The following is a 115,343-nucleotide window of genomic DNA, read 5'->3' on the forward strand; positions in this document are numbered from 1 at the left end:
GATTCTCAGGGTCGCGTGATTGGCACCTGGGCCGATGTCATCAACCGGGCGAACCTGGGTATGGAAGTGATGCACGAGCGCAATGCTCACAACTTCCCCCTCGACCTCGCTACCGCTGAGGCGCCTGAAATCATCGGCTAGTCCTCGACGACTACCCCACTGATTGATTAGAACAACAGCGCTCCCGAAAGGGGGCGCTTTTTGTATGCTTCCAGTGGAGCTACCTTTATTGCAGTAGACGGAATATAGCAATCCGTGGATGATCGGCTAACCCTTTCGAAAAGTCGTTGACCAAGCCTTCGTTGACGACCAGATCTATCCACGGATTGCTATATGACCTCACGTCTGGGCACGGCAAGGGTTAATAAACATGATTGCTGGGTATCGAGGGCAATTAACTGATTACGCCGTTGATGGTAAGCGGAGCGCGCAACCAAAGTGTCTTTGAAACGTTGCTGGAGACCTGCTTAATGTCCGAGTTACGACTAGGAGCCTGGGTGATCTTGACAATGCCACGTTTCACCACGGCGGACGGATTGCTCAGTCAATTGAGGCCGCAGGAGGCAGACTCCTTTGCCTACCACCCTGTTCTCCTGACCTAAAACGGATTGAGAGGTGCTGGGGTTGGTTGAAAAACAGAATTCGCAAGCTTCTACCCTATGTTTAGGGTTTACGGGCTGCTATGGAAGAGGTGCTTAACCTTGCAACGTCGCAACCTTTATGGCTATAGCTATAGCTAACAGAAGAATTCTAGGAGCATAAACTAATTCATTCTCCTAATGTCGATAGGGCTTTAAAGTATCGCAATCGTGTGAGAACTGACTATGCTGGCCCTGTTGGCTAATCAGTGATTTTGCCTGTGGCTGGGTAGATAAGCGCACTTTGAACCTTACTGGCATGCGATCGCGCGGAAAGATAGTCAAGTTCTAATCAAACTGTTCTAGCGATGTAGAACCATTAACCAACTCCCAGTCAAAGTAGTGCAGCAAAGCCGCAAGCATGATCGTAGCTTCCAAAAGCGCTAAGGGAGCCCCGAGACAGTAATGTGGCCCTAAAGAAAAGCCAAGGTGTAGGGGCTGTTTCCCAGGCATGCCCTCTGCTTCATCTGCTTGAAGCCAGCGCTCTGGGTGAAACTCATCCGGGTTGGGATACATCTCGGGGTCTCTACCCGCGCCTAGGAAAAAGGGTTCTATACCTGTTTTTTGGGGAATCTGTATGCCGTTAATTTCAGTGTCTTGAGTGGCTACTAAAGGAATGCCAGGCGCTACGGGATAAAGTCGCATTGTCTCCTTAACGATTGCCTCAATATAAGTCAATTTCTTAATGACCGAGGTGTTAAGGCAGCCTTCCTGCTGCCAAATTCCGTCAACAATAGCTTGGGATTTCTGGCGTACCGTAGGGGTCAACTCCAGGGCTCCGACAGCAAACGATAAGGTATGAGCCGTGGTATCGTGACCAGCAAAAAGGAAGGCTTTCGCTTCAGCAACTAGAGTTTCTAGATTGTGTTGGGGATTCTTTGCGAATTGAATCAGCATCAAGGTTCGAAACTGCTGACTGACCCCAGCTATAGACTGAGCGTTGGGCTCTCTAGCCAACCGTAGCGCCATAGCCACGCGAGGTGCAAGGAAATTTTCTATGTATTGTTGAGCATTTTTGTATGTGCGCCCTTCCTTAGTCGGCAAATACTTTAGCCATTTGCTTTTGCCCGCAGACTGAAGCAACACCTGCTTTTCCAGTACGGCTAAGGCTTTGTATAATTTCTGCGGCTCAAAGGGGGGCTCTCCCTCAAAGTTTGGTTTACCATCCAGCGACACCCCCAAGAGGAAATGGGCAATTACTCCCATAGTTAAGTTAACAAAGAGTGAGTCGACACAAACAATCTCTTGCTTTGAAGCGAGCTGCTGAATGTCATCCACCACACCCATACAGCTATCAACAATCACGTCTAGCTTTTGCGAAAATTGATTGGGCTTGAATGACGGGGCAGCAGCCTGCCGCCGCCACTTCCATTCTTGACCCTTTTGATTGCCGATGTGAACTCCAAAGACATCTTGATAGGCCCCATAAAAATTAGGACTCCTGGCGAAGATGCCGTCACTCTGACCCTGGACAAGAATTTGCTCGATCAGTTTGGGTTTTGATACTATCAAAATTGGATTATTAAAGAGCCAAACTACGAACAGCGGGCCATATTGCTGGGTCCATTCCAAAAACTTCTGTGAAAACCTACCGTTTTTAGCTAAAGCAATTAATTCTAAGGCATTGCCACTGGGCCAATGACCTGGTGGTGTGGGCAGCGCTCTCAATGACTGAAGCCGCTGTGCTTGCTGTCGCCAGCGCCATCCTAACCCACCGGCCACTGTAGAAGCTAAAACCAAGACTGAGGCTAGACCTTGCGTTTTAATCATGCCGACTACTCCTTAAAATCACTGTATACAGTCATTCAGTGCTGAGTCGTCACTGCCTTGCTAATATCGTACAACCTGCCTTTTATTTGTTGCCAGGCTTAGGGCCATCAATGACATACTTGCGTAACATGGTTATTCCACTGGCTTGATGGTAGATGAAATTACGATGCTGAGTTTATTTCCAGCACCGTAGAAAGCAGCTTGTTCACCGCACTGAAGGAATTAGGTTTTCCTGAGGCACAGATCACGCCATTCTACTGAGTCTGCTGTTAGTTCAAACCTTATCGGGCATTAGGCCACGCCTGTGTAAAGCCAAACGGCATCATGGCTAAATCTAGCGGTATCTCACTAGCCACTACAGTTCCTGAAGAATTTACAAAAATTGAAGTTTATTGTAGTGGCTATAACGTTTTAGCCAATGTCAAAAACAAAACATTCGAACGCTTTATTAAGAAAACTATAAGGAATTCTCGAGCGAGACTGAAATGCGATGCTCTTTCAGGCGGCTTTGCCAACACTGGCTACGACCAACTAAATACCTAAGTCCTGTAAGGCGAAGCGAATCTGCTCCAATCGCCGTCTATTTACGCCTAAATCAGATTCTCCTAAGCGGGCTGCTGCTCGAACATGGATAACTGGCTCATCCTCGGGCAAGTAGAATTCAGTATCGTCTACAAACCCCATGATGCGGCTGGTGGACTTAGCTCGGATGTAGTTTTCCTGCTGGGTCACAATCTCAGTACGGGGCACAACACCCAGCACTTTAGTTAGTAGCTCACGAGCTTTTTCCCGGCTGGTTGTGTAGGCAATTGGCGCAATCGCGTGGTCTTTGTCAGCACCCTGGCTAACGACACAGTTAGACGTTGATGGGCAGAGTAACAGCTTGCCATCCGTGATCCCGAGTTTAGGTGTCTCTCCCGCAAATATCTCCGATAAGCCAGGAATGGCACCCAGAGACTGGGGGGCAGGAGTTGCGATCGCAAAAGCTGACCAAGTCGGGAAGGCCCACAACGCAATCGCCAAAAGACCCGCAAGGATTAAAGCCATAGGAGTTCATCAAAGTACAACCTCACCATAGCCCAAGATAAAAATGCGAAGCACCACTAGAACAGCTCAACGCAGCTTGAAACCCCCTTGCGCTGGTAAAAGCGTCCCCTGCATTGGTTGCCCATAGAGGTTCTGTCTACACCGAGCCAGCGACAAAACCAAGACTGCATTGCTTGAGCAGGCTTACCTAGCATCTCAAGTGCGATCGCACCCCCAACCCGCTACGACTAAACCTTTTGGCGCTAGCACTCACTAAACGACCTGAACATCGGCCTAGCGGCAATAGACATACGCCGCACAGATGCTTACGATCTGCAGTAGCGACTCTAAAATCATGCCCAATGCCCCCAACCCTGAATGAACCCCTTTCCCTCGAAATCTTTGAACAAATCAAAAGCAAAGCAGGCGCTCCCTTTGAAAACACTCATCGAGCTGTGCTAACACTGACTGGAGCGACCTACGTCCAAGGGTTTGTGGTTTTGAATAACGGGCAGTATGAGCCTATCGAACACGCCTGGATTGAATTGGGTGAAGATATTATCGACCCGACGCTACCGCATATAAATAAGGCCCAGCAAGAAATCTACTACTTTCCCGCCCAAAGCCTCAGCATCAAGGCATTGAAAGCCTCTGTTGAAGAGGCCCGGGAAGATTACCCAGATGATCCTCCGCTGCCGATTTACGGTGCTCCGCCCTACGAGTATTACGGTGACGTGATGCTAGGGGGAAAAGACTACGTGAATGCTTATCAAGCAGCCGAATTAAAGAGCAGAGAACTCAAGGCAGCTAGAGCAGAACGCAAGCAAAAAACCTGACGTTGCACTGAGTCTAGAATTAGCTCATTGTTGTAGTAGCTGGTTGCCATTCCTCCCATACCCAGCTAACGAGTCATCAGGAACAGTGATCGCTCTAGTGGCCAGCCTGGAGTTAGAACAGTGATTATTACCCCCAACACCAGCAAGTGAGGAGGCGCTGGGGAAAATAATTGAATGGAGATGCCTTAGCCCCAGTCCGGTCCCGATCGCAGTCTCACATGCCCTCACTCGCTGGGCTTCTGAGAAAGCCAACCGTAGTTGCAGCTGGGTTAAGAATTTAGAAAGAGATCTGTCGTAGCCTCAGTCACCTGCGGATTCCTAAGACAGTACTGAAGGCTGTTGTGATTTACTGCCGCCAGTCGTCGTTGAGCCAGGTGCGGGGAATACCTGGGAAGCCAGCAAGTACCCAACCTAACCCCAGGGAAAGCACCATAGCTACTGCAATACTGTCCCACTCACCGTAGTAATTAGGGGCCATAGCCCAAAGGTCGAAGGCGTCCATGCTTCTAATCCAAAGGTAACCGGCCTAGGGTGCCCAAAATAAGACCCCCACGGGCTAGCAGTGCTGATGAAGGGGTGAGGCTTCTACTTCTACAAGTGGGGCGATCGCCCCTGTGAGCCTAGGGTGTTTAGAGCGGTGTGGCATTCTCTGTGCTCGGTGAGCGCTGAACTGGCAGTGAGTGCGATCGCCATGGTTTAGGGTTTAAAGGGCAGCTTTGTTCACCCTGGAGCACCCTAGCTATGCCCGATGATCTTGGCCCATTTCTTTTAGGCGTTGCCCTGCTGGTGCTGTACCTAGGTTGGTCAGCGGCTACAGAAATGGGCACTCGCTGGCCCTGGCGAAAGTAATCATGGCTCGCTCAAAGCCTCCCAGCGTCCAACTTTAGGAATTGAGCTAGGGAAGATAACTGCATAGAAAAAAGCAGAGATTGTAGCTCTGATAGCAGATCCACAGGGGTTAGATGTCGTGGACTAAAGCTGAGTCTATGGGCCTTGTGGGTCTATATGGCCAACTGCCTATCCACCTATCAGGAGGTCTACCGTGAGCCAGCCTACTGAACAACTGCCGCAGGCGCCACCGAATTCGGGGCCGGGAAACAGAATTGCTGAGTTTTTTGATTTTGCGGGCCATCGCACCAACTTTCGCACTGAATCGCTAGCAGGGCTGACCACCTTCGTCACGATGGCCTACATCTTGATTGTGAACCCAGCTATTTTGTCAAACGCGATCTTTCTCAACGAGTCAGGAGATTTGTTTGGGGAACTAGTGATGGCCACGGGCCTGTCGTCAGCGCTGGCCACCTTGGTCATGGCGCTCTATGCCAGGCTGCCCTTTGCCCTGGCTCCTGGGATGGGCATCAACGCTTACTTTGCCTTTACGGTGGTGCTGGGTCTGGGAATTGACTGGCGGGTGGCCCTGGCGGCGGTGCTGATTGAGGGAGTCATTTTCATTCTCATGACCGTTTCTAACTTGCGCAGCCACATTGTGGAGGCCATTCCCGATGCGGTGAAGCACGCCACCACAGCGGGAATTGGTCTGTTTATTGCTTACATTGCTCTAAAGGGCGCGGGCATTATTGTGCCGTCGGAGGCCACGCTGACGGCCCTGGGCAACCTGCGATCGCCCCAAACGGCCATGGCCCTGCTTGGTCTGGCGATCACCGCAGCGCTATTCGCTCGGCGGGTGACGGGGGCGCTGCTGTGGGGGATCTTGGGAACTTCGGTGTTGGCCTGGGTTTTGGGGGTGTCGCCCTGGCCGACGGGGTTGATGGCAGTGCCTCCGGCCCCGATCGATCTGTTTGGTCAGGCCTTTGTCGGACTGGGGGAACTGTTCCGCATCAATTTCTGGCAAATGGTCAGCATTGTCTTTGTGTTTCTGTTTGTGGATTTGTTTGACACCATTGGCACCCTGACTGGGCTGGGCTCTAAGGCGGGCTACATCAACAGCGAGGGCCATTTCCCCGGGGTGGAAAAGGCGTTTATGGCCGACGCCGTGGGTACTACTGCTGGGGCCGTGTTGGGCACCTCAACGGTGACAACCTACATTGAGTCAGCCTCGGGCATTGCCGAAGGGGGACGCAGCGGCTTTACAGCCCTGGTGGTCGCGGTGCTGTTTTTGGCGTCGTTGCTATTTATTCCTCTGTTGCAGGGCATTCCGGCCTTTGCCACCGCCCCGGCGCTGATTATTGTGGGGGTGCTGATGATGTCGGCAGCTAAGAATATCGATTGGGATGAGCCCGCCGATGCGATCGCCGCCTTTTTGACCATCATCATGATGCCCTTGGCTTTCTCTATTGCTGAAGGTCTAGCCATGGGGCTGATTGCCTATCCTCTCATGAAAGCCTTCCAGGGCAAAACCTCGCAGACCACCATCGGTATGTGGATTTTGGCCGCTATTTTCTTGCTGCGGTACATCTTTGTGGCAGGCGGCTAGGGGTAAACCCTAACAACTTCTGGGAGTAGGGGCGCAGTAGGAACGCCCCTACTTCAGCGCATCGAAGGTGTCGCCCAGAGCAGCGGTCAGGGTTTGGCGAGTTTGAGCGTGGGCTGCTTGCTCAGCCTGCAATTTTTGGGTGAGGTCTTGGCACTGTTGCACCAGTCCATCGAGCCGCTGCTGTAGCTCCTGCAGGGAGTTGACGGTGGACAAATCTAAATCTTTCTCCAGCACAGCGCTGGGGTCGGCATCGAGGCGCTGCTGCAGAGTCTCGATCCGGGCTTGAAACTCTGCGGCCTCTTCTCGCCGTTGACGGGCTTCAGTTTCGTAGAGACGACGCCAGTTGGCGGCGCTGTTGTAGGCTTGATCGCGCTCTTTTTGGGTGTCGGCTAGCTGCCGCTGGAGGGTGCGCACCTCCGTAATCCACTGGGTCAGGTCTTGGGACATGGCGGTTACCAGAACAACAGGCAGCCCTGGGGCTAATACAGCAGCCGGGTAAGAATGCCCGGTGCTGGCAGCACAATCATAACCAGCAGTGTCAAGGCCACCAGTCCCAGCATGTCGCGGCGGTCGTCTAGCTCGCTGACATCGTTGAGGGCAGGCTGATCTGCCGCCGGAATAAAGAACAGCAGAATCGCCCAGATCATTAATTCAGGGTGCACCAGGGCGAGGCCAAACACCAACAGCCGGGCCACCTGGCCCACAATGCCGCCAATCCGCTGGCCGTACATAGCATGGACAATGTGGCCACCGTCGAGCTGGCCCACAGGCATGAGGTTGAGGGCAGTGACCACCAGACCCAGGCAGCCCGCGATCGCGATTGGGTGTAGGTGAATCGCCTCATCGGCCGACACCGCTGACCCCAGCACCAGCTTAGAAAGTAGGGTCAGCATCAGGGACGCCTTAGGGTCTAGGGCCTCAAAATTCAGCAGGCTAGCGCCGGTTTCGGGAATGGGCACGATGGTGGATTGGCTGAGCCCCCACAGCAGCAGCGGCACCGCGACCACCAGGCCCGACAAAGGCCCAGCAATGCCCACGTCAAACAGGGCACGGCGGTTGGGCACTGGCGACTTCATTTGAATGAACGCCCCTAAAGTGCCCAAGAAAAACGGCACCGGAATGAAGTAGGGCAGCGTGACCCGCATCTTGTAGCGACGGGCGGCCAGGTAGTGACCCATCTCGTGACAGCCGAGAATGACCAGCAGCCCTAAGGCGTAAGGCAAGCCCTGCAGAATGAGCGCGGGCATGGCCTGGAGCTGTTCTTCGGTAACGCCCGCCAGGTAGGTGCCCACGGCGGTGGTAGTAAACAGGGTGACGAGCAACAGGCCAAGGGCCAGCCCAGGACGAGTCAGGGTTTGGTTGCTGCGATCGCCCTTCTCCACCTGAGGGTTGGGCACCAGGGCAAACACCGGCTTGCCTTGAAGACCTTCCTGAAAGAGGACTAAGAAGCGATCGCCGAAGTGGCGACGAATATTCTCTCGCACCGTGTCGTAGGCCACGGTGGGCGTAGAGCGCAGCTGGCCCCGACAGATCATGGCCTGAGGGCGATATTCAATGTTTTGCAGATAGTACACCGACCAGGGGAAACAGCCCTGCAGCATCGCCTCTTCGTCTTTGTCGATGGGACGTGGGACGGGCTTGGGCGGTGGTGTCAGTAGCTTGGCGTCTGCGATCGCGCCCTCGACGTTAGCCGCTTTGGGTGGGTCAATGCGCCCCTTCTGAATCAGCGCCCAGTAGAGAATCGGGCAGGCAATAAATAGACCTAGCAGCAGCCCGGTGGGGGCAGGCTTTTCGCTGCCGTTGACCATTACCCAGGCGGTGAGAATAAATGCTGGCAGCATCATCACCAGCCACAGCAGCCACACGGGGGTACGGGTGATGCGGCTAACGCTGCGCTGAAGCAGCACATAGGTCAGCAGACCAAGAACTATAAGCCAGAAAAACACCATCGAGTAGCCAGTGGAGTGCAACGATCGAAGCCAGAATCACCGTTTTGAGGCGGCTGATCCAACGAAATTAGCGCGGGCGACGGGGGCGCGATTCAGCTAGTATAGGCGTTTCAACGGTTTTTCTCACCCCTTACCCGCCTCCATGACAGCAGCTTCAGCGCCGGTTTCATCCCCCAGCCCCAAGGCTCCGCGCCCGGTGTTTGACACCGTCTATGCCTTTGCTCCCAACCGCGACACCCAGGGAGCTACGGCTTACTTCATTGTAAACAACACTGCCGAGGGCCTGCCTGCCAATCTACTCATTGATGCTCCGGCCTGGGATGAGGACAACCGCGCCTGGCTGGCGGCCCAGGGTGGGGTGCAACAGCTGTTCATTACCCATCGGGGCGGCATGGGTCGGGCGGCAGCTATTCAAAAAGCCTTGGACTGCGAAGTGGTGATGCAAGAGCAGGAGGCCTACCTGTTGCCAGACACCCCTACCACCACGTTTCACCACAGCTTCACATTTAGCCCCGAGCTAGAAGCTTTTTGGACTCCGGGCCACTCGCCGGGGTCGGCCTGCCTCTACTACCGCGCCTATGGCGGCGTACTATTTACCGGACGGCACCTGCTGCCCAGCCGAACGGGTGAGCCAGAACCGCTACGCCTCTCCAAAACCTTCCACTGGCCCCGCCAGCTCCATCAGGTGGAGCTGCTAAAAACCCGCTTTTCAAGCGGTACTCTAGCCCACATCTGTCCGGGGGCGAGCACGGGCTTTTTGCGGGGGCAGCGTACTATCGATCGCGCCTACGAACGGCTTCAGCAGATTAATATCGACACCTATCAAGGGGTGCAGCCATTGCTTTGAGGGCAATGCATCTAGCAGCACATTTAGCTACAATTTGGGGCCAGTATTTGCGGCTCTAGCATCCTCTAGCGGCCATTCTGTGGCACTCTGGGAGGTGGATGTGTGAGGGTCAGCACCGGCCCAAGCTCCCCAAAATCTAAGCACCGGCAACCATTGAGCCCAGGCTATGCAAACGCTTCCCAATCCCGTTTCCCAAGCTTCTGTATCTAACGCCTTCGATCCCTTCGACACCACCATTCACCGCCGCAAAACTCGCCCGGTGCCCGTGGGCAGTATCACCATCGGCGGCGGAAACCCGGTGGTGGTGCAGTCGATGATCAACGAAGACACCCTGGATATTAAGGGCTCTGCCGCCGCCATTCGCCGCCTGCACGAGATCGGCTGCGAAATTGTGCGCGTCACGGTGCCCAGCATGGCCCACGCCAAGGCCCTCGCCGACATTCGCAAAATTTTAGAAGACACCTACCAGCCCGTGCCCTTGGTGGCAGATGTGCACCACAACGGCATGAAGATTGCCTTAGAGGTAGCCAAACATGTGGACAAGGTACGCATTAACCCCGGCCTCTACGTGTTTGAAAAGCCCCAGGCAGGCCGCACCAGCTATTCCCAGAGCGAGTTTGAAGACATCGGCACCAAAATTCGCGAAACCCTAGAGCCCCTGGTGGTCTCTCTACGCGATCAGGGTAAGTCAATGCGCATTGGCGTCAACCACGGGTCGTTGGCCGAGCGCATGCTGTTTACCTACGGCGACACCCCCGAGGGCATGGTGGAGAGCGCCCTAGAGTTTATTCGCATCTGCGAATCCCTCGACTTCCGCAACCTGGTAATTTCGCTCAAGGCCTCGCGCGTGCCGGTGATGGTAGCCGCCTACCGGCTGATGTGCCACCGCATGGATGAGCTGGGCATGGACTACCCCCTGCACTTAGGTGTGACCGAAGCGGGCGATGGCGAGTATGGCCGGATCAAATCTACTGCGGGCATCGGCACCCTGCTGGCCCAGGGCATTGGCGACACCATTCGCGTCTCGCTGACGGAAGCGCCGGAAAAAGAGATTCCGGTATGCTACAGCATTTTGCAGGCGCTAGGCCTTCGCAAAACTATGGTGGAATACGTGGCTTGCCCCTCCTGCGGTCGCACCCTATTCAACCTCGAAGACGTGCTCCATGAGGTGCGCGAGGCCACCAAGCACCTCACTGGGCTGGATATTGCGGTGATGGGCTGCATCGTCAATGGGCCAGGTGAAATGGCCGATGCCGACTACGGTTATGTGGGCAAAACCCCCGGCTACATTTCGCTGTACCGGGGCCGCGACGAGATTAAGAAGGTGCCGGAGGATCAGGGCGTGGCGGAGCTGATCAACCTGATCAAGGCCGATGGGCGCTGGGTAGAGCCAGATGCCAAGGTTTAGGGGATAAGGGCTTAGGTGCAGGGGTGCAGGTGAGACCTTGAGCTTTGGCCTTTGCCCCTGGAACTGCTGCTAACTCCGGAACAGACGTGTGTAAAGAACTTCGTGCTGCATGGTGGCCAGCGATGTGCCCCAGCTGCTGAGGGAGAGTTCATCTAGGGCCTGGGTGGCGATCGCGCGATCGCCCGTCGCCTCCAACACTGGGTATAGCTCCAGCAGCATCTCCTGCCCCATAGTCTGTCCCAGGGGAATCAGCTTGACCGCACTGGTCACCAGGTTAGCGGCCCAGCTATGCAAGTAGCCCAGCACCGCCGATGGGGCATCAATCTCCCATCGAGCTGCCACCAGAGCAAAGGCCACAGCAAAGTTGCAGGGGCTGCCCGCTGCACTAAACCAGGGTTTGAGATCGGGGTGTAGATGGGTGCCCATACGCACCAGGGCGCGGCCCATATCCCAGCTCTGCTGGCGGGTTTCTTCGCTGTCGCGCAGGGCCGAGAGCTGGTGGTTGAGCTGAGCGATCGCCTCGGTAGTGGCCTCTCCCGGTTGAGCCCTCAAACCAGCCTGAGCGGCAGCACTATGAACTAACCCCACGGCGGCACCGTCAAGAACGACCAAGCCGTAGGTCAGCTCTTGGGTAAGCCAATGCAGCATGTCGTTCGAGGTCGCAATCACCCCTTGCTCAACTAGGGTCTCTAGCCCTTCAGAATAGCTGTAGGCCCCCACCGGCAAGGCTGGGCTGGTGAGCTGTAGCAGCCGCAGCAGGGCTTGAGCTTTAGTTGTGGTCATGGCTGTGGCCGTAGGGGCTAGGGGCAGCAGTGCGATAGGCCCCAGCCTCGGGCTCAAAGGGCAGAGTGGCGGTGGTGAGTTCTAAGTTACCCAGCTGTTGCAGCATGGCTTCGAGCACGGGGTCGGGCTCTAGCTTAAGGCTGTCTGGGGCTAGCTCTAACGAAACGTGGCGGTTGCCCAAATGATAGGCGGCCCGCATCAGGTCAAAGCCAGAGTCGGCCTTGACGACCACTACTGGCTCTGGCTTAGCCACAACGCGAATGACTGTCTCAGCATCGCCTCCAAGCAAATCGCCCCCGCGCAGTACGGTGCCGCGCGGCAGGTTGAGGTAGACGGCGGTGCCATCGTCTGCGGTGAAGCGGTGGCGAGATTTAGCGCGATCGCTCGCCGTCAGTGACAGGGTGGCTACTACAGGGGCGGCCCTATCGGGGGACAGTATACGATTGACAGTCAGCAAAACAGCTCAGGGAATAGGATAGGGAGCCAGCAACTAAATCGTTTTACCACAGCAGGCGGATATGCCGTTCAATACAGAGTAGTAAACCTGTTATAGATGTCATACGGTTTTGTGGTTTAGGCTAGCTCACTGTTATCTTCCTTTTTCATCGTTAACCTCCCCCTATGTCCGATATTGCCCTCAAAAGTGTGTTCATTTTTCTGCTGATCGTGGCCAATGGGGTGTTTTCAGGGTCAGAAATCGCCCTGGTGTCGGCTCGCAAGGCTCGCCTAGAACACCAGGCTCGGCGAGGTAACGCCAAGGCACGGCTGGCCCTCAGGTTGGCCAACAACCCCAACGATTTTCTATCGACTGCACAGATTGGCATTACGCTGATTGGCATTCTCAGCGGTGCCCTGGGGGGAGCCACGGTGGCCGCCAACCTAAGCCAGATCCTTAATCAGGTGCCCGTTCTCGCTCCCTATAGCGATGTGCTCGGTTTGGCGATCGTGGTAGGGCTAATTACTTATCTATCGCTGGTGGTGGGCGAACTGGTGCCAAAGCGCATTGCCCTCAGCTATCCCGAGGCCATTGCCTGCCAGGTGGCTGGCCCCATGAAGAGTCTGTCTCGACTGGCAACTCCTTTTGTGGTGCTGCTGGGTATGTCAACTAGCTTTCTCGTCAATCTCATGGGGCTCAAGGAACGCCCTGACGCTGCTATCACTGAAGAAGAATTGCGCTTGCTGATCGACCAGGGCACCGAAGCTGGCACCTTTGAGGTAGCCGAGCAAGAAATGATGGGACGGGTGCTGCAACTGGGCGATCGCCCAATTCGCTCGATTATGACCCCCCGCACCGACATTGAATGGCTGGATGTAGACGCCTCATTTACCGAACACAGCGAGCTGGTAATGCAGAGCGCCCACTCCCACTTTCCGGTGTGCAAGAACAGCATCGATGACTGCGTGGGGGTAGTGTCGCTCAAGGCTCTGCTGCCCAACTACCGCAGTCAAAACGCCGAACCGACGACGTTGCTTAGCCTGGTGCAACCGCCCCTGTTTGTGGCTGAGAGCACCTATGTGCTCAAGGTGCTAGAGCTGTTTAAAGCCTCGGGTACCCACTTTGCCATGGTGCTCGACGAGTACGGTGGCGTCGAGGGGCTAGTCACCCTCAACGACGTGGTAGAGGCGATCGTGGGCGATCTGCCTTCCCTAGAAGATGCCGAAGACCCGATGATGACCCAGCGGGATGACGGTTCCTGGCTGCTCGACGGCCTACTGCCGGTAGATGACCTGAAAGACCTGCTCAACCGCGAAGAACTGAGCGAAGACGAAGACAACTACCACACCCTGGCGGGCTTCGTCATTCGGCACATGGGTCGCATTCCCAATGCTGGTGACTTTTTTGAATGGGAAGGGCTGCGGTTTGAGGTCGTCGATATGGATGGCCGCCGAGTGGACAAGGTGCTGCTGCAAAACTTGCCGCCGCGATCGGAGTCGGACTGGGGGGAGGAGGACGAAGAGATGGGAAGTAGGGGAGTGAGGGAGTAAGAGTATAGGGGAGTGATGGGGTATGGGGGAGAGAGTTTTGTTCGCGTAGCGTCTCCGGAGGAGAAACGTTTAGTTTTGAACTTTGAAGTTTTGGTTTAGGGTGTGGCCTCAAAACTCAAAATCCTCCCACTCCAATCTCCCTATTTACCTCACCCCCTACTTCCTACTCCGTCACGTCCTTGTCCAACTGCCGCTGCTCCTTCACCAGGACCATTTCGGTAGCCATTTCTCGGCCTAAAAAGTAGTTTAAGAAGGTGCGGATGACGGCAATCAAGGCCAGTTTGATCAGGTCTTGGGTGGTGGGGGCCACGGTGGTAGAGAGAATGTCGGCCCCTAGCTGAAACTCTAGGGCAAGGGCCAGCCATAGCCCAAACCTCAGCCGCACCTGATTGAAAGGAAACTCGTCACCCCGGTACCGCTGGATCAGACGGGCGGCTAGGAGTGCCGTTTTAAACAGCCCGACCACGACGCACAGCACCGAAATTGCCTCTAAACAAAACGTGGTGAGGAGGACAATCTCTTCTAGCAGCTGCTCTAAAGGCTCAACCACGGCAACCACCCCATGTCAAACCTCAAGGTTATCAGGATGGCGGCTGGTGTCGGTATTGGGCGATCGCTAGGAAATATTCACCACGGGAGCTAGGTCATCCAAGAAGGCGAGGGGGTTAGCCATGGTGGCGGCAAAGCCAAGAATGCCGCGATCGCGATGCTCGTACAGCAAATTTCCCTGTCCATCAAACAAGAAGGTGCCACCTCGCTGGGTGAGGTAGGCAGCGTTGGGCACGTAGGTGCTCCAGTTACTCAGCACCTCAGTCATGTTGCGCAGGCGCAGAGTAGCCAGTTCTATGGGTCGCTGAAAGCCGCTGCCTCCAACAACGGCGAAGGCTTTGCCGGTCAGCGGCGGCAGTGGTCCGGCTTTGACCACTTCGTCGTCACCGATGAGCTGGGGGGCGCGGCGATCGCCCGTATAGCCCCGCAGCACCTCTCTCAATGTCCCTGGACTGGCAATACCCGCACACATCAGCATCAAATTCAGCCAGGCGGCTGGCCCAGGCTGCAAGCCCGGCAGGTTGAGGGTAAGCCCCTGGTATAGGCCCAGCTCGCGGTGCAGAGCAGCAGTTTGATCGACAAACAGAGATGCAGCAGGAAAGCCGGTATAGTCACAGAATTTTTGGCCGGAGGCGCGATCGCCGATGCCCACCGCCCGCACGGCAATGCCCCGCTGGCGCAGAGTATCGGTCTCGCGCTGCAACCACCAGGCATACTCCAAGCTGTCGAAGTCACCTAGCTGAGGCCATACCAGCACCAAAGTTTGGGCCGATCCCTCACAGCCCCTCATCAAAGGCACTGTTTCTCCATCGCTCACCCGCTGCCGCTGGGTCTGAGCCAAGATTTCGTAACTGCTGGAATTGTTCATGGGGCGATCGTTTGAAAATGCTGTTTTAGATAGTGAGCAGTGCACACGCTATCACCCCTTACCCATCCACTCATTCACCTATCCGATCTACTCAAAGCCGCGATCGCGCCAGGGGGTTGGATCTACACACACCCCATGGACATACAGTCCCCAGTGCAGGTGCGGTCCGGTAGCTGCGCCAGTGTTGCCCACGGCTCCAACGACCTGCCCTGGCTGCACCATGGCCCCTTCGCTAACGTCAATGCGGCTAAGGTGAATCATGATGCTGAGCACCCCCTGACCGTGGTCGATGCCCACGGTGTTGCCGTGCAGCTCAAACCCGTCCGCTAACCGTCCCACCAGGGCAATCCGTCCGGCAGCGGGAGCCACCACAGGCGAGCCAGTCGGAGAGGCGTAGTCGAGGCCCCGGTGGTAGTAGTCTTGGGCAAAGACGCCGTTGTAGTAGCGGCGCACCCCGTACTGGGTGCTGGTGCGGCCCTCGTTGGGTCGTACCAGTGGCCCATTCCAGTAGCGCTCGGGGCTGACGATATTCTTAAATGCCGCGACCCGATCAAACTCGTGCTGAGTGCCCAGGTCGCTCTGACTCGGCGACAGAGTAATGCGCTGGGTAGGGAAGTTGCGATTTTTGAGCCCCACTGCCAGGTTGCGGGTTTCTTCTGTGCCGATCACCCGAATTACCATGCGACCAGGAGGATTCAGCGGGCTGGTGGGCACCAGCGCCCGAAACCGATTGCCGCTGATGGGGAAGGTGGGGTACTCAAGGCTATCGTTGACCGTCACCTTAGGGGGCGTCGTGGCGGTCGGATCTCTGGGAATGACGATTACTGAGATGGTGTCACCCAGCTCTGGAGCTGTGGGGTTGAGCACCACGTCGTAGGCCTGGGCCGGACGACTCAGCAGCACGGCCAGTGAGCCAGCGGCGGTGGAGGCCAACAGCGATCGCCGGGTCAGCAAAGGAGTATCTTGGTTCGGCTCCATGGCTCCGTCCTCTATGAATGGTTTCTATAGTAGACGCTGCTCGGAGGGGAAGGATGCCAAAAATTGCCAAGACTTCCAAGGCAGGCGGCTAGAACCATGGACTTACTCTTGGTTAGCCTTAGCGTCTTTGACCGCCGCGTAAAACAATACGCCCACCAATGGCACGCAGAGACCAAGGATGACGGTGGTCGGCACCGTGCCCCAGTCAGGGCTACCGGAGGATAGCTCAAAGATCGAGCCCACTGCGGCGATCGCAGCAACGCAGGAACCAGCCAACAACAGGCCACTCTTGGGGGTCACAGGGTTTCTCCTAAACGGCTAAGGGGGCCAATTTCCCGGCCCTAACGAGGCAGCATACCACGGCCCTAAAGCGATTAACGGGCTGTGATCGGCTGCACATCTTTGGCGTAAAAGCCGTTCTTTTTCAGCTCCTGGTTGAGGGCCAAGGCGTTTTCTACCCGATCAACAAACAGCACCCCGGCAAGGTGATCCATTTCGTGGAGAATGCAGCGGGCCAGCAACTCGTTGGCCTGGAGCTTTTTGGGGCGACCATTCTCGTCTTTGTAAGCAACTTCTAGCGCCGCAGGGCGAACTACGTCAAGGTAAACGCCGGGAATGCTGAGGCAGCCCTCCTGGCCGGTGGCAATGTCCTTAGAAACTTTGACGATTTGGGGATTGATCAGCACTAAGGGCTGGTTCGCGGCGTTCTCAGGGTCGATATCGACGACCAGCAGCTGCTTGTTGACCGCCACCTGGGGAGCCGCCAGACCAATGCCGTCGGCGCTGTACATGGTTTGCAGCATTTCCTTCACTAGGGCGCGAATTTCATCATCGACCTTGGCCACCCGCTTGGCGGGCTGGCGCAGCACGCGATCGCCCATGGTATGAATTTCCAAAGGCGGCTGCTTAAGCTTGTTTTTTTCGACTTGAATGGCGGCGGGCATAGGGATGGGGTCCAGGGTTATAGCGTTATGGTCTCTATCCTAACAACACAGACTCACTTCGACATAGCGGTTAACCGTAGCCGGGCTAGGAGCCTGCCAAAACGAGGTGATGAGTTGGTGGGGAGTAAGGTCCAGAGTGCAAGGTCTTAGGTGCGTGGCTTGCCTTAAACCCGAACCCCAAACGGTTAAAGCCTGTCCCATCACCCTAGTTAAGTATTAATCTCCCTCAGGCAGGATAGGTTTTGCCTCAACAGTGACATCTACCGCCGTAATATCAATGGTGCCTTCTTCTGCCACTCGCGAGAACCCGTCAATCTCGGCGTGCAGCGGGGTGCCGCAGTTGAGGCAGCGAGTCTCGGCCCCCTTGATTCCCGTTAGGTTGGTGGAGCACACCGGACAGGCAGCCTGCACCAGGTTGCGCCGCAGCCAAAATCGCAGCCCGATGAATCCCAGCACTGGGGCCACCAGCAACAGCACCACCAGCACCGCTAGCGACTTCACCAGCCAGCCCAGACCAACGGCCCCCAGCAGCCAGACCACCCCAATCAGGGTGAGCCAGCAGCCCAGGCCCGAAAAGTTAACTTGAACTTGTTTAGAGCTATTTGGGTTCACAGGGGCATTCTCCGCACGGCACGGGCAGGGGCTTAAACCGCATTGGCCAAGCCCTGGCCTTAACTCTGTATTCTAGCGCTGCGGTTACTCCGCTACTAAAGAGCGGGCGATCGCACGGTCCAAATGACCGGTTAGAGCCGAGGTGCCAAAGGCCGCCAGTGCCTCCTGCCGCAGCCACGCTTTCTGACAGCGCGGGTCGTGACCAGCCAGCATCTCGATACAGGCGGCAGCTACCGCGTCGGGGTTGCGGTGGGGCACTCGCCAGCCGAGCCGTCCGTCTTGCAAAGGGTCAGCTGAGCCATCCTGGTCGCCAGAGAGCACCGGCAAACCGCAGGCCATCGCCTCTAGGTAGACAATGCCAAAGCCCTCCTGGGAGGGCATGACGTAGGCGTCGGCTAGGCGGTAGTGGGCAACCAGGGCTTCGGTGGGCACAAACCCGGCAAACACGACACGATCGCTCACTCCCAACTCCTCAGCCAAAGCTGCCAGCCGCGGCTGATCATCACCCCGGCCAATCACCAAATATTTCACCGTAGGCTCAGCGGCGGCGATGGCGGGCAACGCCCGGATCGTGACATCCACACCCTTGTAGATATCCCCCGACCACAGGCGGGCGACAGTCATCAGCACTCGGCAGTCGGCCAGGCCATAGGCTTCCACTAAAGCCGGGTCAGCGGGGCCAGGGCTAAAGCGATCGCCATCTACCGCACAGGGAACCATGAACACCTTGTCCGGGTCTAGACCATTGGCAATGCAGGCGCGATCGCGGCTGTAGCGGCTGATCGCCCAAATCCAGTTGGCTTGGCGTAGTGCCTTCTGCTCGCGCTCGGGCAGCGGCTCCCACACCTCCTTGCCGTAGATCATCACCGTGTAGGGAAGTCTAAGCCAGCGGCAAAGGGTCGAGACTAGCGGTAGCAGCAGCACGTGGCCACAGACCACCTGGCTCGGTCGCTGGAGCATCAAATGCTTTAGCAGTGCCGCAATCAGCCTGGCTCGCCCTACCGCTGGCGACGCCGATGCCAAATAGTGAAATCGCAGAGGGGAGCGATCGTAGGGATTTAGACAGTCTGGCCCATCCCGCAGCAAAAAAACATCGGCGGGAGCAGGATGAGGCTGCTCTAGGTAAGCCGCCAACACATCCTTGACGTAGGACTGAATGCCCCCCTCCCAGGAAAAAATTTCGAGGAAGACAAAGACCAACGATCCCTGTTTCCCTGAGCGAGAAACCGTTGAGGTTCCAGTAAACCTGTCTTTAGTGCCCCCCTGAACAATGGGCTGATTAGTAGCGGAAGAACCCATAGCAGACAGCACAAAGACAGCCAAGTCTCCCTAGGCTACCCAAAACGCTGCCCTTGGCAGCGGCAAACAACTTCCAATGCGGCCTAATAGGTAGGAAAAGTGCCGTACTTGACGATGGACAGGCAGTTGCGCCCATCCTTAGAGCGATGGTAAGTGACCTTGTCGGCCAGGCGGCGCAGCAAAAACCAGCCGTAGCCGCTCTCCAGCAGTTCGCCGGGCTGGGGTTCGGGCAGTAGCTCTGGATTGAAGGGGTCGCCGTGATCCCAAATGCGAATTTCAACGCAGTCGGCGGCTAGGGAGAGGTCGATGTCAATGTCAGTATCGGCGGGCAGGTGGGCATGAGCGTGGCGCACCGCGTTGGTAAAGCCTTCAGTAAGGGCCAGGGCAAGGCGATCGCAGTGGTTGCTCACCCAAGCTGACTCTCCCTCTAGCGATCGACAGGTATCGTGAAACCAGCGCTGCACCTGGGCGACTACATCCAGCTTGCTAGCCACCTGCAAATGCTCTTTTCTGGTGCTCACCCGTGCCATAGCCACTCCTGTATCAACGCCTACCAGAGTTCCCTAAACGTAGCTTAGCGAAAGAGTACACCTCCAGCAAAAAGACCTGCGTAAAACGATACAGTTCTACGCAGGTCTTGCATGTTGGCTAGAGTTAGCCGCCTAGAACAGGCCCAGGGTCAGCGATTCCTGAATGGGGAAAGTCGCCCCAATGCCCAACCATAGGGTTGCCGCAGTTCCCAGCAGAAACAGCGTGGTGGCCAGAGGACGGCGGAAGGGGTTTTGGAACTTATTGACGTTCTCGATAAAGGGAACCAGCATCAGCCCCAAAGGAATAGCCGTCATCGCGCCAATACCCAGCAGCTTGCTCGGCACAATCCGCAGAATCTGGAAGGTGGGGTACAGATACCACTCAGGCAGAATTTCTAGGGGGGTGGCAAAGGGGTCAGCGGGCTCACCCACCAGTGCAGGGTCTAGCACAGCCAGCCCAACACAGCAGGCAATGGTGCCCAAAATCACCACGGGGAAAATGTAGAGCAGGTCGTTGGGCCAGGCGGGTTCGCCGTAGTAGTTGTGGCCCATGCCCTGCTTGAGCAAGTCTCTTAACTTAGGATCGCTTAGATCCGGCTTTTTAATGGTCGCCATTGAAAAAACTTCTCCTGTTACAGCCAGTTGGGCCAGGCCCAAAGTCTAAACCATTCATCCAGTGCAATCGGTACAGCCGAAACTAAACGTCATGCCCTCAAACACTTGCGCACTCAGGAGCCTGCCTTAGCAACGGCTCCCATCGGCTCTGGAACCCTAGAGAGGGCCAGAGATACCCTGCTTGCGAATCATCAGGAAGTGCAGCAGCATGAACACCGCGATCGCCCAAGGCAGAACAAAGGTGTGCAGGCTGTAAAAGCGGGTCAGCGTCGATTGCCCAACGGCCTCACCGCCGCGCATCAGCTCAACCACAGTAGAGCCCACCACAGGAATGGCACCGGGCACCCCAGACACAATCTTCACCGCCCAGTAACCTACCTGATCCCAGGGAAGGGAGTAGCCAGTAACGCCAAAGGTCACCGTGATGACGGCCAGCACCACGCCGGTTACCCAGGTCAGCTCGCGAGGCTTCTTGAAGCCGCCAGTGAGATACACCCGAAACACGTGGAGAAGCATCATCAGCACCATCATGCTGGCGGACCAGCGGTGGATAGACCGGATCAGCCAACCGAAGTTGACGTCGGTCATCAGGTACTGCACAGAACTGAAGGCTTCAGTGACCGTGGGTTTGTAGTAGAAGGTCATCGCAAACCCAGTGGCAAACTGGATCAGGAAGCAGGTCAGGGTTATGCCACCCAGGCAATAGAAAATATTGACGTGGGGCGGCACATACTTGCTAGAGACGTCATCGGCCAGGGCCTGAATCTCTAGCCGCTCGTTAAACCATTGGAAGGCCTTAGAGTCGGTAACTTGCTTAGTAAACATGAAGCGGGTAACTCTATATATTCAATAATTGCCGTCAATGAAAAATGTAACATAGCCGTAATGGCAACGCTAAATTCTCTAACTTAAATTCTAAGGCCTGAGACGCATCCTGCCATCCCCGGAATAGGCAACTAAGGCAAAAGGCTCGCCCCAGGCCCACGCCAGCTCAGGGAGATAAATTAGACCCTTGCTATAATTCGCAATACTCCGTTACATTGCCTCCCCGGTTAACGTAAGGATAGCTAGATACCAGCTCACTACAGGGCTTGGTGAACCGGGTAGAGAAGTGTTATCTCTACTGGTTGGGCGCAATCAGTAAAAGAATGATCAGAATAAACTAATGTGAAGCGCTGACCGAATGGCTGGGATATCGTCGATCCTTAACCCAGGCTCCCTATGAGTTAGAAACGCTGGTCAACACCATATTTCGTTCACATTCAATCTACTGCCTGCCTCTGCCCTGCGTTTATGATTAAACCCCTATTGCGTCTTTCTATTCTTAGCCTTTGCCTGATGGGGCTGGTGGTCGGTGGGGTATCAGCAGGCCCTGCCTTTGCCCTCACTGAGGAGCAAAATCTGGTGGCAGAGGTGTGGCGCATCGTGAATCGGGCCTACGTAGACGACACCTTCAACCATCAAAACTGGTGGTTTACTCGCCAGCGAGCCCTCGATCGCGCCCTGGCCAGTCGGGACGATACCTACCAGGCCATTCAGGACATGCTGGCTGGGCTAGAAGACCCCTACACTCGACTGCTGCCCCCCGAGCAGTACCGCAGTTTGCAAACCAGCACTGCTGGCGCGTTGACCGGAGTAGGGCTGCAAATTTCTAAGGATGAGCAACCTGGCTGGCTACGGGTGATTGCCCCAATCGAAGGATCCCCAGCAGAGCAGGCAGGCATTCAACCCCAGGATGTGGTGCTAGAAATCGATGGTGTGGCTACGACAGAATTGACCCTAGATGAGGCCGCTGCTCGGATGCGGGGCCAGCGCGGCACCACCGTTACTCTGCAACTGCGTGGCCCTGACGAGACCACAGCTCGCCAGGTTTCTCTGACCCGCGACGTAATCACCCTCAACCCCGTAGTGGCGGCGCTCAAGACAACGCCAGCGGGCCAGCGGGTAGGCTACCTGCGGCTGAGTCAGTTCAACGGCAATGCGTCTGAGAAGGTAGCCGCCGCAATTCGCACGCTGGCCGACCAAGGGGCAGAGGGCTACTTACTCGATCTGCGCAACAACCCTGGGGGGCTATTGCAGTCTGGCATCGAGATTGCGCGGCTGTGGCTGCCCCAGGGCACGATTGTCTACACGGTTAACCGCCAGGGCATTCTAGATAGCTTTGAGGCGTTTGGTCAGGCGATTACCGACGCGCCCCTGGTAGTGCTGGTCAACGAAGGCACCGCCAGCGCTAGCGAAATTTTGGCCGGGGCATTGCAGGACAATGGCCGGGCTACCCTGGTGGGCAGCACCACCTTTGGCAAGGGGCTAATTCAGTCGCTGTTTGACCTGTCGGACGGGGCAGGGCTGGCGGTGACTGTGGCCAAATATGAAACCCCAGCCCACCACGACATCAATAAATTGGGGATTCGGCCCGATCGCATTGTCGCCAGCGTGCCCCTCAGCCGCGACACCGTGGCTACCGATGACGACCCCCAGTACCAGGCGGCGCTAGAGATGCTGAGTCAAGCCACGGTCCTAGCCAGTGCGTCCTGAATCTTTGCCCGAGGCGGGGCCGCCCAAGGCCAGTCGCTCGTATCACGACCCGCTCCACGGCGCGATTACGCTCCACGCCAGCGACCCCGACGAGGCGCTGCTGACTCAGCTCATCGATACCCCAGCGTTTCAGCGACTGCGGCGGATTCGTCAGCTCGGCCCGGCCAGCCTCACCTTTCACGGGGCCGAAAGCTCACGCTTTACCCATTCTCTCGGGGTAATGGCGATCGCCCGGCGCGCCTTTGACCAGATCCAGCGCCGCTACCCTGAGCTAGCCCCCTACCGGGCTACGGTGCTGGTAGCGGCCCTGCTCCACGACATTGGCCACGGCCCCTTTAGCCACACCGCCGAAGAGGTGTTTGGCCTTCAGCACGAGCACTGGACCCGCCGCATGATTCGCGAACTGCCGGAGATTCACGATGCCCTAGAGACGCGGGCCGAGGGGCTGGCGGCAGCCGTGGACCAGGTCTACACTCACGAGCACCCCATTGCGCTGGTGTGGCAGCTGGTGTCGAGTCAGCTAGACTGCGATCGCCTCGACTACCTGCTGCGCGATAGCTACTTCACTGGGGCTAGCTATGGCCAGCTCGATCTCGATCGCATTCTGATGGCCCTGCGGTTTGAGCCCCAGAGCGGTCGTCTGGTGGTGGCCCACAAGGGCTTGTCTGCGATCGAGCACTATTTGGTGGTGCGCCACTTTATGTATGTGCAGGTATACAACCACCCAAAAAACATCTCCGTCACCTGGCTGCTAGAGCGGGCCTTTGAGCGGGCTAGAGCCGATTTGCTCGTTGGCAAGCTAGAGGCTGATCCTACGGTGACTGCTTGGCTGCTCACTCCCGATCGCCCACTCTCCTTAGATACCTATCTGGCCGGCGACGATATTGTGTTTACCTACCACCTCCAGCGATGGCGACACAGCCCTGACCCGCTGCTAGCTGATCTGTGCCGTCGCTACCTCGATCGCGACCTACTCAAGACCTTGGAAATCACCCGGCTCTCAACGGACCAGCAGGATGACTTTCTCCACGCAGTTCGCACCCATTTAGAGCAGCAGGGTTACAGCGGCGAAAACTACAGCGGTCTGCGCCGCACCTGGAGCCGAGGTTATACCACCTATAACGAAGGCATTTGCCTACACAGCGACAACGCCTTTACTGACATCAAAGATATCTCGCCTCTGGTGCAGGCCCTCAGCCAGTCCTATGAGCGCACCTGGCTACTCTACCCGCGCGAAATTCATCCCTGGCTGCGCCAAACTTGGGCCACCTACAACTCTGGGGTAGTTTCAGAGGCAGAATAAGCTGTAGCAACAGATCGAAAATAGAAGAGCGAAAAAATGTTTGGCATGGTCAAATCCTGACGTTTTGGGATACGCCAATCAGACTTTTGTTCTTTAAAGTTTGTTTTCCTAAAGGTCGTTGCAATCAACTCTTACCAAATTTTGCGGTGGTAAAGGCGGTACTAGTTCAACCAGCGCTAACAGCGTTAAACTCAAAGGCCACAAAAAATACTGTAGAAATAGCACTGAGTTGAAGTAAAGAAACACCATCATTACCACAGCGGAGGAAGCCAAGATAGTGATTCTTTCTTTCCAGAAGCTCAGATAAACCAGCCCCATCAGCAATAGCATCAGCAGCTTAGCCTTTAGACCTACCAACCAAGGCATGTTTTGAGAGAAAATCACGTCAAGGGAAGGCGCCCCTTCAACGTGCAAGCTGCCGGCACGAGTAGCCGAAAAGAGAATGGACTTAAAAAAACTTTCCGTATTCCAGAATAAAAACGGCAGCGAGGTTAAAAATGGAATACTTAGGATTATCAAAAAGCCCCAACCTACCGCTTGAATTCGCCTATCTTTAGTGCCGTTGACCCAGAGGTGAACCAAATAAAGTGGTAGCAGGAAGATCGCAATCTGTTTGATCCCTAGGGAAATGCTAAAGGCCAGCAATGACAGCCTGGGTTTCTCTCTCAAGAAAACTAAAGAAAGCATCAAAAAAAAGACGGCTGCGAATTCAAGATGGTGAACCCTTGTAACATAGACGCTCCAACGACCCAGCAGAAGAACAGCGGAGGCGGCAAAGCCAAGCAGCCACAAGCCTCGCGCACAAAAATATCTCAATGCCAAGGCGACTATGCCCATGTGAAACGAAAACGAAAGCGGTCGCCATAAATAGAGCCAGTCTAAAAATTCTGGAAACCCAAGTTTTTGAACCAGGCCAGAGAGGAGATAGGCCAAAGGAAAGTAGGTGGCGTACTTATCGTTGTCCCTCATGTCGCTAGCCAGAACTCTGGCATAAGGGTTTTCTCCAGCAATAATTCTTTTGCCTTCTAGCCAGATGTAGTAAATGTCTTCACCCATCAAATCTTTGGCGGGTATAAACCAAAAGCTAATGTGCATTAGCAGGCCCGCGACCATGAGTGGTAGGAGCGCTAGCCAATAGCGTTTATCGCATCTGTGTCGCTGTAGCATAGCTAATTGCTCACCTCAAACCTACTGGTATAGCCACCCTACAAGCTGACGACTCTAGCTTTTCCAGAATGGCTCATTGCTGGTATTTGCAATTCGCAGAGATTAATCGTTTTTGGCTGCGGCTGGCGGGTTGAGCGTTGGAAACTGGCGATAGCAGGCTGCAACAATCATATAGACGGCGTAGGCCAAAAAGCCAAATGCGATCGCACCCAGCCAGTATTCGCCCAAAAATTCTTCATCTAGCTCGTCAAACACATTGCCCAACCCACCGGCAGATTTATCGTCAACTAGATAGGCAGCTTTGATCAGGTATGCCCCAATTAAAACGAAGCCAACTCCGCGAGCCGTAATACCAACTTTGCCGATGGCTATTACCCATCGCCTAATAGGGCGAGAGAGGTCGCGATGAAAATCGTTGATGTAGCCACCGGAGGCGGCCCCGTAAATATAGAGGCAACCTACTGCCATAACGCCAAAACCAGCGCCCAAAAGCATCCAGGGGCCTACCTCTCGCTCGAATAGAACGGAGGCCAGGCCTTCTATCGTGTCGTCAAAATCGACAACCAAGTTAAGGGACAGTTTAGCCGCGCTCCGAGCAAGGCCTAGGTAGGTTAGACCACTGACAACATAGCCGCAGCGCTGGAGCACCTGGCGAATGTTCAACGCTTCTGTCTGACCCGGGTCAATACTGGCCTGTATTGAGCGCCACAGAACATAACCAAGCAGGCCAAACGCTAGCAGTCCAAGTATCCCACTGCCCAAGGGCCAACGCTCCAGGTCGGCGAGCACCGCCTCACTACCCGCCACGATGGGCTGGTCGTGAATAATATCGTTGAGGGCGAATAGACCGATCAGGCCATAGAACGCGCCTTTGGTACCATGGCCCAAACGCATATACCATCGCACCCAGGGCCGTTTGAAAAGTTTTAAGAGCTGCCGCTGTGCTAAACGAACTAAGCCCTGTAAAAGCGCCAGTATCAGCTCGACATTACTCATTGAAGCGCTGTGCCAGCCAAGCCAGATCAATCTGTAAGCCGATCAAATTCGTTCCTCGACTCAAATAGTTTTCAGGCTTAAGTCTATCTGCCTGGCCATGGAGTTGAGCGTTTATCGCCAGCTTTATTCGTTCAAGCGGCAAAAGCAGCGATCGCGACCCGGTTTCTGAAGTGAGCTTGAACTGGGTACGGTTGCTTACGGTTTACACCTAATTTAGCCGGCTTTCCTCAGATGTCCCTAGCGACGCCGACGCTACTAGGCGATTAAGCTGCTGCTGCCTGACCTAGGAGCTTGGCCGCGAGGGCAAGATCTAGGGCACGCCATATATGGCGGTTTAAATTTCTATATTTCTTGAGATTCGCTAGATGTAGTTCTATAATCCGCTAACCTGAGGAGCAGCTTGGGTGCCTTCGGGTTGGGAAACCTGACTCCCAAGCCGCTGATGCAGTAAAATTGTACTATTATATCGCGGCGCTATGTCCTTTGTTGGTCTCCACATCCACAGTGCCTACAGCCTGCTTGACGGGGCCAGCCAGCTGCCCCAGCTAGTAGCGCGGGCTAAGGAACTGGACATGCCGGCGATCGCCCTCACCGACCACGGGGTGATGTATGGCGCGATCGAGCTGATCAAGGTCTGCAAAGGGGTGGGCATCAAGCCGATCATCGGCAACGAGATGTACCTAATCAACGGCGACATTTCGCAGCAGCAGCGCCGCCCCCGGTACCACCAGGTGGTGCTGGCCAAAAATACCCAAGGCTACAAAAACCTGGTTAAGCTCACCACTATCTCGCACTTGCAGGGGGTACAGGGTAAGGGCATTTTTTCGCGCCCCTGCATCAACAAAGACCTGTTAGAGCAGTATCACGAAGGGCTGATCGTCACCAGCGCCTGCCTCGGTGGCGAGGTGCCCCAAGCAATTTTGCAGAAGCGGCCCGATGTGGCCCGCAAGGTGGCCCAGTGGTACAAAGACCTGTTTGGCGAAGACTACTACCTCGAAATTCAAGACCACGGCTCTCCTGAAGACCGGGTAGTGAACGTGGAGCTGCTGAAGATCGCCCGCGAGATGGACATAAAAGTCATCTGCACCAACGACTCCCACTACATCTCCTGCAACGATGTGGAGGCCCACGACGCGCTGCTCTGCATCCAGACCGGCAAGCTGCTGACTGAGGACAAGCGCCTGCGCTACAGCGGCACAGAATACCTAAAGTCTGCCGACGAGATGCGGCAGCTGTTCCGCGATCACATTGAGCCAGAGGTGATTGAGGAATCGATCGCCAACACCCTGGAAGTCGCCGACAAGATCGAAGAGTACACCGGCATCCTCGGCCAGTCGCGCATTCCCGACTTCCCCATTCCCGCTGAGTTCAACGAAGATGCTGGGGCCTACATGGGTCATGTGGCGCGGGAGGGGCTGGTCAAACGCATGAAAGTGGCCAGCTACGAGGAGATTGAGCAGGAATACCGCGATCGCCTCGAATACGAAATCGAGATGATGATCCAGATGGGCTTCCCCACCTACTTCTTGGTGGTGTGGGACTACATTCGCTTTGCCCGCGACAACAATATTCCAGTGGGGCCGGGACGGGGGTCGGCGGCGGGTTCTCTAGTGGCCTACGCCATGGAGATTACCAACATCGACCCGATCCACCACGGGCTGCTGTTCGAGCGCTTTTTGAACCCCGAACGCAAGTCGATGCCGGATATTGACACCGACTTCTGCATCGATCGCCGCGACGAGGTGATCAAATACGTCACCCGCCGCTACGGCGAGGAGCGAGTAGCGCAGATCATTACCTTCAACCGCATGACCTCCAAGGCGGTGCTTAAGGATGTGGCGCGGGTGATCGACATTCCCTACGCCGAGTCGGACCGGATGGCGAAGCTGATTCCGGTGGCACGGGGCAAGCCCACCAAACTCAAGGTGATGATCTCCGACGATACTCCCGCCCCCGAGTTCAAAGAAAAGTACGACAACGACCCCCAAACCCGCCGCTGGATCGACATGGCCCTGCGCATTGAGGGCACCAACAAAACCTTCGGCATGCACGCCGCTGGGGTGGTGATCTCCAAAGACCCCCTCGACGAAATTGTGCCCCTGCAGCGCAACAACGACGGCCAGGTGATCACCCAGTACTACATGGAGGATGTAGAAGCCCTGGGCTTGCTGAAGATGGACTTTTTGGGTCTGCGCAACCTGACCATGATCCAAAAAACCCTGGAGCTGATCGAGGCGACCCACGGCACCAAAATCGACCCAGACGACCTACCCATGGACGACCCGGCCACCTACAAGCTGCTGGAGCGTGGCGATCTGGGCGGCGTCTTCCAACTTGAGTCGTCGGGCATGCGCCAGATCGTGAAGGATCTCAAGCCCTCTGGTTTGGAAGACATCTCCTCCGTTCTCGCCCTCTACCGACCGGGGCCGCTGGATGCGGGGCTGATTCCCAAATTCATTAACCGCAAGCACGGACGCGAAAAAATTGACTTTGCCGACGAAATTCTGAAGCCGATTCTGAGTGAGACCTACGGCATCATGGTCTACCAGGAGCAGATCATGAAAATTGCCCAGGATATGGGCGGCTACTCCCTTGGCCAGGCTGACCTGCTGCGGCGGGCCATGGGGAAGAAGAAAATGTCGGAAATGCTCAAGCACCAGGAGAACTTCGTCAACGGCGCGATGCAGAAAGGCGTCGCCAAGAAGGTGGCGACAGAACTCTGGGACCAGATGGTGAAGTTCGCCGAATACTGCTTCAACAAGTCGCACTCCACCGCCTACGGGTTTGTTACCTTTCAGACCGCTTACCTGAAGGCTAACTATCCTGTGGAGTATATGGCGGCGCTGCTAACCTCCAACAGCGGCGACCAGGACAAGGTGCAGATGCACATCGGCAACTGCATTGCCATGGGCATTGAGGTGCTGCCGCCGGATATCAACCGATCGCTAGTCGATTTTACCCCCGAGGGTAAGAGCATTTTGTTTGGCCTCTCAGCGGTGCGCAACGTCGGTCTAGGCGCGATCGAGTGCGTTCTAAAGAATCGCGAGGCGGAGGGGCCATTTAATTCGCTGGCGGAACTGTGCGATCGCGTCGATCTACACTCGGTCAACCGCCGCGCCCTAGAATCGCTGATTCTGGCGGGGGCACTGGATAAGCTTGACCCCAACCGCAACCAGCTCATGCAAGACCTAGAGCTGGTGCTCGACTGGGCCCAGGGCCGCGCCAAGGATCGTGAGATCGGCCAGGGGAACCTGTTTGACATGATGCTGGGCGGTGGCGATACCCAGAGCGCCACCCCTTCGGCGGGTTATGAAACTGCGCCCAAAGCAGCGCTAGTAGCCGACTTTGAAGCCCAGGAAAAACTGCGGCAGGAAAAAGAGCTGCTGGGCTTCTACATCTCTGACCATCCGCTCAAGTCGGTGCAGCGATCGGCGCGGGTGCTGGCCCCGATTAACCTGGCAGAGCTACACGAGCAGCCGGATAACGTAACTTTGAGTGCGATCGTGATTCTCGCCAGCGTCAAGCCGGTGGTGACGAAGAAGGGGGATCGGATGGCGATCGTCCAGCTTGAAGATTTGACTGGGCAGTCAGAGGCCGTTGTCTTTCCCAAATCCTTTGAGCGCATTGGCCAGCACATTGTCGCCGACAAGCGGCTGATGATCTGGGGCAAGGTCGATCGCCGCGACGATCGCGTGCAGTTCATCATTGACGATGCCGAATCAATTGAAGATGTGCGCATGGTGATGGTGGAGCTAGACCCGCGTCTGGCGGGCGACATTGAACAGCAGCACCGCCTGCGCAACGTAATTCGCAATAACCAGGGCGATGACCCCAAGTATGCGCGAGTGCCGGTGATTGCGGTGATTGGCGGCAACCAGCAGCGGCAGTTTGTGCGGCTAGGGGCACAGTTCCGCGTCAAAGACCCTGAGGCAGCAGTAAATGCGCTGGTGAATGCCAACTTTCAGGCGAGGGCAACGCCGCTGATTAGCGCGTGAATTCCTTATCGGGAGAGATCCGGTTCCTTTCGCATGTAGCCGATGAATCGGCATTGCACAAAAGGGATCGGGTCTCTAGCGAGGTCGCTAAGCGCTGGTCAATTCAGTCCAATAGCGATCGAATAGGTCAGACGTAGCTGTATCAAGCGGGGCAATGCCCTCGCAGTTGGCCAGGACCGACTCTGGCGGAAATAGGGTTTCGCTGTCTTGCAGTTCGGCGGGCAGCAGCTCAAACGCCGACTTGCTGGGAGTGGCAAAGCCCAGCTTCTGTACAGCAAAGGCGGCATTCTCAGGTTCCAGCATGAAGTTGAGCCAGGCGTAGGCGGCCTCTGGGTGCGGCGCGGTTTTGGGAATCGCGATCGCATCGGTCCATAGGGAGCTGCCAGAGGTGGGAATGACGTAGCGCAGGTTGGGATTCTCGGCGGGAAGGGCGTTGCCCAAGTGCGAGTAGGTCATGCAGAGGTCGAGGTCGCCTGCGATGAGCGAGTCTTCCCAGCCAAAACTGGAGAACTGGGCGATCGCTGGTTTCAGCTCCTGCAACCGCTTGAACGCAGCCTCGATCTGCCTAGGGTCAGTCGTGTTGTAGGAATAGCCCAGCGACGTCAGAGTCGCCCCCAGAGTTTCGCGGACGTCGTCGAGTAGAGTGAGCCGGCCTGTCAAGGCGTCTTGCCGCTCCCATAGATAAGCCCAGTCAGTGGGGGGCGGGCTGAGTTTGGTGGTGTCGTAGATCAGCCCGGTGGTACCCCAGCTAAGCGGGATGCTGTGGGCGTTATTGGGGTCGTAGGTGAGGTTTTGCCAGGGGTCGCGCAGGTCGTCCAATCCTGTCAGCTGAGCGTGGTCGAGAGTTGCCAACAGCCCCAGCTCAATCATCTGCTGCACCATGTAGTCGGAGGGATACAGAATGCTGAACTGCTGCCCGCCGCCCGCCTGGATTTTCGCCAGCATAGTCTCGTTAGAGTCGTAGGTCTGCACCTCGATGGGGATGCCGGTGGCCTGGGTAAAGCGATCGTAGACCTCATCATCGACGTAGTCAGACCAGGTGTAGATATAGAGCGGTTTGTTATTGCCATCGGCAGGGGCGCTGCCGTCCGCATTAGAAATATTAGTGCCCGGGCGTCGGCAGTTTGCCAGGGCCAAACCAGATGCCGCCGTCGTTGAAAACTGCAGAAATCGCCGCCGGGAGAGATAATGCGGACGCGATCGCCCCACTGGACCGGTCTTTGACCAACGAACGGTCATACTTCCTCAAGGATTCTCAAATATGGGCATTAGTCTACACCACGAGAATCTAGCGGCACAGTTCACCAGTCGTTAACAGCTTGGTAGGTTGACTCCGCAGAAGGTCAGCGACCTTTCTTGTCAGCCTCAGCTCATTTTCGCCTCATCAGGGTTGAGACTGATCTCGACTACAGATTTATACGGCCAATGCAACGCCAAACAGAACTGCACAAAACAGACTCACAATCGCCATCAATCCAGCAGGCATGAATTTGTTGGTCTTGCGGAAGCGCAGGCCGAAGACGATCAGGAGCGCGATCGCAAGGCAGATGGCCAGAGTTATACCTGCGTTGTAGCTGTTGCTCAGGGTGATCCACCAGGCGATGAGCAAGGCTGCGCCGCTAATCAGCCCAGAGATCAGGGAAGGTTTACTGCGGGCTTTCACATAGCCCATCACGCCGCCAGCTATGACCAGCACGGCGTAGAGCAAGAGCACCCAGGGCGCGAGCGCAACGATCAAAAAGAGCATATCCGCACTCCAGCAACGTCTTGCTTCAAGGGTACTGCCTTAGTCGACCTCCTCGCGATCGCGCCAGGGGGCAAACACGGGCAGCAGCAGCAAGCCGGGCAGGGCGGCGAGCAGCGTAATGCCAAAGAATAGGGGCCAGCCCTGCTGAGTAGCCCCTCCTAAAGTGGGTGTCGCAGCAATGTTGGGGTTGCTCTGCACAAACTGCTGCAGGCGCTGGGCAAGTTCGCCGCTGGCGGGGCCAGCGATCAGATCGCGCCCGACCGCCATCAGGCTAGACAGCAAGGCAAACTGGGTGGCCGAAAAGCGGGCATTACACAGACTCATTAGAAAGCCGACAAAGCCCGCCGTCCCCAGCCCGGCGCAAAAGTTTTCGACGTTGATGGCTAGCACCATGACTAGGTAATTTTTGCCAACAATCGCCAGGATCAAATAGCCCAGGTTGCTCAGGGCCTGAAGCCCACCAAAAACCCACAGAGAGCGGTTGATGCCCAGCTGGCTGAGGGCAGCCCCGCCCGCTAGGGTGCCGACGATGGTGGCCACCAGCCCTAGCCCCTGACGAATCGTGCCAATGTCGGTATCCGAAAAGCCCAACCCCTGGTCGCCCAAAAACGGAATGGCCATCTTTGCTGTCAGGTTGTCGCCCAGCTTGTAGAGCAGAATGAACAGCAGCACGGCGATTGTGCGCTGCACCCCCAGGCGGCTAAAAAACTCGCCAAAGGGTTGCACCACCGCCTGCTTCAGCGAGTCCGGCGGGTGCACGGCGCGCACCGGCTCCGGTGCCCACAGCGAGACCAGCACCCCCAGCCCCATCAGCCCGGCCATCACCCCATAGACCCAGGGCCAGGTGATGCGATCGGCCAGAATAAAGGCCATCGCCCCGGTTAGCAAAATGGCGATCCGGTAGCCCAAAACGTAAGTGGCGGCTCCGGCCCCCATTTCACGCTCCTCCAGCACATCGGTACGGTAGGCATCAATGGCGATGTCTTGGGTAGCGCTGAGAAAGGTAATCCCCAAGGCGATCAGGGCGACGAGTTGCAGCACCGAGGCTGGCGTGGGCAAGGGGCCAGCAGCGATCGCGGCCATTTGCAGGGCAAGAATTGCGATCCCCACTACCAGCCCCAGCTGCCCAATCACCATCCAGCCCCGCCGTCGGCCCAGGCGAGGGGGGACGAAGCGATCGAGAAGGGGCGACCACAAAAATTTGAGCGAGTAGGGCAGGCTAATCAAGCTGAACCAGCCGATGGTGCGCAGATCGAGCTGAGCTTTGGTCATCCAGCCCCGGAAGGCATCGTCCATCAGAGCGTAGGGTAGCCCAGAGGCAATGCCTAGCAGCAGAATGGCCGCCATCTTGCGGCTCTGAAAAACCCGAACTAAGGAGTGAGTAGCTTTCACGAGGTTGCAGACCGGATGTTGGCTGGGGATGACATCAGAGCAAGATACCACCAGATTAGGTCGCTTAGCTCGGGATCGCCTTTGCCGATCAATCCACTCAGGCCCTGTAGCAGCAGTCTTGCAGCTTCCTCGCCAAGACTGGTTCAACGTTTAAGCACTAAGAAAAAACAGCAGCTCCACGTAGGCGCGGTAGTGAGCTAGCTGAGCGGGATCTTGCAGCACTTTCATCATCACAAAGCCGCCTCTAAATGTAGCGGCTAGGGAATCTGTGGTTACGGAGCACGAGGAGGATGCTGAGCGATCGCCCCCTCAAACTTAGCCCCCAGCTGCCGCCACAGCAAAAACGACAGCGACGATCAGTGCCGGGAAATCAGACATTTTTCCCAAAGAGCTAGACCTGTCTGGGTTTGACGCTGGCGGGACGATTTGGCGACGGTCTGGCGACGGCCCCCTATCTAATCTGAAAACAAGTTAAACCAACGGCCCTAGGGCAATGACTCAATCGCCGTGGCGAGCCCCCATTCACGTTCAGGAGATCCTATGACCGCAGCAACCGTTCCAAAACACAGTTATTCGGCAATTCTCAAAGATGCCGCGCGGGTGGCCTGGCAGGTAGAAGATCTGATTGGCCCCCATCGGCCCCTCGACTTTACCCGACCCTTTTTGCCCGAGGCGCTGGTACAGGCCAAGGCGATTCCGAGTTTAGATGCCGAGGCCGCCCGGTTGCTCAACCACATTCGCAGCAACAGCTATCTGCACCTGTTTGGGCTGGTGGAAGAGTTCATTTTGCCCCTGGTGGTTGACCATGCCAAAACCTTGGGCTGCGATGACATTGCGGCCACCCAGGCCTACCTGGGCTTTGCCGCCGAAGAAAGCAAGCACATTCGTCTGTTTCGCGAGTTTGCGACCGCCTTTGAGACCGGGTTTGGCCACCGCTGCGAGATGATCGGGCCACCCCAAGCAATCGCAGGTTTCGTGCTCAGCCATAGCCCCCTAGGCGTAGCCCTAGTGACTCTGCACATTGAGTGGATGACCCAGCGGCACTTTCTCGAAAGCGTTCGTCACCAGCAGGATGCTCTCGACCCGCAGTTTTGCAGTTTGCTAAAGCACCACTGGCAGGAGGAGGCCCAGCACGCCCGCCTCGATACCCTGATGGTTGAGTCCATGGCTCAAACCATGGATGCCAAAGGCATCGCCACTGCCATTGACGACTACATCGCCATCATTCGCTACCTCGATCAAGGCTTTAAAGCCCAGGTGCAATTAGATATTGCCAGCCTGGAACGGGTCACAGGGCGCACCTTTTCTGCCTCTGAACGGGATGAGATGCAGCGCATTCAAGAGCGATCGTACCAAAACGCGTTTTTGATCGCGGGCATGACCCATCCCAGCTTTGAGCAGAGCGTGCGGGCCTTGAGCGCATCAGGATATGCCCAAATCGCGGCTCTGACCCACGAGTTTTTGTCGGACGACGACCAATAGCCAAACGAAACGGCTGCGGTCATTACACAGCTTTTAATAGTTCTCTATCCCCAAAATTAAGGAGTTTGACTATGACTACGACTGAGCAGGTTTATACCATCAACGGCTTTGCCCCCAGCGGCGTCACCGAGCTAGTTACCGCCATTCAGCAGGATGCTGCCCAAGCGCAGATGGCCTTCCACGCCACTACGGCTTGGGTAGACGGCACGCGATCGCTCACCCGCATGACCTCCTTCGACTGGGCTGGGCAAGCCTACGCCCGCGACTTCTCGCTCACCATCGACGAGCCTGAGGAACTGGGCGGCACCAACATGGGACCCAACCCCCAGGAGGTGCTGTTGGCAGGCGTCAATTCCTGCATTCTGACTACCTTTGTCGAACATTGCTCTGTAGAAGGCATTCGGCTAGAGAAAGTGGAGATCCACAGCACCGGCACCCTCGACGTGCGAGGCCTGCTCAAGCTGGATGAATCAATCCAGGCCGGGTATCAGGATATGCGCTGGACGCTGACGGTGAAGGGCGACGCCGCTCCCGAGAAATTCCAGCAGATGTATGAGGCGACGATCGCATCCTCGCCGAACTTCTGGAACCTGGCCAACCCGGTCAAGATCGTGCCATCCCTGCGCGTCGAAGCTTAGACCTGGTTAAGGTCGGTCTTCCCTCAGCAGTCGTGCGGGCTCTCGCTCGCACGACTGCGTTTTATCTGTTGTGAATTTTGCTGAGCAAGTCGCGATTGAAAGCATTTGCACAAGCTCGGCGTCGACTGCGACAGTACAGACCTGCCCTACAATCCCTACACTCCGTTCTAGACGCTCTAGCAATTGCCCATTCTCTATGCAGGCTGTTTAGGAGGTGTTGCTGACTTGAAGCACGAATTTGAGTAGGGGCAAACGGCCGTTTGCCCCTACAAGAGCCATTGCAGTTTTGATTCATACCTGTATCCAGCAACCCCGTTTAGGGAACAGCGCGATCGGGGCTGAGCCCTAGCTCGGCGCAGTGATCGTTGTTGATCTCGCCATCGGCCATGCGAGTGTTGCAGAACCGAGCAGCGCTGAGGTCGGTGCGGTTGAGATTGGCATCTCGTAAGTCGGCATCGGTAAAGATAGCCCCGGCTAACTCGGTGTCACGAATTAGTGCCTGGCGCATGTCGGCCCCGGTAAAGTCGGCCCCCGCTAGCTGGGCACCAATCAAGTTGGCCCGAAAAAGCTGGCTGTGGGTTAAGGTCGCGTTGGTCAAATCGGTTGCTGCCAGACTGGCGTGGTTGAACACGGCTCTATCTAGACGGCTGCCGCTGAGGTCGCTGCCGTACCAATCGCTGTTGCGGGCTTCGGCGCGTTCTAGATTGACGTCAGCAGCGTTGACCTCCCGCAGGGTGCTGCCGGTGAGGGTGGCCTGGCGCAGGTTGGCCCCCGACAGGTTGGCTCCGGTCAGGTCAGCGGCGCTGAGCACCACCTGTTGCAGGTTGGTCTGGCTCAGGTCAGCTTGGGTCAACTGAGCGCGGGGCAGGCGGGCCTGGCGCAGGTTGGCTCCCGCCAGATTGGCATTGGTCAGGTCGGCATCTTCGAGATCGGCGCGGGTAAGCACGACGCCGCTGAGGTCGCAGGCGATGCAGATGTGGCTGATCAGCAGCTGCCGCAGGGGGTCGTTGGCAACACCGGGTGTAGCCAAGGCCAGAGCAAGGCCAACCGCGGCGGCTACCCCCGTGGGACGGAGATTTTGGCGTGGTGTAGTGCGGTGTGCCATGGCGTGCAATTCCGATAGGTTTGGCTCAAAGATCTACGATCAAGTTTATAGATTGCCTCTACAATGTGTCAGCATCTTCTGGCTTCCCTGGTTCCCAAAGCCAGTGAGCATGCTAGTTATCAACGCCCAGGCAGTCGAGATGCTGCTGCTCGCTCTCGGTTAGTTTGACGTCATGGCATCGACACCGGCTTCATCGCCCCTGAGATCTCGACACCGGCAGCGCCATGGGCCCAGCCAGGTTAAACCTTGGGAATGGTTTTGGCTAACGACCTGGGTGCTCTTGCTCACCGGGTCAGGGATATTTTGCGGCTGGGCGCTGCTGTGGCTGACGCGGATTCCGCCGCTGCCCGACTGTGAGCAAATTACGCCCTTTCATTCAGCCAGCGATCTGCTCTACTGCGCCAAGGCTCAGGCCCGCACGGGTGAGCCCAACAATCTGGTGCAGTCGGTGTTGCTGACCGCCAATTGGCCCAAAACCCACGCTAACTACGCTGATTCCGAGGAAATCTTGAAGGATGCCTCAGAGCAGATTTTGGTGCTGGCCAACCGCTGGGCTCAGGCGGGCAAGCTCGACGACGCGGTGGCCCTGGCCGACCAAATTCCTTTGAATACGCCGCTGCGTCAGCCAGCCCAATCGGTGATCTTTGAGTGGCGACAAGACTGGGAGCAGGGCCGAGCCATTGAGGCTAAGCTAAGGCCCGCCCTAGCCGCCAGCGATTGGGAGCTGGCCAAGACCCACCTGCAAGAGTTTAAAAACCTCAAGACCGACTACTGGCTGACAACGCGGTATGTGTTTTGGCAGCGGCAGTTTCAGGTAGAGCAGCAGGGGTGGAATCAGCTCTTGCAGGCCCGCGAGCTAGCAAAAACTAACCAGATTGAGAATTTGCGCCAGGCGGTAGTGCTGGCCCGCGCCATCGATCTGCGCGCCCAGGTGTGGCAGGCGGCAGAAAGCGATGTCGATCGCTGGAGCAAGACCGTGCTAGATGTGGCGCTCGAGCGCTGGGACGTGGGCGATCGCGCCGGTGCCCTAGAGCTGGCTAGCGTGGTACCCCCCACCCCCGATCTGGCCCCCGAAGCCCAGGAGCTGCTAGCCCTGAGCCGTGCCCAAACGCTCGCTAGTCAGGCTGAGCCGGTGAGTCAGGGCTTAACCCCGCGCTACAGCCACTTATTTGGGCTAATGGAGGCCATCAGCGCCGTCAATCAGCTCCCAGCGAACAGTGCCTACGCGGAGGCTGACCTATCCTCAGAGGAGCAGTGGGTCGAACAACTCACCGATCTAAGACAGCTGAAGTTTAGCGATATGGTAGCCAAGCTAGGGCAGCGCACCACTTACGAATGGGCCATTCGCCAGGCCCAGCGGGTAGAGACGGGGCGACCCCGGCGCATTCAAGGGCAGACGCTGATTGCCCAATGGCAGTTTAATTTGCAGCGCATTGAAGACCGCCCGATCTTGGTCGAGGCCCGCAGCCTGGCCCGACCCGGCACCGTTGCGGCGCTGCAAGCCGCCATTGCTAAGGCTGGCGAGATTGAGCTAGGGCGCGCCCTGCGGGTGGAAAGCCAATCTCTAGTCGCCGAGTGGCAGAAAGAAATTCAGGTGATTGAAGACCGGCCCGTTCTCGATGCGGCGGTGGCCCTGGCCAATCAGGACAAGCTGCCCGAGGCGATCGCCGAGGCGAATAAAATTAAGCCCGATCGCGCCCTCTACAGCCGTGCCCAGGGGCTGATCCAGGAGTGGACATCCACCATTCAAATCGCCGAGGACAAACCGATTTTGGATGAGGCCAAGGACTTGGCCTACGGCGGCAGCCTGTCGGCAGCGATCAATCTGGCTGGCCAGATTGGGCCGGGGCGAGCGCTCTACGATGAGGCCAGGGCGGCGATCGCCCTCTGGACGGCCGAGCGAGCTTACATCTGGTCAATCTGGGAAGCTGAGGGTCGCCCTGTGCCCGGCGGCGGTGATGACTCAGACGACAGTTCTTCCACCGAGCCCCAATGACGACGGCCCCCCTGCGACTCATGCTGGTAGACGAAGACCCGGTGTTTCGCCTGGGTCTTCGCATCTGGCTGGAGCAAACCGCTGGCTACGCTGTAGTGGCTGAAGCCACCCAGGCCGACGATGCCCTGGCGATCTTGGCCAGTCGAGCTAGCCTGGAGACGCGATCGGACGCCCCTCCCGACTGGACTCCAGAGCCTGCCCCTGACTGGGCCGATGCCTGGGCCACCCAAGACCCCAGCCGTCGTCCCGACATCGACTTGGTAATTCTCGATCTGGGCCTGGGGGCGGGTCGCCCCGATGAGCTGCCGGGGCTGCGCCTCTGCGCCGATATCAAAGCGCGCTATCCAACTCTGCCGGTGCTGGTGCTCAGCGCCCAGACCGAACCGGTGCTAGCTGCGGCAGCCCGGCAGCTGGGGGCCGATGGGTTTGGGGCTCGCAGTATGGCCGTGACCGATCTCGGTCGGCTGATTGAGCAGCTGGTCGCGTCTAGGCCGCCGCTCACCAAGGGCCTGAGCCCAATTGCGAGCCGTCAGCGTCCCTTGATCACCATGCGGGAGGGCGCTGCTGGAAGAAGTTTACCGGTACCCAATGCCCTAGCCGCCCTACGCATCAGCATGCGGCGATCGTCGGTGCAGCAAATTGAGGCCGTGATGGCCCAGATCGAAGCAGAGCAGCGACGCGGGCGCGGCTCGCTGCTGTCGGAGGCGGTGCTGGCGGGGCGCTACCGTGAACTGCGGGCAGCCCGCTGGCTGGTGCGGCGGCTGCTGGCCACCCCTGACTTCTCTGACCAGGGGCAGCCTGTTGAGCGTCCCGTTGTGCGACCCCGAACGGAACCAGGGGAGCTGTCTTCTCCCTGGGAGAACGGGGTGCCGCCAGGGTCACCGGAAGCCAGAGTTAGGCCAACGCAACGACCGCGGGATGCCCTAGCGAATCGCGAAGCGTTCGGGTACCGACTCGAAACAAGTAGCCGTACCGGAATCGCCACCCAAGATCGCCTGGCCCTCAACCAGGGCGACCTGGCTACTCTGGTGTTTGAGCGGGTGTTTCGCAAATTGCAGGGGCTGCTAGACAACACCAGCGATGTGCCGCTAGAGTCTGACATTCTGCGCGACGACAAAAAGCGGGAGCTGCTCTACCTAGTGCTGCGCAAGGTTGAAGACGCCCTTGCCTACCTCCGTGAGGCCCAAGTGCTGCCGGGGCAGCTGCCTGAAAAAAGCTCCCTGGTGCTGCAAGACCTGTGGCAGGCTGCCGTAACCGATTTCTTTGGCCGCTACTACACTCTTCAGGTCAATACCCTAGAGCAGCCCGTGGTGCCGACCCTGCTGACCGAGGCCCCCGTAGTGCAGGCAGCGATTTTAGACCGGCTGCCCCTGGTACCGATGCTGCTGGGGCATCTGCTATTTAACGAGTCGATGGTGGTGGACGGCGGCCTTTACCAGGCCGCGACTCCCGAGGCGATGGCCCGCAGCCAAGAGTTGCTAGAGCACCTGGTGATTCAGCTAGCCAACGCCGTGGTGCAGCCCATGCTCAACCATTTTGCCGACGTGGAGCTGATGAAGAAAAACCTCTACCACCGCCGCATGATGACCAGCCGCGACATTGAGCGCTTTCGCAACGACCTTTCCTGGCGCTACCGTTGGGATGGGCTGATCAATGAACCCCGAGCGATTTTTGAGAGCCAGCACCGGCTGTTTGGCTTTACCGAGCGGGGCATCCAGCACCAGACAATCTATGTGCCCCGGCGGGAGGAATTGGAGCAGCTTTCGGGCCTGCAGCGGGCGGTAACCTTGGCGGTGGAGGCGCGCGATGCGATCGCCCCCCGGTTTCGCTCGGCGGTTTCGCTGGTGGGCAGCGGTATTGTGTACGTGCTGACCGACGTGATTGGCCGGGGCATTGGGCTAATTGGCCGGGGCATTTTGCGCGGGGTCGGCGGTGCCTGGCGCGACCCTCGCTACCGCCGCGATGCCCAAGAAAGTGACCTGCGAGACTAGCTGTGACTTCGAGTACTTCAACTTTGTTCCGATCGCCGAGGGTGCCAGTGCTAGCAATCGCTCCAACGGGTCATCCAAAATTTACTTTTTTTTGGGACAATCAGCAGGTGCAAGCTGCTTACGAGGGATTTACAGGTATCTATGGCACCTATATCAGCTCACCCTGGCTGGGCTGGTACAGTGTTTCATGGTTGTTAGCGGCAAAGATATGTCGTCAGTTTGCTGGCTTTTCCACCTAATCAAGTAAGGAGTTAATCCCCGCCTATGAAGTCGAGCTTGGCGCTGTTTGCTGAGCCTGTTCTGGCCAACGCCAGACGGCTACTGTGGTTGAGCCTCTGGCTGCTGTGCATACCGATGGCGGTATACGTTGCTGCTCTTGACTACGGTCATAGCCTGGGGATACTGCAATGGGCCTTACTGGCCGTTTCACTGATTGGTCTGGTGATCATCAACGCCGAAACCGCCGTTGTGATCTACAGCAGCCGTCGGTCTAACCCCTGGTTTGATCGAGGACTGCTGCAGCGCTGGTGCCGGGTGCGGCAGCAACGGCTGTCGTCTGTAGTGCCAGAGTCGCTGCCGCCCCAGGAAGCCCTACCCGTGGTTTCGGTGCCCCTGGTTTCAACGCCCTTTGTCTCGGTGCCCTTTGTCTCGGTGATTGTGGCGGCCTACCTGCCCAACGAGCAAGACATCATTGAAGACACGTTGCTGCACTGGTTGACCCAGGTGACGCCGCCATCCCAGGGGTGGGAGATTATTTTGGCCTACAACACCCCGACGCGGCTGCCGGTAGAAGACCGCTTGCAGGTGCTGGCGCGGCGCTACCCAGCCCTGGTGCTGCTGCCCGTCCCCCACAGCCACTCTAAGGCCGAAAACCTCAACGCCGCCCTTCAGGTGGCAGCGGGCGAGATGACGGGCATCTTTGACGCCGATCACCATCCGGCGGCAGACTGTCTCAGTCGGGCCTGGGCCTGGCTGTACCAGGGCCGCTACGACGTGGTGCAGGGGCGCAACATCATTCGCAACGCCCAAGATAGCTGGTTGACCCAGCTGATTGCGGTGGAGTTTGAATGCATCTACGGCATTAGCCACTACGGGCGATCGCTGCTGGCTGATACGGCCCTATTTGGTGGTTCCAACGGCTACTGGCGTACCTCGGCCCTGCGCCACCTGGGCTTTCACCACACCCGCCTCACCGAAGACATTGACGTGACGGTGCGGGGCCTGCTGGGGGGGTGTCGCCTGGTGCATGACCCGGCAATTGTCACTACCGAGCTGGCCCCCGATAACCTGCGCGGGCTGTGGTTTCAGCGCCAGCGGTGGAGTCAGGGTTGGCTAGAGGTAGCGGGTTTGCACCTAGGTCGCGTAGCGCGATCGCCCCGGTTAGATGCCGTGCAAAAGCCCTACTGGGTGCTGATGCTGCTCTTTAGCCAGTTTTTTTATCCGCTGGTGTGGCAGGTGGTGCCGATGCTGCTCAGCATTCACCTCAGCGGCCGCGATCGCGACCTCAATTTTGAAAACCTCAACCTGGTGCTGATGGGGTTATTGACTCTGAGCGTGGTGCTGCAGGTGTCGGTCGCCATGCTGCTGCGCCCCAAGGAGTCGGCCTACACCCGTCGCCACGGCCTGCTCTACTGCGTGCTGTCGCCGGTCTACTTTTGGCTTAAAGCGCTGATTGGCATGGTGGCAGTGGTTAACCATCTCAGCGGCAGTCGGGTTTGGCGGGTCACGGCCCGCACCAAGAGCAAGCCCAACCGGTGGATGGTGGCCCTGCGCGGGGCGAAGTAGTGGGGAGCTAACAGGTTGGCCAAGTAGCCAGGGAAAGGTCGGCAGGGTCGGACGTTCAACCTGCCAACCAACCGGTCCATAGGCCAGGCTGACTTTTCTGACCTGTAGGTGGGTTTATGCCCAAAAAAATCCCCTTTCGCCGTTAAGCAAAGGGGGAATCATTCGCGCAAAACAAGTCTGTTGCTGATCGCTCGCTGGCTTCAAAAGCCTAGGCGCGCTTGACGAGATTCATAACCAGCGACACGACAAAGATAGCCAGGAAAATGTAGAACAAAAGTTGGGCGATGCCTGCGGCGGTGCCGGCTACACCACTAAACCCAAAGAACGCGGCAATCAAAGCGACAACTAAAAAAAGCAACGCGTAACGCAGCATGGGGGTTCTCCAAAACTGGGATAGGAACTCAACTGCCTTGCCTGATGCGACCATTATCGAGACCGGTAAGTCACCGCGCATCTCCCCTGCGGCTACTCTTAATCTCTAGTTAACGATGTAGGCAAAAATCATCCATATCTATCTAAAGGAATAGGCTAGCGAGACTGAAAGTTGTTCTGCACCATGCGACCGTCGCTGCGGTTGGCTGCTCGATCTAGCTCTTCAATTTCTCCAGCGTCTAGCCGCCAGCCCAGGGCATCGGTATTCTGCTGCGCTTGAGCTAGGGTTTTGGCCCCTGGAATCGGCATTGTGCCTTTGCAAATGCACCAGTTGAGGGCTACTTGAGCCGAGGTTTTTTGGCGATGGGCAGCGATCGCCCCCAGCACCTCCAGCAGCGGCTGAATTTTGGGCAGCAGTCGGCGAAACAACAGGCCTCGCAGGCCAGAGGGAAACGGCCCCTGAGCCGAGTATTTGCCGGTCAGCAATCCTAGAGCCAGGGGGCTATAGGCGATTAGGCGAATGCCCAGTTCGTCGCAGAGATCTTTGAGGCCTAGCTCGGTCACGGGGTAGGTTGACAGCAGCGAATACTGCACTTGCAGCGTGGCGATCGCCAGCCCCCGATCTTGAAGCCGCTGGTGGGCCAGCTTAAGCCGCTTGGGGCCAAAGTTCGATAACCCAATGGCCCGTGCCTTTCCCTGCACGCACAGCTCTATTAGCCCATCGAGAAACGGTCCTTCTTGCCAGGGAGCGTAGTTGGCGGTAGACCAGTGCATCTGGGCTAGGTCAATGGGGCGACCTAGCCGCTCGACGGAGGCGGCTCCGGCTTTCACTACCGACCCGGCGGTGAGACGCCAGGGGTAGGCGGCTAGCTTCGTCGCCAGGCAGAGGGAATCTTGATTTGGCCCCGTGTAGCTTTGGGCAAACTGCCCCAGCAAGACTTCGCTGCGGCCGTTGAGCCGTCCGGTGCCGTAGGAGTCGCCGCTGTCGAATAAGGTGACGCCGTGGCTGAGGCAGTGGTTAAAGACCTGTTGCAGTTCGCCATCCATAGTGGGGTCGTAGCCCCACAGCAGCCGGTTGCCCCAGGCCCAGGTGCCGCAGCCCATCTCGGGCAGGGTGAGGGGCGATCGCAGATCCGGTGCAGACGTGGTCATGGGTGGTGCCAAAGGAAACGGCTATCTCCCATTATTCCAGGCTGGGTCGCCCCGATAGGTAGCTAAAGCCCGAGCGACAATTCTTGTTGAATCGCACCTCGGTTGGCCAGATTGAAGCCTTCGTGGCCCACCCTGCGGGAAGCAAGCTACACCCTAAATCCCTCTCCCAAGTTGGGAGAGGGACTTTGAGAGGTCCGGCTCCCCTCTCCTCTCTGGGAGAGGGGCTGGGGGAGAGGGGCTGGAACTTTGCGATCTTACTGAACCGACGCAATAGCTAAAGCCCGAGCGCTAGTTCTTGCTGGATTGAGCCTGGGTTGGCCAAATAGACGCCTTCGTGGTGCAGCAGCCATTGTTTGCGCTCTAGGCCACCTGCGTAGCCGGTGAGTTGGCCTTTGGTGCCGACGACGCGATGGCAGGGCAGGGCGATCGCGATGGGGTTGAGTGAGTTGGCCATGCCCACTGCTCGATAGGCTGTGGGTTGGCCCAGTGTTTTCGCCAGTTCGCCGTAGGTGGCCACGGTGCCAGCGGGAATTTGGCGCAGCGCTAGCCACACCTGCTGCTGAAAGGCGGTGCCCCCTGGGCTGACGGGCACGGCGTCGAAACTGTGCAGATCGCCCGCGAGGTAGGCTTTGAGGCGATCGCTAAAGCCCTGGGGGTTGGTGCTGGGTGTTAGCGTTACCGCTGCAAACCGCTTTTTGAGCAAGGTCAGGAGGCGAGTTTCGTAGTCGGCGAAGTCGAGGGCGCAGAGCGACGCACCATCTGACACCAGCAGAATGTCGCCGATCGCAGAGGGCAGGGTGTCGATCCAGAGTTCGGTGGGCACGGGGATTCTGCCGGCTGGGTGGGCGGTGTATGCAGGTATTTTAGAGCCAGGTGTTAGGCAAAATGCTGCACTAAATAGGTTTAATGCGGGGGTGCATGGTAGTGGGCCAGGGCTACAGTGCTGGGTCAGTTTAAGAAACTGCGGTGCGCAATTGGCAATTTGCCCTTTACAAGCATTAAACTGCTGTGCCACTTTGCTTTGCAGCGGCTTGAGTAAGCTAAACAGCTGTGCCACTTCGCTAAACAGCGACCTCAACACGCTAAACTGCTGTGCCACTTCGTTAAACAGCTGTGCCAGTTTGCTTTGCAGCAGCCTCTGCAAGCTAAACTGCTGTGCCACTTCGCTTTACATTGGCCTCAGTAAGCTAAACTGCTGTGCCAGTTTGCTTTGCAGCGATCTTAGTTTGTTAAACGGGCTGCTCAGTATGCCGAGTCGCGGGGGAGTGGCTTGATGTTGGTGGCCATGCCCGACGGCAGAGGGGTGTGCCGTCGGGTATGGCGGTGGGCGTTACTCAATCAGCACGGTTTTGGTGGCGATCGCCATCCAGATGGTGCCTCCTGATGAGGTGACCCCAATGGTGTCGCTGTTGGGCGGCATGGGGATGGGGTCGCTCCAGTCATTGGGGTCGGTGTAGCCGAGGGCGTGGAGGATTTTGATGGTGCGATCGATGCCGGCGAGGCTGCCGTAAAGCATGTGACGCACTTTCTCGGGGTTTAGGGACCGGGTGCCTTTGCTAGCTGCCCCAGATGGCGGCAGCGGCAGGGATTCGGTCTCTTGGTCATCGCTGGCATCGGGTTCGAGATATTCAAACATGGGTTCTGTTTCCTTTGTGGATGGAAAGAAACAGAACGCGAAAACCCCAGCCACCCGCAGCTGAAGTGCAAACTGAGGGGGCTAGGGTACGATGAGCCTAGCCTCGCAATCTGCGTGCAAGATTTGCGGGGTTAGCTGTCTGTTGGTGTTAACGGCACCGACCGGCAGCGCTAAGATTTTCGAGCTCTGCGTGGTCACCGCTCTGGCTGAACGGCTTAATGTAAGAGGATAGTGGTGCGATCGCTCCCCGTCAACCGTGAAGCCGAATTTTTATACATTGCCTCTGTAAACTTATTGCAGCTATTTATTTAGTATCAATGACAAGCATATTATGCATATAGATTTTAGTTTTAGAATACCTTTGAGCAAGAAATAAATAATTCAGGCTCTAATTTATCAAGAACTAAATCAGTGAAACACCGCAGAAGAAAAGAGTAAAAAATGGCAAGTAGTGACAAAAGTATTGGAGCTGAATTTCTATTAGCGGAGTTCAACGCAATTCAACAACGAGCGGTTCAGATCGAGCAGTCAAAAGCAAGTAGCGTGAACTTCTATCTTGTTATAGTAGCGGCAACAATTGCAAGCATTCCGGGAGTACTAAGTCTTATGCCGAAAGAGGCTGCACGCTATATAGTCATAGGGACATTTTCATTTATTCTCATTGTTGGCTTGCTTACCCTAGATCATTCAGTTAATCAAGCCATAAACATTATCAGGCTGTATAGACGTGCAGGAAAAGTTAGGCGATATTTTCTTGATCAAGCAGAAAACATCAAACTCTACTTACCCTTTGAAGCAAACGATTCCCTTCCCCGAATTAACCTGCCTAGCAGTCTTGCTTATAGGGGTGCAGAAGTAACTGTCTTTGCTATTAACGTTGCAAGTGTCGCTATTATTTTTGCTGCACTTTTTTCTTCCATCTCGTGGATCTGGGCCTCTATAGTTGGTACAGCAGTCGGAGGAACTGCCTGGATACTCCAAAAAATGTATTTCCGAAGGAAGTTAGAATATTTTGAGAAGATAGCAAACCTGAAAGTAACTTTTCCTATTAATCTACAGTAGATCTGGTTATGCAAACATGAGTTAACGAACCGGGTTTTATGTTAAGTAATATTCATGGGAAACGCAAAAAATTCTTATACAGGTAGTTTTTAGACGATAGTACGCGCAATAAAAGACTTCAAAACTAGAGGAAAAAATTGAATAAAGTAGAAACTGTACTTCAAACAATCATTGATACTATTCCACAGTGGTATTTAGGTACTGTAGGCTCTCAAGCATATTCACTCTCATACGATTCTACTACGGTTCATTTTTGCTGTCATAGGTCTTTAACGCCTGATCTTCACAAACTCTATGATTTTGCTGAGGCTCAGTTACCTAACTGGCTTTCACTAATGCCAACAACGCCCACCCCGAGTGCACTTGGAAAAATTAGAGAAGACCTGGTTTTGTTTTGGTTATCAAGTCAGGCTCCTAGTGTTGAATGGGACAAGTTACTTGCTTATGCTGAAGGACTTAGGTTTCGCACTTATGAGAACCAGCCTATCTCTCTGAATCTTATAGTTAGTTCTGGAGTTGGTACACTCGATATCACACAAGATTCGATACAAAAAATAATTGATCCGCTAGCATCCAGCCAGAACGCTTTTTTTCGAGTAGACTACTCTAGCCGATACATTAATTATGAACAGGTGGCTTGGCATGAAACTACTGAGCCCTCTGAATATAAATTTAGTCCTGATTTTGTTCAGCCCTTTGTTTCACGCCTCGAGAGGAATGAATTTTCATTTCATTTAACTGCGCGCCATGACATTCTTATTCTAAATCGTTCTGGAATGCTTGCTGCGTATAGAAAAGGCAATTGGTACATCTACTCAGTTTATACTTTCAAGAACTCCATAACAGATATTACTGGAAATTACAGAGTTGGTTGTAACCTGTTCGATCTTGTTTTTGATCTAAGCTATCGTCGACACGGTGCCCTTTTGATATACGACCCTCAACACAAGGTCGTTGACAAAATCATTAATAAGGGATCAATCATTAAGCCAGGAGCGACTTCAGACAGCGCTAGATCAATGTTAAGACCTGCTGTATACCCCATTGAAATGGGTAACATTAGTTATGAGAAGAGAAAGAAGAGGCTCCTTCTAGAAATTGCTGGCATAGACGGAGCCGTAGTGTTTGATGACAAGAATGTGCTTGCCTTCGGTGCAATGATTGCAACTCATGATGACGCAGGTGATCTAGCTGGAGCTAGAACAACTGCGGCACGATCAGCATATCTTTATGAGGGAATTCCAGTGAAAATCAGCTCTGACGGTGATATTTCAATGCTTTTCCTAAGCAAAAATAGGGCAGGTGAAAAGGCTGAGGCAATGTTAAAGTTTATGTGACTTAATTTAGCTGAAGCTATTTTAGGTGGCTTCCGATGATGCTTTCTGATAGCTACTGTAGGTTGAGTGAAGCGCCAGCGGAACCCAACTCCCCTGATAGTTTTCTTGCACAACAATCTACCCTAAGCGCACAAATTCCTTCACCCATCATGCGCGATCGCCCGCACCCAAATCTCAGTGCGATCGCAGCTCTCTTGTAGGTTGAGTTGACGAAGTAAACTCAACAATCCCAGAAAGTTCTATTTTCACCCTACCATTGTGCGGTGAGTCATGGTCCAAGCCCTTAAGTAGAGCTCTTGGGAACTGGTGTAGTGAGAGTCAGTCATTAAGCATAGTTTGTGAATTGGCCGCACCAGGTAGGTTTCGCAAGATGTCGAGAGTACTTAAAGGAACCAGCTGGGCAATCATGCTGCTAGCTCCGCTTAGCGTGATTGCAGTAATTTGGTGTCTTTGGTTAATAGATGATTGGGGACTCACGCCGGAACGAGCCGCCAGGCGAGATGGGTTGTGTAAACATGCCCCCGCTATAAAAGCGCAACAACAGACGCCGACGACCGCAATTGTGGTTTGCCAGGGCTGGCCAACCCCTCCAGAGGGAGCGTATGTTCGCGCTTCGCGTTTGCCTTGGGGTGTTTGGTGGGCCCCTCCGAATGGAGGAACCTTTAGCTATGAATCTTCTGAGGCCGTTTCAACGGAGTTGATTGACTATATTCACTTTGGCCCTACCCAAAGTGTGCATACTTCGCTTATTCTGCTTGGCCGAAGCCGCTCGGCAGAAGTGGCTGTGATGGAAGCAAAATTAAGTGATGGGAGAACTCTGAGCAATGAGGTGACTAACGGCTTATTCGTCTTTGACGCGCCAATCCAAGCTGTTGGTGTCAAGGTGGATGAATTAAAGATAATCGGGCAAGATAACCAAGTTCTTCAGCTTATCCAGGCGAAGCCAGGTTATTGAGTGCCAAGGAGCAGTACGATCGCAGATCTCTTGTAGGTTGAGTTCACAAAGAAACCCAGCAATCTCAGCAGAGTTTTATTCCCAACCTACTAGCTAACTTGTATGATCATATATTCAAAAAGCGTTTAATTATACTCCCCAGGAAGAACGGTTTTTACAACAGTAACTCCGCCAAAGTTCTTTCCTGACATTCTCAGTAATTCATCACCTGAAAATTCAAAACCAAGTTTTAGTGCTATTCGCGCAACATCATCTGCAGTTGATGCTCCGAGCACCTCATTTTTAAGTGCAGGGTCAGACTTCATTTTCTTTAAAAATGCTTCAAGTTGATCTAAAGCCATATCAGAAATTCCTATTTTTATTAGCTGCTTATATCTTAAAAAGAGAAACCATTACAGGCTTCAAGCAGATTCTACTATCCTTTCAAGATATCGACAATGAGCGGAAGTCCCAATTGTAAAGTTCTCTGTTGAGCTTGCAGGTTGGGTGAAGCGCCAGCATAATTCAACCCTCTGATAGTTTTCTTGCCAAACAACATACCCTAAGCGCAAAAGTTCCTTTACCCATCCATGCGCGATCGCCGCGCCCAAATCCCAGCAGCCACCTAACGAAAAAGTTTAGCTGACAGATCCAATACTTATTTATAGTTAGAGCGCACCACATTTACCACCTTGGAGACAGTGATGCCCATCGACCAATATCTCGGTACATGGGAGCTCGTGCCCGAACTGTCGTTATACGAGGCCGCTACCCCCCCAGCGAGTGGTCGCTATACGATCGCCGAGTCAGCCCCTGGCGTGCTCACCCTGCACGTGCGCTGGCAGATCGAACCCAACGGTCCAGCGAACGAAATCACCTTTGGCGGCCAAGCAGACGGAACCCCACACCCGCTTCCCGCATTGCCAGACGCTCCCACCGACGGCCCCGACGCCCACACGCTAACGCGGGTCGATGCACACACCCTCGACAGCACCGCGCTAGCCGGTGGTGTAGCGATCGCATCGGCACGCCGGGTCGCCTCCAAAGACGGCTCGTTGCTGGCAGTTGTGCAAGAGCAGACAGACACCACCGGCCGCCGAACCCGCAACTTCCAGGTCTATCGCCGTGTAGCGACCGAGTTCGCCGACACCGACGCGCGCATGCCCTAACGGGGCGTTGCACCCAACAACGCGGCTCGACCAAGATCGTGCACTCACTGTGCTGGCGTAGCCCCATAACAACGTAGTCGCAGAATCAAGGCATTACGACCAGCAGGATCTTGCAAAGCTTGAGCGACTTGCAGCGATTGCTGCTCCTGACCAATCTGAGCATATTTCAGCGCGATCGCCGCCAACAAGCTGCCTCGATCTTGCTCGTCTTCAACGGATAACGGATTTTCACCACCTCGAACGTTAATGGTCTGCGATTCCTCACCGGGAATGGTTTGCGCTATCTGAAAGGCCTGAGCCAAAGAACTTGCCGCTTGCGATCGCTGACCCAGCTGGGTGTAGCGATCGGCGATTTTAAGCAGCAGAGTTGTTTTTGTGGCTGGGTCGTCCAAACGGTTTAGCGTCGCGAGTGCAGTTGATAGGTCCCCGCCCTCAATTGCTGCCGCGATCGCCTCAGCGATTGCGGCAGAACGGCGCACGGGTGCATCAAGAATAGCGTCCGTCACCTGAATCGCGGCCTGATGTTGCTTGGCAGCGGAAAATTGTGCAGAAATTGCCTGTAGCGTAGAAAGACGACTTTCCTCATCTTCGATCGTTTTCACCAGCTCAACCGCTTGATTCAATAGTTGCGTCGCTGCTTCGGGTTGATTGGCTCTAAAGTGTTCATCTGCGATCGCCCTGAGCACTTCGGCTTTTTCAGCAGCAGAATCAATTGTGTTGGCCAGCTGAACAGACTGGTTAAACAGTTCAGTCGCTGGGTCAATTTGTTGAACAACCAGCTGAACCTGGGCCGCAACAACCGCAAAAACTTGAGCCTGAAAGCCAGGATCAACATTTTCCTGGGCAATGGCTTGAGCACGATCAAACTCTCCAGCCTCGGCAAAACCACGAGCAATTTGCAAAAATAGGCGATCGCGCCACTCAACATAGGTTGGTGAAATAGCCTGCGCAATTTTCAGAGCATCATCATAGCGGTTAGCGGCGATCGCTTGATTAGCAAGCTGGGTTAGATCCTGAGCGCGACTATAGGATACGGATGTCTGTTCTGGTTCTTCTGCAAGATCGACCGTCTGCACCACCTGCAACGCCAGATCGTAATATCCGCTCTGCACTGCCTGATCGATCAACTGCTGTCTGACCAGGTTGCGGCTACTAATGTCTGCGATCGCAGCAATGTTTTGCACTGCCTGAGTTAAGGCAGCTTGAGCGCGCTCGGTCTGTCCGGCTTCGGCATAGAGCAAGGCGATCGCGCCGTACCCGGTTGCTTTCGCCGTTGGGTCGTCAAAATCTCCAACGAAACGCAGGGCATCATCACGTTGCCCCGCTGCGGCATACCGCACAATGATCGCAACGGCTGCCTGCTCTCGTTCAGAAACTGTGGTGCGAGTGCGAGCGCTAATTTCTAGCGCCTGACCCAACAGTTCAGCGGCGCGATCAGGTTGTCTGGCTCCAGCATACCGACCAGCGATCGCACCGAGAATGATGGCTCTCTGGTCATCCGCCGGTATATCTAAGGCGATCGCAACAGCACGATCAAGTAGTCTAGTTTGATTGAGTTGTCCACCTTGATTGAGCTGTCCAGCCTTCAAGTATTCATCGATCACAGCGATCATAGCGATGGACTGGTAATAAGGAGCATCCTCAATCTGCTGCGCGACTTGTAGGGCGCGATCGGGTTCGCCAAGCTGAGCATAGAGTCGAGCGATTGGCTCTAGCGCCCATGCCCTGCGGTTGGCATCGGGATAGGTAGCAGCTTGAGCAAACTGAAGCGACTGCGCCAAGATAGGAACAGCCGCTTGCAGCTGACGAATCGCCACATAAACTTGAGCAATGTCGGTCAACGCTTTGGTTTGAAACTCTGCGCCGCTAATCGACTGGCTTGCTTGCAAGGCCTTAGTCAAAACGGGTTGAGCTTGCTGCGGCTGCTCCAAGATGCCGTAGTAACGGGCGATCGAGGTGAGAGTTCGAGTTTTTATGGCACTATAGCCGCTGCTTAAGCTCTGCGTGACCTGCACCGCCTGCGGCAAAACGGCGGCAACCTGCTGCCGCTGCGGTGGATTAGCCTGATTGACCAGTTGCTCTAACAGACTGCGATCGGCACTACCTTCATAGCTGTTGATAATTTGATCAAGCAACGTAACTTTGGCTCCAACATCCTCCACCTGCCCGATCGCTTCAAACGCTTGAGCTAGGGCGATCGCAGCTGCCTCGGTCTGCCCATCGTTGACATGCTGCCGCGCCTGATCAACCAGTCCATTTGCGACAGACTGCTCTAGCTGAGTTTGCTCTGTTGCACAATCGATCGCACTGCTTGCTGGAGGCATCACCGCTGGGGCAGTAGCTTGACTAATTTGAACGGCCAAAGCAGCCGGACAAAGTGCCACTAAACACGCGACGGCACTCAGCGTTTTCAACCCTTGAGAAAACAGAAACATTACAAAGCCCTGCGATCGGATGTATAAAGGAAATCTCAGAAATTCAAAACTTGTTAAGAACAAGCACGAGGAGTCAAGGGCTTTGGATTACCTACTTTGCAAACAAGACTGATTGAGCCGAGGTGCCCTAACTACAATTGACGTATTTGCGATCGCAGCTATAGCTATGTTTGTGCCAGTTGTTTATTTGGAACGGTAAACTTATTAACTCAGCCGCTATATTTAGGCTCTGCCGCAAAAGCTATTGAAGAAGTGCTGGAATACCTCTCTTCTAAGATGACCGAAACCAAAATTCTCGACAACTTTCTCGATCTAACGCAAGAAAATCTAAAGGACTGATGGCCTATGGTGCGATCGTGAGCATCGGTGCCAAATAGTATGAGGAGCGAGCCAATGTCAGCCATCAACGACCTAAATTCGCAGCGTTTCTATCACGGCACAAAGGCCAACCTTAAGCCAGGCGACCTAATCGTGCCCGGCTATAACTCTAACTACGGCAAGCAGAAAAAAGCAGCCTACGTTTATCTAACCGCCACCTTAGATGCGGCCATCTGGGGGGCCGAGCTAGCTCTTGGTGAAGCGCCTGGCAGAATTTACATCTTGAAACCAACTGGCCCAATCGAAGACGACCCCAATCTGACTGACAAGAAATTCCCCGGCAACCCGACCAAGTCATACCGCACCCACGATCCGCTTCGGGTCACGGGCGAGATCACAGATTGGCAGGGGCACTCCCCCGAACAGCTCAAAGCCATGCACGACAACCTTGAGCGACTTAAGCAGCTTGGTGTTGAGGCGATCGAGGATTGAGGTTCTATAAGTTGTGTGGAGCGCCAGCGTAACCCAACTTCCCTGATAGTTTTCCTACCAAATAACTCCACCCCAAGCGCACAAATTCCTTCACCCATCCATGCGCTACCGCCGAGCCCAAACCCCAGGGGCCACTTACTTTTTTACTGTCGTCACTTACAATCGGCAATCCCTGTTTCACAGCAACGAAACCGTAGCCCTACTTCGCAAAGCCTTTCATATCGCCAAAACAGAGTCTCCCTTCACCATCGACGCTATCGTCATTTTGCCCGACCATGTCCACAGCATTTGGTCCCTGCCCCAAGGTGACGCCGACTTTCCCTCCCGGTGGAAGCGCATCAAAGCCCGGTTTAGCCTGTGGTGCCCTGAAGACTACAAACAACAACAATCTACTGCCCGCCTTCGCAAAGGAGAGCAAGCCATCTGGCAGCGACGGTTTTGGGAACATCAAATTCGCAATGAGGCCGACTTTAGCCAGCATGTAGATTACATTCACTACAATCCGGTGAAACACAATTTGGTAAGTGGACCGAAAGATTGGCCCTATTCGAGCTTTCACCGCCATGTTGCAGATGGGGCTTATTCGGCAGATTGGGGCACAACACAAGCAGTTGAGTTTGATGAAGAAATTGGTCGTGAGTAAGAGATGAAAGCTTAGGTTGAAGGTGTTGGGTTTCACTGCGTTTCACCCAACCTACCCTGCTAATTTCTGGTGACTAAATGGTGGATGAAATCTGCGTCGGGCTGATTGGCTATGGCATGGCGGCTCGTACCTTCCACGTGCCGGTTATTCAGTCAGTTCCTCACCTGAGGCTAACGAAAGTTGTAACGCGCCATCACGACCCCGCGCTCGATCGCGCTCCATCGGTTGAGGTGGTGCAAGACGCCGCCACCCTTCTGCAAGACGAAGCAATTCACCTAGTCGTGATCGCGACTCCCAATCGCTCCCATTTTGAGTTGGCCAGCCAGTCCCTACTCGCTAACAAGCACGTTGTGGTCGAAAAGCCATTCACCACATCGTCGGCCCAGGCCCAGCAGTTGATCGATCTGGCGCGCAAGCAAAACAGGCTGATCAGCGTCCATCACAACCGGCGGTGGGATGGCGATTTTCAGACCGTAAAACAGCTGTTGAGCACCAATCTTCTGGGCCGTTTGGTCGAATACGAGGCCCATTACGATCGCTTCAGAAATTTCCTTCGGCCCAACGCCTGGCGAGAAGAAGCGGGCGAGGGCAGCGGTATTCTCTTCGATCTTGGCTCTCACCTGATCGATCAGGCGCAGGTTTTATTTGGCTTGCCGCAGATGGTGACTGCCGACCTCAGAGTGCAGCGCGATTTTGCCCAGGCGATCGACAATTTTGATCTAACGCTGCACTACAACGGGCTCAAAGTGATTCTCAAAGGGGGAATGCTGGTGCGCGGGCAGGAGCCCCATTTCATTCTGCACGGCTCGGCAGGATCCTTCGTCAAATATGGCATGGACCCGCAAGAGGAGGCGCTAAAGCGCGGCCTCACCCCGGCTGAACCTGGCTGGGGTGAGGAGCCAAAGGAGCGCTGGGGAATGCTCAACACGCAAATCGACGGGCTGCACGTAGAAGGGCAGGTGGAAACGCTGGCGGGCAGCTACCAGGCCTATTATCAAAACGTAGCTGATGCGATCGCCGGACGCGCCGAGCTAGCGGTTAAGCCCGAAGAGGCGCGAGACACCATTCGCATCATCGAGCTAGCAATGCAAAGTAACGAACAAAAATGCACGCTTCCCCTCTCTGTGTAAATTGAACCCAGTAGCGAGGGAGGGCTAGAAAGCGCTAACCCTTCAGCAAAAGTAAACATGAGTAATGGAAATTCCGACTGACATACTTCCTTTCTTCCAGAGCGCTGGTTGGTACCCAGAGCGCAGAGTCGCTTTACCAAACAAAGCACAAAGTTTAATTCCGGAGGGGCACCCAGCAGCCATGATCTTGTCCACATTCAGTGGCTTAAGGGTCGGTCGTGTCGGGCTGGGCGAAGAATGTGCAGCGAGCGACATCATCTTCGGCTTGATCGAGGACAGTGAAGATGCCGTGGGGAAGTGGAATGATTTGCTTAAAACGAAACTCATCGGGGTCGCAGAGTATCACCACTCGCACGGGGAACTATTCATAGACGCCGTTGGGAAATGCTACAGCCTAGGGCTACAGGATACGTTCTGTTTTGAAGGTGATAATTTCAATCAGGCAGCGCGGAATCTGCTATTGGGGAGGCGCTCACGTCCAATGCTATTGCCGGGGGAAGAGTCGGTAATGGTATACGGGGAGATTTATACGGCCGAGAGTCCTGAGGTGTACAGGTATTAGCTTTGCCCTGCGGGGAAACCCAACGATGTGCCCAATGCATCCGACGTGAATGAGCAGGCTTCTCTTCGGAGCGGATGCATTGAGCGGCTTAGCTAGCAGTGCACAGGATAGTTAGGACAGGTTTCTACAGGCATCATCGACGGCGTTCCAGAGGGTATCGAGAGCGCTTAGCGTCTTGCGAAAATAATGTTTTAGCAAAGCCTAGAGTTTTTCAATCTTGTTGAAGTCTGGCGAATAGGTGGTATGAACAGGACTGTGCAACCAGCCTGCTCAATTAAGCCTTGAGTGTGCTGAGACTTGTGGAAGCTAGCGTTGTCCGTCACGATGACCTGCCTAAGGCACAATTAAGGCACTAGATATTGCAGATGAAGGTGTAGTTTCATTTGCTTTATCAGAGTTGGTTTGTTCCATTAGGCCACAGATAGGAAGTGGGAATATTATTATTTTTCGAAATCATATCCCAATACCAACTTCCAGAAGCTAGAAATCCACTCTCGTGGCACAAACCTAGGTAGCGTAGCAAGAATGGGATTGATTGGATTGCCAGGAATCACGATGGGCTCTCGCTTTTCAAAAGCTTTTAAGGCATCTCGTACAACAGTTTCAATCGGCGTATCGAATTTTATAGCCACATCAACCAGGGTCGACGGAAACCCTGCTTCTTGAAAAAACTTAACGCCAACTGGTCCTGGGCAAACAGCTAACACATGCACTCCATAGCTGCGGTTCTCTGCCCACAACGCTTCACTAAAGCTGAGAACAAAGGCTTTTGTTGCCGCATAGATAGAGAAGTAGGGCATAGACTGAAACGCACCCACCGAAGACAGGTTGATGATTCCTCCAGTTCGACGCTGCCGCATTCCAGTCAAAAAGCGATGGCTCAAATCCACAATTGTCGCAATATTGAGTTGCACCGTTTTGAGCTGAAAATTGCGATCGCTTTCAGCAAAATCGCCGTAATCTCCAATGCCAGCATCGTTGACCAATAGGTCGATCGATCGTCCAAGTTGTTGTACAGTTTGAAAGATAATTTCTGTCGCGTCTGGTGCTGTCAAGTCTTGGACGATAACATCTACTTGAATTTGATGTTGATGCTTGAGGGAATCAGCAAGTTCCTGTAATTTGTCCTGGGAACGAGCAACCAGCACAAGATCGGTTTGATGTGCTGCTAGTTGTTGGGCAAATGCTGCACCAATGCCAGCAGAGGCTCCGGTAATCAAGGCTGTCGTCATGCCGGTTTATTATTTTACTCTACCAGAGTATATTCGACTAAGTTCATAGTCTCTGCATCATTCCGAAGAGCTATTACTACGGTAATTAAGGGAGTAGTAACGCAGTATCTGTATCTAACTACTTAGTTGCAGTGCATAGCGCTCCGGTGAAGTCTCGAGGGCTGCTTCGTGCCGCTGAACTGACCTGTTAAACCTCAAGGCAAGTAATGAAATTTATCGAGATGCTAGCTCTACTCTGAATGTGGCTTAACGGGTTGAAGTCTGGCAGTCCCGTCATTTTTTTAGCCGTAAGTAGAGCTGTAGGCAGCTTTGGTGTCAAGCCTTAAAGTAGAGAGCTGCGCTTCAAGACGAGTTGAAACGCAGCTCTCATTTCTGCCTCTGACCTCTAGTTAGCGCAGCCTCACGCTAGGGTTAGAATCCCCGCGTAGAGGTTTCCGCTAAGACTGAGCGCAGATCATAGCGATCGAGGTTCATCACCTGATCCCACGCCGCCACAAAGTCATTCACAAACTTCTGCTGCGAGTCCAAAGCTCCGTAGACTTCCGCCAGGGCGCGGAGCTGCGAGTTTGAGCCAAAGATCAGGTCAACGCGAGTAGCGATCCACTTTTGTTGGCCAGTTCTGCGATCGCTCCCTTCAAACTCATACTCATTCTCAGAGGTCGCCTTCCATTTCACGCCCAGGTCGAGCAGGTTGACGAAGAAATCGTTGGTCAGGGTCTCGGGGCGATCGGTGAAGACGCCATGCTTATACCCGCCAAAGTTTGCCCCCAAAACGCGCAGGCCACCGACAAGAGCCGTCATCTGCGGGGCCGACAGGCCCATCAACTGCGCCCGATCAATCAGCAGTTCTTCCAGGGATTCGCTATGCCTGCCGCTCGTGTAGTTGCGGAATCCGTCGGCGGTCGGCTCTAGGGGAGCAAAGGATTCTACATCCGTTTTCTCTTGGGTAGCATCGGTGCGTCCTGGCTTGAAGGGCACCGTCACGTCGTGACCGGCGTTTTTCGCCGCCTGCTCAATGCCGGCGCAGCCGCCTAGCACGATCAAGTCTGCGATCGAAACCCGCTTGCCGCCCGACTGCGAGCTGTTGAACTCCTGCTGAATGCCCTCCAGGGTTTGCAGCACCGTGGCCAATTGCTCGGGCTGGTTGACCTCCCAATTCTTCTGAGGCTCCAAACGAATGCGGGCCCCGTTTGCCCCACCGCGCATGTCAGAGCAGCGGAACGTGGATGCCGACGCCCAGGCGGTAGAAACCAGTTGGGAAACCGACAGCCCTGATTCAAGGATTTTAGCTTTGAGCGCGGCGATATCCTGCTCGTCAATCAAGTCATGATCAACGGCGGGGACAGGGTCTTGCCATAGGAACTCTTCCTGGGGCACCTCAGGGCCGAGGTAGCGCGATCGCGGTCCCATGTCGCGGTGGGTCAGCTTAAACCAGGCCTTGGCAAACTGCTCTGCAAACTCGTCTGGGTTGTCGCGGTAGCGCTGGGCAATCTGGTTATACGTGGGGTCCACCTTCATGGACATGTCTGCGGTGGTCATCATGGGAGCGTGCCGCTTCGACGGATCGTGGGCATCGGGCACCGTACCCGCGCCAGCATCGCCCTTGGGCTTCCACTGCCACGCGCCAGCGGGGCTCTTAGTCAGCTCCCAGTCATACTTGAACAGGGTTTCGAGGTAGCTGTTGTCCCACTGCGTCGGCGTGGGGGTCCATGCACCTTCGATACCGCTGGTGGTCGCATCGACGCCGACTCCCGTGTTGAAGGCGTTCTTCCAGCCGAGGCCCTGATCGACGATGGTGGAACCCCCAGGTTCAGGACCGACGTGGGTTGTCTCACCTGCGCCGTGGCATTTGCCAAAGGTATGCCCGCCCGCAGTGAGGGCGACGGTTTCCTCATCGTTCATCGCCATTCGCTTAAAGGTCTCGCGAATATCGCGCCCTGAGCCCAGCGGGTCAGGCTCGCCATCTGGCCCTTCTGGGTTCACGTAGATTAGGCCCATCTGCACGGCAGCGAGGGGGTTTAGCAGCACGCGATCGCCTTCGTAACGCTCATTGCCGAGCCAAGCTTTCTCAGAGCCCCAGTAGATGTCTAGCTCTGGCTCCCAAACATCCACACGCCCGCCAGCAAAGCCCAATGTTTTGAAGCCCATTGACTCCAGGGCACAGTTGCCGGCAAAGATCATCAGGTCGGCCCAGGAAATTTTGTTGCCGTATTTCTGTTTAATCGGCCAAAGCAGCATGCGCGCCTTATCAAGGTTGGCATTATCGGGCCAGCTGTTGAGCGGCTCAAATCGCTGACTACCCGAACCCGCACCGCCGCGACCATCACCAATCCGATAGGTGCCGGCACTGTGCCACGCCATCCGAATGAAGAGCGGCCCATAGTGACCATAGTCAGCGGGCCACCAGTCTTGGGAGGTGGTCATCAGCTCATAGATGTCTGCCCTTACAGCAGCTAAATCGAGGCTCTTGAACTGCTCAGCGTAGTTAAAGTCCTCACCCATAGGATTGGCCTTGGCTGAGTGCTGATGGAGAATATTCAAATTCAAAGCATTCGGCCACCACTCTTGGTTCGAAGTCCCAATCCGAGTTCGAGGTCCAGACAAGACAGGGCATTTGCTGGTGCTACTGACGGCATCGGATGTCGTGGGCTGGGGCGTACTGGCCTCGATCTGTTCTGCGCTACTCGATGCCAGGACAGATGATATGGCTCGCCAAATTTCCATTAGCTTGCCACTCATTGGGAACGGACATCTCATTTGGCTACTCGTCATAATTCCTTTCCTGATTGTGGTTTAGGTGGGTTTGTTTCTTCTCTGTGTAACTGGTTTTTCCTAGGTAGAAAGCATCGTCCGCCACATCTGCATCAGCACAGCCGTCTGCTCCGGCTGCTTAGCTTCTGGATTGATATAGTTCAACATCGTCTCAGCATTAGAAACCATCGGCATCGCCTCAAAGCCCTCTCGTTCGACAAACATTTTTTCAATCACGCTATCTTTCACGAGCATGGAATAGCGCCAAGATCGGTATCCCATCCCTTTGTCAAAAAGGTTTACCATCATCCCCATTTGGCGGGTGAAGTCACCATTGACATCGGGTATAAAGCGCACCTGATCGGCTCCTTCTGCTTGAGCCCAAGCCGCTAGCGAAAACGGATCATTTACCGAAATGCAAAGAATTTCGTCGACGTCGTTCGCTCGAAAGACTGCGGCATACTCGTTGTAGGCTAACAGTTGAACCGGAGAATGTGGGCAGGCAAAAGCTCCTGGCACTGCAAATGCCACCACGGTTTTGTGATCAAAAAGATCCGCCGTCGAAAGTTCGTACCCACCTACCTCTGCAAACATTCGAAAGGTGACTTGAGGAACATGCTGGCCCTCATAGTTGAAAAACATGTGCCCAGCTCCTTACTCGCATTCAATATCAGTTAGGCCCTTCTTAACTAAGAGACTGATAAGTAGAGTGACTGACCGTTAGCCACCAGCTTGCGCACGGCGTTAGCAGAAACGGTCAAATCTATCGAGTTGACCCAGCATGGCTGGAGCTTTACTAAGTACCAATTGGGGTCACAAACTTAAGCAGCATTAAGTCATACTCACTACGAGTTTGCATACTGCAAGCTTAATCAAGCAAAACTGCTCTGGGGGCACAAAGGTAAAAGTGTTTTGCAACACGTAATATCTCTACAAAATGGAATCTGTCTACGGCTAGGTGCGGGCCACATTTCTATATTTAGATTTAGCAATGCCCAACCTTTCGCCACCTATAGCCGAACCTTACAAACAGCCGATAAGCTAGAGGGTGCAATCGATACGCCCCCTTTGGTTTGCTATGAAACGCTTTTTTCGCGCTCTGACGGCTCCCATCTTAGCCTCTACGCTGGTTGCCGGTTCTATTCCTTTGCCGATTGGCAACGCCCAGGCCCAAGAGTCGGTGTCGCCCCGCGTGGCCCAGCTGCCCCAGGCTCCCGACCAGGTTGTGGAGTGCGAGCTGCTGATTGTCGGTGGTGGCCTAGCCGGTACCGCAACCGCTTACGAAAGCTTGATGATGGGCCACACCGTCTGTATGACCGAACTAACCGACTGGGTAGGGGGGCAGATCTCATCCCAAGGCACCACGGCGCTGGATGAGTCGCGGGAGCAGCGGCGGCAGCTATTTTATTCGCGGGGATATAAGGAGTTGCGCGATCGCGTCGAAGCTAAGTACGGCAAGCTCAACCCCGGCGGCTGCTGGGTGAGCGCCTCCTGCTTTTTGCCCGCCGATGCCAACGCCATATTGATGGAAATGCTGGCCGAGGCCGAGCGCAAGGGCGGCGGCGAACTCAAGTGGTTCCCCAATACGGTGGTCAAAGACCTGAGCCTAAACGCCGATGGCACTCAGATCGAAGAGGTGGTCGCGATTCGCCACAGCCCCGCACCGGGCACCGCCCCCCTCAACAGCGACTTTCTCTCTGCAATTATTGAAGATGCCTACACCTACGACGACTCGGCTCGTCTGTCGAAGGAAATTATTCAGTTTGTGCCCGCAGGCATCGAGCTAGAGCGGGTGGAGAATGCCCCCGATAGCAAGGTGGATTGGTTTGTGGTCGAGGCCACTGAGACCGGCGAGCTGATTGCCCTAGCCGAGGTGCCCTATGAGCTGGGGTTAGATCCGAGATCGCCCCTCAACCCCTCGTCGCCCGTGCAAGAGCGCGACCCCTACTGCACCCAGGGCTTTACCTACACCTTTGCCATGGAGCGCACCGCCGAGCCCCAGACCTATGATGTGCCCGACTTTTATGCCAACTACGAGCCCTACTACAGCTGGGAGCGCGAGCGCGACTCGCTGAAAAACGCCCAGGATCACTTCGACTTTGTCTTTACCTACCGCCGCCTGTGGAATGCCTCACCCCAAACGGAAGCGAAAATCTCTGGCGTACCTCGTCCGGGCGTGGGCGACATCTCGATGCAGAACTGGACTTGGGGTAACGACTACCGCCCCGGCACCGAGCAGGACAACCTGATTCTCACCGAAGATCAGCTGGCGGCCAGTGGCCAGCTAGAGCCGGGCGGCTGGCTGGGGGGCCTGCGGGCCGACACCCTGCGCAAGGGTGAAGAGAATGCGATCGGCTTTTTCTACTGGTTGACTACCGGCACCACCGACTCACAGATCGACGACTCTTGGAAAGAGCCCGAACCCTATAACGTCTATTTGCAGGGGTTAGATTCCCCCATGAATACAGCCCACGGCCTGTCGAAGTATCCCTACATTCGCGAGGCGCGGCGGATTATTGGTCGGCCCTCCTACGGCTACGAAAATGGGTTCATGATCAGCGAGGTCGACTTTTCGTGGAACGATTTTACCGCCGAGTTCTACCGAGAGAACCTAGACGAGGACACCTATACGTCTCTACGGCGCTACCTAGCGGGTTTAGGGACGATAGATACCTTTGAGCCCGATGCTGACCCGAATACTTTCCCGATTCGAGCGCGATCGCGCCTCTACCCCGACACCGTGGGCATTGCCCAGTATGCGATCGACTTTCACCCCTGCATGGCTGAGTACCCCGCCGAAAAACCCGGCAACATTGAGCGCCCCGGCGTGCGTCAGGCCCATGGCCAGGCCTACCCCGCCCAAATTCCCCTGCGGGCAATGATTCCCCAGCGGGTAGACAACATGCTGGTGGCCAGCAAGAGCATCGCCGCTAGCTACAGCGCCGCCGCCGCTTACCGGGTGCATTCCTTTGAGTGGTCGGTGGGGGCCGCTGCGGCTCACTCCATCGACTTCTCGCTGCGCAATGGGGTGCTGCCCTACGAGCTGGTGGATGATCTGCCTAGCTACGAGCCCCTGCTCGACCAGCTGCGGACCGAGCTGCAAACTAGCGGCAACCCGGTGCAGTTTCCGAACACCTCGATCTTCAATGAGGACTGGGGCAACTGGCGGCCTTGGTAAACTGAAACGGCTTTAGCCTCCCACCACATCTAGAGACAACCCAAAAGGAGTGCATGGCCTGGTCATGCACTCCTTTTGGCAGCTGGCGGCAACCCGCCTGAGAACAATCGTGAACACCGATCCTGCTGGATAGGACACTCTCCCTACAATGCAACCATACAGAGATTTTATGGAGTAACTCGAGAGAGCGAAGCCTATGCAACCCACCCAAAGCCAATTTACTGAAAAAGCCTGGGATGCCATTGTGCGATCGCAGGATATTGCCAAGCAGTCCCAGCAACAGCAGATCGAGAGCTACCACCTGATGCTGGCGCTGCTCGATCAAGATGGTCTGGCCAGCAGCATTTTTGCCAAGCTGGGGATGAACGGGCAGGTGCTGCGCGATCGCACCGAAGCCTTTATCAACAGCCAGCCCAAGGTCTCGGGCAGTGGCTCATCGGTATATCTGGGCAAATCCCTCGATGCCCTGCTCGATCGCGCCGACCGGTACAAAAAAGACTACGGTGACGAATATATTTCCATCGAGCACCTGATATTGGCTTACCCTGGCGACACACGCTTTGGAAAAGCTCTGTTTCAAGATTTAGGCTTGAGCGAAGCTAAGCTCAAGCAGGCTATTCAAGATATTCGAGGCACCCAAAAAGTGACCGATCAAAACCCCGAAGGCAAGTATCAATCCCTCGAAAAATATGGGCGCGACCTCACCGATGCCGCTCGGCGGGGCAAGCTCGACCCCGTGATTGGCCGTGACGATGAGATTCGCCGCACTATCCAAATTCTTTCGCGCCGCACGAAAAACAACCCGGTGCTGATTGGTGAGCCGGGGGTAGGTAAGACTGCGATCGCCGAAGGTCTGGCCCAGCGCATTGTCAGCGGTGACGTGCCCCAATCCCTCAAAGACCGCCAGCTGATCGCCCTCGACATGGGCGCGCTAATTGCCGGGGCTAAATATCGTGGCGAATTTGAAGAGCGCCTCAAGTCGGTGCTCAAAGAAGTCACCGACTCCGAAGGGCAAATCGTTCTCTTTATCGACGAGATTCACACCGTAGTGGGGGCCGGGGCCACCCAGGGGGCCATGGATGCCGGCAACCTGCTAAAGCCCATGCTGGCTCGGGGCGAGCTGCGCTGTATCGGCGCAACAACGCTGGATGAGTACCGCAAATACATCGAAAAAGACGCCGCCCTAGAGCGCCGCTTCCAGCAGGTCTATGTTGACCAGCCCACCGTGCCCGACACCATCTCAATTCTGCGCGGTTTGAAAGAACGCTACGAGGTACACCACGGGGTCAAAATCTCCGACAGCGCCCTGGTAGCTGCTGCCACCCTCTCGACCCGCTACATCTCGGATCGCTTCCTGCCCGACAAGGCCATCGACCTAGTGGACGAAGCCGCCGCCAAGCTGAAGATGGAGATTACCTCCAAGCCCGAAGAGCTAGATGAAGTCGATCGCAAAATTCTTCAGCTCGAAATGGAGCGCCTATCGCTGAAAAAAGAAGTCGACGCCGCCTCCCTAGAGCGCCTAGAGCGCATCGAGCGCGAGCTAGCCGATCTCAAAGAGCAGCAGAGCGCCCTGAATGCCCAGTGGCAGTCTGAAAAAGACACCATCGACAACATTCAGTCGGTCAAAGAAGAGATCGACCAGGTCAACATCGAAATTCAGCAGGCCGAGCGCGACTACGACCTGAATCGGGCGGCCGAACTCAAGTACGGCAAGCTCACCGAGCTCCAGCGCCAGCTCGAAACCGCTGAAACTCAGCTAGCCGACACCCAGACCACCGGCAAAACCCTGCTGCGCGAAGAGGTGACTGAAGCAGACATCGCTGAAATCATCTCCAAGTGGACGGGCATTCCGGTCAGCAAGCTAGTGCAGTCTGAAATGCAGAAGCTCTTGCTGCTCGAAGACGAACTGCACCAGCGGGTGATCGGCCAGGAGGAGGCAGTGACGGCGGTGGCCGATGCGATTCAGCGATCGCGGGCAGGCCTCGCCGATCCCAATCGTCCGATCGCCAGCTTCATCTTCCTCGGTCCCACTGGCGTGGGCAAAACCGAGTTGGCCAAGGCTCTAGCCGCCTACCTGTTCGACACCGAAGAGGCTTTGGTGCGCATCGACATGTCGGAATACATGGAGAAGCACGCCGTCTCACGCCTGATTGGTGCGCCTCCGGGCTACGTCGGCTATGACGAAGGCGGTCAGCTCACAGAGGCGATTCGCCGCCGCCCCTTTGCGGTGATTCTGTTCGACGAGATCGAGAAGGCTCACCCCGACGTGTTTAACGTCATGCTGCAAATTCTTGACGATGGCCGCGTCACCGATGCCCAGGGCCGCACGGTGGACTTCAAAAACTCCATCATCATCATGACCAGCAACATCGGCTCCCAGTTCATTCTCGACGTGGCCGGCGACGACGCTAAGTACGACGAAATGAAATCGCGGGTGATGGATGCCCTGCGAGGCAACTTCCGGCCCGAGTTCCTCAACCGAGTCGATGAGATGATCATCTTCCACGGGTTGCTCAAGTCGCAGCTGAGGGAAATTGTCAAACTGCAAGTCGCCCGACTCGAAGCCCGGCTTGAAGACCGCAAGATGGCCGTCAAACTTAGCGAATCGGCCCTCGACTTTTTGGCTGAAGTTGGCTACGACCCCGTCTATGGGGCTCGTCCCCTGAAGCGGGCTATCCAGCGCGAGCTCGAAACTCAAATTGCCAAATCGATTCTGCGCGGTGAGTTTGGCGAAGGCGACACCATCCATGTGGATGTCGAAAATGAGCGGCTTGCCTTTAGACGGCTCAACGCCGACCTGCTCAAGGTCTAGCCCGCTTAAAACCTAGGGAAAGGAAGGGCTCCTTTCCCTAGGTTGTGAATCTTTGAAACAAGCCGCAGCGTTTTGAAGGGCTACGGTTGCGCAGCTTCATCTGGGTTTGGCAATATGGGTCATGGGCATTTTTACTGGCAGCGTTAGTATAGAGGCTTAGATATTCTTCAGTAGGTTCTCGGAATCTATTTGGGCATACTGTTGCTATAGCGGTTTGTCAGTCAATGCAGCTACCATCCGTCACCTCTAATATGGTTTCGGCAGTGAGTGACCAAGCAGGAGCATCTTCGTGGCGGACCAGATTTCCCTGGCATTGCGCCGATTAGTTCAATAGCAAGTGGGGTTCCCTATGAAAATTGATCACGACGTTCCAAGACATGCCTACGTGAATGTGATGGAACTGCTCGTCTCTGAAGAGGTAGAAAAGCAGGTCAAAACCATGCAGCCCCGCATGCTGAAGTATCTCAAGCGGGTAGAAGTCGAGACCTACGCCCTCAACCGTCTGCCTTCGCTCTACGCTTCCAGCGAGAAGGGTCGGCAACTTCAATATGAAAAGGCCAAGCGAGAACTCCATAACCAAATTAAAAGCGCGGTTCGCCAAGCCTTTGCCGCTGTTCAGGTCGATCCGATTCGGGCGTCTGAGCCGCTGCACAACCAGCAAGACGACGCGGCCAGCGTTGCCCTCAGTGCCCTACGCGATCTGCTTAAGCAACCCGACCTCAATTGGGATGGCGCGATCAATCGCCTGCGGTCCCTGCTTGGTCGTCGCGGCGACCAACCGCCCACGGCCCCGGCCCAAGAACCGTCGCACCGCACCCGCTACCGCAACGATGCTCCTGACATGGCCGCCCCCGGCACTGACCCTGACCACGGTCACTACTGGCGACCCGGCACCTACGGCTCTGAGGTCTCGTGGAAGAAAACCCACAATCCTGGCTCAGCGCCGTCAAACTCTAACTTTGACTGGAACGACAGCCGCTACTCTCAGTAGAAATGGTCCGAAACCAGCGATCGCCACTTAGGCATTGAAGGTGATTTCGAAAGCAGAACTTACCCTCCAGCACAAAGGTTATCTCTGTGCTGGAGATTTCCGTATCTCCCAGTACTCACTCCAGCGAACTTTTGGTGGCGCTACACCTACATAAAGCCGGCCTGAGCTAGCAGTAGGGGTGGGATGCCCAAAGCGCTGACTCCTTTGCGCAGACCGGCAGCCGTAGCGGGATCGGTAACCTCGTAAAGGGCGATCGCCCGCTTAAAGGCCTGCAGCGCCTCAGGTAACTGCCCGAGCTTAAACAAGGCTACCCCCAGGTTTTGGTGGGCTTCGGCATAGCTAGGGTTGAGGGCGATCGCCTGACGGTAGGCGGCGATCGCCTCATCCAGATAGCCTCTAGCGCGGTGGGCGGTGCCCAGGTTGTAGTGGGCGATCGCCAGGGTTGGGTCAGCCTCAATCGCCTGCTGAAACAATTCAACGGCCCCCTCCAGATCGCCCTGAGCCTTTTTTAAGCTGCCGTAGTTAATCCACGCACCCAGCTTGAGCCTGGGGGGAACGCTCTCGGTCAGGGCAGCTTCGTAGTCGCTGGCAGCTTGGTTCGGTCGGTCGACTTGGGCTAGGGCGCGGTGGTAGTGCAGCTCATAGCGGGTCAATTCGTCCAAGGTGTCGGACTCAGCTAGGGCGCGATCGAGCAGGGGTAGGGCTAGCTCAGCCTGGTCAGACTCGACGTAGAGGGCCGCTAGCTTGTTCAGCAGGTAGCTGTCGTTCGGGTGCTCTGCCAGATAGCCTTCCATCGCGGTGCGGGCGCGGTCGAACTTGCCTCGCTGCACGACAACAGCCGGGTCGTAGCCGGTGTGGTGCAGGGCCACTTCGCCCAGGGTAATCACCTGCCAGCGAGCATCCTGCGCCTGTAGTGCCGCCACGCTGTCGTCCACAGTCTCGTGGTAGGGGCGGTTGAAGGTGATCTCAGGCAAGCGGCGAAAGCAGCGGGTGATCAGCGTGTAGGGAGCCTGGGGAGCACCCAACTCTAGGCGCAACAAGTTCACGGCCAGCACATCTTCGGCGGCAACCTCTCCTAGGGGTTGTCCCTGGTCGAGCCGTTGCAGCACCTGAGCAGTTTCTGGCAGCAGCACCTCGTCGGCATCGAGCACCAGTACCCAATCCCCGGTAGCGTGGCGCAGTGATTCGTTGCGGGCAGCAGCGAAATCGTTATCCCAGGCAAAGCTGTGGACTTTGGCTTCGTAGGATTGGGCGATCGCCACGGTGTCATCCACTGACCCCGTATCGACGACCACGATCTCGTTCACTACTCCCTGGGCGCTCTCAAGCGTGCGGGCCAAGGTGGCGGCCTCGTCCTTCACAATCATGCAGAGGCTAATCATCAGCCTTCTCCTAGGACCTGGTTTGCCCGTGCGATCGCCTGGTGCACCTGATCAAAGCCGGTGCCGCCGTAGCTGTTGCGGGCCGAGACCACCTGCTGGGGGGCGATCGCTGCGTAAATGTCGTCTTCAAAGGCGGGGTGAATCGCCTGCCATTCTTCTAAGGTCAGCTCTCGCAGCAGCTTGCCTGCTGCCAGGGACGTCTTCACCACCTTGCCTACCAGGTTGTAGGCCTCGCGGAAGGGCACCCCCTTGGTGGCCAGATAGTCGGCCACATCGGTGGCGTTGGAGTAGTCTTCATTCACCGCTTGACGCAGGCGCGGCACCCGGAAGTTGACCCCCTCGGCCAGCAGGATGGTCATCGCCTCCACGCAGCCGCGCACGGTGTTGACCGTGTCGAAGATCGCCTCTTTGTCCTCTTGCAGGTCTTTGTTGTAGGCCAGGGGCAGACCCTTCATCATCACTAGCAGGCCTTGCAGGTGGCCAAAGACGCGGCCGGTTTTGCCCCGCACCAGCTCGGGCACATCGGGGTTTTTCTTTTGGGGCATGATGCTGGAGCCGGTGGAGCAGCTGTCGTTGAGGGTGACAAAGCTGAACTCCTCCGACGCCCAGAGGATCATTTCTTCAGACAGGCGCGACAGGTGCACCATGATCAGGCTGGCAGCGCAGGCAAACTCGATCGCAAAGTCGCGATCGCTCACCCCATCCAAACTGTTGCCGTAGACTTTCTCAAACCCCAGCAGATCGGCAGAATACTGGCGATCGATGGGGAAGGTGGTGCCCGCCAACGCCCCGCAGCCCAGGGGCGAAATATTTACCCGCTTTTGCAGGTCATGCAGCCGGTCCCAGTCGCGTTGGGCCATGTCGAAGTAGGCCAGCAGATGGTGGGCCAAACTCAGTGGCTGGGCCCGCTGAAGGTGTGTGTATCCCGGAATCAAGGTTTCCACATGTTCTTCGGCAATGCTTAGCAGGGTCTGCTGGTACTGGCGCAGCTGGCCCTGAATAGCCTCGATCTGAGCGCGCAGGTAGAGGCGCAAGTCAGTACCCACCTGGTCGTTGCGGCTGCGGGCGGTGTGCAATTTTTTGCCCACATCGCCAATCAGCTCCGTCAGCCGCCGCTCCACAGCAAAGTGGACGTCCTCCGCCTCGACACCGGGATTAAACTCGCCCCGGCGATACTCTTGGCGAATGGTTTCGAGCCCGGCGACAATCTGCTCGCCCTCCTCGGGGCTGATGATCTCCGTTTTAACAAGCATTTTGGCGTGGGCCTCTGAGCCGGTGAGGTCGTACTCAATCAGCTGAATGTCGAAGCCAATGCTGGCGTTGAAGAGCGCGATCGCCGGATGCAGCGCTGTTTCAAAGCGCTGGCTCCAGGTTTGGGAAGAGGGCGTTTGCATTATTGTGCAGTCTGGTTAGAAGGCAGTCAGGTTGCGGATGAAATATCCCAGCACAATACCGAAGAGCAGCGCCCACAACTGTCCTGACTCGACAAAATTGTTCCAAATTTCGACCATATCCCCCAGAATGTCTTGGTCGAACTGCTGGGCCAGCACGGGAGATAACGCCTCTGTATCGACCGTGAGTCCGGCCACTCCAGCCACGGGAGGTAGCTCAACTCCGGTAAAATAGCCGCTGAAACTGTCGCTGTCGCCTAGGGTAATAGGGCGCAGCAGCGTGTCTACAGAGAGCAGAGAAGCATTTTGCGAAAGAAAACCTTGGGGCTGGGGCATGACATCCATAGCGGGGTGACGACCTGAGCGTGGTTAACACCCAACAGACTATCACCATACCGCTGCGACCGAGCCTCTGGAACCCAAAAACAGCGAGCGCTCTAGCGGTTTTGGCGACCCTGGGCCTGGCTGCCTACCAGGCGGGGTTGGGGCGACCTGGAGCCGAGCTGATTAACCTGGGCGGTTGGCCGCAGCTGTGGGAGTTTTTGGCCGCCAGCCTGCGCCCCGATCTCAGCCCCGAGTTTGTCGTTCTCATGGGCCGCGCCGCCCTAGTCACCCTGGCCTATGCGGTGCTGGGCACGGCCCTCAGCGTGGGGCTAGGGCTGGTAGGCGGGCTGCTCTCCTCAGCCGTGTGGTGGCAGACGGTCCTCCCTGGCAATGCTGGGGGGCTGCGCCGCTGTCTATGGCTGGGGGGGCGGGGGCTGTTGGCCTTTCCCCGGGCGATCCACGAGTTGATCTGGGGGCTGGTGCTGCTGCAGGTGCTGGGGCTGAACCCGCTGGTGGGGGTGCTGGCGATCGCGATTCCCTTTGGGGCGATCGTCGCCAAAGTCTTCTCAGAAATTTTGGACGAGACGCCCCCTGAACCGCTCCACGCCTTGCTCAACGCTGGCACGCCGCCCCTCGCCGCCTTCGTCTACGGACTGCTGCCCCAGGCGCTACCCAACCTGCTTTCCTATACCTTTTACCGCTTTGAATGTTCCCTCAGGGCCTCCGCCGTTTTAGGAATTATCGGAGCCGGAGGACTGGGCTATGAAATTTTTCTCAGCCTGCAATCCCTGCGCTACGAGCAGCTGTGGACCGGGTTCTACGCGCTGATTCTACTCAATGGTGCGGTGGATGCTTGGAGTGCCCTAGTGCGCCGCCGCATGGGCTTCACCAGCCGTCTCGACATCAACCGCAAACCAGGTGCCTCGTCTCGGCCCGCCCATCAGGCCCCCCGGCAAGATGGATTCCTAAAGCTGTCATGGGTGGGCGCGATCGCGGCGATCCCCCTGAGCTGGTGGTGGCTGCGGCTAGATGCGGGGGTGCTGTGGTCGGCCCGCACCCAGCGCCTCTTAGGTGAATTGCTGGGTACTGGCTGGCCGCCCCTGCCAACCTGGGCCGAGCTGGTGAATTTAGCCCAACTCTCCTGGCTAACGGTGGCAATGTCGATGGTGGCGATTGCCCTAGCTGGCCTTTTTGGCATACTCGTCTCGCTGCCCGCCGCCCAAAATTTTCTGCTGCCGGGGGGGCTGCTGCATCCCGTTGGTCAGCGAAGGGGATCCGCTTGGGTAGCCTATACGCTGCTGGGTCTGAGTCGGCTCGTGCTGCTGATCAGCCGCGCTATCCCCGCCCCTATCTGGGCGCTGGTGCTGCTCTATATGCTGTTCCCCGGCGTGCTACCGGGGGCACTGGCCCTCGCTTTGCACAACTTCGGCATCCTGGGTCGGCTGATGGCCGAGGTAAATGAGAACCTAGATGATCGCCCCGTCCGTGCCCTCAGAACCCTGGGGGCTGGCCCTACTGCGATCGTGGCCTACGGCATTTTGCCCCAAAACCTGGGCCGCTTTCTGGCCTACATTCTCTACCGCTGGGAAGTCTGCCTGCGCGAGACCGTAATCGTGGGCTTAGTCGGTGCCGGCGGTCTAGGCCGTTTGCTCACCGAGCAAATCAGCAGCTTCGACTACAGCGGCGTGATGATAACCCTAGGAGTTTTCGTGGTGCTGACCTTTGGGATAGATGCAGTGAGTCAGCGGCTGCGCGGGGTTTTGAGAGAGTAAGAAGGGGAGGGAGTGATGGGACTAATAGCGTACAGTTGTGCCCCAAGTCCAATAGCCTGACTCCCCTACTCTCCCACCCTCCTACCCTCCTACGCCCCTACTCCCCCTCACTCCGCCAATCAGGACACCCCCCGCTACCCTGCCATCCCTGGGGATGAATCGCGCAAACCAAAGTACAGCGTTTGGCCTGGCTAGTGCCGTAGGCGATGCCGTGGTAGTTGGTGCAACCCTGGCAGGGTTGGGGACGAGTCGGTGGCAAGGATTGAAAGCCGACCTGCGATCGCAAAATTTGCTGCTTGCTCTGCCGCCGATGCCACTGCTCATAGGCGCGGCGGCGGCAGAGATCGTTGGCCCGGTGAAAAAGTTCGTCGGTTACGCTCACGACCTATTCTCCCTATAGAGGGTGGATGGCGCAGGTTAGCACCGGCGACGACTTAAGTGGAAGCCAAGGGAGCGGGCCAGCCGCTAACCTAGACACCGCCAGTTGCGGCCCTAGTTCTAGACTACCTAACCGAGCCAGACGATTCCGAAAATTTAAAGGGTCGCAATGTCATGCTGCTGGCGCTGCAATTCAAGCTAACGCTAGGGGAAGGCTTAAGGGAGCAGCCTAACGCCTCGCCATGCAATATTCGCATGGATCTGAGCAAAAATCGCATGTTACAACCTTGCAACACCCTCTGAGTGTGCTAATAGCAAAATTCATCATTTGTTAATGGCACCGTAGAAGGATTAAGGCGAGAATAAGTGAAAGCTGCTAGGCAAATCCTTAAAACTATCAGTAAACTAGGATACGGAATCTAAAGATTCTTGTATAACTTACTTGACTTTTACTTTGCAGCTCCTCCGTCGTTACTGGGTTTAGCTATGCTTCGGTCCCTCCACTACTCCATTGACATCATTCGTGACGAAGCTCGACAGCTGGTTCAAAAGGGTGTGGTTAGCCGTCAACAACCGATTTATACCCTTTGCCGCCATATTCCCGCCCGTGAATGGGCGATGGTGGAAACCGAGCTTGAGTCTTCAGGGTTTTTGCTGCGCGATCGCGTCGGCGACCTCATGGGCCGCGAAGATTGGGAAAATGACTAGCCTTAGCTTTGTCGCCCAATCAAGGCCATCTAGCCATCGCCCAATCAGCTAGGATATTTTGTATAGTTCCTTGAGCGGTGGCTATACGCCAGTGTGCCGTCTCAGTTTTTGCCAGTGGTCGTAATGCGCGTTCTAAGCGCAGTGGCCATCGCTATATTTATCCAAACAAACTGAGCTGAGCCGAGGAGTTGTCTTCCTCGGCTTTTTGTTGTTCGGTTACATCCCACAGCAGAGGGGGCAGGGTGGCTCCGGCCCGCTGAAGCTGGCGGTAGACCTCGCGGGCCACCGCTGGCGATCTAACCTCCTGAGGGCAGTGGGCAAAGAAGTATACGTCGGTACCAGCCTCTAGCCACTGGTGCAGTCGGGGCACCCACTTATCGAAATAGGTCTGGTTGTAGGCTAGGTCGGGGTGGCTGATGTAGCGCACGATCGTGAACGGAGCCGTCACTTCGGGCTGGAGCGGCACCCTGGGTTTCTTGCGCTCTGAGCCAATTTGCGGGTCGTCGTTGGGGGTATCGATGCAGTCGTAGACGGGGCGCGTGTCCAGCAGCACTCGACCTACACCCAGGCTGGTGAGCATCTGGTTCAGGCGAGTGGCGTGGGGTTCGGCAAACCAGTCGAAGTGGCGCACCTCCACCGCGATGGGATTCTGCTGCCGGGGCCAGCGGGCGAGAAATTCTCTCAAATCACCAATCTGCTCGGGGCTATAGGTGGGCGGCAGCTGAATGAACAATGGCCCCAGCCGATCTCCCAAAGGCATCAGGGTTTGCAGAAAACGGTGAGACTCTTCTACAAAGGGCATCAGCTTGCCCTGGTGAGAGAAGGCGCGGGGCAGTTTGGGGCAAAACCGAAATCCGGGGGGCATGGTAGCGGCCCAGCGATCGATGGTTTTGGCATCAGGCATGGAGTAAAAGGTGGTGTTGCCCTCTACTGCGGTCATGCGATCGCCGTACAACCGCAAAAACTCCCCCGCTTTACTGCCTTTGGGATAGAAGCTGCCGACCCAGTCTTTGAACGCCCATACCGCACACCCAGTAAAATAAAACCCCGCCATTGCTGCCGTCCCCGATTGTCTATGTCTTCCAATTCTGACTTAATACCAGCTATCTCTGGGAAGAGTCATGTGGGGCCAGCGGCGCGATGCCAAGTAATAGGTTAAGGGTTGAGACAGACAGAGGGCAGGCCTAGCCCAGGTTAGTTATGCTTTAGACCACATCTCTGGGGAAGATTACCACTAGGCATGTCCATGGACTCTAAATCGTTTCTCGCTGCCCTCAACCCCGACTCGATGGTGGTCAAGCCCAGCCACCGGGTCAAGCTCAAAGACTTTGACCCCAGCTTTACCGGTGACTTTAATAAAAAAACGGCTAAAGAGCTTTTGCAGCAGAGCGTCGAAGAACTGGCCAGCTACCAAAATGTGCTCTACGCCCAAAACACCTACGCCCTACTGCTGGTCTTTCAGGCGATGGATGCGGCGGGTAAAGACAGCACTATTAAGCATGTGATGTCGGGAGTTAACCCCCAAGGCTGTCAGGTGTTTAGCTTTAAGCAACCCTCTAGCGAAGAGCTGGACCACGACTATCTGTGGCGATCGTTTAAAGCCCTGCCCGAGCGCGGCAACATCGGCATTTTTAATCGTTCGTATTACGAAGAGGTGCTGGTGGTGCGAGTGCGCCCTGGGTTGCTAGACCAGCAGCAGCTACCCCAGAGCACGCTGGGCAAACACATTTGGCAGCAGCGCTTTGAGGAAATCAACAACTTCGAAAAATACCTGGTCAACAACGGCATCGTGGTGATGAAGTTCTTCCTCAACGTTTCAAAGGAAGAGCAGAAGAGACGATTTCTAGAACGCATCGATCGCCCCGAAAAAAACTGGAAGTTTGCCATCGCCGATGTGCAAGAACGAGGCCGATGGAAAGACTATATGGCCGCCTATGAAGACGTGTTTACTCACACCAGCACCGACTGGGCTCCCTGGCATATTATTCCGGCTGACAATAAGTGGTTTACCCGCCTGGCGGTGGCCAGCTTGGTGTGCCAAAAGCTGAAGTCCCTTAACCTGGCCTTTCCTGTGCTAGAAGACAACCACATGGAGCGGCTGCATGAGGCGAGGGTGATGTTAGAAAGTGAAGAGTGAACCAGTTTTGAGCTTTAAATTGTTGAGTGAGAATTCAACATTCAAAACTTTTCCTGATCCGCTAACCACGCCGCGACCCGAAACAACTTCGCCTCCTGATACGGTGCGGCAATCAGCTGAATGCCGACGGGGAGTTGCCCCGGACGGTGAATGGGCACTGACAACACCGGCAGCCCAATAAAGGAAAGGGGCTGGGTGTAAAAGCCTAGGTGAGGACGCAGGGGGTAGGTTTCGCCGTCGATGTCTAGGGTAGTTTGGTCAAGGGGTGGGGCCACGCAGGGGGTGGTGGGGGTGATTAGGACATCGTAATTTTGGAAGACTTCGCGGACGCGATCGCGGTACCACCGCCGCAGTCTTTGAGCCTGCAAATACCAGGCGGCGGGGAGCATAGCTCCGGCGAGAAAGCGATCGCGCGTAGCGGGGTCAAACTCCATCGGACTCTGCCGCAGGCGATCGAGGTGGAGCTGGCTGCCCTCGCAGGCGGTGATGATATAGGCCGCAGCCCTGGCCCGATGGGTTTCAGGAAATTCCACCAACTCAGAAATATCTAAAGCCTGGAGCACATCACTCAGAACGTCTCTGACCAAAGGCTCCATGCCGCGTTCAAAATGACCGCCTAATTGAGCCATTCGCAGACCATCAATGCCCTGGGTGAGGGCTGGAACAACGAGTTCTGGGGGCCGTTGGGTACAGACGGGGTCGGTTGGGTCTAGCCCCTGCATGATGTCGTAGATTGTAGCGAGGTCGGGGAGCGATCGCGCCATCGGCCCCACATGGTCCAAACTACTCGAAAACAAAAATGCTCCCGCTCGCGAGAGCCTGCCGTAGGTTGGCTTTAACCCATATACGCCGCACAGCGAAGCGGGCACCCGAATCGAGCCATTGGTGTCGGAGCCCAAGGTGAAGGGGACTAGGCCCGCTGCGATCGCCGCCGCCGATCCGCCAGAGGAGCCGCCCGCCATCCGGCTGGGATCGTGGGGGTTGGGGGTGGTGCCAAAGTGGGCGTTGATGGTGACAAAGCCGTAGGCGTACTCATCCATATTCAGTGCGCCGACTAGGACGGCCCCGGCCTGCTGCAGGCGAGTGAGCACGGTAGCATCCTGCGTCGCGGGGGGATTGCCCTGGCTGAGTTTGGCTCCCGCTATCGTAGTCACGCCCTCAATGTCGAACAGGTTTTTGACCGCAAAGGGAACCCCGGCCAGGGGACCAGGGTCTTCACCTGCAGCGATCGCATCGTCAATGGCTTGGGCCTGCGATCGCGCCCTAGCCGCCGTCACCACCGTGGAACAGTTAAGCGCTGGATTGCGATCGGCAATATCTGCCAGCGTGGCCTCCAACACAGTCACAGCAGATAGACTCCCGGCTTTTATGGCAGCGGCCAGGGCCAGAGCATCGGGCGGTTGGGTCATGGCTCAAAGGTGGCGGCGCTTTCTATGGTGTCGGGCAGCGGGAAGGTGAGGACGGGCTGGGCGATCGCAAAAATATGCTCCACATTTGCCACCACCCCCGCCTTAATTTCGTCGGGAATAGTTAGCCCCAGCGTTGCCGCCATCAGATCTACATAGGTAGCCGTGTCGAAGTCGGAGGGTTCAGAGGTCATGACCGCTTCTCTACCCCTGCTTCACCCAGCACCTTAGAGCTAAATAACGCTGTCGCCTCCTGCTGAATCGCGGTGTATTGGTCAATCACCGGCTGCACCGCCTCTTCCTCGCGTGCCACATAGTCATAGAACTGGGTAAAGATGCGCTCCACTTCTTCGTAGATTAGCCCCAGCTTTTCGTTTAGGCGGCTGGCCACCTCCTGCTGAAAGCGGTCTTTCTCACTGTCTAGCGCCTGCTCAAATTTGGCGACAATGCGGTTGCGCTGCCAGAGAATACCGACTGCCAGCACCACCACCCCCACCCCAGCAAAGGCAATGCCAATGGCGCTGAGAATCGCCTCCGCCACGGCAAACTCAAGGATGTGCAAAATAGTGCCCGCCACCGCCATGATTGCCCCGCCGACGATCTCGGTGGCCATGTCTCCCGCCTGGGTAGACAGCACATCGCCCAGACCCTGGTCAGCCATCAAATTTTTGACCTTGGCCATGACGCTTTCGATCACCTCCTGGCGACGCTCTAGCACCTTGAGAGAAATGTGGCTGCTTTCAATGCGCTGGGTCTTGACGCTCTCCAGGTCTTGGTTGAGCCCGTCAAACAGCTGGCGAATGCCGTCAACAAAGTGCTGCGCGCCCTCATGTGAGGCTTCTTCCAACGACTCGCGCAGGTCGCGGGCGCAGCGCTCCTGAAACTCATCGACCCAGGCCTGCATCGACTCGTTCTGGTTAAAGATGCCGACGAAGGATCGCCGCATCACCATCATTACCGACAGGCTCTCGCGAAAGTCGCGCTTAATGCGAGCCGAAATGATTTCGTAGCGGGCCGCCAGGCGATCGGCCAGGGTGTTGATCTCGTAACGCGATCGCCCCCTGCCCGCATCGATCTTAGAGCGAATGCTCTGAGATGTGGCGCGATCGGCGACCAGCTGCCGACTCAGCGCCTCCACATCGCCATTCAGCAGGTCGATAATCTGCTGGGTGGTTTGGCTCACCGATCGCAGCTTAATTTTGTAGCTCTCCCCCGACGACACCATCGCTTGAATGTACTGGCGCACCGGCTCAAAACCGCTGTTGGCCGTGTCGCCCTCCTGCTCTAGCGCCGCCGAAGTGGGAAAGATAATCGGCGCTTTGATCTGCTTCTGATAGGCGTATTCCTTTACCCGCTCAATGTTGGTTTGCAGATCGGCGGGGCGCAGCAGATCCGCCTGCTGAAGAATGAACACCACCTTTTTGCGCCACTCAGCGCTGACAAAATCTAAAAAGTCCCAGGCGCTCTTTTGGTAGGGGTTTTTGCCAAACAGCACAAAAAACGTCAGGTCGCTATTGGGAATGTAGCGCTCGGTAATGATCTGGTGCTCAGCAACTACCGTGTTGGTGCCCGGCGTATCCACAATCGAAATGTCTTGCAGGATGGGGATGGGTCGCCCAATCTTGCGCAGGTTAGGCTCTACCTGTTCGACGAATTCTTGCTCGGCGTAGATAATCTGCTGAATCGAGTCGGTGCAGGGCTCAATATCGGTGGCGCACACCTCAGCGTCAAGCAGGGCGTTGACAAAGCTGCTCTTGCCCGCCTTGACCTCGCCCACCACCACAAACAAAAATGGCTCGTTGATGTTGCGGCGCAGGTTGTGGGTGGTGCGCTGCAAGTTGGGGTTGTTGATGGTGGTGGCTAGGGCCTGCACGCGCTCTAGCAGATGATCTAATTCGGCCCGGTAAGCCTGAAGCGCTTGGTTAATAATTTTGCTGGCCACGGCAGTTTCTCCCCAACGTCTCTTTCAAGCTCCAGTGGGCACAGCATAAAACGCCCGCCTACCCTCAAAGTACCGCATGGTGACGAATTTGACCTTGTTTTGAGTAATAGAAGAAGGCGCATACAGTCAGCTTGGAGCAATCCATGGTCAAAAAGGTTGACCTATCCACTGTGAACCCTGACCCGTGACTGCTCTCTCCGGCACTTTCATCTACTATGCTCGTACCGATAACAAAACCCCTAATGCTTAAAGGCGTTGGCTAGAGCGGTTCACACCAATGCTAGATCTACTTCAGCATTAAATTCGCTGACACTGCCTCACCTGAATATTTCAACATACAAGAAGGTTCAAATTTAATGTTTTGCAGGTTAAGACGCAGGGTTACGGCCTTTGCACCTCACAGAGCTTATAGCTTCTGCAAGTCTTAGAAGCAACACTTTGAACTCAGCATTTTTTTGTAAGCCAGTGATCTCTATCACGTTTTTAGCGTCAGAAATAATGATCATAGGGTATGGCTCTTTCATGTAAAGTAAATCTTCAATTTTGTGGATCGCTAATGAGCCCTGGTGCCTTTCACGTCCCCAAAAACTAAATCGCAAAGAATAAATCAATCTATCGTGGTTTATCCTAAAAATCTCGGACATACTTACATCTAGCGATTTAGAAAGCAAGAATCCGCCAATAATTAACATTTCAAAAATATCAACGAAGTTGCCAAGAAGAAAATTTGAGTAATTCCAAAAAAACAAAGATCCCTGCAGAGTCTGTAAACTTTGGCCCGCACTTTGAACAGGACTTGACCCTACTAAACCCCATACCAGTTCACCTGTGAAGCTCAAGAAATTTATGCCAGCAACTAGAACAAAAGACTTCACTAAAATAACAAAAATTTCACCGATCATTTGAGCATAGCTCTGCAAGTTCCAATGAGATTCAATTGTGTAGGGAATTGCTTTACGTTTAACCACAATTAGATCACGGCATCCGGTGATCTCAGATCCTTTAATGACTTGTCTACATTTTCGTATTAAAGTTTTATACTCCTCAAGGTTATGATTCTTGAGAGCGAGTTCCGGCTTTGCCCCGTCGCTGTCCTGAAAATCTATGGGGATACCGTAGGCTTTAGATAAAGCTAAAGCTTTGCTGTAGGTAAGCTGCAAATTTTCACTTTCGTAAAATATTATTCCTTCAATATGTTGCTCAGTCTCATCTGAAGTAGGGCAATCTTCGGTAACTTTACTCTTGTAGAACAAGATAACTCGCCAAGCCGTAAATAGACTATTTTTAAACACCTGAGACCTAACAATTTCCGGCTGAATGCTTAAGCTCAAAATGTCAACATTTAAAGGTAGATATGTCGCGACCTTGTCAAGAAGTTTTTTAGATATTTTATTGTCTATCAAGAAGCAAATGCAAAATCCAGAAAATATGCCAAGCTCAATCTTTTCGAAAGCAAAAATGAGGACTAGACTAGCCAATAACAGAACTGGATAAGATAGCCGAAAAATACCGCTGACGTAGCTACTTCTATCTCCAAAAGGATGAGCAATTATGTTATAAGCCTCACTCAGGCTCACTCTCGACACCTTAATCATGGCTTCCGTAGCCACTTTCAAAGAAACGAAAGTATTCAGCAGGTAAAAAATATTTTTAGGGTAACTTTTATGCTCAAATACCTCTCCCGAAACTTCTTCTGTGTCCATGTTTAATAGATAATAATGAGGCTCGGCAGTTAGTTGTAACTAACACATCTTATAGGGTGAGAGAAGATAGATTCCTTAGCAGGAATAAATTTTTATTAATTTCATAGCTCAAGTGCTGCTTCATGAAGAAGTAAAATTAAGCGCTGCATGACTAAAAAGCTTTATAGTCAAACTGTGTTTTTGCAAAGCTCTTAAGAAAGAATTCATTGTAGCTTTAGCTGTCTACGGCTTCTCTCTGTCTCTTTAAAGAAGCGCTTTTGAGGTTCAAAGTCCTCCTATTTCTATAGAAACTTGCAGCTCTTATAGAAATAGGAGTTTATAAAATCACAACCTTTTACTACCTAAAGCACAACCTATAAAGCAACCTTTGAGCTTTACTTAGGCTTCTGTCTCAGCTGCTATGGAAGGTGAGGCATTTAGACAAAGGCATCCCTAAGAAGCCGCAACAGGTAAAAAAGGTTCCACGCCCAATCCTAAAGGGGTGGGTGGGGAGAATCTTGTGCACGAAATGATTTTGGATGACGATAGGAGGAAGTTTGAAGCCTGTCTTAGTTACACGTTCTGCTTGCCTTAAAGTATCCGCAAGGACTAATAAAAGCTACACAGTTCACATAAGCTGCTACGGCAGTCTCAAGGTCGTAATCAATCGTCGCTCTCAAACACACCCTTAAAAAAGTCGATGGTGTCTTTAAGGGCAACGATAAAGCTATCGATTTCGGCTTTGGTGTTGTAGAAATAGAGACTAGCCCGTGCGGTGGAGTCTACCTCCAGAACGCGGTGCAGCGGCTGGGTGCAGTGGTGACCCGAGCGAATGGCAATGCCCGACTGATCCAGCAGAGTTGACAAATCCTGCGCGTGGACACCCTCAACGGTGAAGGTAGCTAAGGCTGCTCGTCCGCTGCCGTCGGCTTGGGGAAGCGGGCCGTAGAGAGTGACTTCAGGAATGGTCTGCATCTGCTGGTACAGATAGGCCGTCAACTCGTGCTCGTAGGCAGCGATGTTGTCCATGCCCAGAGTCGAGAGATAGTCTACGGCTGCCCCCAGGGCGATCGCCTCGGCAATGGCCGGAGTTCCCGCCTCAAACTTGTGGGGCAGACTCGCGTAGGTGGAGTGATCCAAAAACACATCGGCGATCATTTCACCACCACCCATAAAGGGGGGCATGGCCTCTAGTACCTCCAGCTTGCCGTAGAGGAACCCGATGCCAGTAGGGGCACACATCTTGTGGCCGGAGGCAACAAACCAGTCGCAGTCTAGGGCGGGCAAGTTGAGCGGCAGGTGGGGCGCGCTCTGGCAGCCGTCGATAAGCACCTTGGCTCCGTGGCGGTGGGCAAGGTCAATGATCTCTTCTACTGGGTTGATGCAGCCCAAGGTGTTAGAAACGTGGTTGACGGACACCAGGCGAGTCTTATCACTGACCAGCTCACGATATTGCTCTAGGTCAAAGGATTGGTCGGCGGTTAACCCTACAAACTTGAGCACCGCTCCAGTACGCTGGGCCACAAACTGCCAGGGCACCAGATTGCTGTGGTGCTCCATCACCGAGAGAATGATTTCATCCCCTGCTTTGAGCGTGCTCATACCCCAGGCGTAGGCCACTAAGTTAATGGCTTCGCTGGCGTTGCGGGTAAACACAATCTCGTTGCGGCTGGTGGCTTTGACAAAGGCAGCCACTTTATCCCTCGCACCCTCATAGGACTCAGTGGCCCGAGCGCTGAGATTGTGCACCCCTCGATGCACGTTGGCATTGTCGTTTTGGTAGTAGTGCTGGAGCGCGTCTAACACCGCCTTAGGCTTCTGCGAGGTGGCGGCGTTGTCGAGGTAAACCAGCGGCTGACCATTCACCTCCTGATGCAGAATCGGGAAGTCGGCACGAACCTTAGCGGCGAGGGTGAGTTCCTGAGCGACAGTCATAGGGGTAAGGGGGTGGATGGGTAGAGGGTCAGGACCACTGGGCGATGGTGGCAGCCAGACGCGATCGCAGCGTTTCAACCGGTATCCTGTCTAAGATCTCCATAGCGAAAGCATAGATCAGCAATCGCTGGGCTTGGGGAGCGCTAATGCCGCGACTTTGCAGGTAAAAAATCTCGTCCGACTGAAGCTGGCTCACCGTCGCCCCGTGGGCGCACTTGACGTTGTCGGCAACGATTTCGAGCTGGGGCTTGGTATCTACCCGGGCCTGGTCAGACAGCAGCAGGTTGCGATTGAGCTGGCTAGCGCTGGTGAGCTGGGCTTTTTGAGCCACGGCTACGCGCCCGTTAAAAACGCTGTGGGCTCTGCCATCGACAATTGCCTTGTGCTCCTGCTCCATGATCCCGTGGGGGTGGCTGAGGGCAACGAGACTATGGGTATCAGCCTGTTGAGTGCCGGCGATCGCCGCTAATCCGTAGAGCCTGGTGGTGGTTTGCTCGCCGGTTTGGTAGACCTCCCAATTGTGGCGGGCCAGTTTGGCGCCAAACCCAGCAGCGGTGCCGATGTACTGGCTATCGCGGGCTTGGGTCACCACAGTCTTGCCGATGTGAAAGGTACCTGCGCCCTCTCGCTCAATGCGGCTATGGGTAATCTGGGCATTGGCGTCGAGCCACAGCTCGGTGACGGCATTAGTGAACTGAGTTGCCGTTGAATTGCCCCGATAATCTTCAACCAAAGTAAGAGCGCTACCCGACTCAGCGACCACCAAACAGCGGGGCTGAACGAACAGAGAATCACCCTGCGTCTGAGACACATAGATAATTTGAATTGGAGTTTCAACCACCTGGTTGCGAGGCAGCCAAATCACTACGGCATCTGCAAAGCCCACAGTGTTTAGGGCCGTAAACACTTCGTGGTTGCCGCTGGCCTGAGCGAGGCGTTCATGCAGTTGAGCCTGAAGGTCGGGGCGATCGCCCAATGAACCAACAATCGCCCCCTCCGGCAATCCGTGGAGTTGAGACAGCTCGCGGTTGACTCGTCCGTTAACGACCACCACCTGAGCGCCAGCAGTTTCTGGCAGGCGCAGCTCAGCAATATCGGCCTCAGTGACAGAAGACTCTCCAGCGGTGGCAAAGTCGATGCCTAACATCGCCGACAGGTCAGTGAAGCGCCAGTCTTCTTGTCGAGTCGAGGGAAAGGTTTGCTCATTGAGGAAAGAGGCGGCGCGCGATCGCACCTCAGCCAGTGCCAAGTTCTCGGGCACAGCCGCCTGAGCGGTCTGCACCAGCCCTTTCAGATAAGCATCGCGCTGGTCAGCCGTTCTTAGCACGCTCACGTCAGACGTAGTCGCCATTATGCCGTCACCCCTGCGCGAAATTCCTCCAGCACCCACTCGTAGCCGCGCGACTCTAGCTGCTTGGCCAAGTCTTTGCCGCCTGTGGTGATAATGCGACCATCGGCCATCACGTGGACAAAGTCGGGCACGATGTAGTCGAGCAACCGTTGATAGTGGGTGATCAGCACCACAGCATTGTCAGCGTTGGCCAGCTGATTGACTCCACCGGCCACAGTTTTGAGCGCGTCAATATCGAGGCCCGAATCGGTTTCGTCAAGAACGGACAGAGCCGGTTCTAGCAGCGCCATTTGCAGAATTTCATTGCGCTTTTTCTCACCGCCCGAGAAGCCTTCATTGACGCTGCGATCGAGGAACGACACATCCATCTTCACCAGGTTCAGCTTCTCTTCGATCAAGTCGTCGAAATCGAACACATCGATTTCGTCTTCGCCCTGCGCTTTGCGGTGGGCGTTAAAAGCCACTCGCAAAAAGTCGCGGTTGCTGACGCCAGGAATTTCGAGCGGGTACTGGAAAGCGAGGAAAATACCGGCAGTGGCGCGATCGTGGGGATCTAGCTCAAGAACATCCTGTCCTTTAAAGTGAATCTCCCCAGCGGTAACTTCATAGTCGGGATGGCCCGCCAGCACCTTGGAGAACGTGCTCTTGCCCGAGCCGTTGAGACCCATAATGGCGTGAATTTCTCCCGCCCTTACCTCTAGGTTCAGACCCTTGAGAATTTCGGTGCCGTCTACGGTGGCGCGGAGGTCGCGTACCGAGAGAATGATTTCGCTGTTGTCGTTAATCATGGTTCCTTTCCCGTAGTGTGGGCACCGCCCACCATGCTCCTGCGCATTGAAATTTTAGATTTTGGATTCGCGATTTTAGATTGGGGTTCCTGTCTCTCACCGAGGATTCGTAGGGTGCATTGCTTCACGAATGCACCATCCCCACCGAGATCCCCGCAGGTGCATTGCGTTGCGAATGCACCCTAACCCGTCTACCCAACGGTGTTTTCTAGCTTCAGCGCCAGTAGTTTATCCGCCTCAGCGGCAAACTCCATGGGCAGCTTGTTAAACACATCACGGCAAAAGCCGCTGATGATCATCGACACCGCATCTTCCGGCGAAATGCCCCGCTGGGCAAAGTAGAACAGCTGGTCTTCCCCAATTTTGGAGGTCGAGGCTTCGTGCTCTACCTGAGCAGTGCTGTTCTGCACCTGAATGTAGGGGAACGTGTTGGCCCCAGAGGTATCGCCAATCAGCATCGAGTCGCACTGGGAGTAGTTGCGCGCTCCAGTAGCCTTTGGCCCAATCTTCACCAAGCCTCGGTAACTATTCTTTGAGTTCGCCGCCGAAATGCCCTTGGAAATAATGGTGCTGCGGGTGTTTTTGCCCACGTGCACCATTTTGGTGCCGGTGTCGGCCTGCTGCATATTATTCGTCAGCGCCACCGAGTAGAACTCACCCACGGAGTTGTCGCCCACTAGCACGCAGCTGGGGTACTTCCAGGTGATAGCCGAACCCGTTTCAACCTGAGTCCAAGAGATTTTGGAATTTTTGCCGGCGCAGAGGCCGCGCTTGGTGACGAAGTTGTAGATGCCGCCCTTGCCGTTTTCATCTCCGGCGTACCAGTTCTGCACGGTGGAGTAGTTGATGCTGGCATCATCCATAGCCACCAGCTCAACGACCGCAGCGTGGAGCTGATTGCTGTCGTACATGGGGGCTGTGCAGCCCTCTAGATAGGTTACCGAGCTACCGGCTTCGGCCACAATCAGCGTGCGCTCAAACTGGCCCGAGTCACCGTTGTTGATGCGGAAGTAAGTGGACAGGTCCATTGGACACTGGGTGTCTTTAGGAATATAGACAAAGGAGCCATCGCTAAACACTGCCGAGTTGAGCGCCGCGAAGTAGTTATCGCCTACAGGAACTACCGTACCGAGGTATTTCTGCACCAGGTCGGGGTGCTCTTGCAGCGCCTCGGAGATCGAGCAGAAAATGACGCCCGACTCAGCCAGCTTTTCTTTGAAGGTAGTAGCCACCGATACGCTGTCAAAGATGGCATCGACTGCCACGTTGGCCAGCCGCTTTTGCTCCGAGAGGGGAATGCCCAGCTTCTCGAAGGTGTCGAGCAGGGTAGGGTCTACTTCGTCCAGACTGCCAAGTTTTTTGGGCTGGGTCTTGGGGGCCGAGTAGTAGACGATGTTTTGGTAGTCGATGGGCGGATACTTGACGTTAGGCCAGGCAGGCTCTTTCATCGTCAGCCACTTGCGGTAGGCCTTCAGCCGAAACTCCAGCATGAAGGCTGGCTCATTCTTTTTGGCTGAGATCATGCGCACCACGTCTTCGCTGAGGCCGCGAGGAATGGCGTCGGCCTCAATGTCGGTAGTGAAGCCGTACTTATAAGGTTGGCTAACAAGGGTTTGAACGGAAGCACTCATGACGCGACTCTTTAGAACGGGCTGCACAATCGGGGTTAGACGGAAATCGGACGAGCAGAAGCCTAAAACTTGTTGGTTTCGGCGCGGATGGTCTCGAAGGTAATGTCTTGCTGCTCGCCCGCAAATGGGTTATCGGGTGTGAGAAAGAGCATGCAGTGGCACTCTTTGCGCTCCTGCATGGGAATGCAGGGACAGTTCCAGTAGATGGCCTTGACCTCAGCCCCTTTGTCTTCGTAATGGCGACAGGGGCACAGGGGTGCGCCAAGGTCATCTTTGTGTTTGGCTAAACCTTCAAGTACCACCGCAGTCACACCAGCGTCAGAGCAGAAGTAGGTGCCGGTGCGCTTGGCGTAGCTCTGGGCAAAGTTGCGCATGAGCTCTAGGTTCTTGTCGGTGGCCTGGTTGGGTTTGAGGTCAGTCATTACGGGATTGGTACGCTACACAGCCCAATAATTTTATACAATTAAAGCAACTTTTAAGTTGTCTAACTGAATCTTAGACTAGTTTAACAACATAAAGGTTGTCAAAGTAGATTATCGTCCGATGGACTGGGATAACCCTAGTCTGGGTAGGTATAGTCTCCTGTGACTATGTCCTCTATAAGTCTTACTGTGGGCCAACGCCATGACCTCTGTGCAGCAACCCTCTACCTCTACAAAAGACGACATTTTGATGTATCTGCTCAGGCAGGGCGAAGCGACAGCCCATGACCTAGCAGAGCATTTTGAGGTGAGTGCCCAGGCCATTCGTCGCCATCTAAAGGATTTAGAAGCTGAAGCGCTGATTGAGCACCGAGCGGTGCAGGAGGGCATGGGGAGACCTAACCACCTGTATCAAATCAGCGCCAAGGGGCGCGATCGCTACCCCGCTAAGTACGATGAATTTGCGCTCTCTCTGCTCGATACCATGGCCGCCACCATGGGCCAAGACCAGGTGGGCACCATGCTACGCAAACAGTGGGAGCGCAAGGCCTTAGAGTACCGCGATCGCATTGGTACCGGCAGCCTAGGCGAACGGGTGGCCCGACTGGTGCAGATTCGCCAAGCCGAGGGCTATATGTCTGAGTGGCACGAGGTCAGCGACGGCGACGTGCGCCAGACCGGCCCTGGATACATCATCACCGAATACAACTGCGCCATTTCCCACATTGCGGAGTCGTTCCCTAGCGTTTGTGGTCACGAGCTAGAGATGTTTCAGGTGGCGCTGACCGACTGCACGGTGCAGCGCACCCACTGGCTAGTGAGGGGTGAGCATCGCTGCGGCTACCTGGTGCAGGGGCTTGACTAGAAGGCCTGAGCCGTACAGTTTTAAGGCGAAGCTTCATCCCATAAACCTGAGCAGGTAGGAATACGCTGTGGAGCGGGAGTTAAATAGCTAGGGCATGCTGCTGTGTACGGCAGGCGATCGGCTGGGGCCTTGGCCCGGCAGTTTGAGATTTAAAGCATCCAAAGGTCTACCCAAAACGTAGATCTAGAACAACCCTCTCCAAATAAAGGCGGCGCTAGGCATTCCTGGCAGCCGCTTTTCTCTTTTTCGCAGGGCTTTTGCCAACCTCAGTAGGGTCTGACACTATGTAATGTATAGCGGCCACCGCGCTTAGGAGACTCCCTGCCCTTGGCAAAAACTGAGGCAGCGCGATCGCTATAGCTGTCCTTTGACGTTTCCCTGCCCTGAACCATGCTTGACCAATCGCTCCAATTTCTCACCCCAGAAGAATCGGCGGAAGTCGATAAGGCCCTGCTGTCATCTCCCGAGAAATTTTTGGCCCGGCTGACCATCTCCACCAGCAAGCTGCTGCGAGTCATTGCTGCCGATACCAATACCCCCATCGACGCTTTGACCGCCGTGCAGATCATCCAGTGGTTTGAAAAAGACGCCAAGCTCAAGCGCGAGCAGGGGGTAGATGCGTCGGTGTTGAAGTGGGATGCGGAGAATTTGGGGTGAACGGGGAGATGGGGAAGATGAGGGGACGAGTGAGATGGGGAAGACAAGGAGATGTCTTGCCTCTTCATCTTCTTTACCCTCCTCACCTTCCTTCCCTACCCTCCCGATCCCCTCTGAGTTTCTGTAAACTAGGAAAGACCATCGCAACACCATAGATTAAGGAAGCAGCACGTCATGGGGTTATTTGATCGCGTTAGCCGAGTGGTTCGCTCTAACCTGAATGCGGCGGTGAGTTCGGCGGAGAATCCAGAGAAGATTCTAGACCAGGCCATCATTGACATGCAGGAAGACCTGGTGCAAATGCGCCAGGCGGTGGCGGGCGCGATCGCCAGCCAGAAGCGGGTGCAGCAGCAGTATGAGCGGGCTAGCAGTGAGGCCAACACCTGGCAACAGCGGGCTCAACTAGCCCTGCAAAAGGGTGATGACGAGTTAGCAAAGCAGGCACTGCTGCGCAAGAAAACCCAGGCTGAAACCGCTGTTGCCCTCAAGACTCAGTTGGATGGCCAAAGCGCCACTGTGGACCAGCTCAAACGCAACCTGATTGGCTTGGAGAGCAAGCTATCTGAGGCCAAGACCAAAAAAGATATGCTCAAGGCGCGGGCCAGTGCCGCCAAGGCCAACGAGCAGCTGCAAAACACCACCAGCAGCCTCAACACCGGCAGTGCCATGGCGGCCTTTGAGCGCATGGAAGAAAAGGTGCTGCAAATGGAGGCTAGATCTCAAGCGGCGGTGGAGCTGGCTGGGTCTGACTTGGAGAGCCAGTTTGCCAGATTAGAAGCTGGTGGCGATGTCGATCTAGAGCTAGAGGCAATGAAGGCCCAGCTAGCGGGTGGCACCGTTGACCAGGGGCAGTTGCCCGCTGCCGGGACAGCTATCCCCGCAACCGAATCGACCGAGGTGGATGCCGAGCTAGAGCAACTGCGATCGCAGATTGACAAGCTTGACTAGACCTTGAGACGGATACAAGGTTTAGGGTTCAAGGGGCTGCCTTGAACCCTAAACCTTACACCTGCTTTTACCCAATGTGACCCAAGGTCAAGGGTTTAAGAGACCTCAACCCCAGAGAGCATGTGGTCGACGCTGATGGCGCGATCGCGTCCGTGGTTTTTGGCCCAGTACAGTGCCTTGTCGGCCAGGGTAACCAAGGCTTGTGGGGTTTCACCGTGGTGGGGAAAACTTGCCACACCTAGAGAAATACTGATCGGTGGCAGCGTCTGGCCATTGAAGGAATTAGTGACATACTTCACAGCCCGACGAATTTTTTCGGCTCGTTTTAGGGCAACTTCAGGGGTAGTATCGAGCAGCACCATACAAAACTCTTCACCGCCGTAGCGACAGACGATATCCTGAGCGCGCACATGGCCCCGCAGCAGCATACCGATATTTTTGAGCACAGCATCGCCTGCCTGGTGGCCATAGGTATCGTTGACAGCTTTGAAATGGTCGATGTCGATCAAGATAATGCTGATATTCTGCTGTTTGGTAGCATGGCACAGGCTGTTGAGCACGGTCTCGGCATGGCGACGGTTGAGCAACCCCGTTAGCGGATCCTTTAGCGCCTGATCTTGCAGATCTTCGAGCAGCAGCAGCCGCTGCATCACAAACAGAATTTGCTCCGATAGCTTTTTTAGTAGCGCTGTCTGCACCGAGGTAAAGGGATCTGCCTCGGTCTGCACCAGCTGCACAATACAGGTGGTGTTATTGACCATGCCGAGCACAATGCACCTAGTAGCCTGTTGGGGGCAATGGCTTACCTGACACTGGTGACATTCTTGGCCAACGCAGGACGGCTGAAACGGCAGTTGCTCCTGGGAATAGCAACACTGCTGTTCTACCACAGCTAAAGGCTTGGCATCGCCCCACTCGGTGAGTACTGTAAAGCTTTCAGAAGAGGTCGAAAACAGCACCAGACGCCCCGACTGATGCGGAAAAAAATAGGGCAAATAGGTCCCTAACAGCTGTCCCAACTGCTTGTAAGACAGGCACGACTGAAGCTGAGCCACTAGATCAGCCAGCCGAGGATGGCCGTGCTGAACGCGATCGTAGATAGCGCCACCGGGATTTAGCGTCACCACCCGCGACAGAAAATCGACGCCGTCAAGGGGTGCACCCGCCGCCAGTCTGGGCGTCGCCGCAAGCGGCAGCGATGGGGTAGCAGGTTGGGCCAGAGCCAGACACAAGAGCAGCTGCTGGGTGAGGTACTGAAGGGTTTTAATCTGCACCTCGCTTAGCCCATCTACGGCCAAGCCAGGCACGTAAATCGTAAAGTTATACCGATGGTCGGTGCTGTGCAAACGCCCTACCAGCACTGGTATCGAGCTAGCTTCGGCAGGTAGACCCGATTGGCTGTGGGTGCTAAGGGAAAGCTGATCGCATTCTAGAAATGTTGCCTCCATCGGCTGGCTTGACAGCACCTCTCGCAGAGTGACAGCGGGCAGTTGACCGTAGTTCATTACCCCGCCGTGGCGCCAGTCGTCGCCCACCTGGACCGTTAGCGCTAGTTGAGGGGCAGACAGAGTCAGTGAGGTAAGCCGCAAAAAGTTGCATAGGGCTGGGTAGGCATCTCCTAAAGACGTAGGCCGGACTTGGTTCATGGCAGGGAGACCACCAGGCTAAAAGAGCATTAAAAAATTTGTAGAGAGCCCGATCGCTGATGAATGTATTATGCGTATCAATTTAAACCGCTGCCCTAAGCGAGAGGAAGACAACGCTTGACTGCGGCTGATTCAGTAATCCCTTCAGAAGTCCCTAAAAATCGGGGTTGATACAAAGGTTTTATAATTAAGTATTCCCTGATCGATTCGTTCCGCCTAACTCTGTCCCACCAGCGGCAGACTGACCTAACTTCCCCAGCGCCATGCAAATTGCCCAGCGGATGAAGCCTCTACAGGCCAACGTGTTTGCCGATATGGATCGGGCTAAGGCAGCGGCTCGAGCAACGGGCCAATCGATTGTCGATCTGTCGTTGGGATCGTCAGATCTATCTACGCCGCCCCACGTGTTAGAGGCGATCGCCACCGCCCTGAGCGACCCCACCACCCACGGCTACTGCCTATTTTCAGGGACTCAAGCGTTTCGTGAAGCCGCTGCTCGCTGGTATACCGATAAGTTTGATGTAGCAGTTGATCCTGAAACCGAGGTGCTGCTGCTGATCGGCTCTCAAGAGGGCACTGCCCACCTCCCTCTAGCAGTGCTTAACCCCGGTGACTTTGCCCTGCTGATGGACCCCGGCTATCCCTCCCACGCTGGGGGCGTGTACCTGGCCAACGGGCAGATTTATCCCATGCCTCTGATTGCAGAAGATGGATTCTTACCCCGCTTTGCCGACATTCCTCTGGCGGTGCTAGAACAGTCGCGGCTGATGGTGCTGAGCTACCCCCACAACCCCACAACCGCCACGGCTTCGCTTGATTTTTGGCAAGAGGCGGTGGCCTTTTGTCAGCAGCACAACCTGGTGCTGGCCCACGATTTCCCCTATGCTGACCTAACCTTTACGGGGAAGCCAGCTGTATCAGCCCTGCAAGCCGACCCCGACAAGACCTGCACCATCGAGTTCTTCACCATGTCGAAGTCTTACAACATGGGAGGCTTTCGGGTGGGGTATGCGATCGGCAACGCAGCGATCATTACCGCTCTGCGCCAGATCAAGGCCAACGTAGATTTCAACCAGTATCCCGGCATTCAACGGGGGGCGATCGCTGCCCTCACCGGCCCCCAAGATACCGTGCATAACATGGTCGCCACCTTTCGCCAGCGGCGCGACACGGCAGTGGCGGCGTTAAATCGCATCGGCTGGGCGGTGCCCCAGCCCGACGCCACGATGTATCTCTGGGCCAAACTGCCCGACCCCTGGGGCGAGCGCTCTAAGGAGTTTTGTCTGCGCCTAGTTGAGCAGACTGGCGTAGCCTTGGCCCCTGGCATAGGCTTTGGCAAGGCGGGTGAGGGCTATGTGCGCATTGCCTTGGTGCATCCGCCGGATCTGCTAGAAGCGGCGATCGATCGCATTGCTGAATTTCTGCCAGACGCTCCCTAAGCATTGGCCAAGGTGAGATGGGCCGTCGCATGGTGGTCAGCGATCAAATCCTCTGTATTCCGTAAACTGGTTGGGCCAAACGCCTTACGACCTGGTTATGTCTACGCCAGAATCTCTACCGAGCTGCCTTAGTACCCTGGTTGCAGCGGTGATGTCGAACTCAGACTTGATATAAAACTGTGATTAACGCTGTAAACAAACCTACAAAAGTCGTTACAGCAACTGAGCCGCCAGTGAAGCACCCATTAAGATGTGAGTAACCGAGTTAAGGATTGCATTAACTTGCCTGGCTTTGACCTCATGCTGGGCTACGCCATTCATTAGTATCCAGGGTGCAACTCATTGGGTTATCAGAACGACTCGCGGTTCTGGTGGTGCCAGTTCTCAGAGTAGGATCTAAGAGTAATGGTGACATCTCCATCCAGCACTGCTGATGGTCAGCTTCGCATCGTTGTGGTAGAAGACGACAGGGGCAACCGTCTATTTTTTGCTGACTATCTTACCTACTCTGGGTTTAGGGTACTGGCGCTGCCCCATGGGCTAGATCTACAACAGCACTTAAAGGAGTTTCAGCCCCATCTGCTACTGCTCGATCTGGGGCTGCCCGAAATTGATGGCTACACCCTGCTCCAACAGCTGCGATCGTCTGCTCTATGGCAACATTTGCCCGTCATCGTTGTGTCGGGCTATGCCTTTGCCGAAGACCAACAGCGCGCCTTGGCCTTGGGGGCGCAGCAGTACCTGGTCAAACCTATTGCCCTTCAGCAGCTCACCCAGGCGATTCACACCGTTGTGCGATCGCCCCAGTCAAAGTGAGCTACCAAGTTTAAGTCGAGCTTAGATTTGACCCGCTGGTTGAAAGGTTCGCGGGTTGGAACAGTAGTTTTGCAACGTTTCGACCCGCCAACGCTCTCCTAGCACCTTCAACTCTTCTGTAAACGCGGACCGATGCTACGACAGGCTGCCGCCCCCCGACCCCGACTGTTGCTCGGCCAGATAGCGCTCTACATCTCGGCTTAACAGCTGAACAGCTGCACCAATATCGGTAATGGTGTTCTCAAGCTGGGACGAAGTCGCCATGGCCGACTGGAGCTGGTTGAGAATATCTCTAATTTGCTCGCGATAGCGAGTTTCAAATTCTTGGGGAGTCATGTGGGCAAGATAGTGACAGGAACGATCAGGAACAGGATGTAATACTAACTACATCGAGGGCGAGAGGTTTCCAGAAAGAAACGCTTACAAAATCAATCTTTACAGTTCTAGCCGGGATCGCAAGCGACCATGAAGCAGGTATATAAACAACCTGCTCGAATGCGCACATATACTGAAGCCGGTAACGGGCCAACATGTGATCCAAACATATCACTCCTTTTTACGGCGGAAAACCGTCTGCCTAGGAGAATTTTGCGGCATGAAATTGCCGCTATCCTGGTTAGTACAGAGGTTTAGCTGCTAGCGCCTGTGACTTCGGTTCAACCCATCACCTTAGTTAACGACCCCGAGCGCCTTGAGGCGCGGCTTAAAGAGATTCCCAAAGAGCCGGGGGTCTACTTTATGAAAGACGGCCGTGACCAGACGCTCTACATCGGCAAGTCGAAGTGTTTGCGCACGCGGGTGCGATCGTACTTTCGCGACTTTCATGGCCACATGCCGCGCATTACCGTGATGGTGATGCAGATTGTCGATATCGAATTTATCGTTACCGACACCGAGGCCGAGGCCCTGGCCCTAGAAGCCAACCTGATTAAGCAGAATCAGCCTCACTTCAATGTGCTGCTGAAGGATGATAAGAAGTATCCCTACCTCTGCGTCACCTGGTCGGAAGACTACCCCCGCATTTTTATCACCCGCAAGCGGCGCAAGAGCCTGAAGGATCGCTACTACGGTCCCTACGTCGATGTGGGCCTGCTGCGCAGCACCCTGCATCTGGTGAAGCGGATATTCCCATTGAGGCAGCGACCTCAGCCCGTGCATCGCGATCGCCCCTGTCTCAACTACGACATTGGCCGCTGCCCCGGTGTCTGCCAGCAGCTAATCTCGCCGGAGGATTACCACAAGACTCTCCAGCGCGTTGTCATGGTCTTCCAGGGCCGCACCACCGAGCTAGTAGATATTCTCACCGCCCAGATGGAGAAGGCAGCGGAAGATCTCAAGTTTGAGTTGGCAGCTCGGCTGCGGGATCAAATCCGGGGCTTAGAGCGGCTCTGTGCTGACCAGAAGGTGGCCCTACCTGACGATACGGTGTCGAGGGATGCGATCGCCCTAGCTGCCGACGATAAACATGCCTGTGTGCAAATCTTTCAAGTGCGGGCCGGTCGCTTAGTGGGCCGCCTAGGCTTCACCGCCGATGCTGAGTCGGGTACTCCGGGCGAAATTCTCCAGCGGGTGCTAGAAGATCACTACCAAACCGTAGAAGCGGTGGAAATTCCCGCTCTGATTCTTGCCCAGCACGAGTTGCCCGAGGGTGACATGCTGACCCAATACCTCACCCAGCGCCGGGGCCGCAAAGTTTCCGTCGAGGTGCCCCAGCGCCAGACCAAGGCCGAGCTGATTGAAATGGTCGAGCGCAACGCCCAGTACGAACTGGCCCGCACTCAAGCCGCCGCCGATCGCAACATTCAGGCTCTGCAAGATCTGGCGATCGCGATCGACCTACCCGACCTGCCCAAGCGCATCGAAGGCTACGATATCTCTCACATCCAGGGTTCTGACGCCGTCGCCTCCCAGGTGGTGTTTGTCGATGGCATGCCCGCCAAACAGCACTACCGCCACTACAAAATCAAAAATCCCGAGGTGAAGCCGGGCCACTCCGACGACTTCGCCAGCATGGCTGAGGTGATTCGCCGCCGCTTTCGCCGCTACGCCACCGACCCCACTAAGCAACGCTTGGGCAACCCTGACTGGCCCGACCTAGTGATGATCGACGGCGGCAAAGGCCAGCTCTCGGCGGTGGTCGAAGTGCTTAAAGAACTCAACCTACTGCAAGACATCAACGTGGTCAGCCTAGCCAAAAAGCGCGAAGAGATCTTCCTGCCCGGCGAATCGATCCCGCTGCCCACCGAAGCCGAGCAGCCCGGCGTGCAGCTGCTACGCCGCCTGCGCGACGAGGCCCACCGCTTTGCCATCAGCTTTCACAGGAAAAAGCGGACGGATCGGATGCGGCGATCGCGCCTCTCCGAAATCCCCGGCCTCGGCCAGCATCGCCAAAAAGAGCTGCTCGCCGCCTTCCGCTCGATCGACTACATCCGCGAAGCCAGCCCCCAACAGCTCGCCACCGTCCCCGGCATTGGCCCTCAGCTGGCTCAGCAGATCTATGAGTACTTTCATCCCCAGGCGGAAGAGATTGAGGAGATGGTGTAAGGGAGTGATGGGGTGGAGAGTGGATGGGTGGGAGAGTGGATGAGTAGATGGGTAAGTGAGGAAGGTGAGGGTGGGAGCTGTAACCGCAGAGTTGAGTGTTACCTACAGACCCATTTGCAAGACAGAAGTTTAAACCGATGATTGGCCAATCCTTTCCGTTGGGTCCAGGGCGGCGGCACGGCCCTGGACGAGGGGGTCTGGGGACAATCGAAATGTCCCCAGCGGTTAATCTGGCTTTATCGCAAGGTCCGCTGCCCTCCGCCCGATTCTGCCCTAACCCATAGCTAAATTCCCTATTCTTCTGGCATGGAACCTGTAGCTCAAGTGGATGGTGCATTGCTGCGCGAATGCACCCTACGGGAACTGCTTACACTAAGGACAGTCCTCTAGAGCAACACTCCCCCTATGACCGTCGATGCCAACCTGCTAGAGCTGCTGTTTAGCGGCGCCAACCTTTTTGTGCTCCCTTTTTGGACCCTGATGATACTGGTGCCCAACACCAAACTCACCCGCACCGTTATGGGTTCTCTCCTCCCCTTTGCCGCCCTAGCCGGGCTATACCTGTTTCTCTTCGTTACCAGCTTTACCAACGTCGAAGGCATCGAAGCCCTCTCCGACCCCAACCTTAGCCTGAGCGACCTGGCAGCGGTCTTTGCCCAGCCCCACGTTACCGCCACGGGCTGGGTGCACTTTCTCGCCTTCGACCTATTTGTCGGCCGCTGGATCTACTGGCAAGGCCAGGAAAGCGGCGTCTTCACCCGCCATTCCCTCGCCCTGTGTTTCTTTGCTGGCCCCCTGGGTCTGCTGTCACACCTATTCACAGACGCAGTGTGGAAACGATTTGCAGGAGAAAAGGTCGGTGAGCCCGTAGGGAGTGAGGGGTAAGGAGTAAGGAGACCAACCTACCCATCCACCCCCTACCCATCCACTCCCCCACTCCCCCACTCCCCCTAGTCCCCAAAGGGTGATACAACTATCCCAGTGTTGGCCAGTTAGCTAGATAAAACCTGATGAACTCTTTGGTGTCGTGGATGGGTAAAGGCAACAGAATTTGGGCACGGCAGCCTTGGCGGCGGGTGGTGCAGTTTGTAGGGCTATTTGGGCTGGTATTTGCGATCGCCCTGGGCTGCGCCGGCAACGACCAGCCAGCTGCCGATGCCCCTGCTGGTAATAGCGATGGCCGCGTTACCATTGGCACCACCCTCACCGCCCGCACCCTCGATCCCGCTGACGCCTACGAAACCTTCCCCGGCATTTTGCTCTACAACTTGGGTGATCGCCTCTACACCTACGAGCCTGGCACCACCAACCTGGTGCCCCAGCTCGCCACTGAGCTACCCACCGTCAGCGATGATGGCCTGACCTACACCATTCCCCTGCGGGACGATGTCAACCTCCACGATGGCACCCCTTTCAATGCCGAAGTGATGGCCTTTTCCATCCAGCGGTTTATGGAAAATGGCGGTCGTCCTGCCTATCTGCTGTCTGACAAAATTTCTACCGCCGAGGCCACGGGTGATTATGAGCTTACCCTGACCCTCAAAACCCCTTTTGCGGCATTCCCTGCCCTGCTGAGCTTTTCGGGCGTTACCCCGATCTCGCCGGAGAGCTACGAGATTGGCACCGGCAGCTTTAAGCCCGATAGCTTTGTGGGCACTGGCCCCTACAAGCTATCGGGCTTCACCAGCGACTCAATCAAGCTCGACGTCAACCCCGACTACTGGGGCGACGCCCCCGCCAATCAGGGCATCGACATTCAGATCTTTACCAGCCCTGCCAACCTCTACAACACCTTTAGAACTGGCGGACTTGATATTGCCTATCAAACCCTCGACCCCGAGCAGGTAGCGGCCCTAGAGCGCGAAGAAGGCTCCGGCGGCTGGCAGGTGATCGAGGCAGGCACCAACGTGATCAACTACATGGCGCTCAACCAAAAGATCGCGCCGCTGAATGATGTCAAGGTGCGCCAGGCGATCGCTGCCATGGTCGATCGCCCCCTGCTCAACGAGCGTGTCTTCCAGGGTCAGGCCGAACCCCTCTACAGCCTGATTCCCGCCAGCTTTGACATCGCTAAGCCGGTGTTCAAAGACGCCTACGGCGACGGCGATTTTGACAAAGCCAAAACCCTGCTTACCGAAGCCGGATTCTCAGAGGCTAAACCACTAACTTTAGAAATCTGGTATCCCTCGGCTTCTACCACCCGCAGCATTGTCGCCAACACTCTCAAAGAATCGATCGAGGCGGGTCTGCCGGGCTTGGTGACGGTGAGTGTGCAAGATACCGAGGGGGCCACCCTTTGGGAAAACGTGGGCAAAGGCATCTACCCTATCGTTTTGGCCAACTGGTACCCCGACTACTACGACCCCGACACCTTCATTCAACCCTTTATGAGCTGCGAAAAAGGCAGCAACAACCTCTGCGAAGAAGGCCCGTCCCAAGCCAACGGCTCGTTTTACTACAGCCCCGAAGCCAATCAGCTCGTAGCCAAACAGCAGGCTGAGCAGGACCCCAATGCCCGCCAGCAGGCGATCGCAGACCTCCAGCAAATGATGGTCGATGACGTGCCCTACGTCCCTCTGTGGCAAAACAAAGACTACGTCTTTGCCCAGGACGGTGTAGAAGGCGTGGCCGTGGAGCCAACGCAGCAGTTCTTGCTGTGGCAAATTTCGAAAGGGTGAATGCACGAAGACGCGAGAATGTGAGTTCTAAATTTTGAGTTTTGAGTTCACGCCTCAATTAACAACTCAAAATTCAAAACTAAACCCTCAAAACTTTCTCTGTCCCACTTTCCTCACTTCCCCATGTCCTCCCGTTCCGCTGCCCTGCGCTACTACATCTTCACTCGGCTGCTGCTGGCCCCGCTGATGATTTTGACCATCACTACGGTGGTGTTTTTGCTACTGCGGTCGACACCGGGCGACCCGGTAGATGCACTGCTGGGGGCGCGGGCTCCGGCGGCGGCGAAGGATGCGCTTAGGTCGCAGCTTGGCCTAGATCAGCCCTTGTTTATTCAATACTTGAGCTACCTGGGAGATTTGCTGCGGCTGGATCTGGGGTCTTCTCTCGCAACCCAGGGCCAAACCGTGTGGCAAATCATTCGAGCGCATTTTCCGGCCACGGTTGAGCTAACGGTATGCGGCATGCTTGTGGCCACGGTAGTGGGCGTCAGCGTTGGTGCCCTGGCGGCCTCGCGCCCCAACTCGCCGCTGGATGCGGGGGGACGGCTGTTTGGCATCATTACCTACGCCATTCCGATGTACTGGTTTGGCATGATTTTGCAGCTTATTTTTGCGGTGCAGCTGCGCTGGTTTCCCATTGGCACCCGCTACCCGCTGCGGGCCGCGCCCCCGACCGGGCCAACCGGGCTCTACCTGCTCGATAGCTTGCTGACCCTCGATTTTGGCGCATTCTTTACCACACTGTACTACTTGGCTTTGCCTAGCCTCACTCTAGGGATTCTAATCAGCGGGGTATTTGAGCGTATGGTGCGGGTCAACTTGAAGCAGACCCTGTCAGCAGACTACGTGGAGGCGGCTAGAGCGCGAGGCATTCCAGAGCGGCGCATTGTGCTGGTGCACGCGCTGAAGAATGCGATGATTCCGGTGATTACAATTTTGGGGCTAACTTTTGCCTCAATGCTGGGTGGTGCGGTGCTCACGGAGGTAACATTTTCGTGGCCGGGGCTAGCCAACCGCCTCTACGAAGCAATCTCCCAACGGGACTACCCGGTGGTGCAGGGGCTGATGGTGTTTTTCGCCATGATCGTGGCGGTGATCAGCATTGCGATCGATATTTTGAATGCCTATATTGACCCTCGCATTCGCTACTAGACGGGCTGGTTTGAGCTGTTGCCCCAATGATTGGATGGCTGCGATCACAACCCGTCAAAAGCGCAAAGCGTTGAAAACAATAAAGCCCAAGGCTCTGCCCCTAGGACGTCTAGAATCCTGTGCTTGAATACAGCCTTCCCAGTTGCTTTAGTCAAAGGATTGGCTAGGCAAACTAGTTTGATCTAGCACTTAGCCATAGCGGGAAAATCTGAATTGGGACCCAAATGCTGGAACCCGAGCCCCTCAACATTCTTTTCTTTTTCGCTCTTCTATCTTTGCTCTTTTGCACTCCTGCCCTTTTGAGCTTGCTGCCTCATTGGGCAATCCGAGGTGTAGCCTAGGAGTAGCGGGGTGCGCCAGCGAAGTGAGGAAGTATTTTTTAACACCCTTGGTTACATATCAATAACTAATTGTTGAGAAAAACAACGCTAGTTAACGTCTTCTAAAGACAGGTTTAGAGATTGATGTGGCTTCTTTTGCGCTTTGGCAATTGGGCACGCTAAATCAAGATGGGGGCTCAGCGCAAAGGTAGACCATGCCAGTGGATGTTTTAAGCCGAAACAACGTCAAGGTAGTGGGCCAGGGTCAGCGACCCTTGGTGATGGCCCACGGCTTTGGCTGCGACCAAAAGATGTGGCGGTTCGTAGCTCCCGCCCTTGCAGACGACTATCGGCTGGTTTTGTTTGACTACGTGGGATTTGGCCAGTCAGACTTAGCCACCTACGATCCGCAGCGGTACAGCCACCTTCAGGGCTACGCCCAGGATATTTTGGAGATCTGCGCGGCGTTAGAGCTGGAACAGGCAATCTTTGTGGGTCACTCAGTGAGCAGCATGATCGGCCTGCTGGCGGCGATCGCCGCCCCCGAGCGCTTTGAGCGGCTAGTAATGATTGGCCCATCACCCTGCTATATCAATGAGGATGCTTACGTCGGCGGCTTTGAGCGCCAGGATATTGACCAGCTGCTCGACATCATGGAGAAGAACTACATTGGCTGGGCGCACTTTTTGGCCCCGGTGGTGATGCAGAACTCCGATCGCCCCCAGCTCACTCAAGAGCTAGAGGACAGCTTTTGCTCGACCGACCCTGCCATTGCCACGCGGTTTGCCAAGGCCACCTTCTATGGCGACAACCGCGACGATTTGGCTAAGGCACCGGTGCCCTCCCTAATTTTGCAGTGTAAAGACGATGCGATTGCCCCCACCGAGGTGGGGCAATACCTGCATCAGCACCTGCCCCACAGCACCCTGGCCCTGATGGAGGCCACGGGCCACTGCCCCCACATGAGCCATCCCGACGAAACTATTCAGCGAATCAAAACCTATTTGGAGGCGGCCAGTCTGGGCCCAACCTATGGTTAATCGGAGTTCTACCTCAAGGTCTGCACCTCAAGGCGTAGACCCCTTGCTCGACCAGGCTCCGTGCGGGTTTCTGTCGGTGCGCGACGACGGCGTCATTGAGTATGCCAACGCTACGCTGCTGACGCTGCTGGGTTGGGAACGAGCGGCGCTACAAGGTCAAAACATTGTGGCGATTTTGCCCGTAGCCAGCCGCATCTTTTACCAGACTCACGTGTTTCCCATGCTGCGGGTACAGGGGGCGGTGACGGAAATTTACTTTTCGCTGCGATCGCGATCGGGGCAAGATATTCCTATTTTGGCCAACGGAGTGCGGCGGCAGTGCCAAGGCGACGCCATTAACGACTGCGTGGTGATTCCCATTCGCCAGCGCATTCAGTACGAAGACGAAATTTTGCGGGCCAAAAAGCAGGCCGAAGCGGCGATTGGCGCCCAAAAGCAGGCCGAGGCCACCCTCAAACATCAGTACGAGCGGGCCGTTGCCCTGGGGCAAATTACCCAACACATTCGAGAATCCCTTGAGCTAACGCAAATTTTTGCCGTCGCAGCCCAAGAAGTTCGCCAGTGCTTAGCGGCCGATCGGGTAGGCATCTATCGCTTCACCGCCGATGAGACGGCAGGCGGTAATTTTGTGTCGGAGGCGGTGGCCCCGGGGGTGGACTCGGTCATGATGGCCCAGGTGCCGCACCAGGGGTTTGGCGATCACTATCGGGGCATTCGCCACAACGCTGGCACCCTGGCCATTCGAGACATTCACGAAATGAGGTTGCTGGACGAGCACAACCAGCTGTTCAACCAGTTTCAGGTGCAGGCCAGCCTGGTGGTGCCGCTGCAAAAGGGGGCCGACCTGTGGGGGCTGATTGTGATTCACCAATGCTCAGGGCCGCGCTACTGGCAGGGGGTAGAGGTCGAACTAGTAGAAGACATTGCCGCGCAGCTGGCGATCGCCATTCACCAGGCCGACCTGGTTCAACGGCTGCAGAGTGAGCTGCAAGAGCGCCAGCGTACCGAGGTGCGCCTGACCCAGCTCAATGCCGAACTGCAGCGGGCCACAGGGCTGCTGGATCAGATGGCCCACATTGACCCGCTGACCCAAATTGCCAACCGTCGCCGCTTTAGCGAGCGCCTCGGGCAAGAGTGGGCTCGCCTTCGCCGCGATCGCCTGCCCCTCTCCCTACTGCTGTTTGATGTCGACTACTTCAAGTGCTACAACGACACCTACGGCCATCAGTCGGGCGATGATTGTCTCTACGCCATTGCCCAGGCCGTCCAGGGGGTATTAGGTCGTCCCACCGATCTGCTGGCTCGCTACGGCGGCGAAGAGTTTGCTGTCATTCTGCCCAACACGATTCGGCAAGGGGCGATCGCGGTGGCTCGCCACATCCATCAGGCGATTGCGGCTCTAGCCATCTCCCACTCTGACTCAGCAGTGGGTTCCCAGATTACAATCAGTTTAGGCATCAGTACCCTCATTCCCTCGCAGAAACTATCATCCACGGTGCTCATTCAGCAGGCAGACCAGGCTCTCTACCGAGCCAAGCGGCAGGGACGCAATCGATCGGTGGTGTTCGACCCGACGATGCTTGACCCGAGGCCAAAGTCTGCCCTACCGCCCCTGAGCTAACCGTCAGGACGCGATGGGCTGTCTTAGGATTCGATCTGGGACGTTTGTCAGGGGAACCAGCAGCAGTGGTCTGAACAGTTTGCGGCAGACAATCCCGCTATGCTGGCCCAGAGGGCGGCACGGCCGGCCCAAGCGACCAACTGATATACTGAACGTCCAACCGTTACAAAAAGCAAAGCGCAGCCTGCCCGCCCACGGAGATTATGCAGCCAACCGATCCGGATAAGTTTACCGCCAAAGCTTGGGACGCCATCGTTGAGGCCCAGGACGTGGCTCGCCGCTGCAAACATCAATATATGGAGGTCGAGCACGTGCTAATCGCGCTGCTCGACCAAGAAGAAGACGGGCTGGCCCACAAGGTTCTTGCCAAGGCCAACCTCGACAGCGACCAGATTCTCGACGATCTAGAGACCTTTGCCCAGCGCCAGGCCCGCGTGCGCCCCGGTGTCGACAACAACCTCTACCTAGGCCAGAGCCTCGATCGCATGCTCGACGGAGCTGAGGCGGCGCGCCAAACCCTCAAAGACAAGTTCATCTCAGTTGAACACCTGCTGCTGGGCTTTCAGGAAGACGAGCGCATCGGGCGGCGGCTACTGCGGGGCTTTAACGTCGAAGGCCCTGAGCTAATGGCGGCGGTGCAAGCGGTGCGCGGTAGCCAAAAAGTCACCGACCAAAACCCCGAGCAGCAGTACGATGCCTTAGAGAAATATGGCATCGACCTCACTCAGCTCGCCCGCGACGGCAAGCTCGACCCCGTGATTGGTCGCGACGACGAGATCCGCCGCGTGATTCAGGTGCTGTCGCGACGCACGAAAAATAACCCAGTGGTGATTGGCGAACCGGGGGTGGGCAAAACGGCGATCGCCGAAGCCTTAGCCCAGCGCATCATCAACGGTGAGGTGCCCGAATCTCTCAAGGGCCGCACGCTAATTTCCCTTGACATCGGCGGGCTGATCGCCGGAGCCAAGTTTCGCGGCGAGTTTGAAGAACGACTGCGAATGGTGCTCAAGGAAGTCACCGACTCTGCTGGACAGGTAGTGCTGTTTATCGACGAGCTGCACACGGTGGTCGGGGCTGGAGCGGGCCAGGGCACCATGGATGCCAGCAACCTGCTCAAGCCCATGCTGGCGCGGGGCGAGCTGCGCTGCATTGGGGCTACCACCCTCGACGAATACCGCAAGCACATCGAAAAAGACGCCGCCCTAGAGCGTCGCTTTCAGCAGGTGTATGTGGGCCAGCCCAGCGCCGAAGACACCATCTCCATTCTGCGGGGCCTCAAAAAACGCTACGAGTCGTACCACGGCGTTGACATTGCCGACAGCGCCCTGGTGGCGGCGGCGGTGCTCTCTGACCGCTACATCGCCGATCGCTTTCTGCCCGATAAAGCCATCGATCTGGTGGACGAAGCCGCCGCCAAGCTCAAAATGGAAATCACCTCCAAACCCGAGGAACTGGAGGGCATCGAGCGCCGCCTAATGCAGATTGAAATGGAAAAGCTCTCGCTGGAGGCCGAAAACGGCTCCATGACCAAGGCCTCGCGCCAGCGCCTCAGCCGCATTGAGCAAGAGATTGCCGAACTTCAGGCCAAGCAGCAGTCCTTCAGCGGTCAGTGGCAGAGCGAAAAGCAGGCCCTCGACGCCATTCACGCCCTCAAAGACGAAGAAGACCAGATTCGTCTGCAAATTGAGCAGGCCGAGCGCGCCTACGATCTCAACAAGGCCGCCAAACTCAAGTACGACAGTCTGGAGAAGATTCAGCGCGATCGCGAAACCTTAGAGGCCCAGCTAGTCGAAGTGCAGGCCAAGGGCAACACCCTGCTGCGCGAGCAGGTCACCGAGGCCGACATCGCCGAAATCGTCGCCAAGTGGACGGGCATCCCCGTCAACCGGCTGATGGAGTCAGAACGACAAAAGCTGCTTCAGCTCGAAGGCCACCTGCACGAGCGGGTGATCGGTCAAGACGAAGCCGTCGAGGCCGTGGCCGCCGCCATTCGCCGCGCCCGCGCTGGCATGAACGACCAGGGCCGTCCCCTCGGTTCCTTCCTGTTCATGGGGCCAACTGGGGTAGGTAAGACCGAACTAGCCCGCGCCCTGGCTGAGTTTCTCTTCGACACCGAAGACGCGCTAATTCGCATCGACATGTCGGAGTACATGGAGAAAAACGCCGTGTCGCGGCTGGTGGGGGCACCTCCTGGCTATGTCGGCTACGAAGACGGCGGCCAGCTCTCCGAGGCGGTGCGTCGCCACCCCTACTCAGTAGTGCTGCTCGACGAGGTCGAGAAAGCCCACCCCGACGTATTCAACATTCTCCTGCAGGTGCTCGATGACGGTCGCATCACTGACTCTCAGGGTCATCGCGTCGATTTCCGCAACACCGTGGTAATCATGACCAGCAACCTGGGCAGCGACCACATTTTAGAGCTGGCAGGCGACGACGATCGCTACGACGAAATGCGCGTCCAGGTGCTCAAGGCGCTGCAAAAGCAGTTTCGCCCCGAGTTTCTCAACCGAGTGGATGACCTCATCCTCTTCCACTCGCTGCGCAAGAGCGAGCTGCGCAAGATTGTGGCCCTGCAGATTCGCCGGGTGCAGCGCCGCCTAGCTGACCAAACCATCGGTTTGGAGATTGCCGATCCGGCGATCGACTTCATTGCCGAGAGCGGCTATGACCCGGTGTACGGAGCTCGTCCCCTTAAGCGAGCCATCCAGCGGCTGTTGGAAAACCCGATCGCCACCAAGATTCTAGAGACCACCTTTGCCCAGGGTGCGACCATCACGGTGGACTTGCAGGATGGCAAGCTGGAGTTTGATCACCGCGAACCTGCTCCTGCTGAAGTGCTAGCAGCGGCAGAGGACGAAGCTGCCAAGGTGGAGTCAGTGGTGAGAGGGTAGCGTCCAAGACCTTTCCTCAGTCAGGTTGTACACTTTTTTCTCAAAGTCATTCCCGATCTCAGCGGGGCTGACGGCGCTGGTCGGAAGACCGTTAGCTACACAAAGGACTACACCGAGAAGCGGCGGTGGGGCGATCGCTCCACCGCTTTAGCTTGCTATTGCGATAGATTCTTTGCTTCATCGACTATGGCGACTTCGCTTAAGACAAGAGTCACAGCTAGCGGCAGGAATTGGGGCAGCATACTGTCCCAAACAGTTGTGCAGCACTTATTTCAAAATTCTCTTGGGAATAGATGAAAAAAATTCTGTAACAAATTTGTCAATTTAATTTTCACATCAGGGCCTCTTAACGTAGCAAGGCCATAATTCTTCTCAACCCTGTAGTGCATGGTTCCGTCTTCGCTTAAATGCATTCTTTAGCAACAGGATCTTCCTATGCAGCTACGTTTTCTTGGTGCCGAATACGATTGTCAGTGGCCTAACATTGAAACCCGCGACGGTGAAGTGACGGGCAAATATCGGGGAGTCGTCTGGAGCGCTAAACACCACAGCGCCACAGTGGCGCCGACTACGCCTGTTACGCTCCGCTTTATGGGCCGCTCGTACCAAGGTCAGGTATAGCTGGTTAGACGACGCTTGGCTAATACGGTTTAGCTGTGGTTCTAAAAAAAGCCAGGACTCTTAGAGAATCCTGGCTTCAAAGTATTAACTAAACAGTAGCGACTATTCCACCCCTTCAATGCGGTCTTCCACTTCCTGATAGAGCTCTTGCAGCTTCTCCAGGTTTTCGTCGCTGGTTTCCCAGTAACCGCGTCCGTTCACTTCCAGCAGGGTCGAGACCATGCGGCGGAAGGAGTTAGGGTTGAGATCCATTAGGCGCTTGCACATCTCTGGGTCTTGGATGAAAGTGGTGTTGACATCTTCATAGACCCAGTTATCGACTGCCCCGGCAGTGGCCGACCAGCCCATAGTATTCACCAGGCGCTTCGACAGCTCGCGCACCCCTTCGTAGCCGTGGGAAAGCATCCCTTCGTACCACTTGGGATTGAGCATCTTGGTGCGGGCATCCAGTCTTACCGTTTCCGACAGGGTGCGCACCTGGGCGTTGGCGGTAGTGGTGTCGGCGATGTAGGCAGCCGGAGCCTTGCCGTCTTCGCGCAGGCTGGCCACCAACTTGGTGGGGTCAGAGTCGAAGTAGTGGGATACGTCGGTGAGGGAAATCTCCGACGAATCCAGGTTTTGGAAGGTGGCATCCGCCGTCTTCAGGGCCGACTCAAACAGGCCCCGATTGCTGTCCATGACGCCAGGGTTGTCGGAGTTGAAGGCAAAGGACTTGCGCTTCAGGTACATCTCCTGGAGTTCAGCTTCGTTCTCCCAAGTGCTGTTTTCCACCGCCAGGTTGATGTTGGAGGAATAAGAACCCGAGGCGTTAGAGAAGATGCGAGTAGCGGCTTCGCGGACCGAGAGACCCATTTCTGCCGCCTGCTCTAGGGCGTGCTTGCGGACAAAGTTCATCTCCAAAGGCTCGTCGGCTTCGGCGGCCATTTTCACAGCGCGATCGAGCAGGGCCATCTGGTTGATGAATAAATCCCGGAACACCCCAGAGCAGTTGACAACGATGTCGATGCGGGGGCGGCCCAGCTCTTCGAGGGAGAGCAGCTCCAGTTTATTCACCCGGCCCAAGGAGTCGGGCACAGGCTTGACGCCGACGAACCACATCATCTGGGCAAGGGATTCGCCGTAGGTTTTGATGTTGTCAGTGCCCCAGAGCACGGTGGCGATAGTCTCGGGATAGGCCCCGCCATTTTCCTGTCGCTGCCGCTCCAGCAATCTATCCACCACAATTTTGGCCGACTGTACAGCAGCGGTGGTTGGGATCGACTGGGGGTCGAGAGCGTGGATGTTTTTGCCAGTAGGCAGCACATCGGGGTTGCGAATTGGGTCGCCGCCGGGGCCGGGGAGCAGGTATTCACCTTCTAAGGCTTGCAGCAGTGCGCCCAGCTCGTTGTCGGCGCAGACCTGCTCTAGGCAAAACTCCAAGTATTCCATCAGGGGTTTGATGGCATCGGTGTCGACGTTCTTGTAGCCTACCTCGTGGAGGGCTTTGATCCAGGGTTCTTTGCGGCCAATATTGAGGAAGTTGAGCCGCGACACCATGGAGACGCGCCCTTCAGCATCGATTTGCTCATGGACGAGGGCGGCGATCGCAGCGCGTACCCCTTGGTTGATGTCGTAGAGCAGCTGCACGTCGGCGAGGTGGCCGCGATCGCTGTTCCCGTAGATGTCATCAATATCCCGGCCAATGCTCTCAGCGATGATCCGCTGGAGGCTCTTGATGCCGTCTTCTTCGCGATCGAGGCTGCCAATGTTGACCAGGGTGGCGATCGCCTCCTCAGCAGTGGGCGGCTTGCCCACCACGTGCAGACCGCAGGGCAGCAGGCGCGACTCAATCTCCATCAGCTTGATGTAGATCTTGCCCACCAAGCCATCGCGCTCTTCGTTAGAGAGTTCACCTGTGTCGCCCTCGGGTAGCACCACATCCTTATCCAAGTTGCAGATGCGCGCCGTCTCGATGATGGCGTTGACGATCTGCACGGCCCGACCGCTCTCCTTGTTGCTTTGGTAGGAGCCGATCAGCTCACTCAGCTCCTTGAGTCCTTTATAGAGACCCGCATTCTCAGCGGGGGGCGTCAGGTAGCTGATGGTTTCGGCATAGCCTCGACGCTTGGCGATCGTGGCCTCGGAGGGGTTGTTGGCGGCGTAGTAGTAGAGGTTGGGGATGCTGCCGATCAAGTTGTCGGGGTAGCAGGTACCCGACATGCCCATCTGCTTACCAGGCATGAACTCTAGAGAACCGTGGGTGCCAAAGTGCAGCACCGCATCCGCACCCCAGATTTTGTTCAGGTAAGTGTAGTAGGCGGCAAAGCCGTGGTGGGGGCTGGCGGAGCGGGAGAATAGCAGCCGCATGGGGTCGCCCTCGTAGCCAAAGGTAGGCTGCACGCCGATGAACACATTGCCAAAGGCCTTACCGTAAACCAGCATGTTCTCGCCGTCGGTGTTGAGGTTGCCCGGCGGTGGGCCCCAGTTTTCTTCTAGGCGTTCGGCGTAGGGGGTGAGGGCTTGGTACTCGCGCACCGGCATGCGGTAGGCGATGTTCAGCTCGGGGCTGTTGTACTGAGCCTGGGCGTCGTGGATGACTTCCTGTAGCAGGGCTTCGGGCGACTCGGGCAGATCCTGCACGTCGTAGCCGTTCTGCTTCATCGCCTCCAGCACTTTATAGATGGAGCCGAATACATCCAAGTAGGCGGCGGTGCCCACGTTGCCCTTGTCGGGGGGGAAGCTGAAGACGGTGATCGCCAGCTTTTTGTCGAGTTTGGGCTTGCGGCGCAGGTTAGCCCACTTCATCGCCCGTTGGGTAATGGATTCGATCCGATCCTGGAGCGAGATTGCCCGGCCGGTCAGACCGTCGCGGCCCGAAAGCACGATCGGTTCGATCGCCCCATCCAGCTCAGGAATCGCCATCTGTAGCGCCACCTGAATCGGGTGCAGGCCCAGGTCGCTGTCTTCCCACTCTTCGGTGGTCTGAAAGACCAGGGGCAGCGCCACCATGTAGGGACGGTTGAGGCGCTTGAGGGTTTCGATCGCCTTAGGGTGATCCTGCCGGGCAGGGCCGCCCACCAAAGCAAACCCGGTGAGAGAAACCACCGCATCGACAATGGTTTTGCTGTTGTCTACTGGGTCAAAAAAGTAGGCATTCACGGGCTTAGAAAAATCTAGACCGCCAGCAAACACGGGAATCACCTTCGCGCCCAGGTACTCAAACTCCTGCACCATGGCCACATAGTGGGCCTCATCCCCAGTAACCAAGTGGGTACGCTGGAGCACCAGACCAATGGTAGGAGCCAGGGGATCCTTGAGATCCTCAGAAATGTCGCGGCGGGAGGCGTGCCAGTTGAGGTACTCCTTGATGTCCTCAAACATGTGCGGCGCCATGGGGTGCCAGATGCCCATGTCGGGATAGGTGACGGGCTCTTGGTAATCGAGGCTTTCGGGCTGGGGAGCACCCTCGATTTGGCTGTCGGTGATCACGTAGCGATCGGCCAGCATGAGAAAGAAGTTTTCCAGGTTCTCGGGAGAACCGCCCAGCCAGTACTGAAAGCTGAGCATAAAGTTGCGCGCATCCTGGGCCTTTTCGACCGGCAGGTACTTGAGCACCGTGGGCAGGGTGCGCAGCAGCTTCAACATGGCATCTTGGAAACCCGCGCCCGACTTCTCCTTCCGCTTTTTCATGAAGGAGGCAATCATGCTCTTCGACTGGCCAAGCTGGGCCATGGAGAAGCTGCCCATCTTGTTGAGGCGCATTACCTGGGGCATGGAGGGGAAGCACACAGCCACGTCAAGGCCATCGCGCAGGGGGGCAACCGCTTCAACGACCTTGTCGGCCAAGTCTTCGATAAAGATTAACGAGGCGATAAATACGTTAGCCTCGGCCACATCCTGCTTAAACGCCGCGTAGTTGTTGGCATCGCGCAGTTCTTCAATCAGGTAGCCGTTGACCTCGAAGGCCACTTGAGAGTTGCTGGCGTTGATCGACCGGATGGCCGAGGACAAAGAGCTCTGGTATTGAGGCTCTAGAACCACATAGACCACCTTAACCAGACGCCGCCCGTTGAGGTCATCGGGGGCAATGTGGCGAACAGTGGGCTTGACGTGGGTGAACATGCAGTAAAACTCCTTTCGCGGCTAAGTCTGGGGGTGAGAAGGCTGCGGGCGCAGAATCAGCAACAGTAAGCAGGGCAGACCGCAGACAAACTCTGGGGATTGTATAGGAAATATTTCGTAACGAAAGCAAAATCAATGATGTCTTTCATGTTTGTATCAGAAAACCTTGCCAGATAAGGATTCGAGCGTTTAGGTGACACAATTTGAAATAAATCAGCTTGAGCTTTGTTAACAAAATTTACAGTACGGTGGGATCACTCCTCGCATTTTCGTAACAAAATATTAATTAAACACTGGTCAAAGAAATATATCTTGCCCAATCAGCCCTTGACCCTACAGCGGGCTGGAATGTGTAGCCTAAGACAACAAGGCATTTGGGAGACGAACCATGCGATTGAGACAGCCTTTAGCGACGATGCTGGCCCTAGCTACCTTGGTACCGCTAGCCTCTTGCGGCACCAGCAATATGGAAGCCATGCATGAAGGACATGCCGACGAAGATAGGGCTGAGGAGCCCATGATGCACGGCGGTCACGCAGGTGGTCATGCCATGGATCTTGGCCCTGCCGACGCCACCTATGATCTGCGCTTCATTGACGGCATGATTCCCCACCATGAGGGAGCTGTGGTAATGGCTGAGGCAGCCCTAGAGAATTCTCAGCGTCCCGAAATTCGCCAGCTGGCAGAAGACATTATTGCTGCCCAGCAGGTGGAAATTGCTCAAATGCAAGAGTGGCGAGCGGCTTGGTACCCCGATGCCCCCGCCGAGCCGGTGATGTACCACGCTGAAATGAAGCACGACATGGCCATGAGCGAAGAGATGATCTCAGCCATGCGCATGGATATGGATTTGGGCGGTGCTGATGACGAATTCGACCTACGGTTTATCGACGCGATGATTCCCCACCACGAGGGGGCGGTGGCGATGGCAGAAGACTTGAAGGGAAAGAGCAGCCGACCTGAACTGCTGACCCTGGCCGATGAGATCATTACCTCTCAGCAGGCCGAGATCGATCAGATGCAGCAGTGGCGACAGGATTGGTATGGGCAGTAGGGCAAAAGCGCTTCCCCTGTCTTGCTCAGGTGGTAGGCCTTGAGGGACTGGTACTGGCGGTGCGCAGCAGTTCCACGCACTCGACCGCTCTTTGCACTCTGACCTTTTCCTTCTCCCGTAGCTCAGGGGGGTCGCTGTCCCGCAGGTAGAGCCGTTGACAGGTGTCGAGGGCGGTCAGGGCAATATCTAGGGCTGTATGCCCTTCGGCATTCTGAAGAGCCAAATTGGTGCCCGCCTCGATCAGGTCTTCCACCAGGGATACATTAGCCACATCGTAGACATAGGCCCGCACCGCTCCCATCAGGGGAGTCCAGCCCTCGTCGTTGACCGCATTGGGGTCGGCCCCAGAGTTGAGGAGGCAGCGCATCGCAGTGTAGTTTGGCCCCAGGCTGTTCCAGGTCCAATCCTCTGCGACGGCTAGGTGTAGCAAAGTCAGGCCTTCTTCACCCCGTAGTTTGGGGTCGCATCCCGCCTCCAGCAACAGGTCGAAGCTACGGACAATGTCTTGATCGAACTCACGGTTCCAGCGGCTGCATAGCCCCTCTAGAGGCGATCGCCCCCAATGGGGATCACTGCCACACTGAAGTAGCCGCTGAATCATTGAGGAGGCATAGTCTATCACCTCATTGAAAGCGGCGTCGTACAAGCGGGTACGATTCTCCCAGCACTGGGCGGAATTCGGATCAGCGCCGTGGGCGATGAGCAGGTGTAGTACCTCTAGCAACGCCGCCTCGTTGGGAAAATTGAAGCCTACTTCTCTCGCAAGGAGGTGTTGAAAGGCGTCGTTGTTGTTGTCGTCGCAAGAATGAACTTGGGCCCCAGCCTCTAGCAGCAGGGAGGCCACGGCGGTGCTACAGACCTGCATTAAGGGTCTCCGCCCCCCTTCATCTTGAAGATTAGGATCAGCGCCATCGGCCAACAGCAGAGCCACCTGATCAGCTGAGTCGTCGGCGACAGCACAAAACAAAGGGATTTGCCAAAAGGGCAACGGGCTGCGGGCCATGGTGGTACGTCTGGATAGAGACAGTCCTACTCAAGCCACTGCTTTACGCGCGACAGACTCTTCCAGTCGGGTTTACGAACCAGACCATCGTTGATGCTGTCCATCACTTCCTTTTTCAGATCGTCGGCGACGGTCATAACTTGGCCAGCGATTTCGACATGCTCGCGCACGCCGGGCTTACCCGAGTCGAGCATGGCCACCGCCAGGTTCACCCGTCCTTGAGGATCTTGAGGGTTGAGCTTGACAGCTTTTTGAGCAGCTTTGAGGCCGGCGTTGGGCTTGTCGGTCAGCAGGTAGAGCCAAGCCAGGCAGGCCCAGGCGGCAGCGCTTTTGGGGGCGCGATCGCACACCTCTTTAAATACGGGAATCAGCTCAGCGGGATCTTCGCCCTTTTTGTAGCGCTCGATGCCCTCATCGAACAGGGTTTCTACGGTTTGAGTCATAGTCAATGAACTATCTAAAGCGATATCCAGCAAAGCACAGAATGTAGCCCCGTAGGGTGCCCTTACGCCCCAAAGGACTTACCGCAGCCGCAGGTCTGGACGGCGTTGGGGTTGGTGAACTGAAAACCGCCGCCGATCAGCGCGTCGCTGTAGTCGAGCATGAGACCGTAGAGGTACAGCAGGCTCTTTTTGTCGCAGATCACGCGAAAGCCTTCGTAGTCGTAGACTTCATCGTGCTCGTTGATGTTGGCGGGATCTTCAAAATCCATGGTGTAGGACATGCCAGAGCAGCCGCCCTGGCGTACTCCTACCCGCAGGCAGAGTTCTTTATTGCCCTGGGACTGTTGGAGGGCCTTGACGTGCCGCAGGGCCGTTTCCGACATCAAAATGCCTCTGGTTTGTTCGGTGGCTTGAGCCATTGCAACCTTTCGATGTAAGTACAGCTTCTACCATCATAAACAGAGTCACCCCAACCGCAGCCAGAGCAGCCTAAATTGTTTTGAAATCTAACACTTTCGTCGTCTAGGCTTAGCTGATACCGCCAAGAATTTCTATAGTTTATAGCAACCGCACCGGGCTTCCCCTCCCCGGGAGGGATGCTAGATGAGGTGCAGTGTCTCAATTTAGGGGACTGCACTGAAGGGCACGCGGTTGAGTTGCTGTGGGCAGTTGATGATTAAACTTGGCTATGCTGACCAAAGCCGTGCTCAAGCCAGCGGTAGCTTAACCATCCGTTCCATCTGTCGTTATCGTTAGCCCATGACTCGATTGAACCGCATTACCATCGATCGCCTGAAGCGGTTGCCCCGTGTAGCCAGCGTATGGGAGGGCGATCGCCGTTCGGTGGGCGGTTTGATGGATGACGATGGCGGTCTGCGCCAGCGCCATACCGAAACCAGCGACTGCATTCTCTGGGTTGATAGCAGCCGCGGCGCGGTGCGGGGGCTGACCATTGTGCCCACTACCTGCGGCTACGAGCCAGTGGTGCGCACGCTGTTGCAGGCAATTGAGTCGCCCCAGGGCAACCTCGCCCCAGCGCGGCCCCACAAGATTGTGGTTAGCGATCGCGAAATTCAGTTTTACCTGCGTGGGGCGCTCCAGGGGCTCGATATTGCCATCGACTATGCCCCCGAACTGCCCCTGATCGACGAGCTGTTCAACGCCCTGCAGCAGTCGGCCGAGATGACTGAGGCCGAGCTGCCCCCCCGCTACGCCGAGGCCATGATCGACAAGGCCATGGAGATCTGGGAACTCGCCCCCTGGAACACCCTCAACGAGCAGCAGGTGCTCGCCGTTGAGCTAAACACCTGGGATCTCGATACCCTTTACGTGTCGATGCTGGGCATGGGCGGTGTGGAGTATGGTCTGCTGATGTACCGCTCCCTCGACTCGCTCAAGCAGTTTCGCCAGCGGGTGCTGATGGGGCAGCAGTCGCCTAAACAGATGCAGGAAGCCTTTTTAGAGCAAGACTGTCTGTTTCTCAACTTCGAACTATTTGATGACGAACCCTTTCCCGACATGCCCCAGCCTGTGAGCTGGCTAGCCTCGGCTCCAGAGGCAGTGCAGCCCGACTTTGGCAGCATTCACCCCCTGGAGGGCATGCGCAGCCAGCTCGCCGACGAAGAAGGAGCCACGTTTCTAGTAGTGCTGGAGGCTCTCCAGCGTTTTATCACTCGCTACCGGGCTCAGCTTGAAAAGCCTCCCCTCAAGGCGCTCCAGAGTAGCTATAAAATTCCTAATCCCGAGAAAAATGGCGGTACGTCGCCGTTGAAGGTGACGGTTAAAACCCTGCCTGAAGTGACCGCAGAGCTGGCCGCCGACGACGATGATGCCCTTGGCGACGACGGCCCTGAGGGCCTGGTTAATTTTCCGGTGCTGCGCGATGACTATGTGCCCGAGGGGGCGATCATCATCCTCACCCAGTTTCAGCAGCAGGTGCTCAACGATCTGCGCCATGACGCGGCGATCGCCTTTCAGAACCTAGAGGGCAAATGGACCCACAATGGCACCGCCAACTCCCCCGATCTACCGGTGGTGCTGATTCAGACCTCGCGGCCCAAGGCCAAGACCCTAATCCAGCAGCTGCAACAAGCCCAGGGCGTACAGGCCGTGTGCTTCAACCCCGGCAGCGACCCCTTCAGCGGCGAGGCCTTTGAACTGGGCATGCTGCAAACCGGCGATGGCGAGCTGCACCTATTCGCCGAATACGAAACCAACGGCAGCACCGATCGCCACCTGCTGGAGCGCTGGGATACCTGGCAGAGGGAGTGTAACGGGACTTGTGCGGTTATTATTGCCAGCGGCATTACCGGCAGCAGCAAAGGCAAACCCAGCGTGAAAGATATTTTGGGTGTGTTTGAAGCCCGCTGCAAAACGCCAAAGGATTTGCACCTGCCGCCGCTGATGTTGCAGTACGCGTCGGAGTGGGAGTTGGACTAGGGAAGGTAAGGGGGTGGATGAGTAGAGGGTGGATGGGTAGGTGGAGATATCAGACCCAGTAGTTGTCTAGGAAATTCTGGCGGAGAGGGCTTTGGCTGAGGCATCTATAGGTTGCACTAGTGCTTTTGTGGCCTTGGCCAGCGAGAATTTTGAGCAGTTGGTGGGTTTTTATAGCGAATTGCTTGATCAATCGGCTCGGCCTTACCAGCGCGATCGCTATGCCGAGTTTCAGCTGCCGGGGCTGAGGCTGGTGATCTTTAAGCCCAAAACCGACCAGATCAGCCAGTTTGCCGCTCCTAGCAGTGGCGCAATGAGCCTGTGTTTAGAGGTGACGGATTTGAATGGGGCGATCGCCCATCTCACTCACCTAAGCTATGCACCCCCTGGCCCTGTGCTGACGGCATCCCACGGTCGCGAGGTCTATGCCTACGACCCCGACGGCAATCGGCTGATTTTGCACCAAGGTCTCGCCGAGCAGGGCTGAATGCTTAGCCCACAGAGATTTCTGCCCTAAGATTTCTGGGAAACGTGGCAGTATTGAAAGGGATATGCCCTTTGGGGCTCCTCCGCAACGTATGCCGGTAATCGTGGCCAGGTGGGCTAACCCATGAGACCCCAAGACCCCAACTTTCCTTCAGAAATTCCGCCCATTCCGCCCCCGCGCAACACCGATCAGACGGCGCAAGGGGATGGCGCTGGGCCAGCGTTCCCCAATGACCCCAGTGCTGAGGCTAGGGAGGCGCTACCCCTCGAAGTTGTCGACGATGACGTTGCTGGGCCGGATGGACAAGATTGGGTTGGGGAGGATGCTTTAGCAGAGCCAGTGGTGGGCGATCGTGAAACACGTCCGAAGGACAATCGTGCCTCCAGACTAGCTGCCGAAGCTGCCCCCTACAGCCCCGTCTCAAACAACGGCCGCTCCGCCTCGCCAGACCCGGCCCCCTGGACCGACAGCGACTTAGAAGATTTGGAAGATCCGCTGCCGGTGCCGACCTCAGAGCCCCAGCTCACTGACATTGACCGGCGGCAGATGCCTAACAGAGCCACTGGTTACAAAAATACCCGGCCGGTGGCCCCGGCAGAAGACGTTTGGGCCGATACCGGCATTCCCTACCAACCGAAGGAGCTGGGCGTGGTTGATCAACTGCTGCTGCTGCTGGCCGAGGGGGCAACCCTGTGGAAGAAAGGCCTGCGGTGGGTGCGATCGCAGCTACCCCCCGACCTTCAGCGAAAGCTTTCAGACGGCATGCTGACCGCCATTGCCCTGGGCCTGTTGATGCTGTTGTTGGCCCTTTGGAATCCCCTGGGCGCCAGGCGAGGCGAACCGGTTATCGCCTCAGAACCCCTGCCTCAGATTACGGCGGCAGAACCTGGTGTTGACGACCTATTTGCGGCCCCCATTCCCA

The 115,343-nt window shown here is 56.0% G+C and carries 98 protein-coding genes and 1 pseudogene (1 of these 99 running past the window's edge); 47 read left to right on the top strand and 52 right to left on the bottom strand.

Going from position 1 to position 115,343, the window contains the following annotated elements; all coding sequences use genetic code 11:
• Both NC979_RS15555 and NC979_RS15560 read left to right on the top strand, forming a co-directional pair.
• A pseudogene (locus tag NC979_RS15555) lies at window positions 1-141 on the top strand (photosystem II q(b) protein); the annotation flags it as partial.
• Between the two features lie 352 nt (window positions 142-493).
• Complete coding sequence (locus NC979_RS15560) at window positions 494-667, top strand: transposase (RefSeq protein WP_278002565.1); 174 nt, start codon at window positions 494-496, stop codon at window positions 665-667.
• Window positions 668-926: 259 nt separating this feature from the next.
• Here NC979_RS15560 and NC979_RS15565 read toward each other — a convergent pair whose 3' ends face one another.
• Window positions 927-2,408 carry a cytochrome P450 gene (locus tag NC979_RS15565; RefSeq protein ID WP_190517101.1) on the bottom strand — a complete coding sequence of 494 codons (1,482 nt, stop codon included), beginning with the start codon at window positions 2,406-2,408 and terminating at the stop codon, window positions 927-929.
• Window positions 2,409-2,732: 324 nt separating this feature from the next.
• Between NC979_RS15565 and NC979_RS15570 the strand changes: the two genes are divergently transcribed.
• Window positions 2,733-2,951 carry a hypothetical protein gene (locus NC979_RS15570; RefSeq protein ID WP_190517103.1) on the top strand — a complete coding sequence of 73 codons (219 nt, stop codon included), beginning with the start codon at window positions 2,733-2,735 and terminating at the stop codon, window positions 2,949-2,951.
• Here the strand turns inward: NC979_RS15570 and NC979_RS15575 are convergent.
• Window positions 2,940-3,455: a DUF1499 domain-containing protein gene (locus NC979_RS15575; RefSeq protein ID WP_190517106.1), complete on the bottom strand. Its 516-nt coding sequence runs from the start codon at window positions 3,453-3,455 to the stop codon at window positions 2,940-2,942. The genes NC979_RS15570 and NC979_RS15575 overlap by 12 nt on opposite strands.
• A 341-nt stretch (window positions 3,456-3,796) precedes the next feature.
• Between NC979_RS15575 and NC979_RS15580 the strand changes: the two genes are divergently transcribed.
• Window positions 3,797-4,270, top strand: coding sequence for a hypothetical protein (locus NC979_RS15580; protein WP_190517108.1), 474 nt, complete (start codon window positions 3,797-3,799; stop codon window positions 4,268-4,270).
• Between the two features lie 346 nt (window positions 4,271-4,616).
• Here the strand turns inward: NC979_RS15580 and NC979_RS15585 are convergent, their stop codons facing one another.
• Window positions 4,617-4,772, bottom strand: coding sequence for a hypothetical protein (locus tag NC979_RS15585; RefSeq protein WP_190517111.1), 156 nt, complete (start codon window positions 4,770-4,772; stop codon window positions 4,617-4,619).
• Window positions 4,773-5,312: 540 nt separating this feature from the next.
• On the opposite strand from NC979_RS15585, the gene NC979_RS15590 reads away from it, so the two are divergent.
• Window positions 5,313-6,704: an NCS2 family permease gene (locus NC979_RS15590; protein WP_190517114.1), complete on the top strand. Its 1,392-nt coding sequence runs from the start codon at window positions 5,313-5,315 to the stop codon at window positions 6,702-6,704.
• A 48-nt stretch (window positions 6,705-6,752) separates the two neighbouring features.
• On the opposite strand, the gene NC979_RS15595 is transcribed toward NC979_RS15590, so the two are convergent.
• Window positions 6,753-7,151: a hypothetical protein gene (locus NC979_RS15595; protein WP_190517117.1), complete on the bottom strand. Its 399-nt coding sequence runs from the start codon at window positions 7,149-7,151 to the stop codon at window positions 6,753-6,755.
• Between the two features lie 32 nt (window positions 7,152-7,183).
• Window positions 7,184-8,653, bottom strand: coding sequence for a site-2 protease family protein (locus NC979_RS15600; RefSeq protein WP_190517120.1), 1,470 nt, complete (start codon window positions 8,651-8,653; stop codon window positions 7,184-7,186).
• A gap of 142 nt (window positions 8,654-8,795) precedes the next feature.
• Between NC979_RS15600 and NC979_RS15605 the strand changes: the two genes are divergently transcribed.
• Together NC979_RS15605 and ispG are read left to right on the top strand one after the other, a co-directional pair.
• The gene (locus tag NC979_RS15605; RefSeq protein ID WP_190517122.1) at window positions 8,796-9,500 is read left to right on the top strand and encodes an MBL fold metallo-hydrolase; all 705 of its coding nucleotides are present in this window, start codon (window positions 8,796-8,798) and stop codon (window positions 9,498-9,500) included.
• Between the two features lie 166 nt (window positions 9,501-9,666).
• A complete protein-coding gene (gene ispG, locus NC979_RS15610; protein ID WP_190517125.1) occupies window positions 9,667-10,908 on the top strand; it encodes a (E)-4-hydroxy-3-methylbut-2-enyl-diphosphate synthase in 1,242 nt (413 codons plus the stop codon).
• A 69-nt stretch (window positions 10,909-10,977) separates the two neighbouring features.
• Here ispG and NC979_RS15615 read toward each other — a convergent pair whose 3' ends face one another.
• The gene (locus NC979_RS15615) at window positions 10,978-11,691 is read right to left on the bottom strand and encodes an urease accessory protein UreF (RefSeq protein WP_190517128.1); all 714 of its coding nucleotides are present in this window, start codon (window positions 11,689-11,691) and stop codon (window positions 10,978-10,980) included.
• A complete protein-coding gene (gene ureE, locus NC979_RS15620; RefSeq protein ID WP_190517130.1) occupies window positions 11,678-12,148 on the bottom strand; it encodes an urease accessory protein UreE in 471 nt (156 codons plus the stop codon). Before ureE ends, NC979_RS15615 begins: the two co-directional genes overlap by 14 nt.
• A gap of 164 nt (window positions 12,149-12,312) precedes the next feature.
• Here ureE and NC979_RS15625 point away from each other — a divergent pair, with 164 nt between their 5' ends.
• Complete coding sequence (locus tag NC979_RS15625) at window positions 12,313-13,677, top strand: hemolysin family protein (RefSeq protein WP_199308741.1); 1,365 nt, start codon at window positions 12,313-12,315, stop codon at window positions 13,675-13,677.
• A gap of 163 nt (window positions 13,678-13,840) precedes the next feature.
• On the opposite strand, the gene NC979_RS15630 is transcribed toward NC979_RS15625, so the two are convergent.
• The 10 genes from NC979_RS15630 to petB form a co-directional block, all read right to left on the bottom strand.
• The gene (locus tag NC979_RS15630; protein ID WP_190517133.1) at window positions 13,841-14,227 is read right to left on the bottom strand and encodes a DUF1622 domain-containing protein; all 387 of its coding nucleotides are present in this window, start codon (window positions 14,225-14,227) and stop codon (window positions 13,841-13,843) included.
• Window positions 14,228-14,293: 66 nt separating this feature from the next.
• On the bottom strand, window positions 14,294-15,094 hold the full coding sequence (locus NC979_RS15635; RefSeq protein ID WP_190517135.1) for a peroxiredoxin-like family protein: 801 nt from the start codon (window positions 15,092-15,094) through the stop codon (window positions 14,294-14,296).
• A gap of 87 nt (window positions 15,095-15,181) precedes the next feature.
• On the bottom strand, window positions 15,182-16,072 hold the full coding sequence (locus NC979_RS15640) for a M23 family metallopeptidase (RefSeq protein WP_190517137.1): 891 nt from the start codon (window positions 16,070-16,072) through the stop codon (window positions 15,182-15,184).
• 102 nt (window positions 16,073-16,174) lie between these two features.
• On the bottom strand, window positions 16,175-16,372 hold the full coding sequence (locus NC979_RS15645) for a hypothetical protein (protein WP_190517140.1): 198 nt from the start codon (window positions 16,370-16,372) through the stop codon (window positions 16,175-16,177).
• 74 nt (window positions 16,373-16,446) lie between these two features.
• Complete coding sequence (def, locus tag NC979_RS15650; RefSeq protein WP_190517143.1) at window positions 16,447-17,016, bottom strand: peptide deformylase; 570 nt, start codon at window positions 17,014-17,016, stop codon at window positions 16,447-16,449.
• A gap of 216 nt (window positions 17,017-17,232) precedes the next feature.
• Window positions 17,233-17,628, bottom strand: coding sequence for a hypothetical protein (locus tag NC979_RS15655; protein ID WP_190517146.1), 396 nt, complete (start codon window positions 17,626-17,628; stop codon window positions 17,233-17,235).
• Window positions 17,629-17,712: 84 nt separating this feature from the next.
• Window positions 17,713-18,927 (bottom strand): glycosyltransferase, encoded by a 1,215-nt coding sequence (locus NC979_RS15660; RefSeq protein ID WP_190517148.1) that lies wholly within the window; start codon window positions 18,925-18,927, stop codon window positions 17,713-17,715.
• Window positions 18,928-19,010: 83 nt separating this feature from the next.
• Window positions 19,011-19,457 (bottom strand): ATP-binding protein, encoded by a 447-nt coding sequence (locus tag NC979_RS15665; protein WP_190517151.1) that lies wholly within the window; start codon window positions 19,455-19,457, stop codon window positions 19,011-19,013.
• 132 nt (window positions 19,458-19,589) lie between these two features.
• Window positions 19,590-20,072 (bottom strand): cytochrome b6-f complex subunit IV, encoded by a 483-nt coding sequence (petD, locus tag NC979_RS15670; RefSeq protein ID WP_190517154.1) that lies wholly within the window; start codon window positions 20,070-20,072, stop codon window positions 19,590-19,592.
• A gap of 156 nt (window positions 20,073-20,228) precedes the next feature.
• Window positions 20,229-20,897 carry a cytochrome b6 gene (petB, locus tag NC979_RS15675; RefSeq protein ID WP_190517156.1) on the bottom strand — a complete coding sequence of 223 codons (669 nt, stop codon included), beginning with the start codon at window positions 20,895-20,897 and terminating at the stop codon, window positions 20,229-20,231.
• Between the two features lie 468 nt (window positions 20,898-21,365).
• On the opposite strand from petB, the gene ctpA reads away from it, so the two are divergent.
• On the top strand, window positions 21,366-22,607 hold the full coding sequence (gene ctpA / locus NC979_RS15680; RefSeq protein WP_190517159.1) for a carboxyl-terminal processing protease CtpA: 1,242 nt from the start codon (window positions 21,366-21,368) through the stop codon (window positions 22,605-22,607).
• Window positions 22,597-23,910 carry an HD domain-containing protein gene (locus tag NC979_RS15685; protein WP_347403909.1) on the top strand — a complete coding sequence of 438 codons (1,314 nt, stop codon included), beginning with the start codon at window positions 22,597-22,599 and terminating at the stop codon, window positions 23,908-23,910. Before ctpA ends, NC979_RS15685 begins: the two co-directional genes overlap by 11 nt.
• 108 nt (window positions 23,911-24,018) lie before the next feature.
• On the opposite strand, the gene NC979_RS15690 is transcribed toward NC979_RS15685, so the two are convergent.
• Together NC979_RS15690 and NC979_RS15695 are read right to left on the bottom strand one after the other, a co-directional pair.
• Window positions 24,019-25,005, bottom strand: coding sequence for a hypothetical protein (locus tag NC979_RS15690; RefSeq protein ID WP_348253796.1), 987 nt, complete (start codon window positions 25,003-25,005; stop codon window positions 24,019-24,021).
• Window positions 25,006-25,179: 174 nt separating this feature from the next.
• A complete protein-coding gene (locus tag NC979_RS15695) occupies window positions 25,180-25,971 on the bottom strand; it encodes a DUF1206 domain-containing protein (protein ID WP_190517163.1) in 792 nt (263 codons plus the stop codon).
• A 578-nt stretch (window positions 25,972-26,549) separates the two neighbouring features.
• Here NC979_RS15695 and NC979_RS15700 point away from each other — a divergent pair.
• Window positions 26,550-30,068: a DNA polymerase III subunit alpha gene (locus NC979_RS15700; protein ID WP_190517166.1), complete on the top strand. Its 3,519-nt coding sequence runs from the start codon at window positions 26,550-26,552 to the stop codon at window positions 30,066-30,068.
• A gap of 87 nt (window positions 30,069-30,155) precedes the next feature.
• Here NC979_RS15700 and NC979_RS15705 read toward each other — a convergent pair whose 3' ends face one another.
• The 3 genes from NC979_RS15705 to NC979_RS15715 all read right to left on the bottom strand — a co-directional run bounded on the left by NC979_RS15705 (window position 30,156) and on the right by NC979_RS15715 (window position 33,162).
• Window positions 30,156-31,307: an ABC transporter substrate-binding protein gene (locus tag NC979_RS15705; RefSeq protein WP_190517169.1), complete on the bottom strand. Its 1,152-nt coding sequence runs from the start codon at window positions 31,305-31,307 to the stop codon at window positions 30,156-30,158.
• Window positions 31,308-31,482: 175 nt separating this feature from the next.
• Window positions 31,483-31,815 (bottom strand): TMEM14 family protein, encoded by a 333-nt coding sequence (locus tag NC979_RS15710; RefSeq protein ID WP_190517172.1) that lies wholly within the window; start codon window positions 31,813-31,815, stop codon window positions 31,483-31,485.
• A gap of 39 nt (window positions 31,816-31,854) precedes the next feature.
• Window positions 31,855-33,162, bottom strand: coding sequence for an AmpG family muropeptide MFS transporter (locus tag NC979_RS15715; protein WP_199308758.1), 1,308 nt, complete (start codon window positions 33,160-33,162; stop codon window positions 31,855-31,857).
• A 585-nt stretch (window positions 33,163-33,747) separates the two neighbouring features.
• Here NC979_RS15715 and NC979_RS15720 point away from each other — a divergent pair.
• Window positions 33,748-34,689, top strand: coding sequence for a hypothetical protein (locus NC979_RS15720; protein ID WP_190517176.1), 942 nt, complete (start codon window positions 33,748-33,750; stop codon window positions 34,687-34,689).
• A 71-nt stretch (window positions 34,690-34,760) separates the two neighbouring features.
• Window positions 34,761-35,327 (top strand): OsmC family protein, encoded by a 567-nt coding sequence (locus tag NC979_RS15725; protein ID WP_190517178.1) that lies wholly within the window; start codon window positions 34,761-34,763, stop codon window positions 35,325-35,327.
• Between the two features lie 316 nt (window positions 35,328-35,643).
• Here NC979_RS15725 and NC979_RS15730 read toward each other — a convergent pair whose 3' ends face one another.
• On the bottom strand, window positions 35,644-36,432 hold the full coding sequence (locus tag NC979_RS15730) for a pentapeptide repeat-containing protein (protein ID WP_190517181.1): 789 nt from the start codon (window positions 36,430-36,432) through the stop codon (window positions 35,644-35,646).
• Between the two features lie 172 nt (window positions 36,433-36,604).
• On the opposite strand from NC979_RS15730, the gene NC979_RS15735 reads away from it, so the two are divergent.
• From NC979_RS15735 to NC979_RS15745, 3 genes are all read left to right on the top strand, one after another.
• The gene (locus NC979_RS15735; RefSeq protein ID WP_190517183.1) at window positions 36,605-38,428 is read left to right on the top strand and encodes a hypothetical protein; all 1,824 of its coding nucleotides are present in this window, start codon (window positions 36,605-36,607) and stop codon (window positions 38,426-38,428) included.
• On the top strand, window positions 38,425-40,419 hold the full coding sequence (locus tag NC979_RS15740) for a DUF3685 domain-containing protein (RefSeq protein ID WP_190517186.1): 1,995 nt from the start codon (window positions 38,425-38,427) through the stop codon (window positions 40,417-40,419). The genes NC979_RS15735 and NC979_RS15740 overlap by 4 nt, the downstream gene beginning before the upstream one ends.
• A 264-nt stretch (window positions 40,420-40,683) precedes the next feature.
• Window positions 40,684-42,204 carry a glycosyltransferase family 2 protein gene (locus tag NC979_RS15745; protein WP_190517189.1) on the top strand — a complete coding sequence of 507 codons (1,521 nt, stop codon included), beginning with the start codon at window positions 40,684-40,686 and terminating at the stop codon, window positions 42,202-42,204.
• Window positions 42,205-42,412: 208 nt separating this feature from the next.
• Here the strand turns inward: NC979_RS15745 and NC979_RS15750 are convergent, their stop codons facing one another.
• From NC979_RS15750 to NC979_RS15765, 4 genes are all read right to left on the bottom strand, one after another.
• Entirely contained in the window at window positions 42,413-42,577 is a 165-nt protein-coding gene (locus NC979_RS15750; RefSeq protein WP_190517191.1) for a DUF1328 domain-containing protein, read from the bottom strand.
• A gap of 155 nt (window positions 42,578-42,732) precedes the next feature.
• Entirely contained in the window at window positions 42,733-43,728 is a 996-nt protein-coding gene (locus NC979_RS15755; RefSeq protein ID WP_190517193.1) for an aldo/keto reductase, read from the bottom strand.
• A gap of 274 nt (window positions 43,729-44,002) precedes the next feature.
• Complete coding sequence (locus NC979_RS15760) at window positions 44,003-44,551, bottom strand: methylated-DNA--[protein]-cysteine S-methyltransferase (protein WP_190517196.1); 549 nt, start codon at window positions 44,549-44,551, stop codon at window positions 44,003-44,005.
• A 507-nt stretch (window positions 44,552-45,058) separates the two neighbouring features.
• On the bottom strand, window positions 45,059-45,364 hold the full coding sequence (locus tag NC979_RS15765) for a hypothetical protein (protein ID WP_190517199.1): 306 nt from the start codon (window positions 45,362-45,364) through the stop codon (window positions 45,059-45,061).
• A 441-nt stretch (window positions 45,365-45,805) separates the two neighbouring features.
• Here NC979_RS15765 and NC979_RS15770 point away from each other — a divergent pair, with 441 nt between their 5' ends.
• The 3 genes from NC979_RS15770 (at window position 45,806) to NC979_RS15780 (ending at window position 48,718) form a co-directional block, all read left to right on the top strand.
• Window positions 45,806-46,426, top strand: a complete 621-nt coding sequence (locus tag NC979_RS15770) for a hypothetical protein (protein ID WP_190517201.1) — start codon at window positions 45,806-45,808, stop codon at window positions 46,424-46,426.
• Window positions 46,427-46,563: 137 nt separating this feature from the next.
• Window positions 46,564-47,763 carry a hypothetical protein gene (locus tag NC979_RS15775; RefSeq protein ID WP_190517204.1) on the top strand — a complete coding sequence of 400 codons (1,200 nt, stop codon included), beginning with the start codon at window positions 46,564-46,566 and terminating at the stop codon, window positions 47,761-47,763.
• Window positions 47,764-48,169: 406 nt separating this feature from the next.
• Entirely contained in the window at window positions 48,170-48,718 is a 549-nt protein-coding gene (locus tag NC979_RS15780) for a hypothetical protein (RefSeq protein ID WP_190517206.1), read from the top strand.
• 125 nt (window positions 48,719-48,843) lie between these two features.
• On the opposite strand, the gene NC979_RS15785 is transcribed toward NC979_RS15780, so the two are convergent.
• Window positions 48,844-49,059, bottom strand: a complete 216-nt coding sequence (locus tag NC979_RS15785; protein WP_190517209.1) for a Nif11-like leader peptide family natural product precursor — start codon at window positions 49,057-49,059, stop codon at window positions 48,844-48,846.
• A gap of 378 nt (window positions 49,060-49,437) precedes the next feature.
• On the opposite strand from NC979_RS15785, the gene NC979_RS15790 reads away from it, so the two are divergent.
• Complete coding sequence (locus tag NC979_RS15790; protein WP_190517211.1) at window positions 49,438-49,866, top strand: hypothetical protein; 429 nt, start codon at window positions 49,438-49,440, stop codon at window positions 49,864-49,866.
• 44 nt (window positions 49,867-49,910) lie between these two features.
• Here the strand turns inward: NC979_RS15790 and NC979_RS15795 are convergent, their stop codons facing one another.
• Window positions 49,911-52,229, bottom strand: coding sequence for a hypothetical protein (locus NC979_RS15795; RefSeq protein WP_190517213.1), 2,319 nt, complete (start codon window positions 52,227-52,229; stop codon window positions 49,911-49,913).
• Between the two features lie 465 nt (window positions 52,230-52,694).
• Here NC979_RS15795 and arr point away from each other — a divergent pair, with 465 nt between their 5' ends.
• From arr to NC979_RS25385, 4 genes are all read left to right on the top strand, one after another.
• Window positions 52,695-53,111 carry an NAD(+)--rifampin ADP-ribosyltransferase gene (arr, locus tag NC979_RS15800; RefSeq protein ID WP_190517216.1) on the top strand — a complete coding sequence of 139 codons (417 nt, stop codon included), beginning with the start codon at window positions 52,695-52,697 and terminating at the stop codon, window positions 53,109-53,111.
• Window positions 53,112-53,211: 100 nt separating this feature from the next.
• Window positions 53,212-53,754 carry an REP-associated tyrosine transposase gene (locus NC979_RS15805; RefSeq protein ID WP_190517219.1) on the top strand — a complete coding sequence of 181 codons (543 nt, stop codon included), beginning with the start codon at window positions 53,212-53,214 and terminating at the stop codon, window positions 53,752-53,754.
• 77 nt (window positions 53,755-53,831) lie between these two features.
• The gene (locus NC979_RS15810) at window positions 53,832-54,884 is read left to right on the top strand and encodes an oxidoreductase (RefSeq protein WP_190517221.1); all 1,053 of its coding nucleotides are present in this window, start codon (window positions 53,832-53,834) and stop codon (window positions 54,882-54,884) included.
• A gap of 64 nt (window positions 54,885-54,948) precedes the next feature.
• Entirely contained in the window at window positions 54,949-55,446 is a 498-nt protein-coding gene (locus NC979_RS25385; RefSeq protein WP_190517224.1) for an SUKH-3 domain-containing protein, read from the top strand.
• Window positions 55,447-55,886: 440 nt separating this feature from the next.
• On the opposite strand, the gene NC979_RS15820 is transcribed toward NC979_RS25385, so the two are convergent.
• The 3 genes from NC979_RS15820 to NC979_RS15830 form a co-directional block, all read right to left on the bottom strand.
• Window positions 55,887-56,678: an SDR family NAD(P)-dependent oxidoreductase gene (locus NC979_RS15820; RefSeq protein WP_190517226.1), complete on the bottom strand. Its 792-nt coding sequence runs from the start codon at window positions 56,676-56,678 to the stop codon at window positions 55,887-55,889.
• Between the two features lie 411 nt (window positions 56,679-57,089).
• Complete coding sequence (gene katG / locus NC979_RS15825) at window positions 57,090-59,384, bottom strand: catalase/peroxidase HPI (RefSeq protein WP_431191075.1); 2,295 nt, start codon at window positions 59,382-59,384, stop codon at window positions 57,090-57,092.
• A gap of 126 nt (window positions 59,385-59,510) precedes the next feature.
• On the bottom strand, window positions 59,511-60,071 hold the full coding sequence (locus NC979_RS15830; protein ID WP_190517229.1) for a redoxin family protein: 561 nt from the start codon (window positions 60,069-60,071) through the stop codon (window positions 59,511-59,513).
• Window positions 60,072-60,507: 436 nt separating this feature from the next.
• Here NC979_RS15830 and NC979_RS15835 point away from each other — a divergent pair, with 436 nt between their 5' ends.
• From NC979_RS15835 to NC979_RS15845, 3 genes are all read left to right on the top strand, one after another.
• On the top strand, window positions 60,508-62,607 hold the full coding sequence (locus NC979_RS15835) for an FAD-dependent oxidoreductase (protein WP_190517231.1): 2,100 nt from the start codon (window positions 60,508-60,510) through the stop codon (window positions 62,605-62,607).
• 196 nt (window positions 62,608-62,803) lie between these two features.
• Entirely contained in the window at window positions 62,804-65,419 is a 2,616-nt protein-coding gene (gene clpB / locus NC979_RS15840) for an ATP-dependent chaperone ClpB (RefSeq protein WP_190517234.1), read from the top strand.
• Between the two features lie 349 nt (window positions 65,420-65,768).
• Window positions 65,769-66,410, top strand: coding sequence for a late competence development ComFB family protein (locus tag NC979_RS15845; protein ID WP_190517237.1), 642 nt, complete (start codon window positions 65,769-65,771; stop codon window positions 66,408-66,410).
• Window positions 66,411-66,556: 146 nt separating this feature from the next.
• Here the strand turns inward: NC979_RS15845 and NC979_RS15850 are convergent, their stop codons facing one another.
• Genes NC979_RS15850 through NC979_RS15860 form a run of 3 tightly spaced genes read right to left on the bottom strand, consistent with a single transcriptional unit; the run spans window position 66,557 to window position 69,528 of the window.
• Entirely contained in the window at window positions 66,557-67,792 is a 1,236-nt protein-coding gene (locus NC979_RS15850) for a tetratricopeptide repeat protein (protein WP_190517239.1), read from the bottom strand.
• Window positions 67,792-69,186 (bottom strand): argininosuccinate lyase, encoded by a 1,395-nt coding sequence (gene argH / locus NC979_RS15855; RefSeq protein ID WP_190517242.1) that lies wholly within the window; start codon window positions 69,184-69,186, stop codon window positions 67,792-67,794. Before argH ends, NC979_RS15850 begins: the two co-directional genes overlap by 1 nt.
• A gap of 15 nt (window positions 69,187-69,201) precedes the next feature.
• Window positions 69,202-69,528: a hypothetical protein gene (locus tag NC979_RS15860; RefSeq protein ID WP_199308744.1), complete on the bottom strand. Its 327-nt coding sequence runs from the start codon at window positions 69,526-69,528 to the stop codon at window positions 69,202-69,204.
• Between the two features lie 20 nt (window positions 69,529-69,548).
• Here NC979_RS15860 and NC979_RS15865 point away from each other — a divergent pair, with 20 nt between their 5' ends.
• Window positions 69,549-71,279, top strand: a complete 1,731-nt coding sequence (locus NC979_RS15865; protein ID WP_190517244.1) for an ABC transporter permease subunit — start codon at window positions 69,549-69,551, stop codon at window positions 71,277-71,279.
• Between the two features lie 97 nt (window positions 71,280-71,376).
• Here NC979_RS15865 and NC979_RS15870 read toward each other — a convergent pair whose 3' ends face one another.
• Window positions 71,377-71,661 (bottom strand): hypothetical protein, encoded by a 285-nt coding sequence (locus NC979_RS15870; protein ID WP_190517247.1) that lies wholly within the window; start codon window positions 71,659-71,661, stop codon window positions 71,377-71,379.
• A gap of 482 nt (window positions 71,662-72,143) precedes the next feature.
• Here NC979_RS15870 and NC979_RS15875 point away from each other — a divergent pair, with 482 nt between their 5' ends.
• Window positions 72,144-72,365: a DUF4327 family protein gene (locus NC979_RS15875; protein WP_190517249.1), complete on the top strand. Its 222-nt coding sequence runs from the start codon at window positions 72,144-72,146 to the stop codon at window positions 72,363-72,365.
• A gap of 157 nt (window positions 72,366-72,522) precedes the next feature.
• Here NC979_RS15875 and NC979_RS15880 read toward each other — a convergent pair whose 3' ends face one another.
• Window positions 72,523-73,419, bottom strand: a complete 897-nt coding sequence (locus tag NC979_RS15880; protein ID WP_190517252.1) for a DUF72 domain-containing protein — start codon at window positions 73,417-73,419, stop codon at window positions 72,523-72,525.
• A 192-nt stretch (window positions 73,420-73,611) separates the two neighbouring features.
• On the opposite strand from NC979_RS15880, the gene NC979_RS15885 reads away from it, so the two are divergent.
• Window positions 73,612-74,502 carry a polyphosphate kinase 2 family protein gene (locus tag NC979_RS15885; protein ID WP_190517254.1) on the top strand — a complete coding sequence of 297 codons (891 nt, stop codon included), beginning with the start codon at window positions 73,612-73,614 and terminating at the stop codon, window positions 74,500-74,502.
• 41 nt (window positions 74,503-74,543) lie between these two features.
• Here the strand turns inward: NC979_RS15885 and NC979_RS15890 are convergent, their stop codons facing one another.
• From NC979_RS15890 to NC979_RS15930, 9 genes are all read right to left on the bottom strand, one after another.
• Window positions 74,544-75,911: an AtzE family amidohydrolase gene (locus NC979_RS15890; RefSeq protein WP_190517257.1), complete on the bottom strand. Its 1,368-nt coding sequence runs from the start codon at window positions 75,909-75,911 to the stop codon at window positions 74,544-74,546.
• A complete protein-coding gene (locus NC979_RS15895; protein ID WP_190517259.1) occupies window positions 75,908-76,102 on the bottom strand; it encodes a DUF4089 domain-containing protein in 195 nt (64 codons plus the stop codon). Before NC979_RS15895 ends, NC979_RS15890 begins: the two co-directional genes overlap by 4 nt.
• Window positions 76,099-77,850, bottom strand: a complete 1,752-nt coding sequence (locus NC979_RS15900; RefSeq protein ID WP_190517261.1) for a dynamin family protein — start codon at window positions 77,848-77,850, stop codon at window positions 76,099-76,101. The genes NC979_RS15895 and NC979_RS15900 overlap by 4 nt, the downstream gene beginning before the upstream one ends.
• A 368-nt stretch (window positions 77,851-78,218) precedes the next feature.
• Window positions 78,219-79,553 (bottom strand): hypothetical protein, encoded by a 1,335-nt coding sequence (locus NC979_RS15905; RefSeq protein WP_190517264.1) that lies wholly within the window; start codon window positions 79,551-79,553, stop codon window positions 78,219-78,221.
• A 642-nt stretch (window positions 79,554-80,195) separates the two neighbouring features.
• Window positions 80,196-81,467, bottom strand: coding sequence for a SufS family cysteine desulfurase (locus tag NC979_RS15910; protein WP_190517266.1), 1,272 nt, complete (start codon window positions 81,465-81,467; stop codon window positions 80,196-80,198).
• A gap of 28 nt (window positions 81,468-81,495) precedes the next feature.
• Entirely contained in the window at window positions 81,496-82,818 is a 1,323-nt protein-coding gene (sufD, locus tag NC979_RS15915; RefSeq protein WP_190517268.1) for a Fe-S cluster assembly protein SufD, read from the bottom strand.
• Window positions 82,818-83,606, bottom strand: coding sequence for a Fe-S cluster assembly ATPase SufC (gene sufC / locus NC979_RS15920; RefSeq protein ID WP_190517271.1), 789 nt, complete (start codon window positions 83,604-83,606; stop codon window positions 82,818-82,820). The genes sufD and sufC overlap by 1 nt, the downstream gene beginning before the upstream one ends.
• A gap of 191 nt (window positions 83,607-83,797) precedes the next feature.
• The gene (gene sufB / locus NC979_RS15925; RefSeq protein ID WP_190517274.1) at window positions 83,798-85,237 is read right to left on the bottom strand and encodes a Fe-S cluster assembly protein SufB; all 1,440 of its coding nucleotides are present in this window, start codon (window positions 85,235-85,237) and stop codon (window positions 83,798-83,800) included.
• Window positions 85,238-85,299: 62 nt separating this feature from the next.
• Window positions 85,300-85,659 (bottom strand): ferredoxin-thioredoxin reductase catalytic domain-containing protein, encoded by a 360-nt coding sequence (locus NC979_RS15930; protein ID WP_190517277.1) that lies wholly within the window; start codon window positions 85,657-85,659, stop codon window positions 85,300-85,302.
• A 202-nt stretch (window positions 85,660-85,861) separates the two neighbouring features.
• Here NC979_RS15930 and sufR point away from each other — a divergent pair, with 202 nt between their 5' ends.
• The 3 genes from sufR to NC979_RS15945 all read left to right on the top strand — a co-directional run bounded on the left by sufR (window position 85,862) and on the right by NC979_RS15945 (window position 88,129).
• Window positions 85,862-86,524, top strand: a complete 663-nt coding sequence (gene sufR / locus NC979_RS15935) for an iron-sulfur cluster biosynthesis transcriptional regulator SufR (RefSeq protein ID WP_190517281.1) — start codon at window positions 85,862-85,864, stop codon at window positions 86,522-86,524.
• 390 nt (window positions 86,525-86,914) lie between these two features.
• Window positions 86,915-87,181: a hypothetical protein gene (locus tag NC979_RS15940; protein WP_190517285.1), complete on the top strand. Its 267-nt coding sequence runs from the start codon at window positions 86,915-86,917 to the stop codon at window positions 87,179-87,181.
• Window positions 87,182-87,355: 174 nt separating this feature from the next.
• A complete protein-coding gene (locus NC979_RS15945) occupies window positions 87,356-88,129 on the top strand; it encodes a PspA/IM30 family protein (protein ID WP_190517288.1) in 774 nt (257 codons plus the stop codon).
• 95 nt (window positions 88,130-88,224) lie between these two features.
• Here NC979_RS15945 and NC979_RS15950 read toward each other — a convergent pair whose 3' ends face one another.
• The gene (locus NC979_RS15950) at window positions 88,225-89,775 is read right to left on the bottom strand and encodes a GGDEF domain-containing protein (protein ID WP_190517292.1); all 1,551 of its coding nucleotides are present in this window, start codon (window positions 89,773-89,775) and stop codon (window positions 88,225-88,227) included.
• Between the two features lie 263 nt (window positions 89,776-90,038).
• Here NC979_RS15950 and NC979_RS15955 point away from each other — a divergent pair, with 263 nt between their 5' ends.
• Together NC979_RS15955 and NC979_RS15960 are read left to right on the top strand one after the other, a co-directional pair.
• On the top strand, window positions 90,039-91,214 hold the full coding sequence (locus NC979_RS15955; protein ID WP_190517296.1) for an LL-diaminopimelate aminotransferase: 1,176 nt from the start codon (window positions 90,039-90,041) through the stop codon (window positions 91,212-91,214).
• A 405-nt stretch (window positions 91,215-91,619) separates the two neighbouring features.
• Window positions 91,620-92,030, top strand: a complete 411-nt coding sequence (locus tag NC979_RS15960) for a response regulator (protein ID WP_190517300.1) — start codon at window positions 91,620-91,622, stop codon at window positions 92,028-92,030.
• A gap of 135 nt (window positions 92,031-92,165) precedes the next feature.
• On the opposite strand, the gene NC979_RS15965 is transcribed toward NC979_RS15960, so the two are convergent.
• Window positions 92,166-92,366 carry a hypothetical protein gene (locus tag NC979_RS15965; RefSeq protein WP_190517303.1) on the bottom strand — a complete coding sequence of 67 codons (201 nt, stop codon included), beginning with the start codon at window positions 92,364-92,366 and terminating at the stop codon, window positions 92,166-92,168.
• 309 nt (window positions 92,367-92,675) lie between these two features.
• Between NC979_RS15965 and uvrC the strand changes: the two genes are divergently transcribed.
• The 8 genes from uvrC to NC979_RS16005 all read left to right on the top strand — a co-directional run bounded on the left by uvrC (window position 92,676) and on the right by NC979_RS16005 (window position 104,897).
• Window positions 92,676-94,574, top strand: a complete 1,899-nt coding sequence (uvrC, locus tag NC979_RS15970; protein WP_190517305.1) for an excinuclease ABC subunit UvrC — start codon at window positions 92,676-92,678, stop codon at window positions 94,572-94,574.
• Window positions 94,575-94,979: 405 nt separating this feature from the next.
• A complete protein-coding gene (locus NC979_RS15975; RefSeq protein ID WP_190517307.1) occupies window positions 94,980-95,459 on the top strand; it encodes an ABA4-like family protein in 480 nt (159 codons plus the stop codon).
• A 125-nt stretch (window positions 95,460-95,584) separates the two neighbouring features.
• Window positions 95,585-97,252, top strand: coding sequence for an ABC transporter substrate-binding protein (locus NC979_RS15980; protein ID WP_190517310.1), 1,668 nt, complete (start codon window positions 95,585-95,587; stop codon window positions 97,250-97,252).
• Window positions 97,253-97,375: 123 nt separating this feature from the next.
• On the top strand, window positions 97,376-98,404 hold the full coding sequence (locus NC979_RS15985; protein ID WP_190517313.1) for an ABC transporter permease: 1,029 nt from the start codon (window positions 97,376-97,378) through the stop codon (window positions 98,402-98,404).
• Window positions 98,405-98,939: 535 nt separating this feature from the next.
• The gene (locus tag NC979_RS15990) at window positions 98,940-99,764 is read left to right on the top strand and encodes an alpha/beta fold hydrolase (RefSeq protein WP_190517316.1); all 825 of its coding nucleotides are present in this window, start codon (window positions 98,940-98,942) and stop codon (window positions 99,762-99,764) included.
• 43 nt (window positions 99,765-99,807) lie between these two features.
• A complete protein-coding gene (locus NC979_RS15995; RefSeq protein ID WP_348253797.1) occupies window positions 99,808-101,385 on the top strand; it encodes a diguanylate cyclase domain-containing protein in 1,578 nt (525 codons plus the stop codon).
• 203 nt (window positions 101,386-101,588) lie between these two features.
• The gene (gene clpB, locus NC979_RS16000) at window positions 101,589-104,276 is read left to right on the top strand and encodes an ATP-dependent chaperone ClpB (protein WP_190517321.1); all 2,688 of its coding nucleotides are present in this window, start codon (window positions 101,589-101,591) and stop codon (window positions 104,274-104,276) included.
• A 435-nt stretch (window positions 104,277-104,711) separates the two neighbouring features.
• Window positions 104,712-104,897, top strand: coding sequence for a DUF4278 domain-containing protein (locus tag NC979_RS16005; RefSeq protein ID WP_190517324.1), 186 nt, complete (start codon window positions 104,712-104,714; stop codon window positions 104,895-104,897).
• 102 nt (window positions 104,898-104,999) lie between these two features.
• Here the strand turns inward: NC979_RS16005 and NC979_RS16010 are convergent, their stop codons facing one another.
• Complete coding sequence (locus NC979_RS16010; protein WP_190517326.1) at window positions 105,000-108,998, bottom strand: magnesium chelatase subunit H; 3,999 nt, start codon at window positions 108,996-108,998, stop codon at window positions 105,000-105,002.
• Between the two features lie 388 nt (window positions 108,999-109,386).
• On the opposite strand from NC979_RS16010, the gene NC979_RS16015 reads away from it, so the two are divergent.
• Window positions 109,387-110,052, top strand: a complete 666-nt coding sequence (locus tag NC979_RS16015) for a DUF305 domain-containing protein (RefSeq protein ID WP_190517328.1) — start codon at window positions 109,387-109,389, stop codon at window positions 110,050-110,052.
• 25 nt (window positions 110,053-110,077) lie between these two features.
• Here the strand turns inward: NC979_RS16015 and NC979_RS16020 are convergent, their stop codons facing one another.
• From NC979_RS16020 to NC979_RS16030, 3 genes are all read right to left on the bottom strand, one after another.
• The gene (locus NC979_RS16020; RefSeq protein WP_190517330.1) at window positions 110,078-111,055 is read right to left on the bottom strand and encodes an ankyrin repeat domain-containing protein; all 978 of its coding nucleotides are present in this window, start codon (window positions 111,053-111,055) and stop codon (window positions 110,078-110,080) included.
• A 26-nt stretch (window positions 111,056-111,081) separates the two neighbouring features.
• Window positions 111,082-111,498, bottom strand: a complete 417-nt coding sequence (locus tag NC979_RS16025; protein WP_190517332.1) for a tetratricopeptide repeat protein — start codon at window positions 111,496-111,498, stop codon at window positions 111,082-111,084.
• A gap of 62 nt (window positions 111,499-111,560) precedes the next feature.
• On the bottom strand, window positions 111,561-111,917 hold the full coding sequence (locus NC979_RS16030) for a HesB/IscA family protein (RefSeq protein WP_190517334.1): 357 nt from the start codon (window positions 111,915-111,917) through the stop codon (window positions 111,561-111,563).
• Between the two features lie 340 nt (window positions 111,918-112,257).
• On the opposite strand from NC979_RS16030, the gene NC979_RS16035 reads away from it, so the two are divergent.
• The 3 genes from NC979_RS16035 to NC979_RS16045 form a co-directional block, all read left to right on the top strand.
• Complete coding sequence (locus NC979_RS16035; RefSeq protein ID WP_190517336.1) at window positions 112,258-113,937, top strand: DUF6930 domain-containing protein; 1,680 nt, start codon at window positions 112,258-112,260, stop codon at window positions 113,935-113,937.
• A gap of 91 nt (window positions 113,938-114,028) precedes the next feature.
• Complete coding sequence (locus NC979_RS16040; protein WP_199308745.1) at window positions 114,029-114,421, top strand: VOC family protein; 393 nt, start codon at window positions 114,029-114,031, stop codon at window positions 114,419-114,421.
• Window positions 114,422-114,544: 123 nt separating this feature from the next.
• Window positions 114,545-115,343: the 5' portion of a hypothetical protein gene (locus NC979_RS16045; protein ID WP_190517338.1), read on the top strand. Its footprint extends 374 nt past the window's final position; 799 of the gene's 1,173 nt are visible here — the first part of the coding sequence; its start codon is at window positions 114,545-114,547; its stop codon lies beyond the right edge, outside the window.

This window comes from Leptolyngbya subtilissima AS-A7, from assembly GCF_039962255.1.
Taxonomy (GTDB): Bacteria; Cyanobacteriota; Cyanobacteriia; order Phormidesmidales; family Phormidesmidaceae; genus Nodosilinea.

Bases quoted from the DNA above. Each gene is read 5' to 3' on its own strand.
- NC979_RS15565 (WP_190517101.1), bottom strand. From the start codon at position 2,408: ATGATTAAAACGCAAGGTCTAGCCTCAGTCTTGGTTTTAGCTTCTACA.
- NC979_RS15570 (WP_190517103.1), top strand. From the start codon at position 2,733: ATGGCTAAATCTAGCGGTATCTCACTAGCCACTACAGTTCCTGAAGAA.
- NC979_RS15575 (WP_190517106.1), bottom strand. From the start codon at position 3,455: ATGGCTTTAATCCTTGCGGGTCTTTTGGCGATTGCGTTGTGGGCCTTC.
- NC979_RS15580 (WP_190517108.1), top strand. From the start codon at position 3,797: ATGCCCCCAACCCTGAATGAACCCCTTTCCCTCGAAATCTTTGAACAA.
- NC979_RS15585 (WP_190517111.1), bottom strand. From the start codon at position 4,772: ATGGACGCCTTCGACCTTTGGGCTATGGCCCCTAATTACTACGGTGAG.
- NC979_RS15595 (WP_190517117.1), bottom strand. From the start codon at position 7,151: ATGTCCCAAGACCTGACCCAGTGGATTACGGAGGTGCGCACCCTCCAG.
- NC979_RS15600 (WP_190517120.1), bottom strand. From the start codon at position 8,653: ATGGTGTTTTTCTGGCTTATAGTTCTTGGTCTGCTGACCTATGTGCTG.
- NC979_RS15605 (WP_190517122.1), top strand. From the start codon at position 8,796: ATGACAGCAGCTTCAGCGCCGGTTTCATCCCCCAGCCCCAAGGCTCCG.
- ispG (WP_190517125.1), top strand. From the start codon at position 9,667: ATGCAAACGCTTCCCAATCCCGTTTCCCAAGCTTCTGTATCTAACGCC.
- NC979_RS15615 (WP_190517128.1), bottom strand. From the start codon at position 11,691: ATGACCACAACTAAAGCTCAAGCCCTGCTGCGGCTGCTACAGCTCACC.
- NC979_RS15625 (WP_199308741.1), top strand. From the start codon at position 12,313: ATGTCCGATATTGCCCTCAAAAGTGTGTTCATTTTTCTGCTGATCGTG.
- NC979_RS15635 (WP_190517135.1), bottom strand. From the start codon at position 15,094: ATGAACAATTCCAGCAGTTACGAAATCTTGGCTCAGACCCAGCGGCAG.
- NC979_RS15640 (WP_190517137.1), bottom strand. From the start codon at position 16,072: ATGGAGCCGAACCAAGATACTCCTTTGCTGACCCGGCGATCGCTGTTG.
- def (WP_190517143.1), bottom strand. From the start codon at position 17,016: ATGCCCGCCGCCATTCAAGTCGAAAAAAACAAGCTTAAGCAGCCGCCT.
- NC979_RS15660 (WP_190517148.1), bottom strand. From the start codon at position 18,927: ATGGGTTCTTCCGCTACTAATCAGCCCATTGTTCAGGGGGGCACTAAA.
- NC979_RS15665 (WP_190517151.1), bottom strand. From the start codon at position 19,457: ATGGCACGGGTGAGCACCAGAAAAGAGCATTTGCAGGTGGCTAGCAAG.
- petD (WP_190517154.1), bottom strand. From the start codon at position 20,072: ATGGCGACCATTAAAAAGCCGGATCTAAGCGATCCTAAGTTAAGAGAC.
- petB (WP_190517156.1), bottom strand. From the start codon at position 20,897: ATGTTTACTAAGCAAGTTACCGACTCTAAGGCCTTCCAATGGTTTAAC.
- ctpA (WP_190517159.1), top strand. From the start codon at position 21,366: ATGATTAAACCCCTATTGCGTCTTTCTATTCTTAGCCTTTGCCTGATG.
- NC979_RS15690 (WP_348253796.1), bottom strand. From the start codon at position 25,005: ATGCACATTAGCTTTTGGTTTATACCCGCCAAAGATTTGATGGGTGAA.
- NC979_RS15695 (WP_190517163.1), bottom strand. From the start codon at position 25,971: ATGCGTTTGGGCCATGGTACCAAAGGCGCGTTCTATGGCCTGATCGGT.
- NC979_RS15700 (WP_190517166.1), top strand. From the start codon at position 26,550: ATGTCCTTTGTTGGTCTCCACATCCACAGTGCCTACAGCCTGCTTGAC.
- NC979_RS15705 (WP_190517169.1), bottom strand. From the start codon at position 31,307: ATGACCGTTCGTTGGTCAAAGACCGGTCCAGTGGGGCGATCGCGTCCG.
- NC979_RS15710 (WP_190517172.1), bottom strand. From the start codon at position 31,815: ATGCTCTTTTTGATCGTTGCGCTCGCGCCCTGGGTGCTCTTGCTCTAC.
- NC979_RS15715 (WP_199308758.1), bottom strand. From the start codon at position 33,162: ATGGCGGCCATTCTGCTGCTAGGCATTGCCTCTGGGCTACCCTACGCT.
- NC979_RS15720 (WP_190517176.1), top strand. From the start codon at position 33,748: ATGACCGCAGCAACCGTTCCAAAACACAGTTATTCGGCAATTCTCAAA.
- NC979_RS15725 (WP_190517178.1), top strand. From the start codon at position 34,761: ATGACTACGACTGAGCAGGTTTATACCATCAACGGCTTTGCCCCCAGC.
- NC979_RS15730 (WP_190517181.1), bottom strand. From the start codon at position 36,432: ATGGCACACCGCACTACACCACGCCAAAATCTCCGTCCCACGGGGGTA.
- NC979_RS15735 (WP_190517183.1), top strand. From the start codon at position 36,605: ATGGCATCGACACCGGCTTCATCGCCCCTGAGATCTCGACACCGGCAG.
- NC979_RS15740 (WP_190517186.1), top strand. From the start codon at position 38,425: ATGACGACGGCCCCCCTGCGACTCATGCTGGTAGACGAAGACCCGGTG.
- NC979_RS15745 (WP_190517189.1), top strand. From the start codon at position 40,684: ATGAAGTCGAGCTTGGCGCTGTTTGCTGAGCCTGTTCTGGCCAACGCC.
- NC979_RS15750 (WP_190517191.1), bottom strand. From the start codon at position 42,577: ATGCTGCGTTACGCGTTGCTTTTTTTAGTTGTCGCTTTGATTGCCGCG.
- NC979_RS15755 (WP_190517193.1), bottom strand. From the start codon at position 43,728: ATGACCACGTCTGCACCGGATCTGCGATCGCCCCTCACCCTGCCCGAG.
- NC979_RS15765 (WP_190517199.1), bottom strand. From the start codon at position 45,364: ATGTTTGAATATCTCGAACCCGATGCCAGCGATGACCAAGAGACCGAA.
- NC979_RS15770 (WP_190517201.1), top strand. From the start codon at position 45,806: ATGGCAAGTAGTGACAAAAGTATTGGAGCTGAATTTCTATTAGCGGAG.
- NC979_RS15780 (WP_190517206.1), top strand. From the start codon at position 48,170: ATGCTGCTAGCTCCGCTTAGCGTGATTGCAGTAATTTGGTGTCTTTGG.
- NC979_RS15785 (WP_190517209.1), bottom strand. From the start codon at position 49,059: ATGGCTTTAGATCAACTTGAAGCATTTTTAAAGAAAATGAAGTCTGAC.
- arr (WP_190517216.1), top strand. From the start codon at position 52,695: ATGTCAGCCATCAACGACCTAAATTCGCAGCGTTTCTATCACGGCACA.
- NC979_RS15805 (WP_190517219.1), top strand. From the start codon at position 53,212: ATGCGCTACCGCCGAGCCCAAACCCCAGGGGCCACTTACTTTTTTACT.
- NC979_RS15810 (WP_190517221.1), top strand. From the start codon at position 53,832: ATGGTGGATGAAATCTGCGTCGGGCTGATTGGCTATGGCATGGCGGCT.
- NC979_RS25385 (WP_190517224.1), top strand. From the start codon at position 54,949: ATGGAAATTCCGACTGACATACTTCCTTTCTTCCAGAGCGCTGGTTGG.
- NC979_RS15820 (WP_190517226.1), bottom strand. From the start codon at position 56,678: ATGACGACAGCCTTGATTACCGGAGCCTCTGCTGGCATTGGTGCAGCA.
- NC979_RS15830 (WP_190517229.1), bottom strand. From the start codon at position 60,071: ATGTTTTTCAACTATGAGGGCCAGCATGTTCCTCAAGTCACCTTTCGA.
- NC979_RS15835 (WP_190517231.1), top strand. From the start codon at position 60,508: ATGAAACGCTTTTTTCGCGCTCTGACGGCTCCCATCTTAGCCTCTACG.
- clpB (WP_190517234.1), top strand. From the start codon at position 62,804: ATGCAACCCACCCAAAGCCAATTTACTGAAAAAGCCTGGGATGCCATT.
- NC979_RS15845 (WP_190517237.1), top strand. From the start codon at position 65,769: ATGAAAATTGATCACGACGTTCCAAGACATGCCTACGTGAATGTGATG.
- NC979_RS15850 (WP_190517239.1), bottom strand. From the start codon at position 67,792: ATGATTAGCCTCTGCATGATTGTGAAGGACGAGGCCGCCACCTTGGCC.
- argH (WP_190517242.1), bottom strand. From the start codon at position 69,186: ATGCAAACGCCCTCTTCCCAAACCTGGAGCCAGCGCTTTGAAACAGCG.
- NC979_RS15860 (WP_199308744.1), bottom strand. From the start codon at position 69,528: ATGGATGTCATGCCCCAGCCCCAAGGTTTTCTTTCGCAAAATGCTTCT.
- NC979_RS15875 (WP_190517249.1), top strand. From the start codon at position 72,144: ATGCTTCGGTCCCTCCACTACTCCATTGACATCATTCGTGACGAAGCT.
- NC979_RS15880 (WP_190517252.1), bottom strand. From the start codon at position 73,419: ATGGCGGGGTTTTATTTTACTGGGTGTGCGGTATGGGCGTTCAAAGAC.
- NC979_RS15885 (WP_190517254.1), top strand. From the start codon at position 73,612: ATGGACTCTAAATCGTTTCTCGCTGCCCTCAACCCCGACTCGATGGTG.
- NC979_RS15890 (WP_190517257.1), bottom strand. From the start codon at position 75,911: ATGACCCAACCGCCCGATGCTCTGGCCCTGGCCGCTGCCATAAAAGCC.
- NC979_RS15895 (WP_190517259.1), bottom strand. From the start codon at position 76,102: ATGACCTCTGAACCCTCCGACTTCGACACGGCTACCTATGTAGATCTG.
- NC979_RS15905 (WP_190517264.1), bottom strand. From the start codon at position 79,553: ATGGACACAGAAGAAGTTTCGGGAGAGGTATTTGAGCATAAAAGTTAC.
- NC979_RS15910 (WP_190517266.1), bottom strand. From the start codon at position 81,467: ATGACTGTCGCTCAGGAACTCACCCTCGCCGCTAAGGTTCGTGCCGAC.
- sufD (WP_190517268.1), bottom strand. From the start codon at position 82,818: ATGGCGACTACGTCTGACGTGAGCGTGCTAAGAACGGCTGACCAGCGC.
- sufC (WP_190517271.1), bottom strand. From the start codon at position 83,606: ATGATTAACGACAACAGCGAAATCATTCTCTCGGTACGCGACCTCCGC.
- sufB (WP_190517274.1), bottom strand. From the start codon at position 85,237: ATGAGTGCTTCCGTTCAAACCCTTGTTAGCCAACCTTATAAGTACGGC.
- NC979_RS15930 (WP_190517277.1), bottom strand. From the start codon at position 85,659: ATGACTGACCTCAAACCCAACCAGGCCACCGACAAGAACCTAGAGCTC.
- sufR (WP_190517281.1), top strand. From the start codon at position 85,862: ATGACCTCTGTGCAGCAACCCTCTACCTCTACAAAAGACGACATTTTG.
- NC979_RS15940 (WP_190517285.1), top strand. From the start codon at position 86,915: ATGCTTGACCAATCGCTCCAATTTCTCACCCCAGAAGAATCGGCGGAA.
- NC979_RS15945 (WP_190517288.1), top strand. From the start codon at position 87,356: ATGGGGTTATTTGATCGCGTTAGCCGAGTGGTTCGCTCTAACCTGAAT.
- NC979_RS15950 (WP_190517292.1), bottom strand. From the start codon at position 89,775: ATGAACCAAGTCCGGCCTACGTCTTTAGGAGATGCCTACCCAGCCCTA.
- NC979_RS15955 (WP_190517296.1), top strand. From the start codon at position 90,039: ATGCAAATTGCCCAGCGGATGAAGCCTCTACAGGCCAACGTGTTTGCC.
- NC979_RS15960 (WP_190517300.1), top strand. From the start codon at position 91,620: ATGGTGACATCTCCATCCAGCACTGCTGATGGTCAGCTTCGCATCGTT.
- NC979_RS15965 (WP_190517303.1), bottom strand. From the start codon at position 92,366: ATGACTCCCCAAGAATTTGAAACTCGCTATCGCGAGCAAATTAGAGAT.
- NC979_RS15975 (WP_190517307.1), top strand. From the start codon at position 94,980: ATGACCGTCGATGCCAACCTGCTAGAGCTGCTGTTTAGCGGCGCCAAC.
- NC979_RS15980 (WP_190517310.1), top strand. From the start codon at position 95,585: ATGAACTCTTTGGTGTCGTGGATGGGTAAAGGCAACAGAATTTGGGCA.
- NC979_RS15985 (WP_190517313.1), top strand. From the start codon at position 97,376: ATGTCCTCCCGTTCCGCTGCCCTGCGCTACTACATCTTCACTCGGCTG.
- NC979_RS15990 (WP_190517316.1), top strand. From the start codon at position 98,940: ATGCCAGTGGATGTTTTAAGCCGAAACAACGTCAAGGTAGTGGGCCAG.
- clpB (WP_190517321.1), top strand. From the start codon at position 101,589: ATGCAGCCAACCGATCCGGATAAGTTTACCGCCAAAGCTTGGGACGCC.
- NC979_RS16005 (WP_190517324.1), top strand. From the start codon at position 104,712: ATGCAGCTACGTTTTCTTGGTGCCGAATACGATTGTCAGTGGCCTAAC.
- NC979_RS16010 (WP_190517326.1), bottom strand. From the start codon at position 108,998: ATGTTCACCCACGTCAAGCCCACTGTTCGCCACATTGCCCCCGATGAC.
- NC979_RS16015 (WP_190517328.1), top strand. From the start codon at position 109,387: ATGCGATTGAGACAGCCTTTAGCGACGATGCTGGCCCTAGCTACCTTG.
- NC979_RS16020 (WP_190517330.1), bottom strand. From the start codon at position 111,055: ATGGCCCGCAGCCCGTTGCCCTTTTGGCAAATCCCTTTGTTTTGTGCT.
- NC979_RS16025 (WP_190517332.1), bottom strand. From the start codon at position 111,498: ATGACTCAAACCGTAGAAACCCTGTTCGATGAGGGCATCGAGCGCTAC.
- NC979_RS16030 (WP_190517334.1), bottom strand. From the start codon at position 111,917: ATGGCTCAAGCCACCGAACAAACCAGAGGCATTTTGATGTCGGAAACG.
- NC979_RS16035 (WP_190517336.1), top strand. From the start codon at position 112,258: ATGACTCGATTGAACCGCATTACCATCGATCGCCTGAAGCGGTTGCCC.